This window comes from Streptomyces lunalinharesii (genome assembly GCF_039532155.1).
Lineage (GTDB): Bacteria > Actinomycetota > Actinomycetes > Streptomycetales > Streptomycetaceae > Streptomyces > Streptomyces lunalinharesii.
Map to the genome: position 1 here is coordinate 1 of NZ_BAAARK010000018.1, position 115,343 is coordinate 115,343.

Annotated in this window: 85 protein-coding genes, 1 tRNA gene, 3 pseudogenes and 2 riboswitches (1 of these 91 running past the window's edge); of the genes and pseudogenes, 49 read left to right on the plus strand and 40 right to left on the minus strand. The window is 71.7% G+C overall.

Annotation, left to right across the window (positions count from 1 at the left end; translation table 11 throughout):
* The 4 genes from ABD385_RS24675 to ABD385_RS24690 form a co-directional block, all read right to left on the minus strand.
* Positions 1–160 (minus strand): helix-turn-helix domain-containing protein (locus ABD385_RS24675; RefSeq protein WP_344580149.1); only part of this gene is annotated, 160 nt, incomplete at its 3' end.
* A gap of 350 nt (positions 161–510) precedes the next feature.
* Positions 511–584 (minus strand) — tRNA-Met (locus ABD385_RS24680).
* Between the two features lie 393 nt (positions 585–977).
* The gene (locus tag ABD385_RS24685; protein ID WP_344579870.1) at positions 978–1,178 is read right to left on the minus strand and encodes a hypothetical protein; all 201 of its coding nucleotides are present in this window, start codon (positions 1,176–1,178) and stop codon (positions 978–980) included.
* Between the two features lie 27 nt (positions 1,179–1,205).
* Complete coding sequence (locus tag ABD385_RS24690) at positions 1,206–2,225, minus strand: Lrp/AsnC family transcriptional regulator (RefSeq protein ID WP_344579872.1); 1,020 nt, start codon at positions 2,223–2,225, stop codon at positions 1,206–1,208.
* Positions 2,226–2,368: 143 nt separating this feature from the next.
* Here ABD385_RS24690 and ABD385_RS24695 point away from each other — a divergent pair, with 143 nt between their 5' ends.
* The 4 genes and pseudogenes from ABD385_RS24695 to ABD385_RS24710 all read left to right on the plus strand — a co-directional run bounded on the left by ABD385_RS24695 (position 2,369) and on the right by ABD385_RS24710 (position 6,722).
* Positions 2,369–3,784: an MFS transporter gene (locus tag ABD385_RS24695; protein ID WP_344579874.1), complete on the plus strand. Its 1,416-nt coding sequence runs from the start codon at positions 2,369–2,371 to the stop codon at positions 3,782–3,784.
* A gap of 66 nt (positions 3,785–3,850) precedes the next feature.
* Positions 3,851–5,053, plus strand: coding sequence for a M20 family metallopeptidase (locus tag ABD385_RS24700; protein ID WP_344579876.1), 1,203 nt, complete (start codon positions 3,851–3,853; stop codon positions 5,051–5,053).
* A gap of 741 nt (positions 5,054–5,794) precedes the next feature.
* Positions 5,795–6,109: pseudogene (locus tag ABD385_RS24705) on the plus strand (NUDIX hydrolase); the annotation flags it as partial.
* 397 nt (positions 6,110–6,506) lie between these two features.
* A complete protein-coding gene (locus tag ABD385_RS24710) occupies positions 6,507–6,722 on the plus strand; it encodes a DUF6243 family protein (RefSeq protein WP_344579878.1) in 216 nt (71 codons plus the stop codon).
* A gap of 120 nt (positions 6,723–6,842) precedes the next feature.
* Here the strand turns inward: ABD385_RS24710 and ABD385_RS41360 are convergent, their stop codons facing one another.
* From ABD385_RS41360 to ABD385_RS24720, 3 genes and pseudogenes are all read right to left on the minus strand, one after another.
* Positions 6,843–7,286 (minus strand): DDE-type integrase/transposase/recombinase, encoded by a 444-nt coding sequence (locus ABD385_RS41360; RefSeq protein ID WP_425585472.1) that lies wholly within the window; start codon positions 7,284–7,286, stop codon positions 6,843–6,845.
* A pseudogene (locus ABD385_RS41365) lies at positions 7,196–7,543 on the minus strand (IS3 family transposase); the annotation flags it as partial. The gene ABD385_RS41360 and the pseudogene ABD385_RS41365, both read right to left, overlap by 91 nt.
* The gene (locus tag ABD385_RS24720; RefSeq protein WP_344580174.1) at positions 7,477–7,641 is read right to left on the minus strand and encodes a hypothetical protein; all 165 of its coding nucleotides are present in this window, start codon (positions 7,639–7,641) and stop codon (positions 7,477–7,479) included. The gene ABD385_RS24720 and the pseudogene ABD385_RS41365, both read right to left, overlap by 67 nt.
* A 19-nt stretch (positions 7,642–7,660) precedes the next feature.
* Here ABD385_RS24720 and ABD385_RS24725 point away from each other — a divergent pair.
* From ABD385_RS24725 to ABD385_RS24755, 7 genes and pseudogenes are all read left to right on the plus strand, one after another.
* Positions 7,661–7,933 (plus strand): annotated as a pseudogene (locus tag ABD385_RS24725) (alpha/beta hydrolase); the annotation flags it as partial.
* 437 nt (positions 7,934–8,370) lie between these two features.
* A complete protein-coding gene (locus tag ABD385_RS24730) occupies positions 8,371–11,103 on the plus strand; it encodes a helix-turn-helix transcriptional regulator (protein WP_344579880.1) in 2,733 nt (910 codons plus the stop codon).
* Between the two features lie 181 nt (positions 11,104–11,284).
* Complete coding sequence (locus ABD385_RS24735; RefSeq protein ID WP_344579884.1) at positions 11,285–14,005, plus strand: ATP-binding protein; 2,721 nt, start codon at positions 11,285–11,287, stop codon at positions 14,003–14,005.
* A gap of 570 nt (positions 14,006–14,575) precedes the next feature.
* Positions 14,576–22,438, plus strand: a complete 7,863-nt coding sequence (locus ABD385_RS24740) for an amino acid adenylation domain-containing protein (RefSeq protein WP_344579887.1) — start codon at positions 14,576–14,578, stop codon at positions 22,436–22,438.
* Entirely contained in the window at positions 22,435–32,862 is a 10,428-nt protein-coding gene (locus ABD385_RS24745; protein WP_344579890.1) for a non-ribosomal peptide synthetase, read from the plus strand. The genes ABD385_RS24740 and ABD385_RS24745 overlap by 4 nt, the downstream gene beginning before the upstream one ends.
* Before the next feature lie 82 nt (positions 32,863–32,944).
* Positions 32,945–33,154, plus strand: a complete 210-nt coding sequence (locus ABD385_RS24750; protein ID WP_331246234.1) for an MbtH family protein — start codon at positions 32,945–32,947, stop codon at positions 33,152–33,154.
* A gap of 106 nt (positions 33,155–33,260) precedes the next feature.
* Positions 33,261–34,544: an MFS transporter gene (locus ABD385_RS24755; protein ID WP_344579899.1), complete on the plus strand. Its 1,284-nt coding sequence runs from the start codon at positions 33,261–33,263 to the stop codon at positions 34,542–34,544.
* 272 nt (positions 34,545–34,816) lie between these two features.
* Here ABD385_RS24755 and ABD385_RS24760 read toward each other — a convergent pair whose 3' ends face one another.
* Both ABD385_RS24760 and ABD385_RS24765 read right to left on the minus strand, forming a co-directional pair.
* A complete protein-coding gene (locus ABD385_RS24760) occupies positions 34,817–35,704 on the minus strand; it encodes an IS3 family transposase (protein WP_344579902.1) in 888 nt (295 codons plus the stop codon).
* A complete protein-coding gene (locus ABD385_RS24765; protein WP_344579905.1) occupies positions 35,701–36,000 on the minus strand; it encodes a transposase in 300 nt (99 codons plus the stop codon). The genes ABD385_RS24760 and ABD385_RS24765 overlap by 4 nt, the downstream gene beginning before the upstream one ends.
* Before the next feature lie 149 nt (positions 36,001–36,149).
* Between ABD385_RS24765 and ABD385_RS24770 the strand changes: the two genes are divergently transcribed.
* On the plus strand, positions 36,150–36,767 hold the full coding sequence (locus ABD385_RS24770) for a flavin reductase family protein (protein WP_344579908.1): 618 nt from the start codon (positions 36,150–36,152) through the stop codon (positions 36,765–36,767).
* A 299-nt stretch (positions 36,768–37,066) separates the two neighbouring features.
* Complete coding sequence (locus ABD385_RS24775) at positions 37,067–38,128, plus strand: endonuclease/exonuclease/phosphatase family protein (RefSeq protein ID WP_344579912.1); 1,062 nt, start codon at positions 37,067–37,069, stop codon at positions 38,126–38,128.
* A gap of 77 nt (positions 38,129–38,205) precedes the next feature.
* Here the strand turns inward: ABD385_RS24775 and ABD385_RS24780 are convergent, their stop codons facing one another.
* The 7 genes from ABD385_RS24780 to ABD385_RS24810 all read right to left on the minus strand — a co-directional run bounded on the left by ABD385_RS24780 (position 38,206) and on the right by ABD385_RS24810 (position 44,387).
* Complete coding sequence (locus tag ABD385_RS24780; RefSeq protein WP_344579914.1) at positions 38,206–38,433, minus strand: DUF2277 domain-containing protein; 228 nt, start codon at positions 38,431–38,433, stop codon at positions 38,206–38,208.
* A 38-nt stretch (positions 38,434–38,471) separates the two neighbouring features.
* Positions 38,472–39,218, minus strand: a complete 747-nt coding sequence (locus ABD385_RS24785; protein ID WP_344580152.1) for an alpha-ketoglutarate-dependent dioxygenase AlkB family protein — start codon at positions 39,216–39,218, stop codon at positions 38,472–38,474.
* Between the two features lie 421 nt (positions 39,219–39,639).
* Complete coding sequence (locus ABD385_RS24790; protein WP_344579916.1) at positions 39,640–40,284, minus strand: type 1 periplasmic-binding domain-containing protein; 645 nt, start codon at positions 40,282–40,284, stop codon at positions 39,640–39,642.
* Between the two features lie 5 nt (positions 40,285–40,289).
* A complete protein-coding gene (locus tag ABD385_RS24795; RefSeq protein WP_344579918.1) occupies positions 40,290–40,871 on the minus strand; it encodes a methylated-DNA--[protein]-cysteine S-methyltransferase in 582 nt (193 codons plus the stop codon).
* A gap of 330 nt (positions 40,872–41,201) precedes the next feature.
* Positions 41,202–41,387, minus strand: a complete 186-nt coding sequence (locus ABD385_RS24800) for a hypothetical protein (RefSeq protein ID WP_344579920.1) — start codon at positions 41,385–41,387, stop codon at positions 41,202–41,204.
* Positions 41,388–42,499: 1,112 nt separating this feature from the next.
* On the minus strand, positions 42,500–42,973 hold the full coding sequence (locus ABD385_RS24805) for a nuclear transport factor 2 family protein (RefSeq protein ID WP_344579923.1): 474 nt from the start codon (positions 42,971–42,973) through the stop codon (positions 42,500–42,502).
* Between the two features lie 58 nt (positions 42,974–43,031).
* Entirely contained in the window at positions 43,032–44,387 is a 1,356-nt protein-coding gene (locus ABD385_RS24810; RefSeq protein ID WP_344579925.1) for a serine hydrolase domain-containing protein, read from the minus strand.
* Between the two features lie 355 nt (positions 44,388–44,742).
* On the opposite strand from ABD385_RS24810, the gene ABD385_RS24815 reads away from it, so the two are divergent.
* Entirely contained in the window at positions 44,743–44,973 is a 231-nt protein-coding gene (locus ABD385_RS24815) for a DUF6296 family protein (protein WP_016577015.1), read from the plus strand.
* A 684-nt stretch (positions 44,974–45,657) separates the two neighbouring features.
* On the opposite strand, the gene ABD385_RS24820 is transcribed toward ABD385_RS24815, so the two are convergent.
* From ABD385_RS24820 to ABD385_RS24830, 3 genes are all read right to left on the minus strand, one after another.
* Positions 45,658–46,401, minus strand: a complete 744-nt coding sequence (locus ABD385_RS24820; RefSeq protein ID WP_344579931.1) for an aspartate/glutamate racemase family protein — start codon at positions 46,399–46,401, stop codon at positions 45,658–45,660.
* 99 nt (positions 46,402–46,500) lie between these two features.
* Complete coding sequence (locus ABD385_RS24825; protein WP_344579933.1) at positions 46,501–47,838, minus strand: cytochrome P450 family protein; 1,338 nt, start codon at positions 47,836–47,838, stop codon at positions 46,501–46,503.
* A 256-nt stretch (positions 47,839–48,094) separates the two neighbouring features.
* Entirely contained in the window at positions 48,095–49,384 is a 1,290-nt protein-coding gene (locus tag ABD385_RS24830; protein WP_344579935.1) for an ATP-binding protein, read from the minus strand.
* A gap of 237 nt (positions 49,385–49,621) precedes the next feature.
* Between ABD385_RS24830 and ABD385_RS24835 the strand changes: the two genes are divergently transcribed.
* Entirely contained in the window at positions 49,622–50,347 is a 726-nt protein-coding gene (locus ABD385_RS24835) for a Mut7-C RNAse domain-containing protein (RefSeq protein WP_344579936.1), read from the plus strand.
* Positions 50,348–50,364: 17 nt separating this feature from the next.
* Here the strand turns inward: ABD385_RS24835 and ABD385_RS24840 are convergent, their stop codons facing one another.
* The gene (locus ABD385_RS24840; protein ID WP_344579938.1) at positions 50,365–51,018 is read right to left on the minus strand and encodes an HAD family hydrolase; all 654 of its coding nucleotides are present in this window, start codon (positions 51,016–51,018) and stop codon (positions 50,365–50,367) included.
* 629 nt (positions 51,019–51,647) lie between these two features.
* Here ABD385_RS24840 and ABD385_RS24845 point away from each other — a divergent pair.
* From ABD385_RS24845 to proP, 3 genes are all read left to right on the plus strand, one after another.
* Positions 51,648–52,409 (plus strand): hypothetical protein, encoded by a 762-nt coding sequence (locus tag ABD385_RS24845; RefSeq protein WP_344579940.1) that lies wholly within the window; start codon positions 51,648–51,650, stop codon positions 52,407–52,409.
* Between the two features lie 182 nt (positions 52,410–52,591).
* Positions 52,592–53,281, plus strand: coding sequence for a class F sortase (locus tag ABD385_RS24850; protein ID WP_344579942.1), 690 nt, complete (start codon positions 52,592–52,594; stop codon positions 53,279–53,281).
* A 204-nt stretch (positions 53,282–53,485) separates the two neighbouring features.
* Positions 53,486–55,078 (plus strand): glycine betaine/L-proline transporter ProP, encoded by a 1,593-nt coding sequence (gene proP, locus ABD385_RS24855; RefSeq protein ID WP_344579943.1) that lies wholly within the window; start codon positions 53,486–53,488, stop codon positions 55,076–55,078.
* Between the two features lie 29 nt (positions 55,079–55,107).
* Here proP and ABD385_RS24860 read toward each other — a convergent pair whose 3' ends face one another.
* A complete protein-coding gene (locus tag ABD385_RS24860) occupies positions 55,108–55,818 on the minus strand; it encodes a hypothetical protein (protein ID WP_344579946.1) in 711 nt (236 codons plus the stop codon).
* Positions 55,819–55,958: 140 nt separating this feature from the next.
* Here ABD385_RS24860 and hemC point away from each other — a divergent pair, with 140 nt between their 5' ends.
* Entirely contained in the window at positions 55,959–56,894 is a 936-nt protein-coding gene (gene hemC, locus ABD385_RS24865; protein WP_344579949.1) for a hydroxymethylbilane synthase, read from the plus strand.
* A 117-nt stretch (positions 56,895–57,011) separates the two neighbouring features.
* Here hemC and ABD385_RS24870 read toward each other — a convergent pair whose 3' ends face one another.
* A complete protein-coding gene (locus tag ABD385_RS24870) occupies positions 57,012–58,049 on the minus strand; it encodes a D-alanine--D-alanine ligase family protein (protein ID WP_344579952.1) in 1,038 nt (345 codons plus the stop codon).
* A gap of 289 nt (positions 58,050–58,338) precedes the next feature.
* Positions 58,339–58,488, minus strand: a complete 150-nt coding sequence (locus ABD385_RS24875; RefSeq protein ID WP_344579955.1) for a hypothetical protein — start codon at positions 58,486–58,488, stop codon at positions 58,339–58,341.
* 185 nt (positions 58,489–58,673) lie between these two features.
* Between ABD385_RS24875 and ABD385_RS24880 the strand changes: the two genes are divergently transcribed.
* From ABD385_RS24880 to ABD385_RS24905, 6 genes are all read left to right on the plus strand, one after another.
* Positions 58,674–59,228 (plus strand): MarR family winged helix-turn-helix transcriptional regulator, encoded by a 555-nt coding sequence (locus tag ABD385_RS24880; protein ID WP_344579958.1) that lies wholly within the window; start codon positions 58,674–58,676, stop codon positions 59,226–59,228.
* Positions 59,225–61,783, plus strand: coding sequence for an MFS transporter (locus tag ABD385_RS24885; protein ID WP_344579961.1), 2,559 nt, complete (start codon positions 59,225–59,227; stop codon positions 61,781–61,783). Before ABD385_RS24880 ends, ABD385_RS24885 begins: the two co-directional genes overlap by 4 nt.
* Before the next feature lie 204 nt (positions 61,784–61,987).
* Positions 61,988–62,494, plus strand: a complete 507-nt coding sequence (locus ABD385_RS24890) for a DUF1269 domain-containing protein (RefSeq protein ID WP_344579963.1) — start codon at positions 61,988–61,990, stop codon at positions 62,492–62,494.
* Between the two features lie 189 nt (positions 62,495–62,683).
* Positions 62,684–64,084, plus strand: coding sequence for a dihydrolipoyl dehydrogenase (gene lpdA, locus ABD385_RS24895; protein WP_344579966.1), 1,401 nt, complete (start codon positions 62,684–62,686; stop codon positions 64,082–64,084).
* A gap of 393 nt (positions 64,085–64,477) precedes the next feature.
* A complete protein-coding gene (locus tag ABD385_RS24900) occupies positions 64,478–65,032 on the plus strand; it encodes a lytic transglycosylase domain-containing protein (protein WP_344579968.1) in 555 nt (184 codons plus the stop codon).
* A gap of 87 nt (positions 65,033–65,119) precedes the next feature.
* Complete coding sequence (locus ABD385_RS24905) at positions 65,120–65,542, plus strand: ArsR/SmtB family transcription factor (protein ID WP_344579970.1); 423 nt, start codon at positions 65,120–65,122, stop codon at positions 65,540–65,542.
* Positions 65,543–65,552: 10 nt separating this feature from the next.
* Here the strand turns inward: ABD385_RS24905 and ABD385_RS24910 are convergent, their stop codons facing one another.
* Both ABD385_RS24910 and ABD385_RS24915 read right to left on the minus strand, forming a co-directional pair.
* Positions 65,553–66,938 carry an ABC transporter ATP-binding protein gene (locus tag ABD385_RS24910; RefSeq protein ID WP_344579974.1) on the minus strand — a complete coding sequence of 462 codons (1,386 nt, stop codon included), beginning with the start codon at positions 66,936–66,938 and terminating at the stop codon, positions 65,553–65,555.
* A 28-nt stretch (positions 66,939–66,966) separates the two neighbouring features.
* Positions 66,967–68,724 carry an ABC transporter permease gene (locus ABD385_RS24915; protein WP_344579977.1) on the minus strand — a complete coding sequence of 586 codons (1,758 nt, stop codon included), beginning with the start codon at positions 68,722–68,724 and terminating at the stop codon, positions 66,967–66,969.
* Positions 68,725–69,214: 490 nt separating this feature from the next.
* Positions 69,215–69,389: riboswitch (M-box (ykoK) riboswitch) on the plus strand.
* Between the two features lie 297 nt (positions 69,390–69,686).
* Between ABD385_RS24915 and ABD385_RS24920 the strand changes: the two genes are divergently transcribed.
* The 3 genes from ABD385_RS24920 (at position 69,687) to ABD385_RS24930 (ending at position 72,164) form a co-directional block, all read left to right on the plus strand.
* Positions 69,687–71,342: an NRAMP family divalent metal transporter gene (locus tag ABD385_RS24920; protein ID WP_344579980.1), complete on the plus strand. Its 1,656-nt coding sequence runs from the start codon at positions 69,687–69,689 to the stop codon at positions 71,340–71,342.
* 75 nt (positions 71,343–71,417) lie between these two features.
* The gene (locus ABD385_RS24925; protein ID WP_344579983.1) at positions 71,418–71,759 is read left to right on the plus strand and encodes a hypothetical protein; all 342 of its coding nucleotides are present in this window, start codon (positions 71,418–71,420) and stop codon (positions 71,757–71,759) included.
* Between the two features lie 129 nt (positions 71,760–71,888).
* Positions 71,889–72,164: a hypothetical protein gene (locus tag ABD385_RS24930; protein ID WP_344579985.1), complete on the plus strand. Its 276-nt coding sequence runs from the start codon at positions 71,889–71,891 to the stop codon at positions 72,162–72,164.
* Positions 72,165–72,384: 220 nt separating this feature from the next.
* On the opposite strand, the gene ABD385_RS24935 is transcribed toward ABD385_RS24930, so the two are convergent.
* The 3 genes from ABD385_RS24935 to ABD385_RS24945 all read right to left on the minus strand — a co-directional run bounded on the left by ABD385_RS24935 (position 72,385) and on the right by ABD385_RS24945 (position 75,398).
* On the minus strand, positions 72,385–72,690 hold the full coding sequence (locus ABD385_RS24935) for a hypothetical protein (RefSeq protein WP_344579987.1): 306 nt from the start codon (positions 72,688–72,690) through the stop codon (positions 72,385–72,387).
* A 123-nt stretch (positions 72,691–72,813) separates the two neighbouring features.
* Entirely contained in the window at positions 72,814–73,257 is a 444-nt protein-coding gene (locus ABD385_RS41370; protein ID WP_425585465.1) for a winged helix-turn-helix domain-containing protein, read from the minus strand.
* A 391-nt stretch (positions 73,258–73,648) separates the two neighbouring features.
* Positions 73,649–73,823, minus strand: a riboswitch (M-box (ykoK) riboswitch).
* 57 nt (positions 73,824–73,880) lie between these two features.
* Entirely contained in the window at positions 73,881–75,398 is a 1,518-nt protein-coding gene (locus tag ABD385_RS24945; RefSeq protein WP_344579990.1) for an alpha/beta hydrolase, read from the minus strand.
* Between the two features lie 138 nt (positions 75,399–75,536).
* Between ABD385_RS24945 and ABD385_RS24950 the strand changes: the two genes are divergently transcribed.
* From ABD385_RS24950 to ABD385_RS24995, 10 genes are all read left to right on the plus strand, one after another.
* Complete coding sequence (locus ABD385_RS24950; RefSeq protein WP_344579994.1) at positions 75,537–76,793, plus strand: ATP-grasp domain-containing protein; 1,257 nt, start codon at positions 75,537–75,539, stop codon at positions 76,791–76,793.
* Entirely contained in the window at positions 76,790–77,638 is an 849-nt protein-coding gene (locus ABD385_RS24955) for a hypothetical protein (protein ID WP_344579996.1), read from the plus strand. The genes ABD385_RS24950 and ABD385_RS24955 overlap by 4 nt, the downstream gene beginning before the upstream one ends.
* The gene (locus ABD385_RS24960; protein ID WP_344579997.1) at positions 77,638–78,744 is read left to right on the plus strand and encodes a PLP-dependent cysteine synthase family protein; all 1,107 of its coding nucleotides are present in this window, start codon (positions 77,638–77,640) and stop codon (positions 78,742–78,744) included. Before ABD385_RS24955 ends, ABD385_RS24960 begins: the two co-directional genes overlap by 1 nt.
* The gene (locus ABD385_RS24965; RefSeq protein ID WP_344579999.1) at positions 78,741–79,790 is read left to right on the plus strand and encodes a dipeptide epimerase; all 1,050 of its coding nucleotides are present in this window, start codon (positions 78,741–78,743) and stop codon (positions 79,788–79,790) included. Before ABD385_RS24960 ends, ABD385_RS24965 begins: the two co-directional genes overlap by 4 nt.
* Entirely contained in the window at positions 79,774–81,042 is a 1,269-nt protein-coding gene (locus ABD385_RS24970) for an MFS transporter (RefSeq protein ID WP_344580000.1), read from the plus strand. The genes ABD385_RS24965 and ABD385_RS24970 overlap by 17 nt, the downstream gene beginning before the upstream one ends.
* Positions 81,039–81,839 (plus strand): class I SAM-dependent methyltransferase, encoded by an 801-nt coding sequence (locus ABD385_RS24975; protein ID WP_344580002.1) that lies wholly within the window; start codon positions 81,039–81,041, stop codon positions 81,837–81,839. The genes ABD385_RS24970 and ABD385_RS24975 overlap by 4 nt, the downstream gene beginning before the upstream one ends.
* Before the next feature lie 155 nt (positions 81,840–81,994).
* On the plus strand, positions 81,995–83,602 hold the full coding sequence (locus tag ABD385_RS24980; RefSeq protein WP_344580004.1) for an ABC transporter substrate-binding protein: 1,608 nt from the start codon (positions 81,995–81,997) through the stop codon (positions 83,600–83,602).
* Positions 83,599–84,552, plus strand: coding sequence for an ABC transporter permease (locus ABD385_RS24985; protein WP_344580005.1), 954 nt, complete (start codon positions 83,599–83,601; stop codon positions 84,550–84,552). The genes ABD385_RS24980 and ABD385_RS24985 overlap by 4 nt, the downstream gene beginning before the upstream one ends.
* Positions 84,549–85,382 carry an ABC transporter permease subunit gene (locus tag ABD385_RS24990; protein WP_344580006.1) on the plus strand — a complete coding sequence of 278 codons (834 nt, stop codon included), beginning with the start codon at positions 84,549–84,551 and terminating at the stop codon, positions 85,380–85,382. The genes ABD385_RS24985 and ABD385_RS24990 overlap by 4 nt, the downstream gene beginning before the upstream one ends.
* Before the next feature lie 110 nt (positions 85,383–85,492).
* Positions 85,493–87,034 (plus strand): ABC transporter ATP-binding protein, encoded by a 1,542-nt coding sequence (locus tag ABD385_RS24995; protein WP_344580156.1) that lies wholly within the window; start codon positions 85,493–85,495, stop codon positions 87,032–87,034.
* A gap of 80 nt (positions 87,035–87,114) precedes the next feature.
* On the opposite strand, the gene ABD385_RS25000 is transcribed toward ABD385_RS24995, so the two are convergent.
* Positions 87,115–87,348 (minus strand): S1 domain-containing protein, encoded by a 234-nt coding sequence (locus ABD385_RS25000; protein WP_344580007.1) that lies wholly within the window; start codon positions 87,346–87,348, stop codon positions 87,115–87,117.
* Positions 87,349–87,765: 417 nt separating this feature from the next.
* On the opposite strand from ABD385_RS25000, the gene ABD385_RS25005 reads away from it, so the two are divergent.
* The 3 genes from ABD385_RS25005 to ABD385_RS25015 all read left to right on the plus strand — a co-directional run bounded on the left by ABD385_RS25005 (position 87,766) and on the right by ABD385_RS25015 (position 90,317).
* Positions 87,766–88,083: a hypothetical protein gene (locus tag ABD385_RS25005; RefSeq protein ID WP_344580008.1), complete on the plus strand. Its 318-nt coding sequence runs from the start codon at positions 87,766–87,768 to the stop codon at positions 88,081–88,083.
* A 3-nt stretch (positions 88,084–88,086) separates the two neighbouring features.
* Positions 88,087–89,682 (plus strand): alpha/beta hydrolase, encoded by a 1,596-nt coding sequence (locus tag ABD385_RS25010; RefSeq protein ID WP_344580011.1) that lies wholly within the window; start codon positions 88,087–88,089, stop codon positions 89,680–89,682.
* Positions 89,683–89,762: 80 nt separating this feature from the next.
* A complete protein-coding gene (locus ABD385_RS25015) occupies positions 89,763–90,317 on the plus strand; it encodes a hypothetical protein (RefSeq protein WP_344580012.1) in 555 nt (184 codons plus the stop codon).
* Positions 90,318–90,488: 171 nt separating this feature from the next.
* Here the strand turns inward: ABD385_RS25015 and ABD385_RS25020 are convergent, their stop codons facing one another.
* On the minus strand, positions 90,489–91,010 hold the full coding sequence (locus tag ABD385_RS25020; RefSeq protein WP_344580014.1) for a hypothetical protein: 522 nt from the start codon (positions 91,008–91,010) through the stop codon (positions 90,489–90,491).
* Positions 91,011–91,229: 219 nt separating this feature from the next.
* Between ABD385_RS25020 and ABD385_RS25025 the strand changes: the two genes are divergently transcribed.
* Complete coding sequence (locus ABD385_RS25025; RefSeq protein ID WP_344580016.1) at positions 91,230–92,639, plus strand: hypothetical protein; 1,410 nt, start codon at positions 91,230–91,232, stop codon at positions 92,637–92,639.
* A 105-nt stretch (positions 92,640–92,744) separates the two neighbouring features.
* Here the strand turns inward: ABD385_RS25025 and ABD385_RS25030 are convergent, their stop codons facing one another.
* The 6 genes from ABD385_RS25030 to ABD385_RS25055 form a co-directional block, all read right to left on the minus strand.
* Positions 92,745–94,412, minus strand: coding sequence for an APC family permease (locus tag ABD385_RS25030; RefSeq protein ID WP_344580018.1), 1,668 nt, complete (start codon positions 94,410–94,412; stop codon positions 92,745–92,747).
* Positions 94,413–94,737: 325 nt separating this feature from the next.
* A complete protein-coding gene (locus ABD385_RS25035) occupies positions 94,738–95,076 on the minus strand; it encodes a nuclear transport factor 2 family protein (protein ID WP_344580021.1) in 339 nt (112 codons plus the stop codon).
* Between the two features lie 14 nt (positions 95,077–95,090).
* Entirely contained in the window at positions 95,091–96,296 is a 1,206-nt protein-coding gene (locus ABD385_RS25040; protein WP_344580024.1) for an MFS transporter, read from the minus strand.
* Positions 96,287–103,627 carry an amino acid adenylation domain-containing protein gene (locus ABD385_RS25045; RefSeq protein WP_344580027.1) on the minus strand — a complete coding sequence of 2,447 codons (7,341 nt, stop codon included), beginning with the start codon at positions 103,625–103,627 and terminating at the stop codon, positions 96,287–96,289. The genes ABD385_RS25040 and ABD385_RS25045 overlap by 10 nt, the downstream gene beginning before the upstream one ends.
* 9 nt (positions 103,628–103,636) lie before the next feature.
* Positions 103,637–106,804: an amino acid adenylation domain-containing protein gene (locus ABD385_RS25050; protein ID WP_344580030.1), complete on the minus strand. Its 3,168-nt coding sequence runs from the start codon at positions 106,802–106,804 to the stop codon at positions 103,637–103,639.
* 1,172 nt (positions 106,805–107,976) lie between these two features.
* The gene (locus ABD385_RS25055; protein ID WP_344580032.1) at positions 107,977–109,098 is read right to left on the minus strand and encodes a hypothetical protein; all 1,122 of its coding nucleotides are present in this window, start codon (positions 109,096–109,098) and stop codon (positions 107,977–107,979) included.
* A 421-nt stretch (positions 109,099–109,519) separates the two neighbouring features.
* Between ABD385_RS25055 and crcB (ABD385_RS25060) the strand changes: the two genes are divergently transcribed.
* The 3 genes from crcB (ABD385_RS25060) to crcB (ABD385_RS25070) are packed head-to-tail and all read left to right on the plus strand — an operon-like array spanning position 109,520 to position 110,534.
* Positions 109,520–110,026: a fluoride efflux transporter CrcB gene (gene crcB / locus ABD385_RS25060; protein WP_425585466.1), complete on the plus strand. Its 507-nt coding sequence runs from the start codon at positions 109,520–109,522 to the stop codon at positions 110,024–110,026.
* Positions 110,014–110,163 carry a hypothetical protein gene (locus tag ABD385_RS25065; protein ID WP_344580033.1) on the plus strand — a complete coding sequence of 50 codons (150 nt, stop codon included), beginning with the start codon at positions 110,014–110,016 and terminating at the stop codon, positions 110,161–110,163. Before crcB (ABD385_RS25060) ends, ABD385_RS25065 begins: the two co-directional genes overlap by 13 nt.
* Complete coding sequence (gene crcB / locus ABD385_RS25070; RefSeq protein WP_344580035.1) at positions 110,160–110,534, plus strand: fluoride efflux transporter CrcB; 375 nt, start codon at positions 110,160–110,162, stop codon at positions 110,532–110,534. Before ABD385_RS25065 ends, crcB (ABD385_RS25070) begins: the two co-directional genes overlap by 4 nt.
* Positions 110,535–110,579: 45 nt before the next feature.
* On the opposite strand, the gene ABD385_RS25075 is transcribed toward crcB (ABD385_RS25070), so the two are convergent.
* On the minus strand, positions 110,580–111,152 hold the full coding sequence (locus ABD385_RS25075; RefSeq protein ID WP_344580038.1) for a GNAT family N-acetyltransferase: 573 nt from the start codon (positions 111,150–111,152) through the stop codon (positions 110,580–110,582).
* 367 nt (positions 111,153–111,519) lie between these two features.
* Between ABD385_RS25075 and ABD385_RS25080 the strand changes: the two genes are divergently transcribed.
* Together ABD385_RS25080 and ABD385_RS25085 are read left to right on the plus strand one after the other, a co-directional pair.
* Positions 111,520–112,095 (plus strand): molybdopterin-dependent oxidoreductase, encoded by a 576-nt coding sequence (locus ABD385_RS25080; RefSeq protein WP_344580162.1) that lies wholly within the window; start codon positions 111,520–111,522, stop codon positions 112,093–112,095.
* A gap of 115 nt (positions 112,096–112,210) precedes the next feature.
* The gene (locus tag ABD385_RS25085) at positions 112,211–112,903 is read left to right on the plus strand and encodes a M24 family metallopeptidase (protein ID WP_344580040.1); all 693 of its coding nucleotides are present in this window, start codon (positions 112,211–112,213) and stop codon (positions 112,901–112,903) included.
* 54 nt (positions 112,904–112,957) lie between these two features.
* Here ABD385_RS25085 and ABD385_RS25090 read toward each other — a convergent pair whose 3' ends face one another.
* Together ABD385_RS25090 and ABD385_RS25095 are read right to left on the minus strand one after the other, a co-directional pair.
* Complete coding sequence (locus tag ABD385_RS25090) at positions 112,958–113,197, minus strand: hypothetical protein (protein WP_344580041.1); 240 nt, start codon at positions 113,195–113,197, stop codon at positions 112,958–112,960.
* Positions 113,194–113,505, minus strand: a complete 312-nt coding sequence (locus ABD385_RS25095; protein ID WP_344580042.1) for a hypothetical protein — start codon at positions 113,503–113,505, stop codon at positions 113,194–113,196. The genes ABD385_RS25090 and ABD385_RS25095 overlap by 4 nt, the downstream gene beginning before the upstream one ends.
* 260 nt (positions 113,506–113,765) lie before the next feature.
* Between ABD385_RS25095 and ABD385_RS25100 the strand changes: the two genes are divergently transcribed.
* Together ABD385_RS25100 and ABD385_RS25105 are read left to right on the plus strand one after the other, a co-directional pair.
* Entirely contained in the window at positions 113,766–114,191 is a 426-nt protein-coding gene (locus ABD385_RS25100; protein ID WP_344580044.1) for a hypothetical protein, read from the plus strand.
* Positions 114,192–114,260: 69 nt separating this feature from the next.
* Complete coding sequence (locus tag ABD385_RS25105) at positions 114,261–114,809, plus strand: DinB family protein (protein ID WP_344580047.1); 549 nt, start codon at positions 114,261–114,263, stop codon at positions 114,807–114,809.
* A 65-nt stretch (positions 114,810–114,874) separates the two neighbouring features.
* Here the strand turns inward: ABD385_RS25105 and ABD385_RS25110 are convergent, their stop codons facing one another.
* A protein-coding gene (locus tag ABD385_RS25110; RefSeq protein ID WP_344580049.1) for a maleylpyruvate isomerase family mycothiol-dependent enzyme crosses the window boundary here: on the minus strand, positions 114,875–115,343 show its 3' portion. It continues 221 nt past the right edge of the window; 469 of the gene's 690 nt are visible here — the last part of the coding sequence; its start codon lies off the right edge, out of view; the stop codon is at positions 114,875–114,877.

The following is a 115,343-nucleotide window of genomic DNA, read 5'->3' on the forward strand; positions in this document are numbered from 1 at the left end:
CGCGCTCCACGCCGTCGAGTCCGAGCGCCCGCGACAGCGCCTCCACGACGTCCTCGCTGATCGTCGGCTGCCGCCCCTGCTCGATACGGCTGTAGTGGTCCGGGCTGAGCCCCGCGAGCACGGCCAGTTCTTCGCGGCGCCGACGCGGAGTAGAGGCCAGAACGGCTCGTCAAGGCCGAGGCGTTGCGCGGCGGGCCGAACTCCTGCAGCTGCCGTGTTGCTGTTGGAGGAACGGGCCCGGGTCAGCGAGGACGACGCCGAACGCGCGGCTGCCGGGACCACGGCGCACTGCTGCGCTGAACGCCAGACGTGGTGACCGTCCGGTGCGCTCGTCCTGGGCATCCCCGCACGGCCAGCTGCCGGCGACGGTCACCAGGCCTCGCTCGGCTCCTACGGATCGCCGTCATGGACGCGCATCGGGACCCCACCTCGACAACCCCACCTCGACCTCGATCGAGAACGCAAGCAGTGAAGGCCCGGTGGGATCCACCGGGCCTTCACCGTCATCAGTAGCGGGGACAGGATTTGAACCTGCGACCTCTGGGTTATGAGCCCAGCGAGCTACCGAGCTGCTCCACCCCGCGACGGCACACCGAACCCTACGGCACCTACCTGGATCAGCCGAATCGCCATCCATCCCGACCCGCCGGCGCCGGGCGCGACCGGCTGCTGCCGTGGGCGCGGGTACAGCGACTGGCCTGGTAGCTCACGCAACGCCGGATCGGCTATTCCGCAGGCGACTTGGCTGCCTACGAGGCCGGGGAGCACACGCCTGAGGCGGCCGCGGAGCGGACGCGGACCTGGCTGCCGGCCTCCCGGCTGCTGGCCCTGGCGCTGTGGCGGGCCGGGCGCGACGCGGACCTGCTCGTCGACGACATCCCGCTGCACCGGGCCCTGTGGTGGCTCGGAGTTTGGACAAGGGGAGTGGCGCCAAGGGCCGGTGCCTGCTCGAAAGATGAAGCCCCCGCCCGCGACCGTCAGGTGTTCGGGTCCCGCACCATGGCTTCGACGACCGCGTCCGAGCCCCCGATCGGCATGGACTTCATGGCGCCAACCACCGTTCGGTGCGCGGCGCCTCCCGACAGTAGTGATGGCTCAGGCTTCACGGTCACGATCCGCAAAGCGCCGCGCCCCGCAGCTTCCTCGATGCGGTAGCCGAAAAACAGGGGTTGGCGCACGTTCCGCTGTGGAGGCTCCTCAGGCCGCTACCAGGGTGAGATTGGCCGTACGCCGATGCGGCGGCCTTCGTCGTCGAGTAGATGGCCCATGCGTTTGGCGGTGCGCAGGCCGATGATGCGGTCGGTGATGGTGAGGGAGGGGAGCCGCGCGCACAACGCGGTCTCGTGGCGCTGGATGTCGCCGATGTCGTGCATCCAGAGTGTGGCGAAGACGTTGGCGGGCCCGGTGACGCCAGCCACCAGGCGGCACTCCGGGGAGGCCGCGAACGTGCGGTGGACGGCGCTGAGGTCGCGGGCCGGGGCCCGGCCCAGGAGGGAGACCGGGACGGGTCGGCCGGCGAGTGGCGGGGCGAGGTCGCAGCGGAAGGTCAGGACACCGGCGTTGGTCAGTCGGTGCAGGCGGCGGCGGACGGTGGCCGGGCTGGTGTCGGTGCGCACGGCCAGTTCGGACCAGCCGAGGCGGCCGTCGCTGACGAGCTGGTCGATCAACAGGCGGTCGACGGCGTCGAGTTCGACGGCGCGTATACCGCCCGGTGCCGGGGGTGCGGCGGCGCCGAGCGCGGTGAGCTGGGCGGGGGCGAGGGAGCGCAGCCGCCAGCGGCTCCCCTCGACGTACAGGGACGTGGCGAACAGGCAGGTGACCGAGGTGATGCCGGACAGCGGGTCGAGCTTCCCGGTCACGAAGCGGCCGAGTGCGGGCAGATCCGGGGTCAGCACGTCCAGCAGCAGATCGGCACTGCCCGGACCGGTCACCTCGATGGTGACGGCTTCCGTGCAGGCGCTGAGCTCTTCCACCAGCTCGGACCTGGCCTTGGGACGGCAGCGGAGCAGGACGAAAGCGGTGCAGCGGCTCCGGGTGAACTCCCTCCCCGGTGCGGCGTACACCCAGGCAAGACCGGCCCCGGTCAACCTCTCCCAGCGTCGGGCCAGGGTGCTCGGGGTGACGCCGAGCGGTGGTGCGAGGTCGGCCCAGGAGGCTCGGGGCCGTAGCTGAAGGGCGTTCACCAGCGCGAGATCCAACTCGCTCGCGGTGACCGTTTCTTGCATCAGGTGTGCTCCGTACGTCCGAATCCGTCGATTTCCGCGCCCGCCCCCACCCCGGCCCGCACAGTAGCCACCACTGTCAGTTTCCGGCCACCGGATGAGGTGTGACTGTGTCCACTCCCGAGTTGTCCCCGAGACCACGGGCGATGAGTTCCTCCGCCCTGCTCGCCGCGATGGCCATCGTGGTGCTGTGCAGTGGGATCGTGCAGGGCTACCTCACGCCGCTGCTGCCCGCGCTCGGTCCCCGACTGCACCTCAGCAGCGTCGGACAGAACAACATCTTCCTGCTCTCCCAGCTTGCCTTCGCCGTGCTGACGCCGCTGCTGTCGCGGCTCGGCGACCTCTACGGGCACCGCAAGCTCCTCCGGATCGCCCTGGGCATGGTGGCGGGCGGCTCGTTGCTGATGGCGGCCTGGCCCTCCGCCGCGACGTTGGCTGTCGGCGTGCTGCTGCAAGGCGCCCTGGTGGGCTTCTTCCCCCTGCTCGTGGGCATTCTCAGGTCCCGTGCCCCGGAGCGGAACCGCCATGGCATCTCACTGCTCGTCGGCGTGCTGTTGATCGCGATCGGGGTGGGAGGCCTGGTTGCCGGCGTACTCAGCGAACGGCATCCGGCCGCGGGACTGTGGACGGCGGTGCCGGTCGCCGTGCTCGCCCTCGTCGTCGGCTTGCTGTTGCCGGACAGCGACGTACGGAACGGTGGACGCTTCCACTTCGGGTCGGCGACGCTGCTCACCACGGGTCTGGTGGCGCTGGTGCTGGTCCTCGCGCAGGGCGCCGCGTGGGGGTGGGCATCGATGCCCACCTCGGGCCTGGCCCTGGTAGCCGCGGTGGCGCTGGCTGCCTGGGTGGCGGTCGAGCGGCGCGCCGTGCATCCGCTGGTGAGTGTGCGGATGTTGCGCAACCGGCGGCTGGCGGTGATCAGCGGCTACACCTTCTGCGCCGCCTTCGGCTCGATCGGCTTCCTCGGCGCCAACGCCCTTTTCCTGGGCGCCTCGCCGTCGGAAACTGGCTTCGGGATGGGGTTGGGGCCGCAGGCCATCGCTACCGTCTCGCTCGGCATGGTGATCGCTGGCTTCGCCGGCTCCGCGCTCACCCCGCGGCTGGCCCGGCGGGCGGGCGACCGGGCGGTGCTCGCCGCCGGCAGCCTGCTCGCCGCGCTTGGCTTCCTGGGCATGGTCGGCTGCCACGGCACGCTCCCGGCGTACCTGGGGTGCGCCTTGGTCGTGGGCCTGGCGACGGGAATGTTCGAGTCGATCGGCAGGACCCTGTCGGCGGAGGCCGTCGACGAGCACCAGACCGCGCTCGCGGTCGGCATCAACGAGCTTGCGCTGTCGCTCGGCGCGGCCATCGGTGCGGCCGCGATCGGCGCGTTCTTCGCCGCGCACGTCGTCCCGGGTACCGAGCACCTCACCCTCTCCGGCTACCTGTGGAGCTGGAGTTGCTGCGCCCTGGTCGCGATGGTGGGTACCGCCCTGGCGCTGCATTTCCGCGGCCCGAGGTCGGGCGCGGCGGAGTTGGCGCCGCAGCCCGTCAAGCGGACGCCGGGCACGAAGCTGGCCTAACGAACCGGCCGGAAGCCGGATCCCCGCACCGGCAATCGCACACCGAACAGGAAATGGGAGGCCCGTATGAGCACCGGGGTGTCGCATGACAGCGGAACTGAGGACGTCCGGCGCGCAGTTGCCGCGTCGGTCCGCGAGTGGCGCGACCGGCTACTGGCGCTGAGCCACAGCCTGCACGACGAGCCCGAGACGGCGCTCACCGAACACCGCTCGGCCGCGAAGATCGCGGAGCTCTTGACGGAAGCGGGGTTCACGGTCACCCGGGATGTCGCGGGTCTGCCCACCGCCCTAGTGGGCGAACGGGGTTCGGGTGACCTGGTGGTCGCGTTCTGCGCCGAATACGACGCCCTGCCAGGCATCGGTCACGCCTGCGGGCACAACGTCAACGGCGCCGCGGCGGTCGGTGCGGCCCTCGGCCTGGCCGCCGTCGCGGACGCACTGGGCCTGACCGTCAAGCTCATCGGAACCCCAGCCGAGGAGGACATCGGCGGCAAGGCGCTTCTCCTGGAGGCCGGGGTGTTCGACGACGTCGCGGCGGCGATGATGGTGCACGCGGCGCCGGAGGACACCGTGGGCGCCTCGTCGCTGGCCATCGGCGCCTGGGACATCACCTACCGGGGGACGCCGGCGCATGCGGCGGCCGCCCCCTGGGAGGGGGTCAATGCCCTGGACGCGATGACCCTCGCGCACACCGCGCTCGGACTGCTACGCCAGCAACTGCCGCCCGGCGCCGTGGTGCACGGCGTCGTCACCGACGGTGGCCAGGCCGTGAACGTCATCCCGGCCCGCACCGGCGCCCGCTACGAGGTCAGGGCCCCGACGCTGGAGGAGCTGGCCCGGGTACGGCAGAAGGTGCGGGCCTGCTTCGAGGCCGGTGCGCTCGCCACCGGCGCCGAGCTGGAACTACGGCTGCACGGGCGGGACTTCGCCGAGTTGCGCCAGGACCCGTACCTGACGGACGCCTATGTCAGGGCGATCAGCGCCCTGGGCCGGTCGGTGACCTCGCGGCAGGGGGAGACGCTGGCCTCGACGGACATGGGCAACGTCTCCCGGCTACTGCCCGCGATCCACCCCACCATCGGCTACGACACCGGCGGCGCCAAGCAGCACACCCCTGAGTTCGCCGCCTACGGGAAGAGCTCCGGCGCCGACCTGGCGGTGCTCGACGGCGCCACCGCGCTGGCCATGGCCGGCGCCGAACTGGCCGGGACCGCGACCCAACGCCGCCGTCTCATCAACGCGGTGGCCGCACGACGGGCGCAGGTCTGACACCACCACCGCGCAGCTCCGGACGGGCGCCCGACGGGTGGGACGCTTGCCGAATCCGGGATCTCGGCCCGCTTGTACACCGTCGGACTCCCGTTCTGCCCGAAGATGCCCCATCCACACCGGCCGACGAAGGCGTTGTCGTCGGCGTCGCCCGCATCACACCGTGGACCGTCTCGGGCGCCTCCGCAGCGCTGCGGGGTCCTCGACGGGGCGTGCCCTTGTCGAAGATCACCTCGTCGATCTCGGCCTCTTCGGCGAACAGGGCGCCAAGCAGACGCTGCATGAGGTGATCGACCGCGTGGGCCGGGCCCCTCAGGAGGAAGGGGTCAGGCCGCCGCGAGCGGCACCTGGTCGATGCCCGTCTGCGGTGTGTCCTGCAGGCCGGTCAGTCCCGTCCTGATGTTCTTCGCGTTCTGCTGGGCCACGGTCCACTCCTTCAAGGCGGCCTTGATGAAGTCGATGGCCTTGCCCGAGGCGAGATCCAGTTGGTCGCCGCCGGCCTGAAGGGCCCGTCGATGTCGTGCTCCTCCGGCCGGAGGGCCGCAGACTGCCCGCCCCAGGCGTCTCGCAGCTGGCCGGAGCCGGTCGCCGCGGCCTGGGCCGCGGTGTGAGCTGGCCGACCGCCGACTTGGCGGCGTTGAATGACGTAGCGCACCCCTTCAGGATGCGCAGTTCCGTCTCCGCCGAGGCGAGCTCCCGGGCCCACGGGACCACCTGCGCTGAACGCGTTGGGGCGGGGCATTTCGAGTGCCCGGCGGGATCGTGGACGACAACGAGGCTCCCGCGGTCACGGCTGCGCGCGAAACCGAGGAAGAGACCGGTTGGCGGCCTGCGACGGTTGACCACGTGGTGACCTCCCAGCCGGTGATCGGCATGGTCGACTCACCGCACGAGATCTTCGTGGCACGAGGCGCCGAGAAGGGGGGAGAGCCGACCGACGCCGAGAAAGCTGGACACGTCGCGTGGATCCCGCTCGATGAGATCCCCACCTTGATGGCCGAGGGCAAGCTGATGGGGTCTGGAACGCTCGTCGCGCTCCTCCACCTCCTGTCCTCGGCGTCACCAACCAGACGGACCTGTTCACCATCGTGCGTGAGGCACTGCGCCTGCGCTGAGCGGGACGGACCGGAGGGGGGAGACCGCCGGCCGGTCTCCCCCTCTTCGCGGTCGGCCGCCCTTTGCCATGGTGTGCCGATGCCGGAGGAAGGCTGTGCGGGGATTCTCGGAAGGAAACGGTGGACTCCGGGCGCCCGCCGAAGGCTCGGCCCACGCCGTGGCGGCGAAAGGGTTGGTGCGCGGGGCCGGCGGAACCGGGTAACGTCTTTGTCATGTTCTTCCCGACGCCAATTCACGAGTGAAGGCGTGATGGGCGCCTGCTGACGGCCTTCGACGTCGCCGCCCGTCCCCCACCGATGAATCCGTAGATCACTTCACACCAATACCGGGAGAACCCGTGACCGTGAGCAAGAACATCAACAACCCCGTGGGCATGGGCGGCGGCCAGCGCAAGAGATTGTCCCGCACCGAACGGCAGAACAACGGTCCGCACCGCAACCTCGACCGCAAGGGCGCAGCCGACCGGAAGGCGGAGCTGGTGCGCAAGATGCGCGAGAAGGCAGGCGCAGCTGAGGGCGTCGGGCAGGCGGGCGACGACACCGCACAGAGCTGACGCACCGCCGCAGCAGGGCGGCACCCTACAAGGCAGGGCCTGGACCGCGACGCGCGGTCCGAGGGACAGCGGTGGCCTACGCCTTTGTGCCGATGCCGTAGGAAGGGGCTCTCGCTCCGGTCAGGCCGCCGCCGTCGACGATGAGGTACTCGTCGCGGACCGGGGTGCCGTAGAGCCAGGAAAGATCACCCCGTCCATCCGGTCACCGCGAGCCGCCACCGCCAGCTTGATGGCATCGATGACCAGTTCGGCGCGCATGTGCGGGGCCATCGAGTAGCCGAGCACCCGGCGTGAGCAGATGTCGATGACGCAGGCGAGATACAACCACGAGCCGCCGACCTGCACGTATGTGATGTCGCCGCACCACTTCTCATCCAGACGTGTGGCGGAGAAGTCGCGGTGGACGAGATCCGGGGCGGGCGGCGCGAGCCGGTCCGGGACGGTGGTGCGCTTGCGGCGTGGCGGCCCTCGATGCCGTGCCGTCGCATCAGCCGCTCGATGCGCCTGCGGTTGACCGTGCGCCCGAAGCCCCGCAGCTCGGCGTGGACGCGCCGCACCCCGTATGTTCCCTTGTGCTCAGTATGTATCTCGCGGACCTCTGTGACCAGGGCGTCCTCGGCGGCCTGCCGGACGGCGCGGGCCTTCGCGCCGGCGAGCCACTGGTAGTAGCCCGAGCGCGAGACCTGAAGGACCCGGCATATCCGCTTCACGCCGAAGTCGGCGCGGTTGTCGGAGATGAAGTCCCAGCGGCGGGTCATGTCCTCATCTCCTTGGCGAAATACTGGGCGGCCCGGCGCAGGATCTCCCGCTCGAGCTCCCATTCCTTCTCGGCTTTGCGCAGCTCGGCGACGAAGGTGCGGACCGTCCCGGCGGCCGCGACCAGCCGTCCCAGGAGCTCGCGGCGGCGCCGGTTGCCCACCGGGACCGGGCGGCCCCCGGCATCCGTGACCTTGATCGTCGCCGACTACCGCGCCACCGCGACCGTCGACATCGGACACGACCGGTCCGACCTCGACATCGGCAACCGGCTCACCATGCCGGTGACGGTCGTCCAGCAGGACTGGGGCCGGCAGCTCGGGTTCGACGCCGCCGCGATCTGGCGGCCATGGACCACCGACCTGCAGCACTTCACCACCCGGGCCGGCCACTTCATGGCGGAGGAGGCTCCGCAGGACATCGCCGCGCTGATCCTGGAACTGGCGCGGAGGTGACCGCCGGGGCGCCCGGACGTCCGGCAGCGGCCGGTTGCCGTGTGTGGGCGCCCGCTCGGACGACCACGGCCGTCGCCGTTCAGTTCAGTCGTTCGACTCAGGCTCACCGTGCACTCCCGTCACTAGGGTCCGGATGACGGACATGGAAGAAGGAAGCTCCTCGGAGGGCCGTACGGGCCGGGAGGGAGGCCGGACAACTGCCCGGTGCGCGGACCGTCGTGGAGCAGGGCCGGGGTCGACCGGCCCCCGTGCAGCGGGAGGTGCCGCTGCACGGGTGGTACGGAGTTCGCGGAGCGGGGCTTCCTGCCGCCGTCGGGTTCCGCGCGGGCTGTGACTCACAGGACGCGCCCTTCCTCCGGCTGGAGGGCGGTGGTGCCGGTGCCGGCTCTCCCTCCCGGGCACGCTACGAGACGGAAGACTCAGTGGGTGGATCAGTGGTGACGACGCAACTCCACGGACGCGACGACGAACTGTGCACGCTCCGGGAGATGATCGGACGGCTTCCCGGTACGGGCGGTGTGCTGACCGTTCTCGGTGAGCCCGGCATCGGCAAGACCACCCTCCTGCGAGCCGCCGTGGCGGCCGCGGAAGAGTCCGGAGCGGTCGCCCTGGAAACCACCGGGGTCGAGGCGGAGGCCAGGGTGCCCTTCGCCGGACTGCACCAGCTGCTGCGCCCGGTGATGGCCGGCGTCGGGCGGCTGCCCGCTCCCCAACGAACCGCGTTGCAGTCGGCCTTCGGTGTGGTGGACGGCCCGGTACCCGAGGTCTCCATGGTCGCGTTCGCCGTCCTGAACCTGTTGGCGGAGGCCGCCGAGGACGCCCCGCTGCTCCTGGCCCTCGACGACGCGCAGTGGCTGGACGCCCCGACGCAGGAGGCGCTGGCGTTCGTGGCCCGGCGGGTGAGCAGGGACCCGATCCTGGTGGTCGCCGTGCTGCACAAAGGGCATGCCGGCCCGTTCGCCTCGCTCGGGGCGGCCGACCTCGACCTGGCCGGATTGGACGATTCCACCGCCCGGCACGTGCTGGCCCAGGAGGCCGGCGATCTGAGCCTGCCCGTGCGGGAACGGATCCTGAGGGAGGCCAGGGGCAACCCGCTCGCGCTGGTCGAGCTGCCGGTCGCGTGGCGGGACCAGCGGGAGGCGGCACAGCAGGCGACACCGGGCTTTCTGCCGCTCACCGCGCGCCTGGAGCGTGCCTTCGCCGGCCGGGCCGCAGAGCTGCCGGCCGACAGCAGGGACGTGTTGCTGGTCGCGGCCGTCGACCACGCCGACGACCTGTCGGAGATCCTGGCGGCGGCGTCGGTGCTGGCCGGACGGACGCTCACGGTGGAGGCGCTGGATGCGGCGGTGGCGGCCCGGCTGCTGCGGGTGGAGGGATTACGCCTGCTGTTCCACCATCCGCTGGTGCGTTCGGCTGTGCAGATGTCGGAGACGCTGACCCGGCGGCTGTCGGCGAACGCGGCGCTGGCCGAAGTGCTGGCGGACGAGCCCTACCGCCGGACCTGGCACCTGGCGCAGTCCATCATCGGCCCCGACGACGACATAGCCGACGAACTGGTGGCCAATCGCGCGATCTCGCTGCGCCGCGGTGGTACGGCCATGGCGGCCTGGGAGTTGGAACGGTCCGCGCAGTTGACCAGTGACCACGCCAAACGCGGTCGTCGGCTCCTGCTGGCCTGCGAGCACGCGTTCGGCCTCGGCAGGGCCGATCAGGTCGAACGGCTGCTGCGGGCCGCCGAGCGGTCCGGCCTGACCATGCTCGATCGAGCCCGGCTGGAGTGGCTCAGGGAGCTCTCCGACAACGGGGGGCCAGACGACGCGCTCCGGGTGCCGCAGCTGTGCGAGACCGCGCGGGAATCTGCGGACGAGGGCGACGTCCAACTGGCGTTGAGGTTGCTGTTGAGCGCGGCCCTGCGGTGCTGGTGGGCCGATGCCGGCCCGGACGCCAGGGCCGTGGTGGTCTCGGCAGTGGAGTCGTTGGAAGGGACCGAGAACGACCCGCGCCGTCTCGCGATCCTCGCCGTGGCGGAACCGGTACTTCGCGGACGCGCCGTGCACGACTGGTTGTCCGGCACGGCCTCGGCGGCCTACGCCGACGTAGAGGGGTTGCGGATGCTCGGGATGGCCGCCCACGCGATCGGGGACCCCGTCCGCGCAGTGGGCCTGCTCAGCCGGGCCGAACTGACGCTCCGTGAACAGGGGCGGCTCGGGCTGTTGTCGCACACGCTGATCCTTCAGATCGGTCATCTGCTGTGTACGGGAGACTGGGAGCGGGCCGCGACGGTCTCCGAGGAGGCCCACCGCACGGCCGGAGAGTCCGCGCGCGCGATCTGGAGCAACGCGGCACTGGTGCTGGAGGCGGTCATCCGCGGACTGCGCGGCGAGGTGGACGAAGCGCTGGGGCTGGCCGCCTCCGTCGCGACCACCGCCCACCGTGGCCGCCTCGTCCACCTGTTGGCCTGCGTCCAGTTGGCCAAGGGGGCGGCGTTCGTGGCCACCGGACGGCATGCCATGGCCTATGACGAGCTGTGCAGTCTCTTCGACCCCGACTCCCCGAACTACCACCAGCGTGCGAATTTCGACGGGGTGTTGCTGTTCGCCGAGGCCGCCGTGCACTCCGGTCACGAGGAGCAGGCCCGGGGGGTGCTCGCGGACCTGGAGAAGGTCGCGTTGGTCACGCCGTCCCCGCTCCTGCACACCCATCTGCTCTACGCCCGTGCCGTACTGGCGGAAGAGCAGGATGCCGAGCATCTGTTCCGGACCGCGCTCGCGGAGGACCTGTCACGCTGGCCGCTGGTCCGGTCCAAGCTGGAACTGGCCTACGGGACGTGGTTGCGCCGCCGTCGCCGGGTGGCCGAGTCGCGCACACTGTTGCGTTCCGCCCGGGCAACTCTGGAGCTGATCGGCGCCACCGGATGGGCCGAGCAGGCGAGGGCCGAGCTGCGGGCCGCGGGGGAGCGGGCCCTGTCGGTGGCCCCGGCGGCGCACGCGGTGCTGTCTCCGCACGAGTTGCAGATCGCCCGCCTGGCGACCCAGGGTTTGTCCAACCGAGAGATCGGCGAACGCCTCTACCTGTCGCCCCGTACCGTCGGTTGGCACCTCTACCGGATCTTCCCCAAGCTCGACATCACCTCCCGGGCCCAACTCGCCTCCCGCCTGAACCCGTTCTGAGCGCGGTTGAGCCTTCGCGCGCCGGGCTGATCCGGCACCCGCAGTCCGCTGTCGAGGCCGTCCGCACCGCAATGCGACCGGGGGCGGGGAGACACGAGGCAGCGCTACCTTGATCGGTTAGGCTCGCTTCCGGCCGTTCCGCCACGGCCGGGTGAGCGGCGCCTACGGTGAGGGGCAGGGCGTGGACGAGGGAACGGTCCTGGTGGGGCGTGAGACGGAGCTCGCCACGATCGTCGGTTTCCTCGACGCCATCGCGGCCCGGGGCCGCTCCCGTGTCTTCGTCGGGGAACCGGGCATCGGTAAGACGGCGCTGTTGGCGGCGGCGGCCGACGAGGCCAGGGTGCGGGGACTGGCCGTGCTGTCGGCTCGGGGCGCGGAGTCCGAGCGGCACCTGTCCTTCGCCGGACTGCACAGCCTGCTCTATCCCGTCCGGGCCTGCCTGGACCGACTGGAGCCGGTCCACCAGGAGGCGCTGCGCGGAGTCTTCGGCCTCTCGCAGGCCCCGGTCGAGTTGTTCCTGGTGGCGCTGGCCGCGCTGGAGTTGCTCGCCGAGGCGGCCGAGCAGCGACCGCTCCTGCTCCTCGTGGACGATCTTCACTGGCTGGACGCCGCCAGCCGCGACGTCATCGAGTTCGTGGCCAGACGCCTGGACTCCGAGCCGCTCGTCCTCCTGGCCGCGAGTCGGCCGCACCGGGCGGTGACCGGCCAGAGCCTGGACGCCCTCGGTCCGGACGCATCGCGGACCCTGCTGCGGAGACGTGTCGACCTCCCGCCCGACCTGGAGGACAAGGTGCTGGACGAGGCGGCGGGCAACCCGCTGGCCCTGCTGGAACTCCCGGTCGCCCTGCGGTCTCAGGGCATACAGGGCGGCGCGCTGCCGCTGACCGCCCGCCTGGAGACCGCCTTCGCGGCCCGCCTGGCCGAGCTGGACGAACGGCCCCGACTGCTCCTGCTGTTGGCCGCCGTGAACGACGGTGAGCTGCTGGCCGAGGCCGTGGCCGCCGCGGCGAACCTCACCGGCGCCGACGTTGCGGCCCGCGACGCTGAGCAGTCCGTGCGCCTGCACCTGGCCGCAACCGACGGTACGACGGTGACCTTCCGCCACCCGCTGGTGCGCTCCGCCGTGTTGCAGACGGCATCCGAGACGGAACGGCGGCGCGCTCACCAGTCGCTGGCGCAGGTACTCACCGGCTTCCCCGACCGGTACGCCTGGCACCTCGCGGCCGCCTCCGACGGACCGGACGAGGACCTGGCCCACCTGCTGGACCAGGCGGCCGACCGGGCCCTGCAGCGCGGCGCCCCCTCGTCGGCCGCGACCTGGCTGGAACGTTCCGCCGACCTGTCGCAGACCGAGACGGGCAGGGGCCACCGGCTGCTGCGCGCCGCCGAGGTCGCCTTCCAGCTCGGCCGTCCCCGGACCGTGCACCGCTACATGGAGCGGATCCAGGCGGCCATGCTGGACCCGGCCGACCGAGGCACACTGGCCTGGTTACAGGGAGCGTTCGTCGACGGGGTCACCAGCGACTCCGAGCTCGTGCGGCAATTGGCCGCGTCGGCCAGACAGGCGCTGGACGACGGGGAGCCCGAGATCGCCGCCGACCTGCTGTCGGGGACGGCGACCCGCTGCTGGTGGGTCGAACCCGGCCGGCAGATCCGCGCCGACCTGCTGGCCTTGACCGATCGGCTGGCCGCCGGCGGCCAGCTCCGGCATTCCGACCGTGATCCGCGGCTGCTCTGCGCCTGGGCGGCTGCGGGCGGCCTGGAGCGGCACGGCACGGTGGTCGAGGAGCTGGCCTGGTGGGCATCGGAGGGCGACCTCTCCGACCCGGGGACCCGGATGCTCCTCGCCCGCGCGGCCTTCGTCTCCGGGGAGTTCGAGCGGTGTCTGCAGTTCTGCCGGCCCGCCGTCGACAGGCTGCGTGCTCAGGGCCGGCTGGGGTTGTTGACGGCCATGCTGGCGACCCAGACGTTCGCGGCGTTCTACCTGGGCCGCTGGGACTTGACCGAGGCGACTGTCGACGAGGTCAGCCGGCTGGCCGCCGAGACCAGACAGCCGATCTGGGAGGACGGCGCGGCACTCGCGTCGGCCCACTTGGCGGGCCTGCGCGGTCACGCCGCGCGTGCGCGGGAACTGCTGGCCCCGGTGGAGCGGGTCGCGGTCACAGCCGGCAACCAGGCCATGCTGAACAGCGTCCAGCTGTCCAAGGGCTTCACCGAGCTCGGCCGGGAGAACTACTCCGACGCCTTCCTCGAACTGCGCCGGACGACGGATGAGACGGACCACGCCCACCACCCGATCCTGCAGTTCTGGGGGCTGGACTACCTGGCCGAGGCGGCCGTCGGCGGCGGCCACCAGGCCGAGGCACGGGAGATCCTGGACCGGCTCAGACCCGCGCTGGGCCGCTCGCCGGGAGCGGGCGCGGTGCGGGCCGTGCGGTTCGCCGAGGCGCTGCTGGCGAACGACCTGGATGCCGAAGCCGCTTTCGCCCGGGCGTTCGCACTGAGCCGGGCAGCGTTGCCGTGGTATCGGGCCAGGCTGGACCTGGCCTTCGGTAGCTGGTTGCGGCGCCGCCGCCGAGTCACCGAGTCGCGGGCCCCGTTGCGGGCGGCCCACAGTGTCTTCACGGTGCTGGGGGCCGGCGCGTGGGCCGAGCGTGCCGCCCGCGAACTACGGAGCTCGGGAGTGAAGGACAGGGTCGCGTCGGTACGCGGGGCGTCCCGCCTGTCGCCGCAGGAATGGCAGATCGCCAGGCTGGCCGCCAAGGGGCTGTCCAACCGCGACATCGGCCAGCAGCTGTACCTGTCGCATCGCACGGTCGGCTCGCATCTCTACCGCATCTTCCCCAAACTCGGCATCACCTCGCGCGGCCAGCTGCACGACGCCCTGCCGCCGGAGCAGTAGGGGTCTCCCGGCCGGTCACGGCGAAGAGCACAGCGGTCACCGCGGGATGCGCGTCGTGGCCGGAATGGTGTCAACTCCCCTCCCGAAGAACGCTGTTCGTGGACCTGCGTCACTCTAGGGCAGCAGCGGGACCACAGGCCACCATCGCCGACAACGCCCGTCGTCCCACCAGTCGAGCTACCGGTGGGACGCCGAGTCCGTCAGGGCACAGCGGCAGAGCGGGCGGCCGGTGTGGCGTACACGTGTCACGGTGCCGGCCCGCGTTGCGACGTGCCGTCCGGGCCGGAGCGACGAGCCCCGGGCGCGGTGATGGGGCACCGGACACCGCAGAGCAGGTGCCCAGTCATCTGACTGGTGCCAGTGGCCTTCCCCCGTGCACAGAGTTGTGCCCACAGCCGACCGGACGGACGCCCCGTTCCGCAGGATCCGGACCGCATCGCGAGTCATGGACCGGCCTCCTGCGTGCCTGTGGGCCACGGACGGAGGTCGGGGGCCACGCCTGAGGGGGATGGCGACTTCCGCGATGTCGGCTGCCCTTGTCGCAACTACCACGAGAGGTTGGGAAACGCCATGGCTGCCGCCGAGCCCGCCGGCCTTCCGCTGTCGTCCGCCCAGAACGGAGTGTGGGTCGCGCAGCAGCTTGACCCGACGGGCGTCGCCTACGACCTGGGTGAATACCTCGACATCCGTGGCGATGTGGACCCGGAGCTGTTCGAAACGGCGCTGCGGCACGTAGTGGCGCACACCGAGTCGCTGCACGTCCGGTTCGACGCCGGGGGCGAGGACGTCAGACAGGTCGCCGCCGATCCACCCGTGTGGGAGCCGGACACCGCCGACTTCCGCTCGCACCGGGACGCACCGGTGGTCGCCGAGGAGTGGATGCGGGCCCAGATGGCCCGGCCGATGGATCTGCGTACCGGGCCTCTCTTCAGGCACGCCCTGCTCAGGGTCGGTGACCAGCGGTACTTCTGGATGCACCGCTACCACCACCTCGTCATGGACGGGGTGGGCATGGCGCTCAGTGCGCGCCGCGTCGCCGAGACGTACACGGCGCTGGCCGAGGGAGCGCCGCTGTGGCCGGGCGGCGACACTCCGTTGAGCCGGATGCGTGCGGAGGAGGCCGCCTACCGGGCGTCGGAGGAGTTCGCGCAGGACCGGTCGTTCTGGCTCGCGCGCATGGCGGACCGGCCCGAGCCGACCGGATTCGCCCCCCTCCGTCATGCCAGGAGCGGTGACGTCGTGCGCTGCCACCGCAGTGTGTCGGCGCGGGGCACGGAGGGCCTGCGGGCCGCCGCCCAGCGGGCCGGTACGACGTGGAAGACCGCCGCGCTCGCGGCGACGGCGGCGTATCTGCACCGGGTCAGCGGCGCGCAGGACGTGGTCGTGGGACTGGCGGTGACCGGACGGCAGCGCACGCCCGAGGCCCACAACGTGCCCGGGATGTTCGCCAACGTGGTTCCCCTGCGGGTGTCCGTGCGGGAGGGGATGGGCGTGGACGAGCTGATCCGGACCACGTCCCGGGCCCTGCGCGAGGCCCTGCCCCACCAGCGCTACCGGATCGAGGACCTCCAGCGCGACCTGGGGATGTCTGCGGTCGACGGGAAGCTGTTCGGTGTCGCGCTCAACATCATGGCGTTCGACTACGACGTGACCTTCGCCGGATGTCGCACCTTCGCGCACAACCTGTCCACCGGTCCGATCGACGACCTCGCCGTCAACGTCTACGACCGTGGCGAGGACGGCGCCGTCGCCTTCGGTTTCGAGATCGACGCGGCGCGCTGCGGGTCGGACGAACTCTCGGTGCAGCAGCGCCACTTCGTGAGGTTCGTGGAGGATCTGGCCACGGCGCATCCGGACACCCCCATCGGTGAGCTCGCCCTGCTGTCCCCGGAAGACGTGTCCGGTCTGCTGGAGTCGGGGGCCGGAGCCGTGCTCCCGCCCGTGGACCGCTGTCTGCACGAGCTCGTCGAGGAGCAGGCCCGACGCACCCCCGAGGCGGTGGCGGTCCGCTGTGGCGGCGACGAGATCAGCTACCGGGAACTCAACACGTGGGCGGACGAACTGGCCCGGCGACTGCGGGCCGTGACCACCCGTGAACAGCGGGTGGGCATCTGTCTGCGTCGCTCCGTGGCTCTGGTCTCCGCCACGCTGGCGGTGCTCAAGGCGGGGTGTGTCTACGTCCCGATGGACCCCGGACTGCCGGGGCGCCGCTTGGAGTTCATCGCCCGGGACGCCGGCGTCGGGCTGGTGGTGAGCGGACCGGAGAGCGAGGGGCGACTGTCGTCGCTCGCGGTGTCCCAGATGCCCGTCGGCCGGGTGCCCGTCGGCCGGGTGCCCGTCGGCCGGGACGGCGCGGCGCCCGCTCCCGTCCCGACCGTCGTGCCGGGACAGGGCGCCTACCTGCTGTACACCTCCGGGAGCACCGGCCGTCCCAAGGGCGTACTGGTGGAGCACCGGGCGGCCGTCGACTTCGTCACCCAGAACGTCAGGGCGTACCGCATAGCCGCGACGGACCGGTTCCTCGGCTTCGCCGCGCTGACCTTCGACGTCTCGGTCCTGGAGATGTTCGGCGCCCTGGCCTCCGGAGCGACGCTCGTGCTGGCCACCGACGAGGAGCGGGTGGACGCCGAGCGACTGCAGTCCCTGCTGGTCGCCCAGAACGTCACCGTCGCCGACCTGCCGCCGGCCCTGATGCCGTTGCTCACCCCGCGCGAACTGCCGGCGCTGCGGCTGGTGTCCGTCGGCGGGGAGGCGCCTTCCGGCGAGCTGGTGGACCGCTGGGCGGTGGCGGGACGCGAGTTCTGGAACTCCTACGGACCCACCGAGACCACCGTGTCCGTGACGATGAAGCAGTGCCTGGCTCCCTCTGGAGGACAGCCGCCGTCCATCGGCCGACCGATGGCCAACCACCGGGCCTACGTGGTCGATCCGCAGCTCCGACTGCTGCCCCCCGGCCGGCCGGGCGAACTGTGCGTCGCCGGTGCCGGGCTGGCCCGCGGCTACTTGGGCCGCGGTGGTCTGACGGCGGACCGGTTCGTCCCGGACCCGTGGGGGAGGCCGGGGGCGCGGATGTACCGGACAGGGGACCTGGTGCGATGGACGCCCGAAGGCGAGCTGGAGTTCCTGGGGCGGGTGGACCACCAGGTCAAGATCAACGGGCATCGCATCGAACCCGGCGAGATCGAGACGGAGCTGCTGCGCCATCCGGACGTCGCCCAGGCGACGGTGGTGGCCCGGCAGACCCCGGGCACCGGCCGCAGCCTGGTCGCCTACGTGGTGGCGCGGCACGGCCACGGGGTGCACGACGACGCGCTGCGCGCCCACTTGGGCGAGGCCCTGCCCGGCTACATGGTTCCGCACGCCTACGTCGCCCTCGACCGCCTTCCGCTGACCGCAGGCGGGAAGGTCGACCGCGCGGCGCTGCCGGAGCCCGAACGTCCCGAAGCGGTCGGCCGCGATCCCCGCACGGCGCGCGAAGCGGCCCTGTGCCGGCTCTTCGCCGAGGTGCTCGGACTGCCCGCGGTCGGCGCCGACGACGCGTTCTTCACGCTGGGTGGAGACAGCATCACCGCCATCGCCCTGGTCAGCCGGGTGCGCGAGACGGGCCTGGAGATCGCGCTGCGCGACGTCTTCGCCCACAAGACGCCCGCCGCGCTGGCGGCCGCGCTGCGCGAGAGCGAGGAGGGCGACCGGCCGACGGGCGAGGAACACGGCGCCGCGAACGGTGAGTTCCCGCCGACTCCGATCATGCACTGGCTTCGAGAGACCGGCGGCCCGGTGAACAGGTTCAGCCAGTCGGTGCTGCTGCAGACTCCCGCAGAAGCGGATCAAGAGCGCCTCACCGCCGCCGTCCGGACACTCCTCGATCACCACGACGCACTGCGGATGCGGATGACCTTCGAGGACGACCCGGCCACCCCGTGGTCGGGCACCGTGCAGCCGCCCGCATCGGTGGACGCGGCTCGGCTGTTCTCCCGGATCGACATCTCCCGGGCCGACGAGGCGACGGCGCACGCCATGATCGCCGAAGCCCGCGATACCGCGCTCGGGCGGCTCGACCCGGCCGCCGGGGTGATGCTCCAGGCCGTGTGGTGCGATGCGGGATCCGAGCGCCCCGGGCGCCTGCTGCTGGCGGTGCACCACCTTGTCGTCGACGGGGTGTCCTGGCGCGTCCTGCTGCCGGACCTCGCCACCGCCTGGGAGGCCGTGACGGCTGGCCGGCGGCCCGAACTTCCCGCGGTCGGTACATCCTTCCGCACGTGGGCGCACGACCTGGCCCGGCTGGCCCAGTCGCCGGACATCACCGGGCAACTGCCCTGGTGGCGTGGGGTGCTCGACGCCTGCGAACCCGTACTGGGCGAGCGCCTGCTCGATCCGGTACGCGACACCGCCGGCACGGCCCGCCACCTGACGCTGTCCATGCCCTCGGAGCTGGTGCGTCCGCTGCTCTCGACCGTCCCCGCCGCCTTCGGCACCGGAGTCAACGAGATCCTGCTCACCGCGCTCGCCCTCGCCGCCGACCACTGGCGTGCCCGACGCGGACTGACCGGCTCCACGCCGTTGTTGCTCGACCTGGAAGGGCACGGCCGCGACGCCGGTACCGGCCGGCTCGACGTCTCCCGAACCGTTGGCTGGTTCACCAGCCAGTTCCCGGTCCGCCTGGACCTCGGCGGGATCGATGCGGCCCGGGCATGGGAGGACGAGGCCATCCTGGCGCGGGCGGTGGAACAGGTAGCGGCCACCTTCGGCGAACTGCCGCGGGGCGGCTGGGGGTACGGGTTGCTGCGCTACTCGAACCCGCGCACACAGGCCGAGCTGACGGGGCGTGCCCGCCCGCAGATCCTCTTCAACTACCTCGGCAGGTTCGCCGCCCACCACGACGGCGACTGGGCCATCGCCCCCGACGCCGAGCAGCTGCGCGCCGACACCGACCCCGGCATGTCCCTGGAACACTGCCTGGAGGTCAACGTGCTCGTCCGCGACCACGCCGACCACACCGAGCTCACCGCCACCTGGAGCTGGCCGGATGCGGTGCTGTCCGAGGCCGAGGTCGGAGAGCTGGCCACCGCCTGGACCCGGGCCCTGGAGCTCGTGGTGACCGCGGCCGCACGCCGGGACGTCGTCCGGAACACACCGGAGGACTTCCCGCTGGCCCGCGTCAGCCGGGCCGAGCTGGACCACCTGGTGGGCAGCGTCCCCGGCATCGAGGACATCCTGCCCCTCTCCCCCCTGCAGGAGGGAATCTTCTTCCACTCCTGCTACGACGAGCGGGACGTGGACGCCTATACGGGGCAGCTGATCCTCACCCTGGACGGCCCGCTCGACACCGTGGCGCTGCGCCGTGCCTGCCACCGGCTGCTCCAACGGCACTCCGGCCTGCGGGCCGGATTCACGGACCACGGAGTCTCCGAGCCGGTACAGGTGGTCCTCGGCGCCTGCGAAATCTCCATGGAGGAGCTGGACTTCCATGCACTCGGCGAGGAGCAGCGCCGGACCGCGCTGGAGGAGTTGCTGGCTGCGGACCGCGCCCGGCGATTCGACCTCGCCCGCCCACCGCTGCTGCGCTTCACCCTCGTCCGGATGGGCGCCCGGCGCCACCACCTCGTCATGACCAACCACCACATCCTGTCGGACGGCTGGTCGACCGCGGTGCTGCTGGAGGAGCTGTGCACGGCCTACCGCGATCACGGCGCGGAGGGTGGTGGCACACCGACCGCCCACGCGGAGGTTCCGTACCGCGCCTATCTGGCCTGGCTGGCCCGGCAGGACCGGACCGCGGCCCTCGACGCCTGGCGGCGGGCGCTCGGCGGTCTGGACGAGCCGACCATCCTGGCAGCTGTCGACCGCAACCGGCTCCAGGCGGTGCCCGAGCGCGTGACCGCGGAGCTCACCGAAGAGCTGACAGCGCGACTGGTGGCGCGGGCCCGGAGCGCCGGAGTGACGCTGAACAGCGTCGTGCAGGGCGTGTGGGCCGTCCTCCTGGCCCGACTGACCGGGCACGACGACGTGGTCTTCGGCGGGACGGTATCCGGACGCACGCCGGACATCCCCGGGGTGGAGACCATGGTCGGCCTGCTCATCAACACGCTCCCGGTGCGCTTCGCCGTCCGGCCCCACGAGCCGCTCATCGAGGCGGTGGCCCGTCTCCAGGACGAACAGGCCCTCCTGTTGGACCACCAGCACCTGGGTATGGCGGACATCCAGCGCGAGTCCGGCCTCGGCACGCTCTTCGACACCACGGTCGTCTTCGAGAACTATCCCCTGGACCGGGCGAAGCTGGCGGACCTGACCAGCGGCCTTCGGCTGACGGACATCAAGGCGACGGACGCGACCCACTACACCGTCAACCTGATCGCGGTCCCCGGTAGGCGGCTGCGACTCCACGTGGACCACCGCGCCGACGCGATCGCACCCGAGGCGGCGGCTGCGATCGCCCGATCGCTGGAACGCCTGCTGTCCGTCGTCGTCGACGCCCCCACCACTGCGGTCGGCCGGATCGAGTTGCTCTCGGACCAGGAGCGCGACCGGGTGCTGGGGGAGTGGAACGCCACCGACCATCCGGTGCCGGACGCCACCCTGCCCGAGCTGTTGGCGGCGCAGGCCCGACGGACTCCGGACCGCACGGCCACCGTCTTCGAAGGCGACGCGCTCTCGTACGAGGAACTCCACGCGCGAGCCAACCGCCTGGCGCATCTCCTGATCGCGCGGGGCGCCGGGCCGGAGAAGACCGTGGCACTGGCACTGCGGCGCTCCACGCAGATGGTCGTCGCCATCCTGGCCGTCCTGAAGTCGGGGGCCGCGTACCTGCCCGTCGACCCGGACCTGCCTGCCGGCCGGATCGCGTACCTGACCGAGGACGCGGCGCCGCACCTTCTGCTGACGAGCACCGACACCGACCCGTCCATGCCGCAGCGCGCGGCGACGCCGCGGCTCGTGCTCGATGAACCGGCCCTCCTGGGAGAACTCGACCGCCTCAGCCCCCACGATCCCGCCGAGGCCGACCGCACGGTCCCGCTGCTGCCGCAACACCCCGCCTACGTCATCTACACCTCGGGCTCCACCGGTCGTCCCAAGGGCGTGGTGGTGACGCACGGCGCGATCGTGAACCGCCTGGCGTGGATGCAGGAGTCGTACCAACTGGACGGCACGGACCGGGTGTTGCAGAAGACGCCGTTCGGGTTCGACGTCTCCGTGTGGGAATTCCTCTGGCCGCTGCTGTATGGCGCGACGCTGGTGGTGGCCCGGCCCCAGGGACACCAGGACCCGGCCTACCTCGCCCGTGTCATCCGGCACGAGGCCGTCACCACCGTGCACTTCGTGCCCTCGATGCTGCGTGCCTTCGTCGACGAGCCGTCGGCGGCCGACTGCCGTTCGCTGCGCCGGGTCGTCTGCAGCGGCGAGGCGCTGCCCGTCCGTCTCCAGGAGGACTTCTGGCGGGTGCTCGACGTCCCGCTGCACAACTTGTACGGACCGACCGAAGCCGCAGTCGACGTGACCAGTTGGAAGTGCCGGCCCGGCTCCGCCGCCGTCCCGATCGGCCGGCCCATCTGGAACACCCGTCTGTACATCCTCGATCCGCAGCTGTCGCCGCTGCCGGTGGGTGCCGCGGGCGAGCTGTACCTGGCGGGAGCGGGCCTGGCCCGCGGCTATGCCGGCCGCGGTGGACTGACCGCGGACCGTTTCCTTCCCGACCCCTTCGGGCCTCCGGGCACGCGGATGTACCGCACGGGAGACCTGGCCCGCTGGCGCACCGACGGCGCCGTCGAATACCTCGGACGCACCGACGACCAGGTCAAGATCCGTGGTTTCCGTATCGAACTGGGGGAGATCGAGGCGGTGTTGGTGCGGTGCCCGGGGGTGTCGCAGGCCGTGGTCGTCGTGTATGAGGACGGGGATGGTGATCGGCGTCTGGTGGCGTACGTCGTCGGTGGTGTGGGTGCCGCGGTGGATCCGGATGCGGTGCGTGGCGTCCTTGCGGTCGAGCTGCCCGATTACATGGTGCCTGGTGCTCTTGTGGTCTTGGATGTGCTTCCGTTGACGCCGAACGGGAAGCTCGATCGCCGGGCGTTGCCCGTGCCGCCGGTGGCGGAGTCCGCCGTGGTCCATCAGCCTCCGGTGACGGCCACCGAGGAACTCGTCGCCGAGATCTGGTCCGCCGTGCTGGGTACCGACCGCATCGGGCGGTTGGACAACTTCTTCACCCTGGGCGGGCACTCCCTCAAGGCCACCCGCGCCATCTCCCGCCTCAACACCAGGCTGGACGCGGCACTGCCACTGCACATCCTCTTCGACCACCCCACCGTCGCCGATCTCGCGACGGCCATCGAGACCCTTCTGCTCGACGACATCCTCGCGTCGGGTGACGAGCACGAAGCCGCCTCCGTCGAGAGCGACGGAAGCCGTTCCTTCGAGAGCCAAGGAGAGACCGCGTGAGCGCCCAGCAACCGGAACAGTCCGCTCCGGGAGACCGCCGCGCGGCCGCGCGTCAACTCCTCGAACGCCGCATCCGCGCGGCCCGGGAGGGCGCAACCGCCGGCTCCGCTCCCGCTCGGATCGCCCGCGGTCGCTCCGCCGAGCCCGTCGCCTCCTTCGCACAGGAACGCATGTGGCTGGTCGACCACCTGCTCGACGGCGCCCCCGGCTACGCCGTCCCCACGGTGCTGCGGCTGCGTGGCCCCCTCGACGCCGAGGCCTTCCAGCAGAGCCTGACCGAGGTCGTACGGCGGCACCTCGCACTACGCACGGTTTTCGAGGAACGCGACGGACGGCCCCACCCCGTGGTGCTGCCCGCGCAGACCGTTCCGCTGCCGATCGTGGATCTGCGGGAACTGCCGTCCGCGCAGCGGGAACGGCGGGCGGCGGAGCTGGCCCGCGAGGCGGCCCGGACGCGCTTCGACCTGAGCGCCGGCCCGCTGCTCCGGGCAAGCCTTCTGCGCATCGAGGACGAACATCACCTCCTCGTCCTCGTCGTGCACCACATCGCCACGGACGGCTGGTCCATGACGCTGCTGTGGAAGGAACTGGGAAACGGTTACCGGTCGTTGCTCCACGGCCGGCCGCCGGAGCACCCCGACCTGCCTGTCCGGTACGAGGACTACGCGCACTGGCAGCGCGAGCGCTCCGCGCACGGCGAGCTCGACGGACAACTGCGGTTCTGGGAGGAGCGGTTGGCCGACCTCGTCCCGTTGGAGCTGCCCACGGACCGTCCGCGGCCCGCGCGGCGCACCGGGCGGGGAGGGAGCGTGGAGTTCGCCCTGGACGCCGAGCTCGCGACGGGACTGCGCACGCTGGCCGAGCGGTGCGGCGCGACGATGTTCATGACCCTGCTCGCCGGGTTCCAGGCCGTCCTCGCCCGCTACACCGGCCGGCACGACATCGCCGTCGGCACGCCGATCGCAGGGCGGGACCGGGAAGAGGTCGAGGACCTGATCGGGTTCTTCGCCAACACCCTGGTGCTGCGCACCGACCTGTCCGGCGACCCGTCGTTCGCCGACCTGCTCGGCCGGGTGCGGCAGGTCACCGTGGAGGCGTACGGGCATCAGGAAGTGCCCTTCGACCGGCTCGTCGAGCGACTGCGCCCGGAGCGGTCGCCGAACCGCAATCCGCTGGTCCAGGTGATGTTCGCAGCGGCCGAGGACGAGACCGCGACACTCGACCTGCCCGGGATCGACGCCGAATCCGTCGACGTGGACTTCCAGATGTCCCTGTTCGACCTCACCGTCTTCGTGACGGACACGGGCTCGCAGGTCACCGGCTCGGTCACGTTCGACCGTGACCTGTTCGACCACGACACCGCGCAGCGGCTGATCGGACACTACCTGCGGTTCCTCACACAGGTCGCGGCCGACCCGGGCCGCCCGGTCTCCGACGTCGGCCTGCTCGACCCCGCGGAGCAGGAACAGGTCCTCGCCCGGTGGAACGACACGGCCCGGGAGCTGCCGTCGGCCTCCCTGCCCGACCTGTTCACCGCTCAGGTGCTGCGCACTCCGGACGCGGTCGCGGTCGAGTGTGCGGGGACCTGCTGGACCTACGCCGATCTCGACGCCCGCGCCGACCGGCTCGCGGGACGGTTGGCGGCCGCCGGGGTCCGGACGGAGAGCGCGGTGGGCCTGCTGCTGGAGCGGTCCGCCGACCTCGTGGTGGCCGTCCTGGCCGTCCTCAAGGCCGGTGGCACCTACGTGCCGCTCAACGGCCGGTTCCCGGCCGAACGACTGCGCGTCCTGCTCGAACAGGTCGATGCCGCACTGCTGATGACCGACTGCGCCTCGTCCGCGCACCCGGTCGTCGGCGCCTGCCCGGTGCCGGTGATCGACGTCGCGGCGGCCGGCACTCCCGGCGGTCCGACCGCGCCGCGGACACCGTGCCCGCCCGAGCAGGCGGCGTACGTGATGTTCACCTCGGGGACCACCGGTGTCCCCAAGGGCATAGTCGTCACCCACGCCAACGTCGCGGCGCTGGCCCTGGACTCCGAGTGGGGGCCGGCGCACCGCACCGTCCTCGCGCACTCGCCGCACTCCTTCGACGCGTTCACCTACGAAATGTGGGTTCCCCTGCTCTCGGGGGGACGGGTCGTCCTGGCACCGCCCGGCCACCTGGACACCGCGGCACTCCAACGACTGGTCCGGGAGCACCGGATCACCTCCGTCTTCCTGACCACGGCCCTCTTCAACCTGGTGGTGGAGGAGCGGGTGGAGATCCTCGCCGGGCTGCAGGAGGTGTGGACCGGCGGCGAAGCGGCCTCCCTCACCGCGTTTCGACGGGCCGTCGCGACCTGCCCGGACACCGTGGTGACCCATGTCTACGGCCCGACCGAGACCACCACGTTCGCCACCCGCTGGAAGGCGGACACCGCGTCCCTGGCCGACGGACGGGTGCCGATCGGCAGCCCGATGGACAACACCCGGCTGTATGTCCTGGGCACGGGGCTGGAGCCGGTGCCGCTCGGCGCCGTGGGGGAGTTGTGCGTGGCGGGCGCCGGGGTGGCCCGTGGCTATCTCGGCTCCGGCGCCGCGACGGCCCAACGTTTCCTTCCCGACCCCTTCGGGCCTCCGGGGACGCGGATGTACCGCACGGGAGACCTGGTGCGCAGGCGGGCCGACGGGAACGTGGAGTTCGTGGGGCGCGTCGACGGTCAGGTCAAGATCCGTGGTTTCCGTATCGAATTGGCGGAGATCGAGGCGGTGTTGGTGCGGTGCCCGGGGGTGTCGCAGGCCGTGGTCGTCGTGCATGAGGACGGGGATGGTGATCGGCGTCTGGTGGCGTACGTCGTCGGTGGTGTGGGTGCCGCGGTGGATCCGGATGCGGTGCGTGGCGTCCTTGCGGTTGAGCTGCCCGATTACATGGTGCCTGGTGCTCTTGTGGTCTTGGATGTGCTTCCGTTGACGCCGAACGGGAAGCTCGATCGCCGGGCGTTGCCCGTGCCGCCGGTGGCGGAGTCCGCCGTGGTCCATCAGCCTCCGGTGACGGCCACCGAGGAACTCGTCGCCGAGATCTGGTCCGCCGTGCTGGGTACCGACCGCATCGGGCGGCTGGACAACTTCTTCACCCTGGGCGGGCACTCCCTCAAGGCCACCCGCGCCATCTCCCGCCTCAACACCCGTGCGGATACCGACGTCCCGCTGCGGACCCTCTTCGAAAACCCCACGCTCAGCGGTTTCGCGGCAGCCCTCGACGGCGGCCGGGCCACCGCCGCGACCACCATCGCCCGTCGGACGGCCGACACCCCCGCGCCGCTGTCCTACGGCCAGCAGCGGCTGTGGTTCCTCGACCGACTCCGGCCCGGCCGGGCCGACTACACCATCCCCGTCGTCACCCGACTCCGCGGCGGGCTCGACGACCGGGCTCTGCTCCACGCGCTGACGGAGGTGGTACGCCGCCACGAGGTCCTGCGGTCCCGCTACGAACACGACGGCGACCTGCCCGTCCAGATCGTCGAACCCGTCACCGCCTTCGTCCCCGTGGTCACCGACCTGAGCGATCTGCCCGAGGGTGAGGCCCGGGCCCGCGCGCACGATCTGGCGACCACCGACGCCGCGACCCCGTTCGACCTTTCGGAGGCGCCACTGATCCGCGCCCGGCTGATCCGCGTCACCGAGCACGAACACATGCTGGCTCTGGTACTGCACCACACGGTCGCCGACGGCTGGTCGATACCGGTGCTGTGGGACGAACTGGCGGCCGGGTACGCCGCAGCCGCTTGCGGGACCCGGTCACAACTCCCCGAACTCCCGCTCCAGTACGGCGACATCGCGTCCTGGCAACGGGACCGGATGGCCGCCGGCGCACTCGCCGACCAACTCGACCACTGGCGCCACCGGCTCGCCGACGTCCCCCAGTTGGAACTGCCCGCCGACCGCCCTCGGCCGCCGGTGCGCTCCGGAGCGGGTGACGTGGTCTCCTTCCGCCTTCCCGCCGAACTCCACACGAGCCTGGTCGCGTTGGGGCAGCGCAAGGGCGCCACGCTGTTCATGACCCTGCTCGCCGGGTTCCAGGCCGTCCTCGCCCGCTACACCGGCCGGCACGACATCGCCGTCGGCACCCCGATCGCCGGCCGCAACCGTGCCGAGCTGGAGTCGTTGATCGGCTTCTTCGTCAACACCCTGGTGCTGCGCACCGACCTGTCCGGCGACCCCGCCTTCACCGAACTGCTCGCCCGCAGCCGGGACACTGCCCTGACCGCCTACGCCCACCAGGACCTGCCGTTCGACACGTTGGTCGAGGAACTGCAACCGGACCGCGACCCCAGCCGCAACCCCCTCTTCGACGTCCTCTTCCAGCTCCACCCGGACCTGCCGGACGCCCTGCGGATCGACGGCCTGGTCGTGGAACAGCTGGAGGTGGACAACGGCACCTCGAAGTTCGACCTGAGCCTGGCGCTGACCGAGCGCCCCGACGGCCTGACGGCGACCATTGACTACGCCACCGACCTGTTCGACCGCGCTACCGTCGAGCGCCTGGCGGAGCACTACGTCAGGCTGCTCACCAGTGCCGCCTCCGACCCGACGCGGCCGCTCTCCCAGCTGGAGCTGCTGAGCCCGGCCGAGCGGCACCAGGTACTCGACGCCCCTACGACCACCGCCGACTTCCCCCGTGACCGCCTGCTGCACGAACTCATCGAGGAACAGGTCCGCCGGCGCCCGCACGCCATCGCCGTCACCTGCGGCACCCGGCAGCTCACCTACGCGGAGCTGAACGCCCAAGCCAACCGCCTCGCCCGGTGCCTGCGCGCGAGAGGGGTCGGGCCCGATCGCACCGTCGCGGTTGTGCTGGACGCCACGCCGGAAGCGGTGGTCGCCGTACTGGCCGTACTCAAGGCGGGCGGCGCATACGTCCCCGTGGACCCTGGTTACCCCGCCGACCGCATCGCGCTCATCCTGGCGGACAGCCGGGCACGGCTCGCTCTGACCCGGGACTCCGGTACCGCGACCCCGGCCAGGCTCAGCGGCGTACCCGTGCTGGACCTGGGCCGGGAGCGGTCCCGCATCGCTGCCCAGTCCGGCGAAAACCTGCCGCCGGCCGCCTCCTCGGCCGACCTCGCCTACGCGATCTACACCTCCGGCTCCACCGGCCGTCCCAAGGGCGTTGCCGTGCCGCACCGCGGAGTCGTCAACTACCTCACCTACCTCACCCGCACCTTCGAGATCGACGAGCACGACGTCGTCCTCGCCCGCACCGCGCTGACCTTCGACCCTTCGGTGCGCGACCTGTTCGCACCGCTGTCCGTCGGCGCGCGGGTCGTGGTGATGCCTCCCGACGAAGCCAAGGACCCCCATGCACTGCTGGCCGCCATCGAGGAACAGCAGGTCACCGCCGTACTCTCGATCGTCCCCTCGATGCTCGACGCCCTCGGCGCCGCCGCTGTACGGCCACCGGGGTCCGCGCTGCGCCTGGTGATGACGACCGGCGAGGCGCTGACCCCCGCCCACGCACGCCGAGCCCGCCGTCTGGGCGCGGAGGTCGTGCTGGTCAATCAGTACGGGCCGACCGAATGCACCAACACCTCGGCCTTCCGTCCGGTGACCGACCGGGACGTCGAGGACGGCCGTATCCCCATCGGGCAGCCGATCCCCAACGCCCGGTGCTACGTCCTGGGCGAGCACCTGGAGGTGCTGCCGCCGGGAGCGGTGGGAGAACTGTGCATCGCCGGGCCGGGGGTGACTCGCGGATACCTCCATGACCCGCGGCGCACCGCCGAGCACTACGTACCGGACCCGTTCGGACGGCCGGGGGAGCGGATGTACCGCACCGGCGACCTGGCCCGCCGGCGGGCCGACGGCACCCTGGAGTTCCACGGCCGACGCGACAACCAGGTCAAGGTCCGCGGACACCGGATCGAACTCGGCGAACTGGAGGCCGTGCTGGCCCGCCACCCCGACGTCGCCCAGGCCGTCGCTGCGGCCCGCGGCGAGGGGCTGGAGCGCACGTTGGTGAGCTACGTGGTGTGGCGCTCTCCCGACGGGCGACAGCCCTCCCCGGAGGACCGCAGGTCCGCCCTGCTGGACTTCCTGCGTGCGACTCTGCCCGCCGCGATGGTGCCCTCGGCCGTGGTGGAGCTGGGCGCGTTGCCGCTCACTCCCAACGGCAAGATCGACCGCAAGGCCCTGCCGGCGCCCGACATCCAGCAGCAGCGCCGCGCCTACCGCGCTCCCGCCGACGCCGTCGAGCGCACCATCGCGTCCGTCTGGGAGGAGGTGCTGGGCCGCGAACGCGTCGGGACGCACGACGACTTCTTCGAGCTGGGCGGCCACTCCCTGCGTGCCACACAGGTGGCCGCGCGGCTGCGGCACCGGCTCGACCGGGAAATCCCCCTGCAGATGGTCTTCACGTACCCCACGATCACCGCGTTCGCCCGGGCACTCGACGACACCGCCCGCGCCGGCGGGGCGATCGGGCACCGGGAGACCGACACCGGCCCGGTCTCCTTCGGCCAACAGAGGCTGTGGCTGCTCGACCAGCTCCAGCCGGGCCGCCCCGACTACAACATGCCCTCCGCAGTCCGGTTCCGCGGTCCACTGGACCAGGACGCCGTCATCGCCGCGCTGCATGCGGTCGTCGCCCGCCACGACGTGCTGCGCTCGAGCCTCATCAACCGCGGGCCGAGCCTCGGTGGCGGGGGCCTGTGCCAGGTCGTCGCCCCCGTCAACGCCTTCGCCCCGGCCTGCACCGACCTCTCCCACCTGCCTCACGCCCAGGCCCAGCGGCGCGCCGGGGAGCTCGCCGAGCAGGACGCCAAGGCCCCCTTCGAACTCTGCACCGCGCCGCTGATCCGAGCCCGGCTGATCCGCCTCGCCACCGAGGACCACCTGCTGGTGGTCGTCGTCCACCACGCCGTCTTCGACGGCTGGTCGGCCCGCCTGCTGTGGGACGAGGTGTTCGCGCACTACCGGGACCTGACGGCCGGACGCCGACCCGCCCCGCCCCATCTCGCCCTCACCTACCGCGACTTCGCGAGCTGGCAGCGCGGACGGATGACCGGAGCGGAACCGGAGGGGGACCTCGCCTACTGGCGCGACCGCCTGACCGGCCTCGCCCCCCTGGAGCTGCCGACCGACCGGCCTCGCCCGCCGGCCCCCTCCGGCCGTGGCGACCACGTCGACTTCACCCTCCCCGGGCCGGTGCTCGAGCGGCTCCGGGACATCGGCAAGGAGAACGGCGCGACGCTGTTCATGGTCCTGCTGGCGGGCTTCCAGACGCTGCTCGGACGCTGGGCCGGCACCGACGACGTCGCGGTCGGCGCCCCGATCGCCGGCCGCAACCACGCGGAACTGGAGCCGCTGATCGGGTTCTTCGTGAACACCCTGGTGCTGCGCGGCGACCTGTCCGGCGACCCGACCTTCACCGAACTGGTGGCACGGGCCCGGGACACCGCCCTGGCCGCCTACGCCCACCAGGACGTGCCCTTCGAACGCCTGGTGGAAGCGGTCCGGCCGGAACGCGATCTGAGCCGCAATCCGCTGTTCCAGGTGATGCTGGTGCTCAACGACGACACCGCCTCGCCCGTCGAACTGCCCGGCCTCGACGCGGAACCTGTCGAACTGGGCGGTGGGGCTGCCAAGTTCGACCTGAGCCTCTACCTGTCCGAGGAACCCGGCGGGCTCGGCGGCCGGGCCGTGTACGCCACCGACGTCTTCGACCGGGCCACCATCCGGCGCCTGATCCGCTCCTTCGAGCAGGTCCTGACGTGCGCCGCGGCCGACCCCGGCCGGGCGGTCGCGGAACTCCCGCTGCTGGACCCGACCGAGCGGCACCGGGTGACCGTCGGGTGGAACCGCACCAGCCGTGCCCTTCCCCGGAGCGCCCGCCTCCACGAGCTGATAGCCGACCGGTGCGAGCGCTCGCCGCACGCCGTCGCGGTCAGCGACGCACGGCGGTCGCTGACCTACGACGCCCTGGGCCGTCGCGCCAACCAACTCGCCCACCACCTGCGCTCCATGGGGGTGGGACCGGACATCAGGGTCGGCGTGTGCCTGGAGCGCTCGATCGACCTGCCGCTCTGCCTGCTGGCGGTCCTCAAGGCCGGCGGCGCATACGTCCCGATCGACCCGGACCATCCGAGGGAGCGCAACGCCTTCATGGTCGGCGACAGCGCGGTGCGGGTGGTCCTGACCTCCGGAGCCGCACGCGATCGGGTCCCGGCCGCCGAGGGCGTGCGCGTCGTGGACGTGGCGGCGGAGCGGGTGTCGATCTCGAAGCAGCCCGAGACCACTCCCGTCCTCGGCCTCGGCGCCGACCACCTCGCCTACGTGATCTACACCTCCGGCTCGACCGGTGTCCCCAAGGGCGTCATGGTCCCGCACCGGGGACTGGAGAACTTCGCCCTGGACATGGCCGAGCGGCTGGAGCTGACCACGACGGATACCGTCGCCGCCCTGACGACGGCCTCGTTCGACATCTCGGTACTGGAGCTGTTGGTGCCGCTGACCCGCGGCGCGACGGTCCACGTCGTGGACCGGGACACCGCGCGCGACGGCTCCCTGCTCACCGAGCGCCTCGACGACGCGGGGGTGACGGTGGTGCAGGCGACACCGGCGACCTGGTACCTGCTCACCGAGGCCGGCTGGAAGGGCGGCCCCGGCGTACGGGCCCTGACCGGCGGCGAGGCGCTGCCACCCGCGCTCGCCCGTCGACTGCGCGAGCGCGTCGGCCCGGTCTGGAACGTCTACGGGCCCACGGAGACCACGATCTGGTCCACCGCCCACCCTCTGCACGGCACACCGGACGCTGGACCTGACGTGGGTGCCGTGCCGATCGGGCATCCGCTGACCAACACGCGCGTGTACGTGCTCGACGAGCGGATGCAGCCCGTTCCGGTGGGCGTCGAGGGCGAGTTGTACATCGGAGGCGAGGGCGTCGTCCGCGGCTATGCGGGACGGCCCGGCCTGACCGCGCGGCGCTTCGTCCCCGATCCGTTCGGCACCGGTACCCGTCTCTACGGTACCGGCGACCTAGTCCGGTGGCGTGCGGACGGTGCCTTGGAGTACCGCGGCCGCGGGGACGACCAGGTCAAGATCCGAGGCCACCGCATCGAACTCGGCGAGATCGAGGCGGCGCTGGCGCACTGCGAGGGCGTGGCGGAGGCGGCGGCCGCGGTCCACGGCGAGGGGGTGGACGCCGTGCTCGTCGGCTACGTCGTGCGGGACCCGGGCCACCTCGAACCGGTCCAGCCGACCGAGGCCCTGCACGAACGGTTGCCGGGCTACATGGTGCCCACCCGCTTCGTGGACCTGGAGGAGCTGCCGCTGACCGTCAACGGCAAACTCGACCGCAAGGCACTGCCCGCCCCCGACCTGCCAGGGAACCGTGGCCCTCTGCAGGCCCCCCGCGACCGGACCGAACTGCGGATGGCCCGCATCTGGGAACACGTCCTGGGGGTCACGCCGGTCGGCGTGCGAGACGACTTCTTCGCCCTCGGCGGGCACTCCCTCAAGGCGTTCGCCCTCATCGAGGCGATTCGCCGGGAGATGGACGTCGCGGTCCCGCTCCACGTGGTCTTCCGCAAGCCGACGGTAGAGCGGATGTGCGAGGCCCTGCCGGCCGGCGCCGCGGACCGGCTGCTGGTGCCGCTCGCCGACGGCGACCCGACACAGCCGCCGCTGTTCCTGGTTCACCCTCAGGGCGGCGATGTCTGCTGCTACCTCGAACTGGCCCGGAGCCTGGGGAGCCGGCGGAAGGTGTACGGCATCGAGTCGGTGGGCTACAACACCGACGAGCCGCCGCTGCACCAGGTGCCCGACATGGTCGACCGCTACCTCTCCGAGCTGCGACAGGCCGCCCCGCACGGACCGTACCTACTGGCCGGGTGGTCGTTCGGCGGCCGGGTCGCCTTCGAGATCGCGGCACGTCTGGAGGCCGAGGGCGAACAGGTCGCATTTCTGGGCCTGATGGACACCCGGGCCCCCGCACGCGGGCCCGTCCGGCCGCAGGAGGAGAACATCGGCGGGGCCACCGGACTGCTCCAGCTCGGCATCGCCGCCGGCCTGGACGCCGAAGACCTGCGTGGGCTCGACGAGGAAGAGGCCATCGAGGCCCTGCTCCGCAAGGGACACGAGGACGGCCGGCTCCCGCGCCGCGCCGAGACCGCAGCCATGCGGCGCATGGTCCGGGTGGCCGCCGCCAACGAACGGGCAGCCGCCCTGCACCGCGTCACCGGGCAGGTCCGCACCGACCTCCACGTCTTCGCGGTGGCCGAACAGCACCCGGTGCTGCGCACCCCGCTCATCGACCCCGAGGAGTGGACCGTCCACACCGAAGGCTCGATTCACACGATCGGCATCCCCGGCAACCACCAGACCCTGGTGGACCCGCCACACGCCGCTGAACTGGCCTCCCTGATGGCCACGGCTCTCGAAGGGCCATGACCGGAATGCACCGACCCCACCCGGCCCACCACCCACCCACCGATTCGCCTTCACACGATTCACCGTCACGAGGAGACCGCACATGAGCGAGGACAAGGGCACCCAGGAATGGACCGTCGTGGTCAACGACGAGGAGCAGTACTCGATCTGGGCGGTGAACCGGCAGATCCCCGGCGGCTGGAAGGAGATCGGCGTGCGCGGCACCCAGGAGGAGTGCCTGAGCCATATCGACCAGGTTTGGAGCGACATGCGGCCGCTGAGCCTCCGTCTGGCCATGGACGCCGCCGGGTGATCTCGCGGCACCAGTGACCGCCGACCCGGCCGAGGACGGGAGTCCGCACCGCACGCCGGTGCGGGCTCCCGTCCACAGGGCCGAACACCACGGAAACGGAGCAGTCGTGACCAGACGGGCCCCCCTTGTGGCACTCGTCGGCGTATCGGGCATCTCGGCGCTCGGGCTCGCCATGACGCTGTTGGCCATCCCCTGGTTCGTCCTGCGGGTGAGTGGCAGCGGTACCCAGACAGCGCTCGTCGCCGCGTCGGAGACGCTCGGACTGCTGGTTTCGGCCGTCTTCGGCGGACCGGTCGTGGACCGCGTCGGTGCCCGCCGGGCGAGCATCGGCGCGGACGGGCTCACAGCCATGGCGGTCGCCGCCATGCCGGTCGCGCACGCGACGCTGGGCCTGTCACTGCCCGCCGCGGTAGTCCTGACCTTCGCCATGGGGCTGACCCGCGGCCCCGCCGACACCGCCAAGCAGGTGCTCGTGGCCGAGGCGATCGCGCTGGCCGGGACCTCGGTGGAACGCGGAACGGGCTCCTTCGAAGGCGGCAGGCGAATCGGCACGATGCTCGGTGCCCCACTGGCCGGCGCCCTCATCGCGACCATCGGTCCGGTACCGGTGTTGTACGTGGACGCAGCCGCCCTCCTGCTGTCCGCCGTCCTCGTCCTGACCCTCGTCCCACGTCCGCCCACCGCCCCGCCCCCCACCGCGACCTTCTCCGACAACGGGTATATGCGGCACCTCCGCGACGGCTTCCGGTTTCTGCGGCACGACCGGCTGCTGTTGGCGTTGACCGCCATGCTGCTGGTCACCAACGCCATGGACGGCGGGTTGAACGGTGTCCTCTACCCCGCCTACGGTGCGCGCGTGCTGCACAGCAGTACCCTGCTCGGTGCATTGATCACGGCGTCCGGTGTCGGCGCGCTGACGGGTGCGACGCTCTACGGCTGGACCGGCCACCGGTGGTCGCGCAGAGCGGTCTTCGCCCTCTGCTTCGCCGTCGTCGGTGCCCCCCGCTTCCTACTGCTGGCCGTCGGCCCTCCGCCGGTGCTCCTGCTGCCCGCACTGGTGATCTGCGGCCTCGGTTCGGGGATGCTCACCCCCGTCATGATGGCCGTGGTCTACGACCGGATTCCGTCCCGACTGCAGGGCAGAACCCTCAGCCTCATCGTCGCCTGCGCGCTGGCGGCCATCCCGGTCGGCCAACTGGCCGCGGGCGTGCTGCTCGACCACGTGGGACTGGCACCCGCCCTGCTCGTCTTCGGTTGTACCTACCTCGTCGCCACGATGTTCCCGTTCACCTTCCCCGTCTGGCACGAGATGGACACCCGACGTTCCCTCCAGGGACCCGAAGCGAACGACGGCGGTGCGCGGGCGACGGCGCAGTCCCGCCCGGACTGATGGCTCAGGACCGCCGATCCCTCTCCGCCGCCCAGCACGGCGAGGACGCGGGCCACGGCCACGGTGGCGAGAGCGGCGGAGGCGGACCCGGCAGCCGTTCCCGACCCGGCCCGGAGAGGCGTATGACGGGCAGAAGCCCGGGCCAGGCGCCTGCCCACGGTCCTCTGGAAGAACCCGAGCCTCTTCGGCGAGTACGACGCCAGAAGGCTCTTGGTCTGTTGGTGGTACAGCGCGCATAGTGAAGTTTCCCCGCGATACTGGACACGTGATGTCTATGCCGCGAGGTTGTGCTGGTGCCGCTGACTGGTCTCAGCCGGGGTGAGGTAGCCGAAAGCCTTGTGCTTGCGCAGGCGACGCCGGTTATAGAACGTCTCGATGAAGATGAAGACCTCGGCGCGGGCGGTGGCCCGGTCGGGCCAAGTGCGGGTGCCGATCTCTTCCTTGAGCAGGGCCCAGAAACTCTCCGCGGCCGCGTTATCAAAGCATGACCCGGTGCGCCCGCAGCTCTGCCGTAGGCCCAACTCGGCTATCTCCCAACGGAATTCAGCCGACGTGTATTCGCTGCCGCGATCCGAATGTGTGATGCATCCGGGCTGCAGGCCGCCGCGGCCGTGGGCCATCCTCAGCGCGTCGACCACCAGGGATGCGCGATGGTGGTGGGCCATCGCATAGCCGACGACCTCCCGGGTGGCCAGGTCGAGCCAGCAGGCGAGGTAGAGCCAGCCCTCGACTGTCGGGAGGAAGGTGATGTCCCCGACCAGCTTCGTGCCCGGCACACTCGCGGTGAAGTCGCGGCCGATCAGATCCGGAGCCGGGCGGGCCTTCTTGTCCGGCCGGGTCAGCGAACGCCGTCGGCGGCGATGGACGCCCTGGATGCCGTGTTCGCGCATGAGGCGGGCGACGCGCTTGCGGTTCACGCGCCGTCCCCGGCGCCGCAGGTCGGCGTGGATCCGCGGAACACCGTAGGTGTGACGGGACGCAGCATCGAAGACGGTGATCTCGTGAGCCAGGGCGTCGTCGGCCGCCTTCCGTGCGGTGCGGGCTTTCGCCGACGCGAGCCAGGCATAGAAGGAGGAGCGGGCCACGTTCAACAGCCGGCACAGGAAAGCGACACCGTGGGTGGTCTTCTCCGCCTCGATGAACGCGAGTATCTCGCTCATCGATCGCTCTCCTTCGCGAAGAAGACCGCGGCTTTTCGCAGTACCTCGATCGTTTTTGCCTGCTCGGCAGCGACCTTCCGCAGCCGCCCCAGCTCCTCACGCTCGGTGCTCGTGAGCTCGCCTGGCCGGCCCTCTCCGCGGTCCGTCTTGGCCTGGCGGTACCAGTTACGCAGGGACTCCGGGCTGACCCCGAGCTCCCGGGCGACCTCAGTGACCGTCCGGCCCGTGGAGTCGACGAGCGCAATGGCATCCCATTTGAACTCCGCGGTGTACCGCTTCGTGTAGTTACTTCCCACCTGGTGCTACTTCCTCTGGAACCTCAATGTCCCAGTCTCCAGGTGTCCACGATCAAGGGGAAGCTCCAACTTTCGACCGAACCCCGCGGTTGGGCGATGCTGCGGATCCTCCGTAGAATCCGCGGCCGCGCGGAGGGATACTGATCACCATGCGCGTTGATTTCGATCCTGCAGAGATGGCTCCGAACGAGTTCTACAAGCTGTTGACCGCCACGGTCGTGCCCCGGCCGATCGCCTGGGTGTCGACCATGTCCCCTGACGGGACGGCCAATCTGGCCCCCCACTCCTTCTTCAGCATCGCCAGCGTGCGGCCGCCCGTGGTGTTGTTCAGTTCCGTGGGCCGCAAGGACACCTTGCGGAACATCGAGGCCACCGGCCAATTCGTCGTGAACTTCACGCCGGAGGAACTTTTCGAGCAGATCAACGACACGGCCACCGACTTCCCCCACGGGGTGAGCGAGTTCGAGGCGGCCGCGGTCGAATCCGAGCCCAGCCTCCGGGTGAAGCCGCTGCGCGTTGCCGCCGCCCCGGTGGCCCTGGAGTGCGAACTGCACAGCACGGTGCGGATCGGCGACGGGACCGTGGTGTTCGGGCGCGTGCTGCACGCCGTGGTCGCGGACGGCGTCCTGGTCGAAGGGCACCCGGAGATCGACAAACTGCGCCCGTTGTCGCGGCTGGGGAAGAACGAATGGGGGACGGTCAGCGGAGTGCGCGACCTCGCCCGTATCCGGCACGAGGACTGGCAGGGGCCCGCGGCTGACCGTTAGCCGCAGCGGCTTGACCAATCGGTTGGTGGGAGCGGTTCCGATGTCGCGGAACGTGCGAAGGGGCGTTCCTTCGAACGTTCCGCGCCCGTTCCGCGCCAGTTCATTTCGGGGGTACTTCCGCGGTTTCGGAAACTCCGAGAACGTGGGCCGCGTTGGTGATCCGAGGCGGTCGAGGAAGACCGCCGACGGCGGCAGTTGACGGCCGGCGGCCCGTGGTCGGTGCCCAGTGATCGGTCACCGGAAGCCGGCGATCGACAGCCAGGACTCGGGAGCGAATGGTGGACGGTCGGGCTTCCGGAATGACGGAACCAGAGGATGCTGCGGGCTCCGGAGGCCACCTCCGGGGCCGGGCCGCCGCCAGTGCGGCGTTCAGCCGGCGGGCCGTGCTGCGCGGCGCGGCCGCCACGGCGGCGGTGGGTGCCGCCTCGGCTACGGCATCGGCAACGGCGTCGGCTCGGGAAGCGAGTTCGGCGGCGTACGGGGACCGGCCCGCGTACGCCGCCGCCCCGCACGACGAGAGCCGGACCCTGCGGGTGATGACGTTCAATTTGCGCTATGCGTCGGACACCCGTCCGAACTCCTGGGCCGAACGCCGACCCGTGATGCGCAAACTCCTCCGCCGGGAGGCCCCGCACGTGATCGGGACCCAAGAGGGCTTGTACGGGCAGTTGCGCGACATCGCGGCGGATCTCGGACCGCATTACGACTGGGTGGGTACCGGACGGGCCGGCGGAAGCCGCGACGAATTCGCCGCGGTCTTCTACGATGCGCGACGCCTGGCTCCCTTGGAATACGACCACTTCTGGCTTTCGGACACGCCCTACGTCATCGGTTCCAAGACCTGGGGGAACACCGTCATTCGCATGGCCACCTGGGTGCGATTCCGGGATGTCAGGTACCTTCAGGATCACCAAGATCAGAGGGATCAGAGGGATCGCCGAGATCAGCGGGATCTTCAGGGCCATCGAGAATTCTTTCTCCTGAACACCCACTTTGATCACGCCGTGCAGTATGCGCGAGAGCGTTCCGCCGAACTCATCAACGAGCGCCTGGCCGAACTGGATCCCGCTCTGCCGCGCGTGGTGACCGGTGACTTCAACGTCCCGGCGCACAAGAACCCCGTGTACGACGCCATGACTGGCGGCGGCCGGCTCGTCGACAGTTGGGACGCGGCCGACGGGCGCAGCGCGCAGTTCGCGACCTTCCACGGATACCGGCCGCTGGTGCCGGACGGGGACCGTGTCGACTGGATCCTCACCTCGCCGGGCGTGCGGACCCGATTCGCCTCGATCAACACGTACGCCGTGGACGGACAGTTCCCGAGCGATCACCTTCCGGTGCAGGCGTCGATCGAGTGGTGAGGTGCACGGGGCCCCGGGTGTCGGAGGGGCTTCGGAGTGGGACCAGGGGACGACGACGGTCGGTCCCAGATGACGTCCTACTGATGGCGGGCGGGAGCGGAACCCCGTACCCGGAGGCCGCCGAGGAGGTCCTGGGTGGCTGCCGCGACGGCGTCGACGGCCTGCTCGAACACCTCGCGGTTGTGCGCGGCCGGGGCGCGGAATCCGGAGACCTTGCGGACGTACTGCAAGGCCGCGGCGCGGATGTCCTCCTCGCTGACCTCAGGGGTGACGGGCGGGCGAAGGGTCTTGATACTCCGGCACATGCGTCCAGTCTGCCTCCTCGGGAGCACGCGCGGGCGGATCAGCTGAGACCGGTGACGCGCATGGTGATGTTGAGGCGACCGGCGGACATGCCGGTCGCGGGGTCGCCGGAGCCCGGGTAGACCTTGGGCACGCCGTGGTACACGAACCGCGACGGCCCCCCGAAGACGAACAGGTCGCCCGAGACCAGTTCGATGTCGGTGTACGGCTTGGTGCGGGTCTCCGTATTGCCGAAGCGGAAGACGCAGGTGTCACCGATGCTGAGCGAGACGACCGGCGCGCTGGAGCGCTCTTCCTTGTCCTGGTGCATGCCGAGCTTGGCCTCGCCGTCGTAGAAGTTGATCAGCGCGGTGTCCGGGGTGTACGCGTCGCCCGCAGCGGTGTCCTGGTACGCGTCGACCAGCGCGCGGCGCCCCAAGGCGACCATCCAGTCCGGGAATTCGGCGACCCGCGCACCGTTGACGTCGTCGGCGGTGCGCCGGTACGCGTAAGGCTGCCAGTGCCAGCCGATGCACACCGTCTGGACGGACATCACGCCACCGCGCGGAAGCCTGGTGTGCCGGATGGGGACCGGACCGCGCGCCCAGCCCCGGCAGGCAGTGACCAGCTCGCGTTGCTCGGCGGGGGACAGCCAACCGGGGACGTGAACCGCCCCGGGGGCCAGCTCCCGGCGGACCCGGCCCTCCGGACCCGCGGACGCCTTGAGGCGGTGGCCGTGGCCGCTGCCCGGCCCGTCGGACCCGCGGCGCGGTCCGACGTCCTCGAAGCCGGGAAGCGGGATGCTCATGAGCTTGTGACCTGCCTTGATGAGGTGCGAGGAGAGCCCCGACGGGGCGGCCCCGAGGTGATGGCTGTCGGTGACCGCCGCCGTTGCTGCCCTGGCTGTTGATGTTGCTGCGGCTGCCGCTGCGGCTGCGGTGCGCGCACTGTTGCCGAGCCCCTTCCAGCCTGCCATGGGGCGGGTGAAGGAACGCGCCGGGCCGGTCGGGCTGCCGGCCGACCCCACGGACGGATATCGGCGCGGGGGAGGGGAGGTGGAGAGGAGGGGAGGGCGGAGGGTGAGTCGCGGCGCGCACGGTTCCTGGCTGCGGGGTCAGGGGGCGGCACGGGTGATCGCTCCGCGTGGTCCGTTCGTCGGCGGTCCGTGCTCGTTGGTCGCGGGGGGGGGGGACTGATTGGGGGCGGTACCGGTCGGGGCCTCGGCGCGGTCAGGTGGGGCCGGGATCGGTACGTGGAGGTTGCCGGGTGACCCAGCGCTGGTCGATGAGCCAGGTGCCGCCGTCCGGCGTGGCGCCGCGCATGCCGTGCAGGGTGTCCGGCCCGGCCAGCGCGACCAGCCGGGAGTCGCCGAGCGACGCGAACCCGTAGGTGCGGGACGGGTCCCACGCGGTGCTGCGGCGCAGCCGACGGCTCATCTGGGCCCAGCCCAGCGGTGCGGCGGCGACCACCCAGGCGTCCGGCTCGCCGGCGGTGAAGCGGCGAGCCGGACGTAGCCAGGACGCGGCGAGCTCCGGCCAGTCGACCAGCGCGAGGATGGTTCCGCCGGCCGCCCGCCAGGCCTCCGCGAACGCCGCCGCGGCCGCGGCGGACGCGTCGTCCCTGCTGTGGCCGATGGTGAGGGCGGCCGGGGCGGTACGGCGGTGACGACGTGCGCGGTCGCCGTCGCCGTCGCCCGGAGTGGGTGGAGAGGCCAAGAGGTTCAGCAGCACGGCCAGTTCGACGTCGGTGTGCGGGGCTGGCGCGGCGAACGGCCCGTACGCGTCCGTTTCGTGCTGAGGGATGCGAGGGGAGGGCGCCAGATGGGCGGAGGCGGGAGGGGCTTCGCCGATCGAGGTCGGCCGGGCACTGCGCACGGCGGTCAGACGAGAGTCGGCTGGAGGGCGCCTTCGTGGGTCAGCAGTGCGATCTTGCGTTCCACACCGCCCGCGTACCCACGCATGGTGCCGTCCGCACCGACCACTCGATGGCACGGGCGCACGAGCAGCAGCGGATTCGCTCCGATGGCAGCCCCCAGGGCCCGCACCTCACCGCGCGGGACGCGGAGCGCCTCGGCCAGCCGTCCGTACGTGGTCGTGGTGCCGTACGGGATCCCGTCCAGAGCGAGCCAGACGCGCTCTTGGAATTCCGTGCCCGCGGTCTGGAACTCCAGGTCGAAGCGGGTCAGCCGGCCGGCGAAGTAGGACCGGAGCTGCCGAACTGCCTCGGTGAACGGGCCGGCGTCGCGACGCCAGTGCGTCTGGACGGTGGGGGCGTTGCGCTGCCCGGGCACGGAGAGCGAGGTGAGGGCGACGCCGCCGGATGCGGTGCGCGACTGCACGCCCACGAGTAGCAGCTCGCCGAGCGGGCTGTCGACGGTGGTGAAGTACGTCGCGGAGGCAGCGTTAGGGGCAGGGGAGACGGAGGCGAGGGGTGGGGGTGTGGAACTGGTGTGTGGGGTCATGGCGCGTCCTCGGGTGTGACGATTCCTGGGGTGCTTCTACCTGCGTTTTCTTCGAGTCTGCCGGGTCGAAGACGCAGTTTCTGGCGGGAATCGGACGCGAAGGTTCCTGCCGGGGGACGGCGGAGCGGTGCGCGAGGAAGGGCTCGGAGGGGCGGGGGCCGGCGTCGTGTTTCGTGAGTCGTCGAACGGCGGGCCGGCGGGTGGGGTTGGGCACCCCATTGCTGCAGGAGATCGGAATGGCGAGGGGGCCCGGGATGGCCCCGGCGGCCCGTTCAAGACGGGGCGCCAGGGCCGTCGCGCACGTGCCCTCGTCCGTGCGTGGGTGCTCAGCTAGGCGGCCTCGACGACCTCGGCGCGCACCGCCATCGTCCAGATCTCCAGCAGCACTGCGTACTCCGCCATGTCCTGAGCCGTCCAGGCCAGACCGTGCCGGGCGCGCACGAAGCGCCGGATCGAGTCGTTGGCCTCGGAAGCAGGAACGGGCGTCTCCGCACGGGCAGAAGGAGTTGGGGACATGTGAGACATGCTAGGGGCAGCCACTGACAGGGCGTCCCCACGTGCTTCAGTCATAGAGCCCCCGAGCGCTCTCCACCGATCGACCTGACTCCACCTCAACTCGCTGACCAGCAAAGACCGTCAGCACCTCGCCCTCCCCTCCCTGCCTGCATGTGTCCATTCCCACACGCTCCGCGTTCGCCCCCACCCTGTCCGCCCACCCCCGAACCGTCAACAGGGCGTCATGCGAACCAGCCTTCGAAGCCGTCGGCCTGATCTGCGGTGAGTCGTGGGTGCGGTCCGGTGCGTCGCAGCTCGACTGCGACGCACGGTAGGGGGACGGGCGTGTGCTGTGGCTCGTATTCGGTCTGAATACCGCGCTGGGCTCCCGCCTCTGGTCGCTTGCCCCCCGCCCCCCGCCCCCGCCCCGCCCCCGTGTTCCCTTCTCCCCTCTGCTGCATGACGACGAAATCGTGGCCGACTCGTGGACGAATCCCTGGCAGAGCTCATGCTGGATTGCCCCTCCGAGACAAGCCGAGCCAAGGCGAGCCGAACCGAACCGAGCCGTACCGAGCCGAGCCGAGCCAAGCCGAACCGAGCCAAGCCGAACCGAGTTGAGCCGAGCCGATCCGCCCCAGGTCGCCCTCCGCTCCTCACTTCACGGCTGTACCCCCCGTCGGTCGGTGAGGTGTGTGCAAGCCCCTGGAGGTGTGCGCAGGCCCCCGTAGGAGGGCCTTGATCAGGGCCGGGCCTTGGGTGAGACGACGGCGGAGGAGGGGCCGGCCGGCTGGTCGGTTCGTCGATCTGTCGGTGGTGTGTCGTCGTTGCAGGGCGTTCCCCTGATCGGGTGGTGTTTGCCGGGTCGAGCCGGGGTCGGCTGATGCTGTGGCCGCGGAGACCGGCGGGTGGGAGGGGAGCCGTGGGGCTGGCCGGGGCGGTTGGTGGTGTGTGTGCGAACTCCTTCGGTGTGTGGCTGGTGGGTCCGGGTCGGAGCGGCGTTGTCAGTGGGCGCCCGTACGGTGGTGCTCGTATCTATCCGAGCTGCTGGCGCTCTCGGACCCGCCCCGCTTCCGTGGCACATGACATGGGAGCGGGGCTTCTTTCTGCTCTCCCTTCTGTGCGGGTTCTTCCGTTCAGTTGCTGCTGGGGGATGCCAGGCGTCGGGTGTCGGTGCCGAAGGCGAGGTGGGTGGTCCTGGTGGCGAGGAGCCAGGTGTCGTCGATCTTGCGGAACGTGTCCTCGTAGTGGCCCACGTTGGTGGGGTGTTGCGGCGGGACCATGCCTTCGCTGAAGCCGTCGACGCGGTAGGTGGTGAGGTAGGAGGTGGCGGTCGCCGTCGTGGGGGAGGTGACGGTCACCAGGATGTTCGTCATCAGACGGCGTGACAGGCGATCGGGCGGACGGGTGCCGAAGTACTGGCTCAGGGCTGCGCGGCCTGCGATGCGGCGGTTGCCGTGTGGCCATTCCCAGCTGCCGCCGGGCGTGAAGAGCGTGGCCACGGAACTGGGGTCTCCGAGGTCGAGGCGGTGGACGAAGTCGATGATCAGGCGCTCGCAGGCGCGCTCGGCGAGCAGTCGATCCAAGGGGGCGATTGCTGCATCGTTCATGGGCGGTCCTTGGGTGTGCCGGTTCGGAGCGGGGCGGTGCGCTCGGGGTGAGGGCGACCTACCGGGCCGGGTGCCGTGGAGAGGTGAGGTTTTGGTCGGTCGGCGCGGGTGCCGTGAGGGGGCGTTCGGAGGTGGCGCCTGGGCCGGTGTTCTTGGTGGTGCCGCAGGCGGCCTGGGCGATGTAGTCGTTCATGGCGTCGTCGATCGGGCTGGCGACGGGTTGGTTGTTGGCGTCGAGTTGCTGGTAGCGGGTGAGGTTGAAGCCGAGCGACACCTGGCGGCGGCCGTCCGGGCTGGAGAGGGACCAGGTCATCGCGCCGAGCACCAGTCCGTTGTGGCCCCAGAAGTCTCCGCAGGCGGAGGTCGTTTGCAGGAGGCCGAGGCCGTAGCGCATGAAGGAGCCCTCCATCGGCACCGTCGTCTTCATCTGGCGCAGCTCGGCCGGAGCGAGCAACTCACCGCCGAGCAGGGCGCGGTAGAAGCGATTGAGGTCGGGCATGGTCGATATCAGGGAGCCGGCCGTGGCGGCCCAGGACATGTTGTAGACGCTGAAGTCGCGTGGCGGGGTGAAGCCGCCGTAGGCAGCCTCGTACATCTTCGCGTGCGGACCGGAGATGGTGGCCGACTGCGGGAAATAGGTGTGCCGTAGGCCGGCTTTGCGGATGACGTGGCTGGTGATGTACGACTCCGGGGATTGGCCGGTGACCTTCCGCAACAATAGTCCGGCCAGGACGTAATTGGTGTTGGAGTAGTGGAAGCCCTGGCCCGGCGTGCCGAACGGGGGCGCCGCGATTCCCAGGCGGGCCAGCTCCTCTGGGGCGAACTGGTGGAAGCGGTTCCCCTCGAAGCTGTCCGCGGTGTTGAAGATCGCTCCGGAGTATTCGCCGATGCCGCTGGTGTGGTTGAGCAACATGCGGACGGTGATGGTCCGGCCGCGCTCGCCCGTCACGAGATCGGGGAGGTAGCGGCCGATCGGGGCGTCGAGGGCGAGGTGTCCCTTGCCGACCTCCTGGAGCACGGCGACCGCGGTGAAGGTCTTGGTGATGCTGCCTATGCGGTGCTCCATCTGCGGTGACGTGCGTCGCCCGGTGTCGATGTCGGCGACGCCGACCGCTCCTTGCCAGGCGTCGGAACCGTCCCGGACGGCGGAGTAGGCGCCGTACATGCCCGCGTCGTGGAACGCCTGGAGGGACTTCCGCAGGGCCGGCTCGTCGAGGGCGGGGCGGTGGTCGGGCTGTCGTGACGTCGAGGCCAGGTCCGGAGCGTGCGTGGTCGTCGTCCGCAGCGGGGTGGGGGAGACGAGGGTGGTGGCGGAGGCGGCCGTCGGGATGCTCAGCAGGGCGAGGGATAAGGCGGCGGCAGCAGCGGTGCGGGTCAGCCGCGGGTGGCGGCGTGAGGGGTGGGCAATCGACATGGTCGCTCCGTGAGTTCGTGCCCTGGCGGGCTGGTGCGGATCGGTGGCGGGGCCGTTCATCGGTGGGTCATTACTCCGAGGTTTTTGCCGTGCTTTGATTCTGGCGTTCGGCCCGTCGCCAGACATCAACCCACGGGTTTACCTTGATCCCGATCTTTTCTGGGGGAGTAGGAGCGTGGTGTGACGTCCCCCGTTGTCGCCCCGGGAATCCGTTGAGAATTCAATGTTCTGGTGGTGAGGCGTGGCGCGCCGGCGTGGGCGAGGATGGAAGGGCCGGGGTGAGGTGGCGCGCGCAGCGGCCGCGGGGGCGGTGCCTCGGGCGGCAGTACCCGCCGAGCAGTATCGGGAGGCCCCGATGGATTACCCGGAACTCTATGAGCTGGTGTTTCAGGCCCCCGCGGTGGAGGACGACGTGGTGATCGTCCGGCGTACCGACCGGGCGGGAGCGGGCGGGTACCCGATCTACGAGGACGAGTCGGGGATCGTGCGCGCGGAGATCAGCGACCGCGGTGAGGTCCGCATGCTGGCCAGCGGGGGACACCAGGCGCCTCGCACTCCATTGCTGGCGAGGAGGCTGGTCACCTGACGTGAGGGGTTGATGCGTCGCGCCCGTAGGCCGTGCATCGTGCACCCCGGCGCCTGGCGGGACTGCGCCCCGGTTGTGGACTGACGGGGGCCCGCTCGGGTGTGGGTGGGTGCGGATCCGAGCGGGGCGTGGCCCGAGGGCAAGAATCCTGCAGGGAACCGGAGTGGTCACAGGCCGCGCAGGTGGCGGCGCCGCGGGCGCGGAGCCCGGTGCGTGGGTTCCGCCTGTGGGGCGGGGCCGGACGCGGAGGTGACTCCGGGGTCCAGCGCGGGCACGGAACGGAGTTTCGGAGGTGCTCCGTGTCCGTCGCCGGCCCGGGGCTCGACCTCGGACCCGGACCCGGCCCCAGACCCGGATTCGGCTCCGCTCCCGTCGGTCCCGTCCGTGGTCCTGGCCTGGTTGCCGGCCCCGGCCCCGCTCTCCGTCCCGGTTGTGCTGCCGGTGCCGATGAGGGGCTCAGGCGCCGTGTCGGTGGTGTCTCCGCGGAGCACGGCCAGGGCGCGTTCGAGGGTTTCTCCGGTCATCTGTATCCGGATCCTGGCCAGGCGCTCTAACTCGGTGTGAGACACCACGTCAGCGTACCCGCCCTCGTGTGGCGACCGGGCTGTGCCGGGGCGCGCGGCGTCGAACGCGGCTGCGGCGCGGGCGGGTTGGCGCACGGGGCCACGGGCCGGGTACGCGACCTCAGGGCGCGGCGGGAGCCGAGGGCATGGCGGGCGTCGCCGAGGTCGTGGCGGGTGTGACCAGTGCGTGGGCGACCGCGGCCTGGGCGTGGAGCCGGGTCGTGGGGAAGACGGGGACCGGGCTGTCCTGCGGGCGGATGAGCAGTTCGATCTCGGTGCAGCCGAGCACGATGCCCTCGGCCCCGGCGGCGACCAGCTCGTCGATGACGGTGCGGTAGGCGCGGCGGGAGTCGTCCTTGACGACGCCCAGGCAGAGCTCCTCGTAGATCACGCGGTGGACGGTCGCGCGCCCGGTGGCGTCCGGGACCAGCACGTCCAGGCCGTGGTCCGCGAGGCGGCCGCGGTAGAAGTCCTGCTCCATGGTGAAGGCGGTGCCCAACAGGCCGATGCGTCGAAGTCCCGTGCGGCGTACGGCCTCCGCGGTGGTGTCGGCCAGGTGCAGCAGCGGTACGTCGACCGCGGACGCCACCTGGTCGGCCACCTTGTGCATGGTGTTGGTGCAGATCAGCAGCAGTTCCGCGCCCGCCGCCTCCAGGGCCCGGGCGGCCCCGGCCAGGACCTCGCCGGCCTCGTCCCAGCGCCCCTGGACCTGGAGGCGTTCGATCTGCGCGAAGTCCACGGAGTAGACCACGCACGCGGCCGAGTGCAGCCCGCCCAGGCGTTCCCGCGTCAGCTCGTTGAGCAGGCGGTAGTACTCCGCCGTGGACTCCCAGCTCATCCCGCCGATCAACCCGATGGTCTTCATCGGGTCACTGTCCCACAGAGGGCGGACGGCCAGTGCAGGTCCGCTCCGGACGGGGCGGGCGGGGCGTCCACGACGGGCGGTACCGGCTGCCGCGGCGCGTCAGCGGTCCCAGCGGACGGGCAGCCGGTCCGTGCCGCGCATGAGGAGCCCGGGACGCCAGGTCGCCGATGGTGCGGCGTTGTCCAGGGCGAGGCCGGGACAGCGCTCCAGAAGGGAGCGGAGGGCGATCCGCCCCTCCAAACGGGCCAGCGGTGCGCCGAGGCAGAAGTGGATGCCGTGGCCGAACGCGACGTGGCCGCGCGGATCGCGGGTGATGTCGAAGTCGTCGGCGTCCGCGAACCGTTCGGGGTCGCGGGAGGCGGAGGCCAGCGAGATCAGGACGGCGGAGCCGGCGGGGATCACCGTGCCGGCGAGTTCCACCGGTTCGGCGGCCCAACGCCATGTGGCGGTCTCCACCGGGCCGTCGTAGCGCAGCATCTCCTCCACGGCGTTGTCCAGGAGGCCGTCGTCGGCCTGTAGGGCGGCCAGTTGGGCGGGGTGTTCCAGTAGGGCGCGCACGCCGTTGGCGATCAGGTTGACCGTCGTTTCGTGGCCGGCGACCAGGAGCAGGAAGGCCGTGCCGATCACTTCCTCTGGGGAGAGCCGGTCGCCGTCCTCGTCGCTGGTCCGGATCAGGTCGGCGAGCAGTCCCTCGCCCGACTCGCGGCGCAGCGACGCGATCAGAGTGGTGAGGTAGCCGGACATCGCCTCGACGGCCTGCTGCGCCGCTTCGGGGCCGGTGGGCGAGACGAGTTCGTGGGACCAGGCGCGGAAGGCTTCGCGGTCCATGGACGGGACGCCGAGCAGCTCGCAGATGACGGTCATCGGCAGCGGGAAGGCCAGCGCCTCGATGAGGTCGGCCCGGTCGTCGGGCGCCGTCAGCATCGCGTCCAGGAGTTCGTCGGTGAGGCGTTGCACGCGGGGGCGGAGTGCCTCGACGCGACGACTGGTGAACTCCTTCGCGACCAGTTTCCGGAGTCGGGTGTGGTGCGGTGGATCCACGTCCAGCATGTTGGTGAACAGCGGGACGTCGTCACCGTCCGCGCGCGGCAGGTTGGCGCCGCTCCAGTCCTTGCCCAGGCGCGGATCGGCGAGCGCGGTGCGGACCGCTTCGTGGCCGACGACCAGCCACGCCGGCTGGTCGTACGGGGTGAGCACCTGGTGAACGGGGCCCTGGGCGCGCAGTTTGGCGTAGTACGGGTACGGGTCGGTGACGAAGTCCTGGCCATAGGCGCGCAGGTCGATCAGCGGGGGCGCGTCGGGGGCGGGCGTAGGGGCGGAGGCCCGCGTTCCGGATGACGGGGGTATTGAGGAGTCGTGCGGGGCTGTTGGGCCCGGTGTGTCCTCGGTGGTCCGAGGGGTTCGTTCGTCCTGCGGGGCCTGCGGATTCTCCGGCATGGGCCGTCCCGCCTCTCTCGACTCGCATCCGTGTCGGCATGCCACAACACTCGGCGCGCTGCCGAACCGTGCGGTCCGGCTGCGCTTCCCACGGTAGGCAGGTCGCGGTGCCGCTTCGTCGTTCCAGCGGAGGAGCCGGCGCGCGGGGACGTCCTCCTGACGCAGTGCGACGGCGTCGTCGGCCTGGTGGAGATCGTCCGATCCCTCGCAGGGGAGCGGTCGCGGCGGCCGGCGCGGGCCGCCGCGACCGCGGTCCTCAGCAGCGGGCGTGGGCGGTGATGTCCGCGCTGAACTCGTCGATCATCGCGGGGGTCACCGTCGGCCGGCACTGGCCGATCGCGGCGAGGTAGTCCGCGGTGCTCGCGCCGAGCCGGCCCGGGGTGGCCGACCCGCCGCCGATCGCCTCCAGGTCCCGTTCGAACGACGCCTGGGCGGCGACCCGGGCCGCGTGCTCGATGTCCGCCGGCGTGAACAGTTCGCTGGCCGCGACCAGGTCCGCGATGTCGACGTCGGGCCGCCCGTCGGTGTAGCGGGACCAGATCGCGGCCCGGGCGGCCGGGTCGGGCGTCCCGATCGGGATCAGGTAGTCGAAGCGTCCGGGGCGCAGGAACGCCGGATCGAGCGAGCGGATGGAGTTGGTGGCGCACACCAGCAGCCGCTCGTCCTGCTCCCGGAAGCCGGGGATCAGCTTGAGCAGTTCGTTGGTCACCCCGTGCAGCCCGCCCGGGTGCGCCGGCTCGCTGCGCACCGGTGCGATCTCCTCGACCTCGTCGATGAAGACCAGCACCCGCTCCAGTTCGGCGATCCTGGCGAACGCGCTGCGCAGGGCCGCCGCCAGATTGCCCTCGTCCGCCAACCGGGACGGCAGCAGCTCGACGAACGGCCAGCCCAGCCGGGCGGCGATCCCACGGGCGAAGGTCGTCTTCCCGGTCCCCGGCGGCCCGAACAGGGCGATCGCCCGCGGCGGCCGCACCCCGTGCCGGGCCGCCCGCTCCGGCTCCGCCAGCGGCAGCACCACCCGCCGCTCGATCAGGTCCTTCTCCGCCTCCATGCCGGCGACCCTGGCCCACAGGTCGGCGGGCAGGAACCGGCCGCCCAGGTCGTCCAGGAGGCTGGCCGCCGGCCCGTGGTGGGGCTCGACCTTCTCGAAGTACGCGACCGCCGGCTGCCGGGTGTACCCCGCGTTCAGCAGGCCCTCCCCGAGCAGGTCCTCCTCGGGGAGGACGTACGCGATCCGGCTCACCCGGGCGGCGATCAGGCGCCGCTCCAGTTCGACCAGCAGTGCGCTGGCCAGCCCCCGGCCGCGCCAGGCCGAGGAGATCGCGATCCGCATCACCCAGCCCCGTTCGCCCGCGACGCAGGCGAGCGCCGCGCCGATGGGGGCGCCCTGGTGGACGGCGACCACGGCGGGCTGCCGCGAGGTCAGGGCGCTGATGCACTCGGCGAGCGAGAAGACGGACTCCTGTCCCAGCTCCGCCGTGGAGTCGATCAGGTGGACCACTTCGGCGAGGTCCTTCTCGCGGTAGTCGTGGATGAGCCAGTTCACCGGTGCCGCCCCTCGTTGGTGTCGCTGATGTTGCTGATGTGCAGGTGAGGCTAGGGGCGGGGGCCGGACGGGTCCTGTGCCGCGGTGCACAATCCGCGGGCCGGACCGCTACGGTCCGTACGTAGCGCCGCAGGGCCGGATGCGACACCGGCGGACACCGTCGCGGGGCCTGGGCGGGGCGCGCGCAGCGGCGAATCCACTGGTTGCCGCGGCCCGCCCGGTGCCATGCTGAGCGACGTGAACGGACCCGAGATCGGCCTCAGCTTCGCCCCTGAACTGCACCTCTTCGTCGGAGCGGCCCGCAGCGCCGGTCGCACGCCCTTCGTGACCGACGGGGCCTCGACGCTCGGTCACGTCGTCGAATCGCTGGGCGTCCCGCTCACCGAAGTCGGACGCCTGGTCGCGGACGGCGCGGAGGTGCCCGTCTCGCACGTCCCGCAGCGGGGCGAACACATCGAGGTCCGTGCCGTCGAGCGGCCGCAGCGCGTCCCCGGCGCGCCGCTGCGGTTCCTGCTCGACGTGCACCTCGGCACCCTCGCCCGACGACTGCGCCTGCTCGGGGTCGATGCGGCGTACACCAACGAGGACCCGGGCGACGCCGCCCTGGCCGCGCGCTCCGCCGAAGAACGACGCGTCCTGCTCTCCCGCGACCGCGGGCTGCTCCAACGCCGGGAACTCTGGGCGGGGGCCTACGTCTACAGCGACCGACCGGACGACCAACTCCGGGACGTGCTGGGCAGGTTCGCGCCCACCCTCGCCCCGTGGACCCGTTGCACCGCGTGCAACGGCCGCCTGGCCGCCGCAGACAAGGACGCGGTCCACGAGCAGCTCCACCACGGCACCCAGCGCACCTACGACGTCTTCGCGCAGTGCACCGCGTGCGGACGCGTCTACTGGCGCGGAGCCCATCACGCCCGCCTGGAAGCGATCGTCGAGGAGGCGCTGCGGGCCGGCACCGGTTGAGCCGGACACAGCTGCGCTCAGGCGGTCCCGGCCGCGGCCCCCACGAACTCCTCGATCCGCGCGAGCGTGCCCCCGGTGTCCACGTGCAGGTGAGCGGCCAGGCCCAGCGCCCGGGCGGCGCGCACGTGCCCCGCGGTGTCGTCGACGCACAAGGCCCGCGCCGGATCCGCCACGCCCGCCCGCCGCAGCGCGAGCAGGTAGCTGCGGGGATCGGGCTTGGCGCAGCCGACCTCGCAGGACAGGACGGTGTTGTCGACGACGTCCAGCACCCCGGCGGCGGCGAGCGCGGGGCGCAGCTCCGGCCAGGCATTGCTCACCAGGACGGTCCGCGCCCGGCCGCGCAGCGCCCGCACCCCGGCCACCAGCTCGGCGTCCCACCGCTGCCGGGCCGCCAGGTCCCGCCGGATCTCCGCCATGAGGGCCGGGGCGACGCCCAGCCGCCGTCGGACCACGCGCCAACAAGCCTCCTGACCGACCCGGCCGATCAGCACCCGGTCGTCGTTGCCGGCGAACAGCGCCGCAAGGAAGGCGTGTTGCCGCATGCCGAGCCGGTCACCCCACTCGGCCGCGGCCGCCGGCAGGTGGTCCGGCGACAGGACCCCGCCGACGTCCAACAAGATCGCCGGGCCGCTGTCCCCACCACCGGGTTCCCCCGATCCACCGATGCCCATGCGCCGCCCTCGGCTCCCTCGACACGCCACTCCGCGACGCCGGGCCCCGCGGCGGCTCGGCGTCCTGACTCCACCAATGAAGCACGGAATTGACGTCACATCAGCAGACGTGACGTCAGGTGCGAGGTGTCCGCGCCTCGGCCAGCGGCGCCCGGGAGCCCGTCCGTGCACCACGTCGCCCACCGCTTCCGTGCCTGGCCCCCGACCCTGCCCGCCTCGGCCGAGGGTGGCTCAAATTCCGGTACGGGACCGGCGATGCCGTGCCGGGGAGTGCCTGGGACACGCCGGGCACCGGCCGCGCGCTCGGGCCCGCAGCCGGCGTCCGGCTCCGCCCGGAGCCCGGGCTCCCGGCCGCGCCAGGTGCTCCACCGAGGGCCCCTGGGGGCCGTTTCCTGGCCCCTTTAGCGGCCCTCTAGCCCAACTTGATGACGACACGCCGGAGCCACCCACCGTCCAACGGGTGAATACGTGCTCCTGCGCCACCCGAAGAGCCGACGTTGTCCCCCGAATGCGACGTTCTCCGGTGGTGCCGAGCCCGAATCCGGCTGACGGTGATCACGTCGCTACTGCGATCCGATGTGCCGACGAAGTGTCAGCCTTCGCAGTCGCGCCGAAAGGAACATGACTCCATGCGCACTGCCCGCACTCTGTTCGCTTCCGCCGCCGTCATGGCGGCGCTCACGATCACAGCACCCGCCGCGTCTGCCATGGGTCTGGCCGAGGGCTTCACCTCGGGCATCGGGACCTCGGTCAACGGTGACGACCACGGCCGCGGCGACCGGGACCACGGCGGTCGTGGTGACCGCGACAACGGTGGCCGCGGCGACCGCGACCACGGCGGTCGTGGTGACCGCGACAACGGTGGCCGTGGTGACCGCGACAACGGTGGCCGCGGTGACCGCGACCACGGCGGTCGTGGTGACCGCGACCACGGTGGCTGGGGCGGTCACCACCGCAAGCCGCACGGCGGCGTGCACACCGGTGGTGGCGCGCTGGCCATGCCGGTGACCGGCGACTGGGACACCAGCAGCAACTACGGCGACGACCACGGCGGTCGTGGCGACCGTGACCACGGCGGTCGTGGTGACCGCGACAACGGTGGCCGCGGCGACCGCGACCACGGCGGTCGTGGCGACCGTGACCACGGCGGTCGTGGTGACCGCGACAACGGTGGCCGCGGCGACCGGGACCACGGTGGCTGGGGCGACCGCGACCACGGTCGCGGTGGCGACCACTGGGGCCGTCGCCCGCACGGCGGCGTCCACACCGGTGGCGGCGGCATGGCGATGTCCGGCAGCGGTCTGGCCGCCGGTTCCGTCCTGATGCTCGGCGGTCTGGGCGCCGGCGCCTACATGCTCCGTCGCCGCAACGCGTCGGGCACCGCAGCCTGATAGGGCTGCCACCTCCGGAGGTCGATGTGCAGTCGCGGCCACCGTCCTCGCCGGACGGTGGCCGCGGCGATTGCGTCGCCGTCACCGCAGCTCCGCAGGTCCGTGCGGACCGACCGGCCCGCTGACGCCGCCGCGCGGCGGCTCCTCCGCACCGCGCCCCGCCCGCTCACGAAAGGCCCCCCATGACCGCCCAGCAGTCTCCCCAGCCGAATCCGAACCCCGATCCGCCCAAGGCAGCCGCCGTCCGCCCCGTGGGGCGCGGCCTGGTCTGGGCCGCGGGAGCATTTCTGCTGGGTTCCTTCCTCGTCTACAACTCCGTGGACACCACGGCGGACGCCAAATCGCAGTCCCGTCCCGCCGCCTCCGCCCACGACGGGCCCGCCGCCCCCGTCTCCGACCTGTCGCTGGCCCGCTCCGCCCCCAAGCGGCTGACGATCCCGGAGATCGCCGTCGACGCGCCCTTCACCTCGTTGACCCTCGGCCCCACCGGGCAGCTCAATCCGCCCCCGGCGGCCGACAAGAACCTCGTCGGCTGGTACCAGGACGGCGCGGCACCGGGGGAGCGCGGTGCCGCCATCGTCGCGGGACACGTGGACACCAAGACCGGACCGGCGGTCTTCCTCCAACTGGAGACCCTCCGGCCCGGCGCCACCGTCGAGATCACCCGCGAGGACGGCATCGTCGCCACCTTCAAGATCGACTCCGTCGAGACCTTCAGCAAGGCGAGCTTCCCCAACGACAAGGTCTACGCCGACACCCCGGACGCCCAGCTCCGCCTGATCACCTGCGGCGGCTCGTACGACCACAAGGTCAAGGACTACAGGTCCAACGTCGTGGCGTTCGCCCACCTCATCTCGTCGAAGCACGCCTAGGGGAGCGGAGCACGGTCCGCACGCCCACCGGGTGCCGGGAGCCCGGGCCGGCCAGCCGCCGGCCCGGGCTCCCGGCCGTCCGGAGGGGCGCGGCTCGGGGGCGCCGTCCGACACGCGGCGGCGACGGAGCTGCTCTCGCCGCGGAACCCCCGGGGAAATAATGACGAATATGAGGCACCGAATTCCGCTCCCCGACGGGGCGAAATGAGCGCCGCCCGCCGCAATCCGTCGAGCCGGCGCCCGATTCGAAAAACGAGTGGCCAAAGCAGTGCCGCCACCGACCGTCTCCTGCGCATTTTGCTGCGCCGCCGGAAACAGCCGCTGAGTGCCGGGGACGTGCTGGTCACCGACCGGCCGGCGGTGCGCCGAGCGGTCTCGGCCGCGGCCCTCGGCAATACGATGGAGTGGTTCGACTTCGGCGTCTACGCCTATTTGGCGGGCACCTTGGGGAAGGTGTTCTTCCCGGCCAGTTCGCCCGGCGCCCAGGTGGTCTCGTCGTTCGCGACCTTCGCCGCCGCATTCCTCGTGCGACCGCTCGGCGGCATGGTCTTCGGTCCCCTCGGGGACCGCATCGGCCGGCAGCGGGTCCTCGCCGCCACCATGATCATGATGGCGGTCAGCACCTTCGCCGTCGGGTTCCTGCCCGGATATCACTCCGTCGGTTTCGTCGCGCCGATTCTGCTGCTGATCTGCCGTTTGGTGCAGGGATTCTCCACCGGCGGCGAATACGCCGGAGCCACCACTTATATCGCCGAATATGCCCCGGACAAACGACGCGGATTCCTCGGCAGCTGGCTCGACTTCGGCACCTTCGTCGGCTATTCGCTCGGATCGGGCCTGGTCACGATCCTCACCGGAGTGCTCGGCGAGGACGGCCTGGTCTCCTGGGGCTGGCGACTGCCGTTCCTCGTCGCCGGACCGCTGGGGCTCATCGGCCTCTACATGCGGCTGCGGCTGGAGGAGACCCCCGCCTTCCAGCGCGAGGCGGAGCAGGCCCACCGGGCGGCGGAGGAGGCCCGGGCCACGGGCGGCGACGACCCGGTGGAGGACGCCCGGCAGTCCGGCCACGGCCGACTGAAGGAGATCTTCACCAGACACTGGCAGGCGGTGCTGATCTGCATGGGCCTGGTGCTGCTCTACAACGTCACCAACTACATGGTGACGTCCTACCTGCCCACCTTCATGACCGAGACGCTGGGCCAGGACCCGCTCACCGCCCAGCTCCTCGTCCTCGGCACCATGATCGTCGTGGTGCTCACCATCACCACCGTCGGCCGCACCTCCGACCGGTGGGGACGCCGCCCCGTCTTCCTGGCGGGCAGCCTGGCCCTGATCGTGCTCGCCGCCCCCGCGGTGCTCCTGATCCGGGCCGGCGGCATCCTGTTCCCCGCCCTCGGCTGCCTCATCCTCGGCCTGCTGCTGGTGTGCTTCGCCGGCACCTCCGCCGCCACCCTCCCGGCGCTCTTCCCGACCCGGCTGCGGTACGGCGCGCTGTCCATCTCCTTCAACATCTCCGTGTCGCTCTTCGGCGGCACCACGCCCCTGTTCGCCTCGGGACTGGTGCAGCTCACCGGGAGCCACATGGTCCCCGCGTACTACCTGATGGCCGCCGGCGTGATCGGCTTCGTGTCGACGCTGTTCCTCCACGAGACGGCCGGCAAGCCTCTGCGGGGCTCGGGGCCGATGGTGGAGACCGCGGAACAGGCCCAGCGGCTCGTCGCCCACAGCCGCACCGAGGCCGGCCGCCGGGCCCGGGACATCTGGATCCGGCTCCGCCACCCCTGGTCCCGGCACTGACCGCGCGCGCCTTCTGGCCGCTGTGGCCCCTACGGCCGCACGGTGCCGTCCCAGCGCCACGCGGTGCGGCGCGGACGTCCCGGGAGCGCGGTGCGTCCGGTCGCCCAGAGCAGCGTCGGCCACGGGTCCGCCCCGGTCGGGACGTCCGGGAACAGCCGGGCCAGCACCCGCGCGCACACATCGGCCGGGGGCTCCCAGTCCAGCCCCAGCCCCACCGCCAGGTCGTGGGTGTGCACCACCGTCTCCACGATCCCCATCGCCGCGAACCCCTCCGGGTCCGCGTTCCCGAAGACGTGATGGGCGCGGACCTCCGCGGGCGTGGTCCGCACCATGGCGACCAACAGGGCGCCGCACGCCTCCAGGGTCTGCAGGAGCCCGGCGGGCCCGGCGGCGCGGTCCGCGTGCACCGCGTTGGCCGGTCCGCCGGGACGGTTCCGCCGCCAGACGAAGGGCACCGGCCCGTCCAACGGCGGTGCGCTGGGCCCCAGTTGGGCCGCGTAGGCGAACAGGTCGTCACTCAGGTGCTCGACCGTCTCCCAGCAGTCCCATACCAACGAGCCGGCCGCCCGGTCGTCCCAGGCGGAGGCGGGCGCGGTGCGCAGGAGCGCCACCGCGAGCCGGACGGCGCGGGCGAGGTCGTCGGCGGTCACCGGCCCGGGGGCGACGGGGGCGACGGGGGCGGTGCCGGCGGAGGAGGGCGGTCGGCGGTCCGCCGCGCCCTGCTTGCTTGATCGGGACATGTCCGGACGGTACCGCGCGGGCAGGGCCGGGGGAGTGCCTGGTGGGGGGCGGGACGGGGGCCGAGCGGAGCGCTGCGACGCACCTCAACGCCGACGCGCTGTCGGTAACTGTCCGAATTTGACGGTCTATCATCGGCGCCATGTCCGCCCCAGAACTGATTCGCATCGTGTCCCGTGACTCTCCGATGGCCCTGGCCCAGGTGGAGCGCGTCCGCACCGAACTGGCCGCGCTGCACCCCGGCACCACCACCGAGGTCGTCCCCGTCAAGACGACCGGTGACCGCTGGATGGGGGCGCTGTCCCAGGTGGAGGGGAAGGGTGCGTTCACCAAGGAGGTCGACGCCGCCCTCCTGGCGGGCCAGGCGGACCTCGCGGTGCACTGCGTGAAGGACATCCCCGGCGACCGGCCGCTGCCCGCCGGCACGACGTTCGCGGCCTTCCTCAAGCGGGACGACGTGCGGGACGCGCTGATCCACCCGGGCGGGCTCACGCTCGACGAGCTACCCGCCGGGACCCGGATCGGCACCTCGTCGGTGCGCCGGATCGCCCAGCTCGCCGCCTCGCACCCGCACCTCGACTGCGTACCGATGCGCGGCAACGCCAACCGCCGCATGGAGAAGCTGGCCGCCGGGGAGGCCGACGCCCTGCTGCTCGCGGTGTCCGGGTTGGAGCGGATCGGCCGCCCCGACGTGATCACCGAGATCCTGTCGGTGGACGCCATGTGCCCGCCCATCGGCGCCGGCGTCCTGGCGCTCCAGTGCCGCGAGGACGACACCGACACCATCGACGCCGTCAGCGGCCTCGGCGACCCCGCCACGCACCGGGAGACGATGGCCGAGCGGATGCTGCTGCACGTCCTCCAGGGCCACTGCAACAGCCCCATCGCCGGGTTCGCCACCACCGACCGGCGCGGGGAACTCTCCCTGCGGGCCAGCGTCTTCACGCCCGACGGCAAGACCGTCCTCAACGCGCACGAGTGGGCCGGTCCGCTGACCCCCGAGACGTTGGGCACCTCCGTCGCCGTCGCGCTGCTGCGGCAGGGTGCCCGCGAACTGATCGACGGCATCGACCACTGACGTCGACGACCGGTCCCGCAGGCGACGTCGCACACCCGCCCTCGAATCCGCCCCGTACGGCGGCGACGGCCACGGAGCGCTCCGCGTGCGGGGCCGCTTCGGGCGGGACGGGCGGCTTCAGCGGGGCGCGAGGTCCACGATGCGCCGGATCAGGTCGGGGTAGGTCCAGCCGGCGCCGGCGGCCGCCCGCGGCAGCAGGCTCGTCGCCGTCAGGCCCGGGAGGGCGTTCACTTCGATGCACATCGGCTCGCCGTCGGCGGCGCAGCGGAAGTCGGTGCGGGAGTGCGCGTCCTCGCCGAACCCGAGGGCACGGTGGGCGCGCAGGGCCAACTCCTGTAGCCGGGCGGTGAGTTCGGCCGGAGCCCGCGCCGGGCACACCTCGCTGACCGCGCCCGGCTGGTACTTGGCCGCGTAGTCGAACACCGCCGTGGTCAGTTCGATCTCCACCACGGGGAGCGCCCGGCCGCCGACCACGCCGACGGTGAACTCCCGCCCCGGGAGGAACGGTTCCGCCATGAGCTCCACGCCACCGGCGCGGGCCTCGGCCGTGACCTCCGCCAACTGCGAGGGCGCGGTCACGTGGTGGACCGACACGCTCGAACCGCCCACCACCGGCTTGACCACCACCGGTCCGTCCGCGACCAGGCGCCGCACGTCGGGCGGCACCTCGGCCGCCCCGGGCCGCCACACCACCCGCTCGATCACCGGCACGCCGGCCGCGCCCATCGCGGCCTGCGCCCGCCCCTTGTGCCAGGCCGCCGCGCACGCCGCACTGTCCGCGCCGGTGAACGGCAGGCCGGCCATCTCCAAGAGCGCCTGGACGTGCCCGTCCTCGCCCCAGCCGCCGTGCAACGCCAGGAACAGCAGGTCCGCGTCGCGGAGCAGGTCCAGGACCGGGCCCCCGGTCAGCGCGGCGTGCATCCGCCGCCGCAACTGCCGCACCTCCGCGAGGGACGGCGGCTCCTTCCCCACCGTGGACTCGTCGACCACGTCGCCGGGATGCAGCGGTCCGGCCAGGACCGGCGGCGCGGCGGCCGGGTCGACCAGCGTCACCTCGTGCCCCAGATCGAGCAGGGCCCTGGTCACCGACCGGCCGGAGGCCAGGGAGACGTCCCGTTCGGCGCTCTCTCCGCCGCAGAGGACCACCACGCGCATGCTCGTCTCCTTCGTCCGTCTCCGGCCCGACTGGTTCCGGCGCCGGCGCATTCCTCAACGATCAGCCAGGACGTCGTGGGAGGGGAGGGCCCGCGGCCGCCGTCTTCCCTGTTCCTGATCTCGAAGGGGGAGCGTAGTGGTGAAACTTGGTTTTTCCAAGCTTCGACTTTGGAAAGCCAAGCGGTGGGCGTGGTGGGCGGGGGCGTCGGTGGATTTTGGGCGGTTGCCGGCGGATGAGCCGCCAGGCAACCGCCCGGGTCGTCCGGCCCCTACTGGGGTGTGGGGTGGTTCAGGACTGTGGGCGCTTGCCGTGGTTGGCCGCGTGGTTGCGGCGCGACTTCTTCTTGCGGCGACGCTTCGACGACATGGCTTCTCCTTCCTCATTGCCGAATAAATGGTGCGTTTCCGGCATGCCTACCCAGTGGTGGCGGTTTGCCACGGGGGTGGTGGTGTCGGGGGCGCACGGTTGGTGCTCCGGCGCTCCTTCGTGCCGCGGCAATTCGCCCCGTGGTCGGTGGCACCCGCATGTACCCGCTATGCTTGCTGGATACAAGCAACGTATCCAGTGGACCGGCTGGATCACGGAGTTACGCATGCACGCATTCAGTGCGAGGGATCACGACGATGAGCAACGGCACGGTCCATGCCTGCGACGGGGCTGGGGTCTCGGAGATCACCGCCACGTCGAGCCTGGACGAAGCAGCCGCGGGACTCGGGACGGAAATGGTCCGATTCACCCGGCTGATCGCAGCTTGGAAACAACGAGTCAAGCACGACGCGGGGGCAGCCGACCGGGTACTGCTGGCCAGGCTGGTGTGCGGAGGCGACCAGCGGGCGACCGACCTGGCCGCCGACGCCTTCCTGGACCTGTCCACCGTCAGCCGACAGGTGCGCTCGCTGGTCGAGCGCGGCCTGGTCGCGCGCCGACCGGATCCGGAGGACCGGCGCGGTTCGCTGCTGACCGCCACCGAGGCGGGGCGGGCCCGCTTCGAGGACTACCGGCGTCAGCGTGACGCCGAGCTGGCCGGGATCCTCGAGGCGTGGTCGCCGCAGGACCGGGCCGATTTGATCCGGCTGATGAGCCGGCTCAACAAGGACTTCGCAGAACGTCAACACGTACGGCCGGGCCCCGATGGAGACCAGGGCGCCACCGTGGAGCAGGGAGAGATACGTAGATGAGCACAGCCACCTCTCCGCCAGGGGCGCAAGCCAAGGCGATACCCGGGGCCGGGGGACTCAGCCACCGCCAGATCCTCACCATCCTCAGCGGCCTGATGCTGGGGATGTTCCTCGCCGCGCTCGACCAGACGATCGTCAGCACGTCGATCCGGACCATCGCCGACGACCTGCACGGGCTCAGCCAGCAGGCCTGGGCGACCACGGCCTACCTGATCACCTCCACGATCGCCACCCCGCTGTACGGCAAGCTGTCCGACCTCCACGGCCGCAAGCCCTACTACCTGGCCGCGATCACGATCTTCGTGGTGGGCTCGGTGCTCTGCACCTTCTCCACCTCGATGACCGAACTCGCCGGTTTCCGCGCCCTCCAGGGCCTGGGCGCCGGTGGTCTGATGTCGCTGGCACTCGCGATCATCGGTGACATCGTCCCGCCCCGGGAGCGTGCCCGATACCAGGGCTACATGCTCGGTACGTTCGCGACGTCCAGCGTCGCCGGTCCGCTGATCGGCGGCGCGCTGGCCGGCCAGGCCACCCTGCTCGGCATCACCGGCTGGCGCTGGGTCTTCCTGGTCAACGTGCCGATCGGCATCATCGCGCTGTTCGTCGTGGCCAAGGTCCTCAACATCCCGCACACCCGTCGCAGCCGTCGCATCGACTGGTGGGGCGCGCTCACCATCACCATCGGCGTCGTCCCGCTGCTGCTCGTCGCCGAGCAGGGCCGGGAGTGGGGCTGGACCTCGGCGGAGTCGATCTCCTGCTACGTCATCGGCGTGGTCGGGATCATCGCCTGGATCTTCGTGGAGCGCTGGATCGGTGACGACGCACTGATCCCGATGCGGCTGTTCCGCAACGGCACCTTCAGCAAGACCAGCCTGCTGTCCGTGCTGATCGGCATGGGCATGTTCGGCGGGATGCTGATGATCCCGCAGTACCTCCAGATCGTGAAGGGCGCCAGCCCCACCAAGTCGGGCCTGGAGATGCTGCCGCTGATGGCGGGCATGATGATCGCCTCCATCGTGTCCGGCCAGATCACCGCCAAGACCGGTCGCTACAAGATCTTCCCGATCATCGGCACTGCCCTGATGGTCGCCGCCATGCTGCTCTTCCACTACCGGGTCCAGTGGGACACCGCGCTGTGGGAAACCATGATCTACATGCTGGTCTTCGGCCTCGGCCTGGGTGGCTGCATGCAGACCCTGGTGCTGGCCGTGCAGAACGCGGTCCCGCCGCAGGACATGGGCGTGGCCACCGCCTCCGCCACGTTCTTCCGTCAGATGGGCGCCACCGCCGGTACCGCGATCTTCCTCTCGGTGCTGTTCAGCACGGTCGGCGACAAGATCGGCGACGCGTTCAAGAGCGCCGCGTCCACCGCGCGCTTCCAGAGCGCGCTCAAGGACCCCGCGGTCCTGCACGACCCGGCCAGCAAGCCGGTGCTGGACATGCTCAAGCACCCCACCGGCGGTGGCTCCTCGGGCGTGCTGAGCGACTCCTCGTTCATCCAGCACCTGGACCCGCGACTGGCCGAGCCGTTCAAGCGCGGCTTCGCCGACTCCATGCACACCGTCTTCCTGATGGGTGCCATCGTCGTCGCGCTGGCCTTCCTGCTGATGTGGTTCATCAAGGAGGTGCCGCTGCGGCAGATCTCCGGCCTCCAGGCACGGGCCCAGGCGGAGGCCGAGGCCAACGGCGAGGTGCCGCCCGCGGCGGACGCCACTCCGGTCGCCGCCCCGGCCCCGGAGGCGGTCGTCGCGGCCGCCGTGGCCGCCGAGAGCGTCCCGGACGCCGCGTCCGGCGCGTTGATCAGCGGCACCGTCCGCGACAGCGGCGGCCGACCGGTGCCCCAGGCCGCGGTCACCCTGATCAGCGTCGGCGGGCGGCAGCTCGGCCGCACCACCACCGACGCCGACGGCGGCTACGCACTGCCGACCACCGGCCCCGGCACCTACGTGCTGATCGGTTCGGCGGGCGCCCGCAAGCCGCAGGCCCTGACCGTCGTGGTGGGTGCCGAAGCGGTCTCCTTCGACCTGACGCTCAGCGGCGCGGCCGGACTGTCCGGCGAGGTCCGCGAGGAGAAGAACGACGACCCGGTGCCCGGCGCGCTGGTCGTGGCCACCGACGTCCGCGGTGAGGTCGTGGCCTCCGGCGTCGTCGGCCAGGACGGCGGATTCTCGTTCGGCGAACTGACCCCGGGCAGCTACACGCTGGCGGTCAGCGCGGAGCGCCACCGCCCGTCGGCCCTCCAGGTGGAGGTCGCCGCCAGCGCCCGCAACTGGTACGAGGTCCGGCTGACGCTGGGTGCGCAGGTCCGCGGCACCGTCCGGACCGCGCAGGGCAACTCGGTCAACGACGCCCGGGTGACCCTGCTGGACCCGGCGGGCAACGTCGTCGGCAGCGCCACCAGCGGTCACGACGGTGAGTACGTCTTCACCGACCTCGACAGCGGCGAGTACACGCTGATCGCCAGCGGCTACCCGCCGGCCGCCGCCCCGCTGCGGCTGACCGCCGCCGGACAGGCCGAGTGCGACATCGAGCTCAGCCACGACACGGTGAACTGACACCCGTCACGGCGGCCCGGCGAGGGCCCGGCGACTTCGGTCGCCGGGCCCTCGCCGCATGCATGAAGTGCAGACGGTGGTGGGCCGGGGCTAGCTTGAAGAAGGAGGAGGCACTCACACCTGACCGCGCACGCCAGGCGCCGACACCGCCAGGCGCGTCCGGTCGTGCGTGAGCCGGTGGCCTCCTGAGGCGAGGAGGCACCCATGTCAGACTTGATCATGATCGGGTACGACAGCACGGAGCAGGCCAGGCGGGCGGAGAGCCGCATCCTGGAACTGGAACGCAAGCACGACGTCGTCCTCACCGGCCTGGCCGTGGTCTTCACCGACGCCGACGGGCACACCCACGTCGACACGCACGACGACATTCCCCGTCGCGCCATCGCGACCTCGGCCACCGCGGGCGCCCTGTGGGGCCTGGTCCTCGGCATGCTGTTCCTCATGCCGGCCATCGGGCTGCTGGGCGCCGCGCTGGGCGGCCTGGCGGGCAAGCTCAACCAGTCCGGTCTCGACAGGCGGTTCCGCGACCGCGCCCACGAACTGCTCGAACCGGGCAAGGCCGCCGTCGTCGTCATGACCACGAAGCTCAACGAGGGCCAGTTCGCCGCCGCCCTCCAGCCCCTGGGCGGAACGGTGCTGAAGACGTCCCTCTCGCAGTCCGACGAACACGAACTGGTACAGCAACTCGTCGGGGCCCCGCAGGCGGCCTGAAGGGAAGTGGGCTGCCGGCCCGGGCGCGGGCCGGGCCGGCAGAAGGCCGCGCCGTTCCGCCGGCCCCCGGCTGGACCGCGGCGCGCTGCGGCCCCGGGCACCCCCGCTTAGGCTGCCGAGCATGAGCGAGCGAATCACCGGACGCCGCACGTCCCGCGCCGACAGCGGCGAACGACGCGGACGCCGGGCATGAGTCCGCACTTCGACGTGGTGGTCCTGGGCGCGGGCCCGGGCGGGTACGTCGCGGCCATCCGGGCCGCCCAACTCGGGCTGCGCACGGCGATCGTCGAGGCCAAGTACTGGGGCGGGGTCTGCCTCAACATCGGCTGCGTCCCGTCGAAGGCGCTGCTGCGCAACGCCGAGATCGCCCACCTCGTGAACCGGGAGGCGAAGACCTTCGGCATGCACGTCGAGGGCCGGGTCACCTTCGACTACCGGGAGGCGTACCTGCGCAGCCGCAAGGTGGCCGACGGCCGGGCCAAGGGCGTGCACTTCCTGATGAAGAAGAACAAGATCGAGCAGTTCGAGGGGGTCGGCGCGTTCATCGACCCGCACACCCTGCACGTCACCCTGGGCGACGGCCGGAGCGAGACCCTGTCGTTCGACCACGCGATCATCGCCACCGGTTCGGTCACCCGGCTGCTGCCGGGCACCGCGCTCAGCCGCCGGGTGGTGACGTACGAGGAGCAGATCCTCTCCGACGAACTGCCGCGCAGCATCGTCATCGCCGGCGCGGGTGCCATCGGCGTCGAGTTCGCCTACGTCCTCCACAACTACGGCGTCGAGGTCACCCTCGTCGAGTTCCTGGACCGCGTCGTGCCCCTGGAAGACGCCGAGGTGTCCGCCGAACTCGCGCGGCGCTACCGCAAGTTGGGCATCCACGTCCTGCCGTCCACCCGTGTCGAGGGGATCGACGACTCCGGGGAGCGGGTGCGCGTCACGGTCACCACCGGCGGCCAGCGCCAGACGCTGGAGACCGACCAGGTCCTCCAGGCCATCGGGTTCCAGCCCCGCACCACCGGCTTCGGGTTGGAGAACACCGGCGTGCGGTTGACCGAGCGCGGCGCCATCGACGTCGACGGCCGGTGCCGGACGAACGTGCCGCACCTCTTCGCCATCGGGGACGTGACCGCCAAGCTGATGCTGGCGCACGCCGCCGAGGCGATGGGCATCGTGGCGGCGGAGACCATCGGCGGGGCGGAGACCATGGAACTGGACTACGTGATGATCCCGCGGGTGACGTTCTGCCAGCCGCAGATCGCCAGCTTCGGTTGGACCGAGGAGCAGGCCCGCGATCGGGGCTTCGACGTCCGGGTGGCCAAGTTCCCGTTCACCGCGAACGCCAAGGCCCACGGCATCGGGGACACGGCGGGCTTCGTCAAGATCATCAGCGACGCGCGCCACGGCGAGATCGTCGGCGCCCACCTCATCGGCCCCGAGGCGACCGAACTCCTGCCGGAACTGACGCTCGCTCAGAAATGGGACCTCACCGTCCACGAGGTGGCCCGCAACGTCCACGGCCACCCCACCCTCGGCGAGGCGATCCAGGAAGCGGTGCACGGCCTCGCGGGGCACATGATCAACATGTGAGGGCGTCTCCGGGCATTCGGGGCGAGCTGCGCGGTGCCTGGGGTGGGCCCCTGGCCGGAGTCCTCCCGCCCGTAGTGTTGCGGTGTCCGGTGGTCGGTCGGGGCCGGCTCCTCCGTGTGGCAATCCTCATAGACGCTTGCTTGATTGCGCGATCTTGCAACTATTGTGGCGCCTCAAGCGTCCCACCGGTCATCGAGACATCAACGGGATGGACCGACCGGACGGACTGGGCACATGCACGAACAACAAGCCGGAGCGACGGGCGGGGGCCGGGTAGGGCGACGGAGCCGGCGGCCCGCACGCCCTTCCTGGGAGGCGCCGTCGCCCGCCACGACGTACCGCGCTTCTCGGCCGGGGGGCGGAGCCAGGCGTTCCGGACGCCGCGGATGCCTGGTGGGCCTGATCCTCGGGGCCGTACTCGTGATCGCCGCCGTCCTCGGCGTCGTCTGGTGGCTGACCCGACCGCCCGCGCTGCCCACCATTCCCCGCCAGTACCTGGCGACCGTTCGGTCGGCCGCCCAGACCTGCCCCGAGTTGAGCGTTCCGCTGCTGGCCGCGCAGCTCGACGCGGAGAGCCACTGGAACCCGCAGGCGGACTCCGGCCAGGCCCAGGGCATCGCGCAGTTCCACCCGTCGACCTGGGCGGAGTGGGGCAGGAACCACGCCGGCGGCGGCGCGGCCGACGTGTGGAACCCGGCCGACGCCATCCCGACGCAGGGCGCCTACATGTGCCACCTGTTCAAGCAGGTCAAGGGCGTCGCCGGCGACCCCACCCGGCTCGCCCTCGCCGCGTACAACGCGGGTCCCGGTGCGGTGCTCAGGGCCCGGGGCATCCCGCAGATCCCCGAGACGCAGAACTACGTCAACCGGATCGAGGCGCTGATCCCGAAGTACGCCCAGACCTACGCCCAGCAGGTCGGCGCGTCACCGAGCCCGTCGGGCGGCTGACCTTCACCGGTCCCGGCCCGGGTCCACCGCGACGCAGGTACTGCCGGCGGGCCGTTCGCGCAGGGGTGCCGGGGTTAGGGTATTTGCATGGGAGCGCAAGTTGAGGCGTGGGATGAGGCCGGGGCCGAGCGGGCGATCGCGGTGCTGAAGGCGGTGGCCGATCCGACGCGTTACCGGCTGCTGTGGGCGCTGAGCCGGCAGGAGTTTCCGGTCGGCAGCTTGGCGGAGATGGTGGGCGCGCACGTGGCCGCGGTCTCGCAGCACCTGGCGAAGCTCCGGACAGCGGGGCTGGTGGTGACGCGACGGGAGGGCACGCGGATCTACTACCGGGCGGCCGGCCCGCACGTCCGGGGACTGTTGGAGGAGGCGTCGCTGGTGGCGTCGGCGCCGCCGTCGGGGGACCACGCGCCGGTGAGTGGGCAGGAGGCGGCGGCCGTGGCGGCGCAGGAGCAGGCGGCGCGGGCGGCCGGTCGCCGGGTGCGGGCCCGGCGGCCCGCGACGGCGGAGTAGCGGCAGCGGCTCACGTCGGGGTGCCGGCTTCGTCGAGGCGGTACTCCTGGGGGTCGGCGTCGTAGGAGTAGAGCTCGGCGTAGCGGCCCCAGTCGGTGGCGGTCTCCAGCTGCTGTTCGACCTGTTCGCTGGTGTAGTGGTGGGCGAGCAGGTCGCGGAAGAAGCCGGCGCGCAGGGTGCGGTTCGGGTTCTGCCGGAGGCTGGTGGTGATCAGTTTGACCAGGGGGATCTCCAGTGCCGCGGGGGCGAAGATCGCCTTGGACTGCTGGACGTCGGCGTCGGCGAAGGCGGTGCCGCGTTCGGTGAGGACGAGGTCGTCCTGGCTGATCGTGGCCAGGCCGAGGAGGTCGAGCGCGTCGACCAGGGGCAGGATGTCGTCGATCTCCAGGCCGAGTTCTTCGGCGAGGTCGGCGAGGTCGCAGCGGCCGCCTCGGTGGTCGACCATCTCGGCGAGGCCGGAGAGGGCGTCGACGCTGGTGGAGGGCAGCGGGGTGTTGGCGTAGGTGCGCTTCTCCCGTTCCATGGTCTCGGTGCGGCCCGGGAGACGGGTTTCCTTGGGGCGGCCGGTCATGGTGCGGTAGACGCGGTCGATGAGGTCCTCGAAGGCGGCCGCGTCGCGGTCGCGGGGGCGGTCCAGGGCGACGTCGAAGGTCTCGCGGATGGTGCCGGGGCGGGAGCCGAGCACGACGATGCGGTCCGCCATCAGGACGGCCTCTTCGATGTTGTGGGTGACCAGGACGATGGCGCGGGTGGGGAACTGGCCCGATTCCCACAGCTCCAGCAGTTCGCCGCGGAGGTTCTCGGCGGTGAGGACGTCGAGGGCGGAGAAGGGTTCGTCCATCATCAGCACGTCGGGCTCGACGACGAGGGCGCGGGCGAAGCCGACGCGCTGGCGCATGCCTCCGGAGAGTTCCTTGGGGTAGGCGGATTCGAAGCCGTCGAGGCCGATGAGGTCGATGGCCTGGAGGGCGGCCTCGGCGCGTTGGTCGGTGGGGACGCCGCGGGCTTCGAGGCCGATTTCGACGTTCTGCTGGACGGTGAGCCAGGGCAGCAGGGCGAAGGTCTGGAAGACCATGGCGGTGCCGGGGTTGGCGCCGGTCAGCGGGGTGCCGCGGTAGGCCACGGTGCCGCTGCTGGGCGGGATGAGGCCGGCCAGGCAGCGCAGCAGGGTGGATTTGCCGGAGCCGGACTTGCCGAGCAGGGCGACGATCTCCCCGGCGCGGATGGTGAGGTCGATGCCGGTGAGGACCGGGAGTTCGCCGTCGGCGCCGGCGTAGGACTTGGTCAGGGCCTCGGCGGACAGCAGGACGTCGCCGTCGGCCGGGCGGGGCCGGTGTGGCTGCGGGGTGCTTGCGGTCCGGCGGGCGCGGAGGTTGCGGAGGGCACTGAGGACCATGGGGGCTCCAAAGCTGTCGGGCTGCGGGTCAGGCGGCGTAGCGGGTTTCGGCCAGGCGGTACAGGCGGCGCCAGAAGAGGCGGTTGAGACCGACGACGTACAGGCTCATGACGGCGACGCCGGCGATCAGGCGCGGGAAGTCGCCGTGGGCGGTGGCGTGGGAGATGTAGGCGCCCAGGCCGGTGGCGGTGAGGGTGGTGGCGCCGAACGGGACGATCTCGGAGACGATCGAGGCGTTCCAGGCGCCGCCCGAGGCGGTGATCCCGCCGGTGACGTACGAGGGGAAGATGCCCGGGAGGATCAGCCGCCGCCAGCGTTGCCAACCGGCGATGCCCAGGTCGTCCATGGCTTCGCGGAGGTCGGTGGGGATGGACATGGCACCGGCGATGGTGTTGAAGAGGATGTACCACTGGGCGCCCAGCGCCATCAGCAGGACGCCGCCGACGTCGAGGGACAGCCCGGTCCTGAGGAAGAACCAGACGGCGAGCGGGAAGAGGAAGTTGGCCGGGAAGCTCGCCAGGATCTGGACCAACGGCTGGGCGATGCGCGTCAGTTTTGGCGAGAAGCCGATCCGGACACCGATGGGCACCCAGACCAGGGTTGCCCCGACGACCACCACGACCACCCGGGCGAGGGTCGCCAGGCCCAAGAGCAGGGGCTCGGCGAAGACGCCGAGCCCGGTGCGGTCGCGCAGGTAGCCGAAGAGGTCGATCAGGCCCCAGAGGATCATGCCGCCGGCCACGACGGCGAAGGCGATGTCGCCGGTGTGCTGCCGGCGTCGGTCGGTGAACAGGGGTCGGTCGTCGGTACCGAGGATCCGGCCTGCTCGGGCCAGCCCCCGCCCCACCGGCCGCAACAGGCGTCCGGCCAGTTCGGGCCAGTGCGAGCGGCGCAGGAAGTCGAGGACGTAGGAGCGTTGGACCTCGCTCGCCTCGGACTGCTCGTTCTTGAACTTCTCCACCCAGGCCGTCAGTGGGCGCCAGAAGAGGAAGTTCACGCCGATGACCATGACGGCCATGGTGACGATCGCCCAGCCGATCTTGCCGAGGTCGCCGTCGGCGATGGCGGCACCGGCGTAGGAGCCGACGCCGGGCAGGGCGTAGTCGCGGTTGTTGACGCTGATGGCCTCGGAGGCGACGAGGAAGAACCAGCCGCCGCCGAAGCTCATCATGCCGTTCCACACCAGCCCGATCGCCCCCGCCGGCAGTTCCACCTTCCAAAAGCGCATCCAGCGGGTGAAGCGGAACGAGCGGGAGAGTTCGTCCAGTTCGCGCGGGAGGGAGGTGAGGGAGTGGTAGAAGCCGAAGGTCATGTTCCACGCCTGCGAGGTGAAGATCGCGAAGATGGAGGCGCACTCCAGGCCCAGCATCGAGCCCGGGAACAGGGCGATGAACCCGGTCACCGCGACGGTGAGGAACCCCAGTACCGGCACGGACTGGAGGATGTCCAGGGCCGGGATGAGGATCCGCTCCAGGCGGCGGCTGCGGGCGGCGGCGTAGGCGTAGACGAAGGTGAAGACCGTCGAGGCCGCGAGCGCGACGAACATCCGCAGCAGGCTGCGCGCGGCGTCGTAGGGCAGTTGGCCGGGGTCGGTGTCGACGTGGACGTTCTGGCCGGTGGCGAAGCGGACCGTGGTGCCCTGGCCCACCCGCAAGGTGGCGTACAGCAGGACCAGCACGGCGGCGGCGACCACCACGTCCACCCAGCCCATCCGGGACATCCGGCCGGCGACCCGGGAGGGCAGGGAGGCCCGCACGACCTCAGGGCGGGTGGGGAACGACGACATCACATCAACCTCCGACCACACTGTGGCCCCGATGCCGCCCGCACCGCGACCGTGGCGGACGGCCATGGCGTGGGGACGGGGCGGTTTTCCGGCCCGGCGTGGGAGTAATCAGACAGGGGGAGAGCGCCTGCCGCGGGGACGTGCCACGGCTCGTGCGGCGTGATCGAGGCGAACGGGCGAGGCGCTGCGGGCTCGGCCACGGCTGCCGGGTGGACGCCGGAGGGTGTGGCGGACGCGTCAGTGGCTGCCGGTGAGGCAGCGGGGACTGAGGGGGTCTTGACCCATGGCTGCCTCCGTTCCGTGATGCGGTTCCACGGCGTCCGCCGGAGGCCGCACCCGAAGTGCGGCGGGACGTGCGCCGCGAGCAGTCTGCCGCTTATTGCATCCATACGCAAATAAAAGCGGCGCTGGCGGCATGGCCGACGGAGGTCGACCGTCAGCTCTACTTGCGTCGATGTGCAAATAGGTGCAGACTCTGAGGCGTTTGAAGAGGGCACCTCGTTCGGTGAGGCGTCTGCAACGGACACAGGCCACTGACCCCACGACGTCGAGAGACGCCCAGGGTCAGGACAGGTCTCCCCGGCCCAAGGGGTGACCCCAAGTGGCTTCCCCGTACCGGGGATTACGCCGTGCAGTGCCAAAGCTCTGACGAGTTGGGGTGAACCGGCCCGGGAGGCCGGTCCGCTCCTTGCCGAGTCGTACGGCGCCCCCGCGCGCCCCGGCCGGGAGGAGGCGAAAGACATGGACCGCGGTCCTCATAGTCCGGGCCACAGTAGGCCCCACCTCCGCCTGCCCTCGCTCCGTCCCGGCATGCGGTAACCACCCTCCGCGCACTTCGCGCCCCTGCCCCGGCACCCGTGCGGCCTGCCGCCGCCGCGGGTCGTCGGCCTGCGTACCGAGGGCGACCGGTTGCTCCTGCATGCCCGAAAACCTCCCCCCTCGGGGGAACGGGAGGCCCTGCCATGACCGAAACCACGCTCACCACCCATCCGGCCGCTCCGGCACCGCGCGCCGCCGTCCTCGACGACGCCCACGTCGGCGACATCCGCGGCGCCCTGGGCACCATCAAGCAGGACGACACCGCTCCGCGCCACAGCCTGTCCGCGAAGCTCAAGACCCTGCTCGCGATCATCGGCCCCGGCCTGATCGTGATGGTCGGCGACAACGACGCCGGCGCCTTCGGCACCTACACCCAGGCCGGCCAGAACTACGGCACCCGCCTGTTGTGGACCCTGCTGCTGCTCGTGCCCGTCCTGTACGTCAACCAGGAGATGGTGCTCCGGCTGGGCGCCGTCACCGGAGTGGGGCACGCGCGGCTCATCCTGGAGCGGTTCGGGAAGTTCTGGGGCGCGTTCTCGGTCATCGACCTGTTCCTGCTCAACGCGCTGACCATCGTCACCGAGTTCATCGGCGTGACCCTCGCCGTTGGCTACCTCGGACTGCCGAAGACCGCCAGCGTGCTGGTCGCCGCGGCGGTGGTGATCGTCGCCGCGTCCACCGGGTCGTTCCGCCGCTTCGAACGCACCGCGGTCCTGCTGTGCCTGGGCTCGCTGCTGCTGATCCCGATCTACTTCATCGCCCACCCCGCCACCTCGCAGATGGCGCACGACTTCGTCGTCCCCGGTCTGCCGGCGCACTCCCAGCTCTCCGACGTCATGCTGCTGATCATCGCGATCGTCGGCACGACCGTGGCGCCCTGGCAGCTGTTCTTCCAGCAGTCCTACGTCATCGACAAGCGCATCACCCCGCGCTTCATGCGCTACGAGAAGGCCGACCTGTGGCTCGGCATCGTCATCGTGGTCCTCGGCGCCGCGGCGATGATGGGCTTCACCGCGGTTGCATTCGCCGGCACCGGCGGCTTCGGGAAGTTCGACGACGCGGCGGGCGTCGCACACGGCCTGGAGGCGTACGCGGGCAAGACCGCCGGCGTGCTCTTCGCCATCGCGCTGCTCGACGCCTCGATCATCGGCGCCTCGGCCGTGTCACTGTCCACCGCCTACGCGCTCGGCGACGTCCTGGGCCTCAAGCACTCCCTGCACCGCGGCATCAAGGGCGCCAAGGGCTTCTACGCCGTCTTCGCCGGCCTCATCCTCGCCGCCGCGATCATCGTGATCATCCCCGGCTCCCCGCTGGGCCTGCTGACCGAAGGCGTGCAGACCCTCGCCGGCGTCCTGCTGCCCTCCGCCTCGGTCTTCCTGCTCCTGCTGTGCAACGACCGCGCCGTACTGGGCCCGTGGGTCAACGGCAAGGCCACGAACGTCTTCACCTCCTTCGTGGTCGCCGTCCTCGTCACCCTCTCCGTCATCCTGACCGCCGCCGTCCTCTTCCCCGACCTCACCTCCGCCGCGATCCTCGACATCATGGCGATCTGCGGCGTCGCCGGCCTGCTCGCCCTCGGCTACGCGGAACTGCGCCGTCGACGCAAGGGCTGGAGCAGCAGCGGCCGGCCCGTCGACCGCACCGGCAAGGAAACCTGGCGGATGCCCCCGCTGGACCAACTGCCCGCCCCCGTCCTGTCCACCGGCCGCAAGGTCGGCCTGACCGCCCTGCGCACCTACCTGCTGGTCGCCATGGCCCTGGTGATCGTCCGCATCGTCCAACTCGCCATGGGGGCCTGACCCCACCCGAGCAGGTGGCGGCGGGTCCTCCCCACCCGCCGCCACCCACACCCCCGCACGAAGGAGGGAGAGCCCATGCGCCTGCTCCCGCGTCTCACCGGCACCCGACCCGCCACGCCACTGCGGCGCCGACGCGACACCGCCAGCCACCGCCCCGGCCCGTACGCCGTCGGCCACGTCTGCCCGCGGGTCCGTCTGACCCTGCACGACGGCACCGAGCGGGACTACCTCCTCGACGGCCCGAGCAGCTGCCCGCACCCCTGGGGCCCGCACGCCGCGTACGAACCGCGCGTGCACCTCGCCCACGTCCTCGCTCGCCAGGGCTACGACGCCCGCTGGCTCGCCGGTTTCGCCGACCTGCCGCTGCCGGCCGCCGAACGCATCGCGGAGTCCGCCGCCCGGGCCGGCCGCACCTGATCCGGCCCGTCGCGCCGCACCGGGCCCATCGGGTCCGCACGGGCGCGCGAGCCCGCACCGCCGAACCGTTCGCCCACCCGCGGCCGATCCGCCTGGACGGCCGCGCCACTCTACGGAGGTGACTCCAGCATGTCCGTCTTCACCGCTGTCCACATCCGCCGCACGGCCACCGCCCTGCACGGTCGGAACACCGGCCGCCGCATCCTCGGCGCGCTCGCCACCACGGCCCGCCACATCGCCGACAGCCCCCTCGACAGCACCGTCCTGCACACGCTTCCCGGCCCGGCGAACGTGCCCGAGTCCACCACCGAGGAGCGCCCCGCCCGCCCGCACGCCCACTGGTGTGCCGTCCCGGACTCCCAGGGCCGTCGGCGCCTCGAAGCACACTGGCACGTGACTCCCTGACGTCCCCCCCCGTGTACGGAAAGCAGCGGTCCGGCGAGCCTGTCCCGCCGGACCGCTGCGGCGCATCGTCGAGCGGCTCCCTCTTCGCCTGGGTCTGTCTGTACGTCAGCCACGGGGGCCGGAGCCGGAACCGCGAAGCGGTCGGCGCCGCGGGAGTCGCCCGCGTCACCGACCGCCTCAACGGCGCTGCCTGTGCAGTTGTCTGCCGCCCGCAGGGCTCTCACCTGGTCCCTGCGGCCGAGGGCGCGGGATCGCCGGCTCCGTCGTAACGGTGCCAGTGCAGGTCGCGCACGGATGGCACGCGGGCCAGCCGGTCGACGAGCCGGTCGAGCAGTCCGGCTTCCGTGGCGTCCAGGCTGGCCGTCAGGTGCAGGTGCACGGTGACTGCGCCGTACGGGACGCAGCGCAGCCCCTCCAGCCGGGAGCCGGGGTGGCTCAAGGCCAGCACGCACAGCGCGCGTACCTTGGCCTCGGTGCGCACGTCACAGCGGACGTGGAGGGTGACCAGCGCGCGGCGCCTGGGCATCGTCGTAGCGGACCCGGGTTGCCTGGCCTGCTTGCGAGGTGAACGGGGCAGGAATCGCATGACGGTTTTCCTTGGGATGGTGCCGACCTTGCGGGGCGTGGGCGGGCAGCCGGTCCGCTGCGTTCAACGGCCGGTCGCGGCGGTGGCCGACGGATCGAAGGCGTAGCCGATCATGCGGACGGTGCGGATCAACACCCGGTGTCCAGGGCCGAGCTTCCGGCGCAGGCGGGCGATGTGGACGTCGACCGTGCGCAGGTCCCCGGCGGGTGTCTGCTGCCACACCAGTGCCATCAACCGTTCGCGGCTGTAGACCCGGTGTTGGTGGGCCACCAGATGGGCGAGCAGCTCGAACTCCATGCAGGTGAGCGACAGTTGACGCCCTTCGACTGACACGTGACGACTCCCGCAGTCGACGACCAGTCCGCGAACGCGGTGGACCGGAGCCCTGGGCAGGTCCATCACCTCGTGACGGGACGACAGTGGACGGGGGTCGATCCGCAGGCACCAGCGGACGCGGGAAGGCCGGTCCAGCAGGGTGCGGTGGGGTGAACGGTGGTGGAGGTTCATGACTGTTTCCTTGGAATGGGAGCAACGGCGGCGTACTCGCCGCCAGGCGCTGCCAGGCGGCTCGGAGGCGGGAGCGGACCGTCGGGGCCGGTCGCGGCGTGCCGGTGGCCTGCGGCCCGACGTGCGGAACGCGGGGATGAGGGCGCGCGGGTACGGAGCGCGTACCGCGGCGGGCCGGTCGGCCGCTTGCCGGCCGGCGACGGTGCCGGCGCGTGCGTGGGGGAGGGGCGGCTACCGCGGCGCGGAGACCGAGGCGGACATGCGGATCCCGCTGACGGGTCGACCGTGGCACGGACTACTGCAACTGAGGTCCATGTCTTTCGCCTCCTCCCGGCCGGGGCGCGCGGGGGCGCCGTACGACTCGGCAAGGAGCGGACCGGCCTCCCGGGCCGGTTCACCCCAACTCGTCAGAGCTTTGGCACTGCACGGCGTAATCCCCGGTACGGGGAAGCCACTTGGGGTCACCCCTTGGGCCGGGGAGACCTGTCCTGACCCTGGGCGTCTCTCGACGTCGTGGGGTCAGTGGCCTGTGTCCGTTGCAGACGCCTCACCGAACGAGGTGCCCTCTTCAAACGCCTCAGAGTCTGCACCTATTTGCGCATCGACGCAAGTAGTTTGGACTGTCATGAATGTGTCTGTTGCGGTACCGCCGGGAGGCCCGGGCCGGCGCAGTGCACGTCCTCGGTCGGTAGCGTGCCGTCGGTGAGGTAGGCGGCCGTCGTGGCGTCCACGCAGGTGTTGCCCCGGCTGGCGAACACGCCGTGTGAGTAGTCGTCGTGAAGCGTGATCAGGCGCGAGCCGGGCAGGAGCGGGCGGAGTCGGCGCGCGCCCTCGATGGGGGTCACGGGGTCGTGCTCGGAGGCGACGAGTAGCGCGGGCGGCGCGTCGGGGCTGCCGAGCGGCGTGCGGTGGGCGGGGCGGTGGTGCCAGTAGGCGCAGGCGGACGCCTCCATGCCGGTCAGGATCGGTTGGGGGTCGAGCCTTCGCATGCGGTGCAGGTCGGTCAGGATGCGGTGGGGCGTGGTGGCGGGGCCGTCGGCGCACTTGACGATGCGGTTGGCGGCCTCGTAGTTGCGGGAGTCGGGGCCGTCGAACGCGGTCGCGGGGCGGAAGGGGTCGGGGTTGCCGGTGCGCAGGTAGCTTCGCAGGCCGTCGGCGAGGGGCGCCCAGCGTTCGGTGCGGCCCAGGGCGCGGTACACGGCGCGGTCGAACTCCGCCGGTCCGATGCCGTTCACGGGATGCTCGGCGAGTTCGCGGCGCGCGGTGAGGTAGGACCTGCGCGTCGCGGTCGCGCTCGCGCCCAGCTCGAAGCGCTCGGGGTGGGCGGCGACCCAGGTGAAGAACGTGTTGCGCTGCCTGAGCAGTGCCCGGCTCTGGAGTGCGTCGAAGTCGTACCAGTCCCAGGGTCCGACCACGCTGTCGAGCACCATGCGGCCCGTGCGGTGCGGGAAGAGGGCCGCGTAGGCCGCGCCCAGGTAGCTCCCGTAGGAGACGCCGAGGAAGTTGGTCCGGCGCTGGCCGAGCGCGGCGCGGAGGGCGTCCATGTCGCGCGCCGTCTGTTCGGTGGAGAGGTGGGGCAGGGCTGCGGCCGACTGCCTGGCGCAGTCGTCCGCCATGGTGCGGAGCGCGCCGAGGTACTCGTTCTCGGCCGTCGCGCCGGCCGGTACCGGGTCGTCGCCCGGCGCGTCGAAGAGGCCGCCCATCGGGCCGCAGTCGGCGGGCGCGCTCCGGCCGACGCCGCGTGGGTCAAAGCCGATGACGTCGTAGGAACGCCGCACGCTCGCAGGGAGTTTGGCGCGTTTGGTGACTGCGTAGGGGAGTCCGGAGCCGCCCGGTCCGCCGGGGTTCACGACCAGGGCGCCGCGTCGTTCGGCGGGGGTGCCTGAGGCGGGTATCCGGGAGACGGCGATCTCGATGTGCGGTGACTGGGGGTCGTGCCAGTCCAGCGGCACGCTGAGCCGCCCGCATTCGACGCGCTCCGGCGTCGGCGGAGTCGGTACGGAGGCGGGGCAGTCGCCGAAGCGCAGGGGCGTGGGCGGCGCGGTGGTCCGGGGGATTGCCTGGGCGGGGAGGGCGGGCAGTAGGGCGACCGTGGCGGCGAGGGTACACAGCAGGACGGTGCGACGTGGGGGAGTGGGCATGGGCGTCTCCTGGTTCAGCAAAGAGATGACAATGAAAATGATTATCGATAACGTGTGCGGAGTAAAGCCGGCGCCCTCCCTCCAGGGGTGCGCCGTGCTGCCTTGAGAGCTGAAGTGCGCCGGACGAAAAGGGGAGTTGTGGGTCATCTGCTGGTGGTCGAGAGCTGGGTCGGGTCGATGGGCAGGCTGCTGCCACGGGCCATCCGGGAGGGCGGGCACGAGTTCACGTTCCTCACGCGCGACCTGCACCACTACCTGCGCTCCGCGCCGGAGGGGGCGGCCCATCCGCTGCTCGGCGCCCGCAACGTGATCACCGCGGACACCAACGACACCGAGGCGTTGCTGTCGCACGTCGAGCGGCTGCACGCGGTGTGGGAGTTCGACGGGGTGCTCTCGTCGTGTGACTACTACCTGCCGACGGTGGCGCGGATCGCCGGACGGCTCGGACTGCCCGGCCCGGGGTCGGAGCCGGTCGAGAGTGCCTGCCGCAAGGACGTCGCCCGTCGCGTCCTCGCCGACGCCGGGGTGCCCGGCCCACGCTTCGCCGTCCATGAAGAACGGGCCGACCTCGCCCGAGCCGCCCGCGAGATCGGCTATCCGCTGGTCGTCAAGCCGGTCGACCTGTGCGCAGGCATGTACGTGCGTCGCGTGGAGGATGAGCATCAACTCGCAGCTGCGGTAAAGGCGTTGGAAGATTTCCCGGTCAACGCCCGGGGGCAACGGCGGGTGCCGGCCGTGCTGCTCGAAGAGCTGTTGGACGGCCCCGAGGTGAGTGTGGAGACGGTGTCGTTCGCGGGGGCGGTGCAGGTCGTCGGGGTGACCGACAAGAGCGTCGGTGCGGCACCGGCCTTCGTCGAGACCGGCCACATGTTCCCCGCCGCACTGTCGCCCGCCGACACCGAGGCCGCGGAGCGGACCGCACTGAGTGCCCTCAAGGCGCTCGGCCTGACCGACGGCGTCGTGGCGCACACCGAGATCAAGCTGACGTCCACCGGACCGCGCGTCGTCGAGGTCAACCCCCGACCCGCAGGCAACCGCATCACCGAGCTGGTCCGCCACGTGACGGGGATCGACCTCGCCGCGGCCTTCGTCGACGTCGCGCTGGGCCGCGCACCCGACCTGCGGCGCACCCCGACCGGGCTGCGCAGCGCCGCCGTCGGCTTCCTCGTGCCCCAGTCAACGGGCACCCTCGATGCCCTGGACGGGCGCCAACTCCGCGACAGGTCAGATGTGTTGGAGGTGCAGCTCGCCGAGCCTGGCAGGGTGGTCAGGGCGGCCGGCAGCAACAACGAGTACCTGGGACACGTCATGGTGGGCGACGTCGACGGGCTGGGCTCCCGCGACCGCGTGGCGGCCCTGCTGACCGAGCTGCACGCAGGACTGGTGATCATATGATCGCCGGCGCGGTGGCGGGCGCGGCGGCGGACCTGACGTACGACGGCCTGGTGGAGCGGGTGCGGGCCGGCACCCTGGGCCCCGATCCGGGCACCCTGCGCATCGCCGTCGCCTTCCGCACCCAGCAGGCCGTCCGGCACGACGGCCGCGGCACCGGCTACCGCAACGAAGTGCTCAGCCTGCGCCTGGCCGAGGCCGTCGGGTCCTGCGCGGTGGAGCCCGGGACGCTGCCCGACGACGCGCTCGACGACTGCGTCGGAGCGGACGTCGCCGCACTGTTGGGCCACCGGCTGCGGCCGGTGCGGGTGGCTGCCCTCGACGCCTACCTGATGCACATCGCCCCGCACGTCCCGCGGCACGGCGCACGCCCCGTTGCGTTGCCTGCCGGGTCGTCGATGGAGAAGTCCCGGGCCCGGGCGGCGGCCGTCGTCGAGCTGCTCGACCTGCCAGCGGGGGCCGTCGTACTGGTGGTGGGTGTCGTCAACTCGCTTCTCGAAGCGTTGAGTTGGCGAGGGCTGCGCTACGTGGCGTGCGACCTCAAGGGCGGAGAGACGGAGTGGGGCGAGCCGGTCGTCACCGACGCGCTCGCCGCGGCGCAGGGCTGTGCCGCGCTGCTGGTGTCCGGCATGACGTTGGGGAACGGGACCTTCGAGCCGCTGCGGCGCCATGCGGCCCTGCACGGCAAGCAGTTGGTGATGTTCGCCCAGACCGGCAGCGCCGTCCTGCCGCGCTTCCTCGGCCACGGCGTGCGTGCGGTGTGCGCCGAGCCCTACCCGTTCTTCTGGCTCGACGGCGGGCCCGGCGTCGTCCACCGCTACGGCGAGCCGTGTGCGGGAGGCGCCTGATGCCCACGACCGTCGTACGCCCCGCCGCCCGCGACCGCCGGGAGCTGCTCGCCCTGCTGGGGCGCACCCCCCTGGTGCGGATCACCGCGGACCTGCCCGGCCCGCAGCCCGGGTTCTGGGCCAAGTTGGAAGGACTCGCCGCCGGCGGCATGAAGGCGCGGGCCGCAGTGTCGATGCTGCTCGGCGCCCGCGAACGCGGCGAACTGCTGCCCGGCGCCCCGGTGGTGGAGTCGACCTCGGGCACCCTCGGTATCGGACTCGCCTTCGCGGGCCAGGCGCTCGGCCATCCCGTCGTGCTGGTCGGGGACCGTGAACTGGAGCCTTCCATGCGGAAGTTACTGCGCACCCACGGGGTCCGTCTGGAGATCGTCGACCGTCCCGCGGCCCAGGGAGGTTGGCAGGCCGCCCGCCTGGCCCGGCTGCACGAGCTGCTCGCCGAACTTCCCGACGCCTACTGGCCGGACCAGTACAACAACCCCGACAACACGGCCGGATACGCCTCGCTCGCCGCCGAACTCGCCGGCCAGATCGACCACCTGGACGTCCTCGTGTGCAGCGTCGGCACCGGCGGCCACAGCGCCGGCATCATCGGCCCCCTGCGCCGACGCTGGCCCGCGCTGCGACTGATCGGCGTCGACGCCACCGGCTCCACGATCTTCGGCCAGCCCGCCCGGCCACGCGTGATGCGCGGACTGGGCAGCAGCATCCACCCGCGCAACGTCGCCTACGACGCCTTCGACGAGGTGCACTGGATCGGTCCCGCAGAGGCCGTCGACAGCTGCCGCCAACTCGCCAGGCACTCCTTCGTCAGCGGCGGCTGGAGCACCGGAGCGGCCGCCCGCGTCGCCGCCTGGGCAGCCCGCGTCCATCCCGGGGCGGCCGTCGCCACCGTCTTCCCCGACGGCCCGCACCGCTACCTCGACACCGTCTACGACGACGACTTCACCGCCGCGCACGGCCTCGACCCGGCCACTGCGGCCACCCGGCCCGTCGAGATCGCGCACCCCTACGCCACCGAGGCCGTGGGCTGGGTCCGGTGCGCCCGCGTCACCGACCCCCTACAGGCCGCCCCCCTTCCCACGTACTCCCCGGAAGAGAACCCATGAAGGCCAGTCTGCGCAGCCGACGGCTCGAACTCGCCGTACCGCTCCGCATCTCCCGCTCCCGCATGACCGCCCGCGACGCCGTGTGGCTGACCGTCGAACACGAAGGACTGCACGGCCACGGCGAGGCCGTCACCAGCGTGTACTACGGTCTGGACACCCAGACCCTGATGCGCCTCCTGGCAGCCGTCGAACTGCGGCGCTTCGCCGACCCGGAGAGCGCCCTGCAAGCCGTACAGAAAGGCGAGTTGGCCGGGCCAGGCACCCCGCCCGCGGTGACCGCCGCCGTCGAGTCGGCGCTCCTGGATCTCGTGGGACGACGCGCGGGCGCCCCGGTGCACCGGCTGCTCGGTGCCCCCCAGGCACCCGTGGTCGCCACGGCCCGCACCATCGGCATCACCGCGCCACAGCACGCCGCGGCCGAGGCACGCCGCCTCGCCGCGCACGGCTTCGAGCTGATCAAGGTGAAGGCGGGCGCCGACGACCCCGAGGACGACGTGGCCCGGGTCGGCGCCATCCGCGACGCCGCGCCCCGGGCCAGGCTGCTCCTCGACCCGAACGGTGCCTGGAGCCCCGCGCAGGCCGCGGCCCTGCTGCCCAGGTTCGCAGACCTCGGCGTGGAGGCCGTCGAACAACCCCTCGCCCCCGGCGACCCGGAGGCACTGGGCCGCCTCGCCGACCGCTCACCGCTGCCCGTCATCGCCGACGAGGACGCCGTCAGCCTGGCGGACGCCCGCCGGCTCGCCGGCCGCGTGCACGGCGTCAACGTCAAGCTGGCCAAGTGCGGCGGCGTGCACGCAGCACTGCGCATCGCCGCATCGCTCGCCGGCAGCGGCACCGCCCTGATGCTCGGCTGCCTGACCGCCAGCAGCCTCGGCCTCGCCCCCGCCGTCCACCTGGCCGACCGCGCCCGCTGGGTCGACCTCGACGGACACCTGCTGCTCGCCCGCGACCCGTGGACCGGCATCGGCGGCGCCGACGGCTTCGTCGGCGCCCGTGACCTGCCCGGACTGGGCGTCGAGGAGGTGCCGCATGAAGACCTTGCGTGAGATGCGGCGCTTCCCCGCGGCCGTGCGGCTCCTGCTGGTCAACCAACTCGGTGTCAACACCGGCTTCTACCTCCTCATCCCCTACCTCGCCACCCACCTCGGCGACCACCTCGGAATGTCGGCCGCGGTCGTCGGCATCGTCCTCGGCGTCCGCAACCTCAGCCAGCAGGGACTGTTCATCATCGGCGGTTCCGCCGCCGACCGGCTTGGCGCACGAGGCGTCATCATCGCCGGCTGCGCCCTGCGCACGGTCGGGTTCGCGCTGTTCGCCCTCGGCGACGGACTACCCGTGCTGCTCGCCGCCTCCGTGCTCAGCGGGCTCGCCGGCGCCCTGTTCAACCCGGCCGTGCGCGCCTACGTCGCCCAGGAGGCGGGGGAGCGCAAGGCCGAGGCGTTCGCCCTGTTCAACGTGTTCGCCACCACCGGCGCACTGATCGGCCCCCTGCTGGGCAGCGCGCTGCTGCTCGTCGACTTCCGCACCTCCGCACTCACCGCGGCCGGGATCTTCGCGGTGCTGACCGTGGCGCAGGCACTGGTACTGCCCGCGCGCAAGGTGACGCCGAGCGAGCGCGGGGTCCTCGCCGACTGGCGCGAGGTCCTCGGCAACCGGGCCTTCCTGGCGTTCGCCTTCGCCATGGTCGGCATGTTCACCCTGCAGAACCAGCTCTACCTGCTGCTGCCCGACGGAGCACGGCACGCCACCGGCTGGGACGGCGCGGCGGGCATCGTCTTCCTCGTCGGCACCCTCGCCAACCTCACCCTGCAACTCCCGCTCACCACCACCCTCAAGTCCCGCGGCCACCGGGCGCTGTGGATCGCGGCCGGGCTCGCCCTGATGGGACTGGCGTTCCTGCCGCCGGCCACCGTCGCCGGCCCGGCATCCCACGGCCCGCTCGCCGTCGTGCCCGTGCTGATCGGCGCCCTGCTGCTCTACCTCGGCGTCATGGTCGCCCAGCCGTTCGTGCTGGAGCTGATCCCGGGCTTCGGCCGACCGGAGCTGACAGGCACCTACTTCGGCGTCTTCTACGTCGTCTCGGGCATCGCCGCCGCGGTCGGCAACACCGTCGTCGGCTGGGCCATGGACACCGGCTCGCGGACCGGCACCGACTGGCTGCCCTGGGTGTGCTGCACACTCTTCGGCCTGGCCTCGGCGGGCGCGGTCGTCGGACTGCACCGGCGCGGAGTGCTGCCCGCGGCGACCGCCGCGGAACCGTCCCCACCCGCCGTCGGAGCGAGGAGCACCACCACATGACACCCGGCAACCTGCTCACCGACAACCCCGCGCTCTACGAGGCCCGGTTCCCCGACCCCGACCGACTGGCCGGGCGTTGGACGGAGGACTGCCTGAGACGACACCGCGCGGGCCCACGCGTCCTGGACCTGGGCTGCGGTACCGGCCGCGACGCCGCCCACCTGCACGCCACCGGCCGCACCGTGACCGGCGCCGACCTGGCCGAGCCGATGCTCGCCCACGCCCGCACCCACCACCCGGGGCCGACCTACGTCCGCGCCGACCTGCGCGGATTCGACCTGGGCCGAGGCGCCTTCGACGCCGTCGTCTGTCTGGACAGTGCCTTGCTGTACTGCCACACCAACGCCCAGCTCGACGCCCTGCTGTCCTCCTGCCGCCGCACGCTCGCCCCGGGCGGCCTCCTGGTGGCGGAGATGCGCAACGGCGCCTACTTCCTGGGCCGTACCGCGCTGCTCGACCACCCCACCACCAACGAGTTCACCTGGCAGGGCACCGTCCACCGCTCCACCACCACCCTCACCGTGGACCGCACCGCCCAACTCCTGCGCCGCACCCGGCTCTGGACCACCGACGACGGAACGCCGGACGTCGAACAACGCAGCGCGTGGCGACTGCTGCTCCCGCAGGAACTGCGCCACCTCCTGACCGCCCACGGCTTCACCGTCCTGGAACTCCACGACGGGCCCGGCCCGCGCACCGAGCCGCCCTGGCACGAGGGCCGACAGCCCGGCGGGTCGACCGACGCCGACCGGCTGCACGTGATCGCCCGCCTGACCGGGCCAACCACGCACCGCTGACTCCCCAGGCAGCCCCACCTCCCCCCCAGGCGCTCCTGACTCCCCAGACATCCCCAACTCTCCAGTCACCTCTGAAACCGCTCCCGGCACCCCTGAAAACCCCAACACCCCAACACCCTCACCTTCCTGACGACGAATCGGCGAGGTACCTCCGCATGCCTGACGATCCCACCCACCGCCTGCCCCAGCCCGACGCGCGCCCCCTGCCGGGGCTGCGCCGCCGTGGCTTCCTCGCCGCCACCGGCGCCGCCTCGCTCGGTGCGTTCGCCCTCACCGGCTGCGGCGGAACCGGCGACGCGGGGGGAGCTGACGACCCCGGCGGCACCCCCAAGCGCGGCGGGCGACTGCGCGCCGCGTTCTCCGGCGGCGGCGCCAGCGAGACCCTCGACCCGCACAAGGCCAACCTCTTCGCCGACGTCGCCCGCGCCAAGGCACTCTTCGACAAGCTGGCCGACTACGGCGCCGACCTGTCCGCACAGCCCCGCCTCGCCGCGAAATGGGAGCCGAACCCGACCCTGGACCGCTGGCGGGTCACCCTGCGCAAGGCCACCTTCCACGACGGCAGGCCCGTCACCGCCGACGACGTGCTGTACAGCTACCGACGGATCGCCGACCCGCGCCGGACGTTCCGCGCCAAGGCGTCGTTGGAGCCCATCGACCTCGCCGCGAGCCGCGCCACCGGCGACCGGGGCATCGAGTTCGTCCTGAAGCGGCCGACCGCCGAATTCCCCAACGTGCTGGCCGCGTTCGGGGCCTACGTCGTTCCTCGGCACGCCACCGAATTCGACCACCACCCGGTGGGCTCCGGCCCGTTCCGCTTCGTCTCCTTCGCACCCGGCCGCTCGGCGGTCTTCCGCCGCCACGACGGATACTGGGACGGCGCCCCGCACCTCGACGAGATCGAGTTCCTGGTGGCGGGCGAGGAGTCGGCGCGCGTCAACGCCCTGCTCGGCGGGCAGGTCGAGTACGCACACGAACTCGACCCCACCACCGCCCGCGCCCACGAGGGCCAGGGACGGATCGACATCGTCCGGCTCCGCAACAGCGCCATGCAGGCGTTCTGCATGAAGACCGACCGGCCCCCCTTCGACGACAGGCGGGTGCGCGAGGCCTTCTTCCTGATCGCGGACCGCACGGAACTCGTCGACGGGGCACTGTCCGGGGCCGGCGTCGTCGGCAACGACCTGTTCGGCAAGGGCTACGAGTACTACGCCACCGACCTCCCCCAGCGTGCACCGGACCTCGACCGGGCCCGCGCCCTGCTGAAGCAGGCCGGTGCCGAGAAGCTCACGGTCACCCTCGACACCTCGGCCGTCGCCGCCGGTTTCACCGAGGCGGCGAGCATCTTCCGCGACCAGGCCGCGAAGGCGGGCGTCACCCTCGACGTCAAGATGGGCAGCAAGGACTCCTACTGGAGCGACGTCCTCAACAACGGCACCCTGTGCTGCTACCGGTCCGGCGCCATGCCCATCGAGGCCCACCTCTCCCAACGCCTCCTCAGCGCCTCCACCACCAACGCCACCCGATGGCAGCACGAGGACTTCGACGCCCTCTACCAGCAGGCCCAGTCCACCCGCGCCAAGCAGGACCGCGCCGCGCTCTTCGGGCGCATGCAGCGCCGCCTGTACGCCGAAGGCGGCTTCCTGGTCTGGGGCTTCGCGGACTGGATCATCGGAACGGCACGTCGGGTGCGGGGAGTCGACCGCCAGGCGCCCGCCAACACGTTGGACTGGGCCCGCTTCGACAAGGTGTGGCTGGCGTGAGCGGTCTGCGTTCCTTCGTCACCCGGCGGCTGCTGCTCGGCGCCGGGCAGACGACGGCCGTGCTGCTGCTGGTCTTCGCGCTCACCGACGCACTGCCGGGCGACGCCGCCGTCGCCCTCGCCGGCGACCAACCCGACCCGGCCCGCATCAAGGCGATCCGCCAGACCCTGCACCTCGACCGGCCCGCCCACGAGAGACTGGCCGACTGGGCGGTGAGCCTGCTGCACGGTGACTTCGGCACCTCCCTGACCTCCGGCCGGCCGGTCGGCCAGTACCTCACCGACGGCTTCGGGCCGACCCTGCTGTTGGCCGGGCTCACCCTCGTCCTGCTGGTGCCGACCGGCCTCGGCCTCGGGGTGCTGGCGGCCCGCCACGAAGGCCGGCTCGTCGACCGGCTGATCAGCTCCGTGACGCTCGCGGTGTACGCCGTCCCGGAGTTCGCCCTCGGGGTGCTGTTGGTCCTCGTCTTCGCGTTGCGACTGGGCTGGCTGCCGCCCACCGCCGTCGGCTCCGGCGCCGACCTGCTCGCCCAACCGGCCGCACTGGTCCTGCCGGTCATGGTCCTGCTCTCCCGGCCCGTCTGCTCCCTGACCCGCCTGGTGCGCGCCAGCATGATCGACGCGCTCGCCTCGCCCTACGCGGCCCACGCCCGCCGCTACGGCGTGCCCGGCGCCCGCGTCCGCTATCTGCACGCCCTGCCCAACGCCCTCGCCCCCGCCGTCCAGCAACTCGCCCGAACCATCGACTGGTTGCTGTGCGGCGTCATCGTCGTGGAGGCACTCTTCGTGATCCCCGGACTCGGTACGGTCCTGCTCAACGCCGTCGCCGAACGCGATGTGCCCGTGGTGCAGGGCCTCGCCGTGGTGTTCGGCGTGCTGACCGTCGTCCTCAACCTCGGCGCCGACCTGCTCGCCCACCGCCTCACGCCCCGGGCGGGGGTGACAGCGTGAGCTGGCCACCACGGCGCCGCGACGCCCGCCGCTACGCGCTCGGACTCACCGTCATCGCCGCACCGCTCCTCCTCGCCGCCCTGGGACCGCTGATCGCAGGCGACCCGAGCCCGCGGACCGCGTCCTTCACCCTCGGCGACGGCCACTGGGCCGGCACCGACTTCGTGGGCCGCGACGTCTGGCAACAGGTCCTGCACGGCGGTCGCCCCGTGGTCGTGACCGCCCTCGCGGCGACCGCCCTCGCCTACCTCGTGGCGCTGCCCGTCGGACTCGCCGGCGCCCTCACCCACCGCCGGTGGCTGGAGGAGACGCTGATGCGGCCGCTGGACGTGCTGTTGGCGGTGCCGTCGCTGCTGCTGATCCTGCTGGTGGCGTCCGCGTTCACACCCGGTGCCGCCGGGCTCGCCCTGCTCGTCGCGCTGGTCAACGTCCCGGACGCGGCCCGCATCGTGCGCGCCGCTGCCGCACAGGCCGCCGCGCGCCCCGCCGTCGAGGCGCTGCGCCTCCAGGGGGAGAGCTGGTGGTACACGGCCGTCGGCTACGTCGGCCGCTCGATGGTGCGCACACTGGCCGCCGACGCCGGCACCCGGCTCACCGGCGTGCTGTATCTGGTCGCCACGGCCGCGTTCCTCGGCGTGGGGGTCGCACCGGACGCAGCGGACTGGGCGGTCATGGTCGACCGTAACCGCACCGGATTGTTCGTCCAGCCCTGGGCCGTGGTGCTGCCGGCACTGCTCATCGTCGCCCTGACCACGGGCAGCAACCTGCTCTTCGACGCCGCACTGCACGAGCCCGGCGGGCGCCGGGGAAAGAGAGATGAACGCCCGTGAACGACCAGATCACCACCCCAGGCCCACTCGGCCCACTCGGCCCGCTCGGCCGACCCAACCCACCCGGAGCCGACACCACCGCCCCGGCCGGCGCCCCCGCGTCCGCCGACGTGGCGGAGATCCGCGACCTGCGCGTCGAAATCGACGGCCGGGCAATCGTCGACGGGGTCAGCCTGCGGGCCGTGCCGGGCAGGGTGACCGCACTGGTCGGCGCCTCGGGCAGCGGCAAGACCACCACCGGCCTCGCCCTCCTCGGCACGTACCCGCCCGGCTCCCGGGTCACCGGCGAGGTCCGCCTGACCGAGGGAGACTTGGCCGGCTACGTGCCACAACACCCGGCAGCCGTCCTCAACCCCGCACGCCGCAGCTCCGCGCTCCTCAACGACCTCGCGCGCCGCCACGTCCGCGAACTGCCCCGGGCCGACCGCCGTGCGGCAGCCCGGGCCCTGGTCCTGCGTGCCCTGGCCGACGCCCAACTCACCGACGGCGAAGCCCTGTTGGGCCGCTACCCGCACCAGCTCTCCGGTGGCCAGCAACAACGCGTCGTACTCGCCCAGGCACTCCTGCTCGGCGCCCGCGTCATCGTCGCGGACGAACCCACCACAGGCCAGGACGCGCTGACCAAGCGCCGCATCGTCGACCAGCTGGCGGCCGTGGCGGCCCGCGGCATCGCGGTCGTCCTGCTCAGCCACGACCTCGACGTCGTCCGCGCGCTCGCCGACGACGCCCTTGTCCTGCGCGCCGGCCGGGTGGTCGAGTCGGGCCCGCCCGCCAGGCTGTGGCGCAACCCACGCCACGAGTGGACCCGCAGCCTGCTCCACGCCCCAGCAGCGCCCCCGCGGCCCGCGATCCCCCACACCGCCGGTCAGCCCGTCCTGCGCGTCCGCGGCCTCACCGCCCGCCACGGCGACGGCGCCCGCCGCACCACCGTGCTGGACGTTGGGCAACTCACCCTGCACCCCGGTACGGCACTGGCCCTCATCGGCCGCTCCGGCAGCGGCAAGACCACCCTCGCCCGCTGCCTGGCCGGCCTGCACCGCGACCACGACGGCGAGCTCCTGCTCGACGGCATCCCGCTGCCGCACAGCGTCCGGCACCGCAGCCGGGCCCAACTGGCCGCCGTGCAGTACGTGTTCCAAGACGCCCGGGCGGCCTTCGACGAGCACCGCCCCGTCCTCGACCAGATCGCCCGCACCGCGGTACGCCTGCGCGGCACCGATCCCACGACGGCCCGCGAGGAGGCCCGGACCACCCTCACACGACTCGGCCTGCCACCCGACGCGGCGCACCGCCGGCCCGCCCGGCTCTCCGGCGGCGAACTCCAACGCGCGGCCCTCGCCCGTGCCCTGCTCGCCCGCCCCCGGGTCCTGGTCTGCGACGAGGTCACCTCGGGCCTGGACACGGTCGCCCGCCGCAGCCTCCTCGACCTCCTCTCCGGACTGGTCCGCGACCGCGGCGACCTGTCCCTGGTCCTCATCACCCACGACCTGGACACCGCGCGCCGGGCCCACCACATCGCCGTGCTGGACGCGGGCGAACTCGTCGAACAGGGCCCGGCGGACCGGATCCTGACCGCGCCGCGGCACCCGTTCACCCTCTCCCTCATGCGGGCGGTGGCCGCGCCCCGCACAGCGGCAGCCCGGCCACGCTGAGCACGAGCGCCCCGGACGCGCACTCCATGCCCGAGGCAGGAAGCGAAGGACGGCCTGCCCTCGTGCGTGCTCGCGGTCCTTCACGCGTGGTCGGGGGCTCCCGGCGAGTGCTTGACGATGTTCACGTGCTCCGCGTGCCAGCCGTCGGCGTCCTCCGCGGGAACGTAGGTCACCCGCAACCCTTCGACGACGAAGGTTCCGTCCTCGATGGCCCTGCCGTCCACCCTGATTTCGCGGCCGTCGTCCCCGTCGATGTATCCCACGCCTCGTGCCTGGTTGTACCAACGGACGACGCCGCTGACCCTGTCAGCCATCTCTTCGCCTCAAACTTTCTTAATTGCGCAAGTGGGTGACTGTTGCTGGGGGTTTCCTTCCCTCCCCGACGCCGTAGCGATCCTTGCCCGGCGTATCAAGTTCGCTACATCTGAGCGCAGTTGCCCGGTCGCCCTGCCTCAAGCGTCCCGAGAGCGGTCAGGAGCACCGGGTGCGGGGCTCGGGCGGGGGCGGACGAGGCGCGGTCGCGCGTCGGTGCCGCACATCTCCCTCGCTGCCCAGAGGGGTGAAGCTGATCACCCGGAACACGACCGCTCGGCTGGCGGAGGTTCGGCGGATGCCAGCCGAAGGCGATTTCCAGCCGGGACCCGCCGTGATGCGGACAGCTGTCAACTCCATCGTCGCGGTCATGTGATTATTTCGCCAGCAAGTTCGATCAACAGGGGGAATGCAGGGCTATGCCCAATGCCGCAATCTCGGTTACACCCGAGGAGTTGAGAGCGGCGGCAAGCGCCGCCGATGCCATCAGTCAGGACTTACAGCAGCCCGTAGCGACGGCTCGACGCGACATCGAAGCGGCCGGTACGGCGCTGAAGTCCTGGCCCATAGGCCCGGACATGGAGCGAGTCGCTCACGACTGGGGCATGGCACTGGACGAGCTGAGCAAGCGGATTGGCGGCGGTGACCCCAAGAGTGCAGCGTCCAGGCTCCGACGCACCGCCGACGGTCACGAGTACAACGAAGAACTCACCGCTCAATCCTTTCAGGCGCGGTAAGCAGTGCCGGAGAACTACAAGGAACTCCTCAAGCAAGACTTCTCCGATCTGGAAGCCGCCGCCAAGTCCTGGCAGAAGTTGGCCAAGGCACTGGAGGAGGCGCAGGTTCATCACCGGCGCAAGCTGACCGGCCCTCTGCATGCCAGCGAATGGCAAGGGACGGACGCCAGTTACGCCTTCCTGCAGATGGAGGCCAGCGAGTCACAGCTCGGGACCGGACAGTCGGACGTCTCTTCCATCGCCACCGTCTTGAACACCGTCCACACCGAGATGAAGGCGGCTCAGGACGACTTGCGCCGATACGTGCGGACGGCGGAACTCGACGGGTACGTCGTCGATGACCACGGGAACGTCTCGGACAGCAGGCCTTGTCCCACGGCCAACGCCGATGCCGACGCGCAGGCAGAGCACAGCCTGCGCGTCGCCACGCTGGAGGGACACAAGAACGACATCCAGGCCGCCATCGACGAGGCGAGTACCGCGTCCTGGGAAGGGATGCAGCTCCTGCAGCAGATCGACGCCTTCAACCTCAACAAGGACTACGGAGCCTCGAAAGCGGAAGAAGGCGCCCGCAAGGCAGCCGAGTTCGCCCACCTCAGTGAGGATTCCATTCCGTCGAAGAAGGACCCGAAGGAGAACGCCGCGTGGTGGGCGGGTCTGACGGACCCGCAACGGCAGGCATACCTCGACGCCTACCCGGAGAAGATCGGCTGGCTCGACGGGATTCCCTGCGCCGACCGTGACGAGGCGAACCGCAAAGTTGTGGACCGCCAACTCGCGGAGTACGACACGAGACAGCAGAGGGGCGAGCTGGGAATCCACGACCAGCGGAACTACGACGGGCTCCGCAAGATGCAAGACGCTCTCGACAAGGCTGACGGCACCGGCGACGACAGCAAGCGGCTCTACGTCCTCGGGATCGACACGAAACACGACGGACGGGCCGTTGTCTCGAAAGGGAATCCGGAAACCGCCAGCAACGTTGCCATTCAGGTTCCCGGTACCGACAACGACTTGTCGAACGTCGATGAGCAGATCGACCGCGTGGACAGGCTTCAGCAGTCCGCCGTCGACAACGGAGCCAAGAACACTGCCGTCATCTCCTGGCTTGGGTACGACGCTCCGGAGACCGACAACAGCATGTTCTCCACGGGGCGCGCTGACCCCGCCGGCGGCGACCTCCGCAGCTTCACCCACGGCCTGCGCCAGACCCATGAGGGCGATCGTGCGCACATGACGGTGCTCGGGCACAGCTACGGCTCAACGGTGGTGGGTTCCGGCGCCTCCCACGGTGGCGGCTTGGACGCCGACGGCATCGTCGTGGTCGGAAGCCCAGGAATGACCGTGGACCATGCCAAGGACTTGAACATCGACCCCGACCACGTGTGGGCAGGGGGTGCCAAAGACGACTTCGTCTCCAACCACACGTCGGGACTGACCTTGGGCGAAGACCCGATGGAGGAGGAATTCGGCGGCCATGTCTTCGACGTGGACACCGAAGGGCACGGCGGCTACTGGGACAGGGGGAGTGAGAGCTTGCGAAATCAGGGGCGCATCATCGCTGGCCGTGACCCTTCGGAAGGCGATTACCACTCATGATTCCGCGGATTCCCAGGCGGACCCGGCGCATAGGAATGTTCGGATGTGCCCTGCTGGCTCTGCTCGCATCAGGAGGATGCATGAACGACGGTGGAAAGAACGACCCGCTGCCGGTCAGGAGCAAGGAGCAGGCCGAACATCTGGTCCGCAACCTGGTCGACTCGCTGGCAGGGGAGTACGGCCTGCACGTGGACGGCGAGACCGTCAACAAGGAGTTTCGCGCCTGCTTCGGCAGCGAGGGGGAGCATGCCGATGACGGCCGTTTCGACCTGACCTACGCAGTGCGTGCCACGCTTCCCGAGACCGAGCACGGAAAGGCGATCCGTGTCATGCGTAAGAGGCTGGAGGCCCAGGGCTACAAGATCCGCGGATATCGTGAGGACAAGAGCAAAGACCCGTGGGCACTGATGGACGCCAAGGGCGGCAAGGACAACCTCTTTGTCTCCGTGGAGAGTTATACGCCGCCCAATCAGCTCGTCTTCTCGGTGAACACCCCTTGCTTCCTGCCGCCAGGAGTGAAGCAGCAACAGGTCTCCGCCCCTGCGCCTGACGCCAACCCCGTCATGTCGAAGGACCCTCGCCTCGCGCTGATGGCACCGGTCGGGCCCGAACACCGCGGAAATCCCTTCGGGTAGCCATCTCTTGGCGGAACTGCCAAGTAGGGATCTGTTGGCGCGGATCGCGGATCGCGGATCGCGCCCGAGGACTTCTGCATCAGTTGACCAGCATTCCTCAGTCGCCCGCCGTGCGCACCGGGCTCTTGGTGACGGCGTTCGTTCCGACGTTTCCAGCGCTGGCGAAGGTTTTCAGCTGATCAGGGGGGTGTAGGGCTCGTCCTCCGGTGTGTGGATGAGGGTGAAGTCGTCGCCTGCGCCGCGGGCGAGTTGCTGTAGGCGTGCCAGGGCGTCCGCTGCGCTGGGAAGTGCGAGGCCCAGCGCCGCGGCGGTGCGGTTCCTTCGGGTCGTGAGGTCTGGCATGTCCTCCAGGTATTCGGCTGCCAGGTTCCGGCTCTCCTCGGCGGTGAACGCGTGGCAGCTGCGCCACCACGGGGCGACCAGGAGGAGCCGCAGCAACTCGGGAAGGCCGATCGCGACCAGCGCGGCGCCGCCTTCGGAATCCGCGTACAGGACGGGGCGTTCCTCACCCCCTTCGCCGCAGAAGAAGAAGGTGCCTCCGCTGCCGTCACCGGCGAAGCCTTCCAGCGTGGCGCCGGAGGCTAGGTGGACTTCCTCGACGTGGTCATTCCGGTCCAGGTCGAAGTCGCAGGGGAAGGCGAGGAAGGAGGCGGCTTCGTCCCGTTCGCGGAGGGTCGTGATCAGCGATTCCATGTCGGAAATGATACGAAGTGCCGCTGACCACGACGTCGAGGCGGGCCATCGCCTGCGAGGGCGGTGCGGGGCCCGGCTCCTTGGCTGATTCACGGCGATTTCATCGGCTCTTTTTAGGGTGTGGATCCTTGGGGGTGCGTGGGGTGTCTGGTCGTTGGCACGTCCTTCGGGTGGGAGTTGCCCGGGTGGGCTGCGGCACCCGAGCGGAAGGAGTGCGCCGTGCACGAGTACGTCAAGCGTCTGCCGCCGGCGGCGCTGCCGGAGGGCGGGGTGGCGTCCTGGTCCGTCGCCGACGCCGAGCGTTGGCGGCGGGCCCGCGTCCCGGCGGTCTTCGCCCCGGGCGCCGGCAGTTGGGTGCTCCTCGTCCTCGCTGCGGTGTCGTACGTCCTGACGTCCGGGATGTCGGCCTCGCGGGGGAGCGGTGGCGGGGTCACGCCTGGTGGTACCGACTGGCTCGGGTATCCCGCGATGGTCCTGCTGGCCGCGCTGCCGCTGTGGTACCGCCAGCTGCCGGTGCCCACCGTGCCGGCCGCGGTCGTGGTCGCGGTGGACGCGGCCGTGTCCCTGGCGTCGCCCGCAGCCGAGGACCGGCTGGTCGCAACCGGATACCTGCTGGCCCTCATCGTCTCGGCCTGGGCCCTGGCCGGTGCGTGCCTGCGCCTTCGGGCCCGCCGCAAGCAGCGGGCGCTGGCGATCGCCGCGGCCGGCCGGCGCCGTCTCGAACTCCCGGACCGGGCGCCTGAGACGGACGGCTACCGCGGGTTCCCGCAGTTCTACTTCGGGCTCGCGTTCTGTCTCGTCGCCGCCGTCATCCTCGCCGACGGCCTTGTCGAGAGCCTCGCGGCACCGGCCCAGGCACCGTACGACGCCGTCGGGCAGCAGATCGCCGCCCTGCTGTTCCTCGTCCCCGGCACCACGGTGTACGGGTTCGGCCACGTCGCCTACCGGGCGGCGCGCCGCCTGTACGAGGAGCCCCAGCCCGCCTTGATGGTGGGCGTTCGGATCGCACCGGACGGTCGGTACTGGTTGTATCCGGACGCCCGCACCACGTCGGGGCGGCCCCTGATCGGGTGCCTGCCCAAGAGCCGGGACAGTGACCGGACCGCGCGTCTTCTGGGCACGGGTGCCACCTACCGGGTCGGCGACGGGCACTACGACATCGACCCCTACAGCGAACCCTTCGAGGCGGTCCTGTACGGCGCCCCTTGGGAAGGTGCCGAGGTCGCCATGGAGTACGCCGTCATCGAGCGCAGCGCCTACCAGGGGGTGGAGCACACGTACGCCGGCGTCACGGTCGCCGCGTTGCTGCCGCGGCGCTGCCACGGCCTGGACCCGTGGCAGCCTGCCGATGGCGCGGCCCGGGACGCCGCCCGGCGGGACAGGATCCGCAAGGAGGAGCAGCAGAGGCGGGAGTGGGACGCGGAGCGGGAAGCACGCCTGCGGGAGCGGGAGCGGGGCTACGGGGGGCGGGGGCCGGTTCGGCGTCGCGGTGGTGGGACGCGTGGTCGGCGGTACGGCGGGCCCTACAGCTCGGGCGGCGGTGCCGGCTGCGGGAGCGGTTCTGGTTGTGGAGGGCACGGCTGTGGGGGCGGCCATGGTTGCGGAGGGCACGGCTGCGGCGGCGATTGAGCGCAGACCCCTTCTCCGCAGCCCCGTCCCGTGCGGGGACCCCCCACGGGTGTCGCCCGAGTTGCCCGTGCCGTAGTCCGTCCGACGGCCTTCCCAGGCGGTGTCTCAGGAGGCCACGGGTTCGTGTTCCTGTTCCTGGGAGCGTTGGCCGGGCAGGGCGGGCGGCTGCGGATCGGTCTCGTGGGTGGGCGCGGGGTCGGGGTCCGTCAGGCCCTCCCGATGTGCCTGGACGCCGGCGCGTACCGCCCAGAAGTAGAAGCCCAGGGCGGAGACGCCGACCAGTGCGACGTCCACGCCGCCCGGCAGGACGCCGTGGCCGCCGAACTCCGTGCCGCCCAGGGCCGACAGCACCGACAGCCACAGCAGGAACCCGATCATCCACCAGGCGGCGGCGAACTGCCGGGCCAGGTTCCGTTCGCCCCGCCGGCGCAGCACCAGCGCCGCGATCGGCACGGACACCATCACGAGGAGGGTCACCTTGCCGGTGTTGGGCCACTTCGACCAGTACAGGGCGCACGCGGCGAAGGCGAAGGTGAGCGGGCACAGCACGGAGGCCGCGGGCAGGCGGAACGGGCGCGGCAGGTCCGGCTTGGTGCGACGCAGGACGCCCACCGCGACGGGGCCGATCAGGTACGAGACGACCATGGCGGCCGAGATGACGCTGGCCAGGGCCTCCCAGCTGTGGCCGATGGTGAGCAGCAGGAGCACGGAGACGCCGAGGTTGAGCCACATCGCGGGGCGGGCGGTGCCGTAGCGGGGGTGCACCTCGGCGATCTTCCTGGGGAAGAAGCCGGTCTCGGCGAGGTTCTGCGCCAGGTACGAGGCGGAGGCGACGTTGCCGATGTTGGCGCCGCACGGCGAGATGAAGGCGCCGAACTGGAGCAGGGTGACGACCCAGTGCAGCATCAGGAGCTTGGCCAGGTCGGCGAAGGGGGAGGCGAAGTTGATCCCGTGCCAGCCGCCGGCCTCGGCGAGCTTCTCGGGCGGGACCGAGCCGAGGAACGCGACTTGCAGGGCGAGGTAGATCACCAGCCCGAGGCAGAGTGCGCCGACGAGCGCGAGCGGGATGGCCCGGCCCGGGTTCCGGGCGGCGCCGCCGAGGTTGACGACGGCCTGGAATCCGTTGAAGGCGAAGACGACGCCCGAGGTGGTGACGGCCGTCAGCACGGCGGACCAGCCGTTGGGGGCGAAGCCGCCGTGGGCGGTGAAGTTGTCCGTGTGGAAGCCGGAGGCGATGAGCGCGGCGACGGCGATCACCGGGATGGCGAACTTGACCAGGGTCAGGATGGTGTTCGCCCGGGCCAGCAGGGCGACCGACCAGTAGCAGGCGAACCACAGCGCGAAGGTGAGGAAGAGGGCCATCGCCATGCCGGAGAGGGTGAGGCTGCCGTCGGAGACGAGTCCCTCGGCCCAGCCGAAGTTCCAGGAGGACATGTACTGGGTGCCGGCGATGGACTCGATCGGGATCAGGGAGGCGATCGCGATCCACACCGCCCAGCCGCTGACGAATCCGAGCACCGGCCCGTGGGTGATCGAACCGAACCGGGCCATGGCGCCGGGCAGTGGGTAGGCGGCCCCGACCTCCGCGTACGACATGGCGATCATGCCGATGAAGACGGCCCCGATCACCCAGGCGACCAGGGCCGCCGGGCCCGCGACCTGGGCGGCCTGACCGGCGCCGAAGAGCCAGCCGGAGCCGAATATGGAGCCCAGTCCGATCATGATCAGAGCGAAGAGACTGAGGTTCCTGCTGCCGGCCGCGCTCATGTCCATGCCGGGCTACGTCCGTTCTGCTGTGCGAAAAGATCGAGACACACTTTAATTGAACTTTTCGGCATTTCCGCCATGTGTCGAGAGCCCTCGAATTATCGATAATCGATCAAAATGGGGGAGGGGGTGCGTTCGAGAGGGGCGCTTTCGCGTTCTTGGTTCTCCGGTGGGCCTGCGGCCGTCGGCCTGCGGCCGTCGGCCGGCGGGCGCCCGCCTCGCGCCCCCCGCCCCCCGCGGACGCCAGGCAGGGGCGTGTTCCGGGGGAGGCGGGAGGCGGGAGGCAGGTGGCAGGTGGCGCGAGGCGGGCCGGCCGGGGTGGGGCGGGGTGTCAGACGGCGAACCAGACGCGTTCGATGCGGTCCTCGCCGACCTCGTAGAGGGCGACGGCCGGGCGGACCTCGTCGCCCTGGAAGCCGGAGACCCGCTCCTGGTCGATGACGATGCGGCCGTGGGTCACCCGGGAGACGAGTTCGGCGTGCAGGTCGGGGCTGGCGTCGAAGAGGGCGCGGTAGCGCTCGCGGAAGGCCGGGCCCGAGCGGTCGGCGAGCACCTCGCCGGAGGGGAAGGCATGGACCGGGACGTCCTCGACGTAGTAGCCGAGGAACGCGTCGAGGTCGCGGGCGTTGTAGGCGGCGAGCTGGCCGTCGACGATCTCTTCGGGGGTCATGGGAACTCCTTGGGTCAGGCGGCCGGCACGAGGGCGCGGCGGCGGGTGCGGGTGCGGAGGGTCAGCAGGGCGCAGGCCAGGGCGATGCCGCCCACCACGTGCGCCAGGCCGAGCAGTAGCAATCCGGTCCTCAACTCCAGTACCAGGCCGACGAGTTGTTCGCCGACGCCGAAGACCAGGCCGAGGTAGAAGATCATGCTGGCACGGATCTGGCCGAGGTGGGCGGCGGGCGCCGGTTCGAGGATGCGGGCGTTGGTGAAGTGGATCCAGTAGGCGTTGACGAAGGTCAGCACCACGTAGAGGGCCATGTGGACGGGGAAGGCGGAGCGGCCGACGACGGCGCCGATCGCGCCGCAGACGGTGAGGGCGCCGGCGAAGGCCAGTGCCCAGCGGTGGGAGCGCTCCGGGTTCCGCAGGAGGGGGGCGGTCAGCCAGAAGGCCAGTCCGTAGAAGAACCAGGCACCGGAGAAGGCGATGCCGGTGGGCACCAGGGTCTGGGCCTCGGCGATCACGCTGGCGTAGACCATCATGCCGGAGAGGCTGACCAGGAAGGCCAGTTGGAGGAGGTTCCACGGCCACAGCTCCGGGAGCCAGTAGCTGCGCACCGCGGCGCCGCCGCGCCGCAGGACGTGGCGCCACTCGAAGCCGAACTCGCCCTCGCCGGGCTCCGGGCGGGCCAGCAGCAGCCAGATCACCAGGAGCGAGGAGGCGATGTCGAAGACGAGGGCGACGACCAGGGTGTGGGCGGTCCAGGCGGGGATGGCCGCGCAGAGGACGGCGGCGAAGACCATGGCGCCCTGCGGGGAGGTCACCATCTGGAGTACCGCGCCCTGGGCGCTGGAGCCGGAGGCGTCGGCGAGCAGCCGGTAGGCGAGGACCGAACTCGCGCCCACCAGCGTGAACCGCAGCGCGGTCCACACCAGGACGAAGTCCGGCCCCGCGGTGCCGAGCCAGGTCAGCAGGAGGAAGGCCGCGGCCAGGGCCAGTTGCATGCCTTGGAGCAGGGCGAACTTCCGGCCGATCCGGCCCCGGTCGGCCCAGACGCCGACCAGGAGCGCGCCGACCACCCCGAGCACCTGCCGTTCCATGCCCAGCAGGCCGACCAGTCCGTCGGAGTGGGTCTGCGCCTGGAAGCTCGGCACCAGCAGCAGCCACAGGACCGTGGACCCCAGGGAGCTGAGGAGGATGGTGGAGAACGTCGCCTTCATGTTCACGCGCACCGCCCCAGGGCGCGGTTCAGCGCGGCGCCGTCGAGCAGCTCCGGCAGCGGGACGTCGACGCCGAAGCGGTGGTGCAGGGCGTGGGCGAGGCGCAGGGTGGTCAGGGAGTCCGGGGCCGGGAGGGCGCCGTCGGCGGTGGCGGTGTCACCGAGGAGTTCGGTGAGCAGGTCGCGCAGGGCTGCCGGGTCGACGGCGTCGAGGCCGGCGGCGTGCGCGGGCGGCGCGGGGCGGTCGTAGGGCCGGCGCTCGCCGTCGGCGGGCGGCGGGAGTTGGGCCAGGAGCGCGGTGAGGTCCGGGCTCTCGCCCGGCTCGTCCAGCAGGTCGGCGAGGACGGCGCGGTAGACGCCGGCGACGGCGTGGATCGCCGCGCTGCCGAGGACGTGCGCCGCGGCGTTGAAGTTGACCCGCATCCGGCGGGTGAACAGGTCCGCGTTGAAGGTCGTCAGCAGCGCGAAGTCGGCGTGTTCGAACCACTTCAGGTCGCCGATGACCTGCTCGCCGTCCTCCCCCAACTGGTCTGCGTAGGCGGTGAAGTTGACGAAGTTGAACGCCGTCTCGACCAGGCGGCGCCCGCCCATGTCCTGCTGGATGCCGGCGTAGGCGTAGCGGCGGTGCGGCAGGTGCTCGTGGTCGATGCGGTTGACCGCGGCGATCAGTTCGTCCCACGGGCCGTCGGTCGCCGTGCGCAGCGGCACGATGTTGAGGAAGAGGCCCACCATGCGGTCGGCTTCGAGGTGTTCGGGGCGGCCGTGGCCGAAGACGCCGGTGGTCACGTCGGTGGTGCGGGTGATCAGCGACAGGGCGCGGAAGTGCGCGGCCAGGCACAGGTGCTTGACGGACACGCCGTGCCGGACGGCGAGCGCGGCCAGGCGGTCGTACTGCCCCTCGTCCAGCAGGATCTCGGCCTCCGACCAGCGGCGGCCGGGCTCGGGGAGCCGGGGCAGCGTGGTGTCGGGAGCGCCGGTCAGCAGCGCGGTCCAGTAGTCCCGGGCCGCGGTGTCCTGCTGGGCGGTCAGGTCCAGGGCGACGTAGTCGCGGTAGGCGAGCGCCGCCGGTCGGTGCGGAGCCGGGGTCCGACCGGCCAGGACGGCGCGGTAGTCGCCCAGCAGGCGGGCCATCAGGCCGGAGAAGCTCCAGCCGTCGATGATCGCGTGGTGGAAGCTCACCGAGAGGTGGAAGGAGTCCTCGGTCGCCCGGTGTGCGAAGAACCGCATCTGGGTCGGCAGGTGCCAGTCGAAACCGGTGCTCTTCTCGTCCTCGAACCAGGCGTCGACGTGCGCGGTGCGCTGTGCCGCGTCGAGGTGGCCGAGGTCGTGCACGGCGAGTTCGACCCGGCCGTGGGGGTGCACCCGTTGCAGGGGCCGGCGGTGGCCGTCCAGTGCGAAGGACGTGCGGAGGATCTCGTGGCCCTCGGCGTCGACCATGGCGGTCAGCAGCCCGGTGAGGACGTCCTCGTCGAGGGGGAGGTCGATGCGGTAGCGGATCAGGTCGTGGAAGACCGCCTGCGCCGGATCGAGGTCGGTGTGGAAGATCATGCCGAGCTGGAGCGGGGTGGCCGGGTAGGCGTCCACGACGTCCGCCGGCAGGCCCGCGCGGTCCGCGGCGTCGAGCAGGTCGAAGGGCTCGCTCCGGGCCGTCCGGGCCGACGCGGCGTCGGCGACCGTGACCGTGCCCCGGTCGGTCAGGGCGCGGATGGTCTGGAGGCGGAACAGCTCGTGCAGCGGCACCTCGTAGCCGGCGCGCCGCAGGGCGCCGACGAGCCGGATGCCCTGGAGGGAGTCGCCGCCCAGGTCGTAGTAGGCGTCGTCGATGCCGACCCGCTCCAGACCGAGGACGTCCTGCCAGACGGCGGCCAGGCGGGCCTCGGTGGCGTTGCGCGGCGCGGTGTGGGCGCGGGCGGTGCCACCGGAGTGGTCCTCGGGGTGGGGCAGCGCCCGCCGGTCCGTCTTGCCGTTGATCGTCAGCGGCCAGCGCTCGACCTCCACCAGGAAGCTGGGCACCATGTAGCCCGGCAGCCGGTCGGCGAGGTGGGCGCGCAGCTCCTGCCGGTCGAGGGTCTCGCCGGGCAGCGGGACGTAGTAGCCGGCCAGGGCCTTGCCGCCGGTGCGGCGGGTGAAGGCGACGACCAGGGCCGAGTCGATCCCGGGGTGTGCGGCCAGCGCGGCCTCGATGTCGCCGGTCTCGATGCGGTAGCCCTGGATCTTGACCTGGGCGTCGCCGCGGCCGAGGTACTCGACGTCGCCGCCGGGCAGCCGGCGGGCCAGGTCGCCGGAGCGGTAGCCGCGGGTCGGACCGTGCCCGAGGTCGAGTTCGACGAAGCGCTTGGCGTTCTCCTCGGGCCGGTTGAGGTAGCCCAGGGCGACGCCGCCGCCGGTGACCGCGATCTCGCCGGGGGTGCCCAGCGGCACCGGCCGGCCCAGGTCGTCGACGAGGTAGAGGCCCAGGTCGGGGATGGGCTCGCCGATCATGCTGCCGGGGGCGCGGGTGTCGGCCGCGCGCACCGGACGGTAGGTGACGTGCACCGTGGTCTCGGTGATGCCGTACATGTTGACCAGTTGGGGGCGGGCGTCGCCGAAGTGCTCGAACCAGTCCGCCAGCCCGGCGAAGTCCAACGCCTCGCCGCCGAAGACGACCTGGCGCAGGCGGACGTCGTCGGGGCCGACGCGCTCCATCAGGGCCTGCTTGACCTGCCCGAACGCGGACGGCGTCTGGTTCAGGACGGTGACGCCCTCGGCGACGACGAGGTCGGCGAAGTCCTCCACGGACCGGCTGACCCAGTAGGGGACGACCACGAGGTGGCCGCCGTACAGCAGGGCGCCCCACAGCTCCCAGACGGAGAAGTCGAAGGCGAAGGAGTGGAACAGGGCCCAGGTGTCGGCCTCGGAGAAGCCGTACCAGTCCTCGGTCCGGGAGAACAGCCGCAGGACGTTGCCGTGGGTCACCAGGACGCCCTTGGGGCGGCCGGTGGAACCGGAGGTGTAGATGACGTACGCCGGCGAGTCGGCGCGCAGGCCGTGCTCCGGGCCGTGGTCGGCGCCCTCGCCGATCAGGGAGTCCAGGACCTCGGCGGTGCCGGTGACGGTGGCGCGGTCCGGGAAGAGCGCGCACACCTCGGCGGTGGCCAGGACCAGGCGGACGTCGGCGTCCTCGACGGTGGTGCGGATGCGGTCCTCGGGGTAGCCGGGGTCGATCGGCACGTACACCGCACCGGCCTTGAGGGTGGCCAGGATGCTGACGACCATCTCGACGTCACGCTCCAGCGCCAGCGCGACGAGGTCGCCGGGGCGGACGCCGTGGGCGGCCAGGTGGTGCGCCAGCGCGTTGGCCCGTCGGTCCAGTTCGCGGTAGGTCAGCCGCCGGCCGTCGCAGGAGACGGCGGTGGCGTCGCCGTGCTTGTCGGCCATGGCCGCGAAGCGGTCGACGAGGGTGGCGCTGCCGTCCAGCTCGGGGGCGGTGGGCAGGGCCACGGCGGGCAGCAGCACGGCGCGTTCGTCGGCGGTGAGCGGGACGGTGTCCGCCCAGGGCCGTTCGCCCTGTGTGGCCAGTGCCTGGTAGCAGCTGCCGTAGTACCCCAGGTAGCGGTCGATCTGCTCGGCGGTGAACTGCCCGGGGTCGTACCCCATCCGGTACTCCCAGCCGCCTTCGTAGGCGTTGGCGCCGACGTAGACGACGAGCGGCGCGTTGGTCTGCTCGAAGTAGTCGACGGCGCGGACGGCGGGCCCGTCGTCCGGGGCGTCCTGCTGGTGGACGTGGAAGTTGGTGAAGTTGAACAGCACGTCGAAGACCGGGCCGCCGTGCAGCTTCTGGATGGCCGGCAGCGGGTACCAACGGTGCGGCTGCAGCCGCTGTTCCAACGCGAAGCAGGCCTCGGCCAGTTCGTGCCAGCTCTGCCGGGGGTCGAGGTCGAGGCGGAACGGCAGGGTGTTGAGGAACATGCCCAGCGCGGTCTCGGCACCGTCGACCTCGGGCCGGCCGTTGGCGACGAGGCCCGTGGTCACCTGGCGCTGGTTGGCGACGAACGCCTGCACCCGCAGGTGCGCGGCCAGGAAGACGCTCTTGAGCGGGACGGACCACTCCTGGGCGCGGCGGCGCAGCGTCGCCAGCAGCTCCGGGTCCAGGGTGCGGGCGGCGACGACGACTTCGGAGGTGACCCCGTGGCCGCGGTCGGCGCCCAGCCGCGGCACCTCGGTCATCTCGGCGCCGTCGAGTTCGGCGGCCCAGAAGTCCCGCTGGGCGGGGTCCTCCTCGGCCTGGCGCTCCAGGACGGCGTACCGGGACTGGAGGGTCACGGCGGGGGCGGGCGCCGCGTCCCGGCCTTCGAGGAGGTCGCCGTAGCCGCGGACCCACTCCTCCACCAGGGAGGCGACGCTCCAACCGTCCAGGAGGGCGTGGTGGAAGCTGAGGCCGAGGACGACGCGGTCGGCGGCGGTGGTGAAGATCCGGACGCGGTAGACGGGGGCGCTGCCCGGGTCGAGGGGCGTGCGCTTCTCCTGCTCGGCCCAGCTGGCCACGGCGGCGGACGGGTCCGCGGCGGTGCGCAGATCGGTGATCTCCACCGGCAGTGCCGGGGCGTCCTCGACGACCATGTGGGGCCGGTCGAAGGACTCCAGGTCGAAGCGGGCCCGCAGCACGGGGTGACGCTCCGTCAGTCGCTGCCAGGCGGCCACCAGGGCGTCGTCGTCGACGCGCGGGACGTCCACGTGGTAGCGGAAGACGTCGTGGTAGACGGGCACGTCGGTGTCCACGCTGCTGTGGTAGATCATGCCCTGCTGGAGCGCGGAGGCCGGCCACGCGCCGGTGTCCTCCGTCACGGGCCCGGGCCGGGCCGCCTGCTGGGCCGGGCGCACCACGGCCGCGAGGTCGGCCAGCCGCTGGTGGGCGAAGACCTCGCCGACGGTGACCTCGTAGCCGGCCTGACGCAGCGCGGCCACCACCCGGATGCCGAGGATGGAGTCGCCGCCCAGCGCGAAGAAGCTGTCCCGCGCGCCGATGCGTTCGGTGCCCAGGACGTCCGCCCACACCGCGGCGATCAGGCGCTCGGTGTCGGTGGCCGGCTCGACGTGGTGCGCCGCGGCGTCCTGCTGGGCCGGGCGCGGCAGGGCGGAGAGATCGCGCTTGCCGTTGTGGTTGGTGGGGATGGCGGGGACGGTGACGACGAACTGCGGGACCATGTAGGACGGCAGCTCGCCGGCGAGCGCCGTGCGCAGCGCCGTCTCCTCGAAGTCCGCTGCGGCCACGACGTAGGCGCACAGCGCCTTCTCGCCGCGGTCGCCCTCGACGGCCGCCACCGCGCACTCGACGACGCCGGCCACGCCGCTCGCCAGGTGCTCGATCTCGCCCAGTTCGATGCGGTAGCCGCGGATCTTCACCTGGGTGTCGAGCCGGCCGAGGTACTCCAGGACGCCGCCGGGCAGCCAACGGGCCAGGTCGCCGGTGCGGTACAGGCGCCCGAGGCCGTCGGGGCCGGCGACGAAGCGTTCCGCGGTCAGTTCCGGTGCGTGCAGGTAGCCGCGGGCCAGGCCGACGCCGGCGATGCAGAGTTCACCGGGCACCCCGATCGGGGCGGGCGCGCCGCTGCGGGTGCGCACCAGCAGCGTGATGTTGTCGATGGGCCGGCCGATCGGCACCGAGCGGGTGGTGTCGACGGTGTCGCAGTCGAAGTAGCTGACGTCCACCGCGGCCTCGGTCGGGCCGTAGAGGTTGCTCAGCCGGGCGTCGGGCAGCGCCTCGCGGAACAGTTCGACGTGGGCGGCGGCGAGCGCCTCACCGCTGGCGAAGACCTGCCGCAGCGAGCCGAGTCGGGAGGTGGTGCCGGCGGCCCGGGTGAAGGTGAGGAAGGCGTGCAGCATGCTCGGCACGAAGTGCAGGGTGGTCGCCCCGCTCTCGGCGATCCGCTCGACGATCCGCTCGGGGTCCTTCTCCGCGCCGTTGGGCAGCGTGGCGACCGAGGCGCCGGCCAGCGACCACCAGAAGATCTCCCACACCGACACGTCGAAGGTGAACGGCGTCTTGTGCAGGATGACGTCGCCGGCGCCCAGGGGGTACTGGCGCTGCATCCACCACAGTCGGTTGACGATCGCGCGGTGCTCGACGACCACGCCCTTGGGGCGGCCGGTGGAGCCGGAGGTGTAGATGACGTAGCAGGCGTCGTCGGGACCGGTGACGGGGTCGAGGTCGCTGCTCTCGGCCGCCCAGTTCGCCGGGTCGTCGAGGTCGAGGACGGGGTGCGTGCCGAGCACCTCGGCGGTGTCGCCGGTGGTGAGCACCAGTTCCGTACCGCTGTGCTCCAGCAGGTAGGCGATGCGGTTGTCGGGCAGGGTGGGGTCGATCGGCAGGTAGGCGCCGCCCGCCTTGAGCACGGCGTAGAGGGCGGTGAGCATCGCGGCGGACCGGGGGATGCAGACGCCGACGATGCTGCCGGCGGTCACGCCGCGGGCGCGCAGGGTGCGGGCCAGGCGGTTGGCGTCCGCGTTGAGTCGGGCGTACGTGGTCCCGCTGCCGTCGGCGACGGCGATCCGCTCACCGTGCTCGCGCGCCCGCTCCTCCAGGAAACCGTGGAGCAGCCGGCCGTCCGGGAACTCCGCACCGGTGTCGTTGAACTCCCCTTGCAACAGGGCGAGTTCGGCGTCCGACGGGGTACGGAAGGCGTCGGTGGCGGTGTCCGGCGCGGTGGTGAGGGTGTGCAGCAGCGTGCGGTAGCCGTCGACGAGGCGGTCGGCGGTGGCCTCGGTGAACAGCGTGGGGTCGTACCGCAGGGCAAGGCGCGGGTCGGCGCCGGTGGTCAGGGAGAACAGCAGGGGCGCACCGGCCTGGTCGGCGTCCTGCGGGCCGAGGTCGCCGTCCACCGCGATCATGAAGTCGGTCGGCCGGCTGCCGGCACGCTCCAACAACTGCCGTACGGGCACGTCCAGATGGGACGCCACGTCGAGGTATCCGGCGCGGACCGCTCCGAGGAGCTGCTTGGCCGCGGTCCCCGCCGGTATCCGCACGTCCAGCGGGACGGCGCGGTTGGGGGCGTCGAAGTGCTGCGGCGGCACGGGCAGGTGGACGACGACGTCGTCGCGGTCGGTGGTCCGCGCGGCGAGCAGCGCCAGCACGGTGGCGGCGACGGTGCGCAGCAGCACCGCGTCGCCCGAGGTGATCCGGGTCAGGGCGGCCGCGGTGGCCGCGTCCAACGGGACGTCGGTGGTGCGGGGTTCGCCGGCGTCGGGGCGCAGGTGATCGCGGATGACCTGGACCGGTTCGGTCCAGCCCTGGCTGCGGGCCGCCCAGAACTCCTGCTGGTCGGGGTGGTTGCGGAGGGCCTGCTGGACCTGGAGTGCGCTGGTCATGGGGTCCTTCTAGAAAGAGAAATCGGCGTACGCGGGGGTGACCGCGGTCGTGGGCGCCGAGGAGTCGAACAGGGGGGAGTGCGGGGCGGCGTCGAGGTCGTCGAGCAGCTCGCCCACGCGGTGGAGCAGGTATTCCGCCGAGGACGCGGTGAACAGCGCGGTGCTGTACTCCAACTCCAGCACCGTGCCGTCGGGCCGCTGGAACGCCTGGAGGTTCAGGTCGAAGCGGCAGGAACCGGTGTGCAGCAGGGTGACGTCCACGTGCAGCCCGTCGCGGGCGAAGCCGTGGAAGTCGATGTTCTGCAGGGCGAAGAAGGCGTCCAGCAGGGGGAGTCGGGCGGCGTCCCGGGGCAGCCCCAACTGCCCGACGATCCGGTCGAAGGGATACGCCTGGTGCTCCAGGGCCTCCTGGTGCCGCTGGTGGGCGGCGTCCAGGAGGTCGGCGAGCGTGGCGGGTCCGTCGACGGTGAGGCGCAGCGGGGCGGTGTTGACGAACATGCCCACCACGGACTCGAAGTCGGGGTGGATCCGCCCGCTCATCGGGCTGCCGACCACCACGTCCCGCTGTCCGGACAGCTGCATCAGCGCGGCGGTGTAGGCGCTGAGCAGCACGGCGAACGGCGTGCTGCCGGACCGTTCGGCGATCCGCCGGACCGCCGCGTCGCGCGCGGACGTCAGCGCCAGCCGCACCACCGCTCCGTCCTCCGCGCGCACGGCCGGGCGGGCGTGGTCCGTGGGCAGTTCCAGCCGCGGCGGGTCGGCCAGGACCTCCGTCCAGTACCGTTCGTCCGCCGCGAACGCCCCCTCGGCGAGCCGCTCGGCGTACCACTGCGCGGCATCGGCGTAGCCCCACTTGGGCTCGGGCAGCACGCCGCCCGAGAGCAGCTCCGTCAGCTCCTCCGCGACGATCCGCAACGACACCCCGTCGAACACCGCATGGTGGACGTCGAGGTAGAGCCGGTGGAAGTGGTCGTCCAGCCGGATCAGCAGCGCTCGGAACAGCGGCCCGCCCGCCAGGTCGAACGGCCGGACGAAGGAGGCGAGAGGCGACCGGTCGTCCTCACCGGCGAACACGTCGGAGTCGGGCGGCCCGACCATCTCCACCACCGCGTGGGGTTCCGCCAGTTGCCGCGGTCCCTCGTCGGTGACGACGAGCCGGGTCCGCAACGCATCGTGCCGACGCACCAGTTCACCCAGCGCGGACCTGACCGTGGCCGCCGTCACCGGCCCGTCGAGGTCGATGCGCAGCGGAACGTGGTAGGCCAGCGACGCCGGAGCGACCTGGGCATGGGTGTGCAGCCCGTGCTGCTGCGGATGAAGGACGGTGGGGGCCCCGGGCGCAGCCGGCGTGACCGGCGGCAGACCGGCCGACGGCGCCTGTCCGGCCCGTCGCACCGCCTCCGTCATCCGCGCCAGGGTGCGGCTCTCGAACACCTCCCGGTACGACAGGGCCACCCCGTCCCGTACCGCCAGTCGCCCGATCAGGGCCCCGGCAGCCAGGGAGTTGCCGCCCAACGCGAAGAAGTCGTCCTCGGGCCGCACGGCGCGGCCCTTGAGCCGCAGCACTCCGTCCCACACCGCGGCCAGTCGCGCCTGCTCCGGAGAGAGTCCGGCGTGCGCGCGCTCGTCACCCGACACCTGTGCGTGCTCCGCTCCCACCGGGGGCAGCGCGGCCTTGTCGACCTTGCCGTTGGTGTTCAGGGGGAGTCGGTCCAGCGTCACCAGGTGGTCCGGCCGCAGGTAGTCGGGCAGCCGCCCGGCCAGTGCCGCCCGGACCCGTTCGGTTTCCGCACCCTCGTCGAGGACCAGGTAGCCGACGAGGTGCTTGCCCGCCTCGTCCGCCGCGACGAGCACGCATCCGTCCAGGACGCCCGGGCAGCCCAACAGGGCCGCCTCGACCTCCTTGACCTCCACCCGATGCCCGCGGATCTTCACCTGGTCGTCCACCCTGCCGTGGAAGTGCAACAGGCCGTCCGCGTCCATCGACACGCGGTCCCCCGTGCGGTAGCAGCGTTCGCCGTCGAGGGTGACGAAGCGCTCCGCGGTCAGCTCGGGCCGGCCCAGATAGCCACGGGCCAGTCCGCTCCCGCCGGTGTACAGCTCGCCCGGCGTGCCGGTGGGCACGGGCCGCCGCTCGTCGTCCAGGACCCGCACGGTCGTGCCGTTCAGCGGGCGCCCGATGGGCACCGCGGCCGGCTCCTCGTCACGCACCTCGTGGGTGGTGGTGAAGGTGGTGTTCTCCGTCGGGCCGTAGCCGTTGATGATCCGCAGTCCCGGGTACGCGGACCGCAACGCGTGTGCCTGGCGGGCGGGCAGCACGTCGCCGCCCACCACGACCGTGCGCAGCCGGGCGAAGACCGCGGGATCGGCGTCCGCGGTCTGGCTGAACAGCGGGGCGGTCATCCACATCACGGTGATGGCGTGGCGCTGAAGGAAGCTCTTGAGGGCGGACGGCACCAGCAGCGTTTCCTTGCCGGTCACGTACAGCGTCGCGCCGTTGAGCAGGCACCCCCAGATCTCGAAGGTCGCGGCGTCGAACTCCAGGGCGCCGGTCAACAACAGCCGCTCGTCCGGGGAGAAGCGGAAGAAGCCGTTGTCCCGCACCAGTCGGACGACGCCGGCCTGTTCCACCAGCACGCCCTTGGGGCGACCGGTGGACCCGGAGGTGAACATCACGTAGGCCAGCGGGGAACGCCCCGCCGCGCCGGGCGCCGCACCGGCCGGCGGGGAGATCCCGGCCCGCTCGCCTTCGGCGATCAGTGCGTGCAGCGTCATGGTGCGGGTCGCCCGCGGTAACGCGGACGTCAGCGCGCCGGCCAGTCCTGGTGCACAGACCAGCAGTTCGGCGCCGCTGTCCCCCAGCATCTGGGTCAGGCGCTCGCCGGGGAAGTCGGGGTTGACCGGGAGGTAGGCGCCGCCGGCCAGCACGATGGCCAGGGTGCACACGACCGCGTCGGCCGAACGCGGGAAGGCCATGGCCACCGGCGTCTCCCGGCCCACGCCCAACGCGATCAGCCCGGCCGCCACCCGGCCCGCACGGTCGTGGAGTTCGCGGTACGACAGCGTGGTCGCGCCGTCGATCACGGCCGGCGCATCGGGTCGGCGTGCGACCTGTTCGCGGAAGAGCTCTTCGAGTAACGGATGCTGACTGGTGCCTGGCACAGGCGCCGTGTTCATCAACGGATGGACCTTTCCCGTCGCGCGCCGGTCGGGCACGCCTACGAACCGACGGGCATCGGGGGTCGCCCGAGCACCGTCGCGGTGGAACGGCAAGGAGTGCGGGTGTGGGGATGGTGTGGGGTGCTGGGCGGCGGGAGGGGGAGGAGCGGGGGAGGTTATGCGGACCCGGTCCTCGGCCCCTGGCAACTGATGTGACGCTGCGCGTCGTTACCACCGACTCGCCGTCCGGTTTTCCGGTCTCCGCCTATGGCGGATTCACCACACCGACAGGAATCTGATTCCGCAAGAATAGTGACGTGGCAAGTGGTCGTGCGCCCCCTCGGTTGCCCTGCAACACTGCTCAACGTAGCAGCAGCCACACCGTCCGATGCAACGTGACCCTCTTCACATGAATTACGTGACTGTGAACCACGGAAAGCCACTGCCCAACGCCTTCTCCGGTCCCCGATCCGCCCGGACGGAAAATACTGCCGGGTAGGTCACCGTCTCCGCTCCGTCGCTCTGACCAGCGGATCCCGGTCGGGAGGCGACCTCTCGGTCTCCCCGCACCCTCATATCCCTTACTGCGCAACGGAATTCGATTGATCGCTTCGTGGCGCGGCACCGGAAATCCCGAGAACCCCCTTCTTCGGCGCCCGATTCCGTTGCCGCGGTGCCCCTATTTCGCCATGTCCCGGAAACGAGAAAAACACATACCGGAAACGGAGGCGTGGAGAGGGCAGGCGGGGCAACATCTGAGGAAACGTCACATGAGCTTCATGTGAAGCCCGTTGACGTACGAACTCCCGGCCGACATCGGGCCGTTGAACGCACCGCGGCACGGCGAAACGCCGTCGTGGTCAGGGCAGGGCGGCGGGTCCGGGGGCACCCGCGGCGGCTTGTGTCGGCAGCGAGCCACCAGGACCCGGCCACGAGGTCGAAGAGCAGGTGCGCAGCCAGCGGGCGGCGTCGGTCAGCCCGACTTCGGTGGTCGATGCGCTCAAGGTGACGGTCGGTGGTGAGGATCTCCGTTGGGTTCCCGGGGGGACGTCGACCAACCGGCGCGGCACGAGCGGACCCCACCCACGGGGGTCACCACGTTCCGCACGCATGCGGAACGTGGTCGGTGCGGGGGACCGCAACGGCGGTGGTGCGGCCCGCCATCAGGTCACGCACCACCGCCGACGCCGTCACCCGGCGGAACCGTCAGGGGCGTTCCGCACGCCGGCCAACCGCAGTGTCACCAGGCCGGCCAACCCCGCCAGGGTGCCGAAGACCAGGGCGGCCGGCGCGCCTTCGCCGAGCCTGGAGAACAACGACATCGGCCCCCAGATGGACGCCGTGCCGTCCGTCGCCGCCTGGAGCGCCTGTCGCGCCAGCAGCCCCAGCACGGTGGCGCAGATCGTGCCGACGGTCATCGTCAGCACGGTGATCCGGGTGAGCCGGCCGGGCAACAGCCGCAGCGCCCACCACACCACGACCAACATCAGCGCGTCGCCGGACCGGTACAGCAACCAGTCGCCGAACGGCGTCCGTCCCGGGCCCGACCAACCACCCAGCAGCAACCACTGGCGCAGCAGGTCGCCGGGCTCGGACAGTAGCCCGCGGCCGTTGAACGACGTCTGGATCCACGCCGCCACCGCCTCGTACGACAGGACCACCAGGGACAGTGCGATCACCGCGGTGCCCACGCTCGCGGCCAGGCGGGCGGCCCGCGGCGGCACCCCGCCCCGGGGCGCAGCGTCCGCGCCCTTCATGGTCATCCGCGCCACGACGACCGTGACCAGGGAGCTCACCAACGCGGCGAACACCACGACCGGGCCGCTCGACGCGCTCATGCTCGCCAACTGCGGCAGGACCCGGAAGCTGCCGCGGCCCGAGGAGGCGATCAGCCACGGCGCGGAGGCGACGACGGCCAGCGTGCCGGCCACCGGTCCCCAGGCCCACAGCGCGAGCAGCGTGGCCGGCGTGCGGCCCGGCGTCGGCGGAATCCTCCGGACCAGGAGCAGCGCGCCGGCCAGGAAGGCCACGAAGACCACCACGAACCTGACCTGCATCGCGGTCACGTGGAGCGCGGAGTACCGGACGCCGTCGCCCGCGAAGCCGTCCCCGCCGCCCGACAACAGTGCCGCCGGGGTGTCGTACGCCCACGGTGTGAGCCATCTTCGGACTTCGTTCATCGCCTGGATGTCCAACAGGTTGGTGGTGCCGCGCAGTTCGAGTGCCTGCGCGCTCGCTCCCGCCCACCACAGCAATAACGTCAGCGACAGGGCTCCGACCAGGGCCGGTATCGCTGCGCGCCGATGAGTCATCTGTCTTCCCCCGCCTCGGCACCATGGCCGTCGATGTTGCGAACGACCGAAGCGTACGGGGCGGTGCCTGCATGCGGCATGTGTGCGTCGATGTGGCGGGCTGCCCCCAGTCATCCCCAGTCATCCGCAGACATCCCCGGCCATCCGCACGCGCCCGCAAACGTCCGCAGGCATGCCCAGCCAGCCATCCGCAGCCATCCGCAGTCATCCGCAGTCATCCACAGGCGTCCGTGCAGGCGGCACCGGCCGGATTGGACCGCCATCCGTCAGCGGCTACGCTTGGGTGTCACGGCAGCCGTTTCGGTTGCCGTACGGCGGTGGGGCCCGCCGTACCCGAACCGCAGCACAGTCGCCGCCAACGGTCCCTACTTGCGATCGAGCGCACCCTTTTCCGGGTGCCCGGCGAGTAGGAGACGTGCGCGTGGAACCCCTTCGTCGTCCCGGGGCCGTACAGGAGCCCCCCGACCCCGACATCGGGTCCTCCCTCGAAAGCGTGCGCCGGCCGTGCCGCGGGCAGCGCACGGAGCAGTGGCCGGTGCTCGGTGCGATCTCCGTCGGGGGTGCGCTGGGGGCCGTCGCCCGCTACGGAGCGTCCCTGGTCTGGCCCACCGCCGCGGGTGCCTTCCCCTGGACGACCTTGGTCGTCAACGTGCTGGGATGCGCGGTGATCGGCACGTTCATGGTCGTGATCACCGACCTGTGGACCGCGCCCCGACTGGTGCGGCCCTTCTTCGGCACCGGTGTCCTCGGCGGCTTCACCACCTTCTCCACGTACGTGGTGGACGTCCAGTGCCTGGTCGAGCGCGGCCGGGCCGGCACGGCGCTGAGCTACCTGGCCCTGACCGCCCTCTCCGCACTGGCGGCCGTGTGGGCCGCCGCGGCACTGACCCGGCGCCTGATCGAACGGCGGACGCGATGCCCACGGTGAGTGCGCGGCAGCCCCGCGGGCGTCGCGCCGTCCGCGCCGCCCTCCGGGAACTCGACGAGCCCCCGGGCGGCCGCGTCGTGAACCTCGACGCGATCGAAGCCAGCCGTTCCACCAGCGAGCAGGAGAACCCCGCATGACCTGGGCCCTCGTCGTCCTCGGCGCGATGGTCGGCGCACCGCTGCGCTACCTCACCGACCGCAGCGTGCAGCGCCGCCACGACACCGTCTTCCCGTGGGGGACCTTCACCGTCAACGTCGTCGGCAGCCTGGTCCTCGGGCTGCTCACCGGCGCGGTGGCGGCCGGAGCCGCCTCGCCGCACGTGCAACTGCTGCTCGGAACCGGCCTGTGCGGGGCCCTGACCACGTACTCCACGTTCTCCTACGAGACGCTGCGCCTGTCGGAGGACGGGGCGGGACTCCTCGCCGTGGCCAACGTCGTGGGCAGCATCGCCGCCGGCCTCGGAGCGGCCTTCGTAGGAGGGGCCCTGGCCCGAGCCGTCTGGGCGTAGCGCCGGTGGCGCCGGGCCGCGAACGACAGCGCACCCGACCCGTCCTCACCGCGTGCGTCGGCTGGTCTGCTCCCAGGCGGCCCGGGTGAGTTCGTACTCGACTTCGCCGTGTTCGGACCCGGCGATCGCCTCGGGCCAGTCGCCGGTGAAGTGCCGGCGGAACACCATGCCCGCCTTTTCCATCACCCGTCGGGAACGGGCGTTGACCGCCATGGCGTTCGCGGTGATCCGTTCGACGCCGAGGGCGGTGAACCCCTTGCTGATCAGCGCCCGGGACCCCTCCGTGGCGTACCCCTTGCCCCAGGCGGCCTGGTGCAGGCGGTAGCCGAGTTCGACGACGGCCGCGCTGCGTTCGTCCAGGGGCCGGAACTCGAACCAGCCGAGGAACGAGCCGGTGGCGCGCTCCTCGGCGGCCCAGTAGCCCGGGGCGCCGACGCAGGGGTACGCGTGGCGGAGCCGGGGCAGGGACCGTGCCTGGATCGTTGCGCGGTCGGCCGGCTTTCCGCCGTTGATGAAGCGCATGACCTCGGGGTCGTCGTCCAGGGCGAAGAGGCGCTCGGCGTCGGCGTCGGCGAAGGGGCGCAGGGCGAGCCGTTCGGTTTCCAGGAAGGCAGGCATGCCGTGATCCTCGCCGTCGGAGGCCGGGCCCGCCACTGGATTGCGCACCGGGAGGGGCGGCATCTCGTCAGCCCGTGCGGGTCCGGGGTCGCGGGCAGGGGGATGTCCGGGGACTTCGACGAGAAGGCGTTCGCCGCGGCCCTCACCGAGGTCATCCACCGGCACCCGGTCCTGCGCACGGCCCGCACGGACACCGAACTCGCCGGACGGCGCGTGCGCGCGGGGGAGCCCGCGACTGACACCCCGTACCAGGCCGGGGACCGTCCGCCGGCACACCCGGGAAGCCCCCAGCCGGGTCTCAGATGCGAGGGTGAACTACGCTCAGCCTTGCATCTGTGACCATCAAGGGGGTCTCGTGGGTGACGGCATGCTTCCACCGGGGCAGCGCCTGGCGAAGGGCTGGCCCGTCTCGCACTACGGGCCCGTGCCCCGCTTCCGCCCGGAGCGGTGGACCCTCCGTGTCTTCGGCGCCACCGCCAGCGGGCACCCGTACTCCTGGACCTTCGACGAGGTCGTCGCCATGCCGGGGGTGACGCTCGTGGCGGACCTGCACTGCGCGTCCGGCACCAGCACCACCGGCCACGAGTTCTACGGAGTGCCGGCCGCCGCGCTGCTGGACCTCGCCCCGCCCGCCCCGGACGTCACGCACGTCATGGCCTGGGCCGAGTACGGCTACAGCGCCAACCTCCGCCTGTCCGACGTCACCGCGGACACCACCGTGATGGCCACCCACCACGACGGGGAGCCGCTCACCGCCGAACACGGCGCGCCCCTGCGCCTGGTCGTCCCGCACCTCTACGGCTACAAGGGACCGAAGTGGCTGCGCGGCATCGAGTACATGACCCGGGACCGCCGCGGCTTCTGGGAGGAACGCGGCTACCACAACACCGCCGACCCCTGGACCGGGAAACGGCACGCCTACCAAGAGGACGAGGCGCCCTAGTGGCACGCCCCGTGCTCCCGGGCCCGACAAGCACCCACAGACACATCCAGGAAGTCGGCCAACCGCACACACGACGGCGCCACTTGACAGGTGCCGAAGACGAGGAGGGACCGGTATGACGGACATCGAAGCGGCGCGGATCGCGGGTCTGGTCGCCGCGCAGGAGAAGGCGATCGCACTGTTCGCCGAGGTGGAGGCGCGCGGGATCGTGGCACCCGGACGCGGCGAGCGCGAGGTCAGCGACCACGTCCGGGACCTGGCGAACGAGATGTTCGGCACCACCAAGCACTGGCACAAGCGCATCATCCGCTCCGGCCCCAACACGCTGGCGCCCTACCGCGACAACCCGCCGGACCGCGTCCTCGGCGAGGACGACGTGGCCTTCGCCGACTTCGGCCCGATCTTCGAAGAGTACGAAGCCGACTTCGGCCGCACCTACGTCTTCGGCCAGGACCCCGACAAGCACCGCCTCCTGGCCGACCTGCCCCGCATCTTCGACGCCGGCCGCGCCGCCTTCCAGGCCGACGACACCATGACCGGCGCCCGCCTGTACCGGACCGTCGAGGAACTCGCCGCCGAGGCCGGATGGGAGATCGGCATCTGGCACACCGGCCACCTGGTCGGGGAGTTCCCCCACGAGACCAACGACGGCGCCAAGGCCGAGTCCTACATCACCCCGGACAACACCTCACCGTTGCGCCGCACCGACCGGGCCGGACGGGCCTGCCACTGGATCCTCGAACTCCACCTCGTGGACCGCGCCCGGCAGTTCGGCGGCTTCTACGAGCAACTCCTGGACCTGGCCTGACACCACGCGCGCACGGCGCGGACCACCCCGCCGGCCCGTCGCCCCGTCAGTTGTTCAGCCCGCGTAGGTGAGTTGGACGAGCGTGATTTCGGTGTCGCCGATGAGGATGACGCCGGCGACGTGGCTGCGGGCGATGGTCCGCATCACGCCGTCGTCGGTCCCGTAGGGCTCGGAGAACGAGGGCGGGTCGATCAACGCGTCCAGCAGGAGCACCGACAGGTCCTGACGGGCCTCGTCCGGAAGGGACTTGTAGGTGGCGTGGAGGGCGGGGTCGAGGTGGAGCCGGTAGGTCACGCCGCGCCCCACCGGTGCGCACCGTTCTCGCCGGCGGCGGAACGCAACTCCTCGGCGCTCACGTCGATCAGCCCCGCACGGTAGGTGGAGGGGAGATTCCCGGCCCCGCAGAACGACGTGCGCAGGTGCTCGACCCGCTCGCGGTCGGCTTCGAAGGTCTCGATGAACTTCACCCAACGGTTCAGGACGGTCGGAAGCTCGCGGACGTCGGTGAAGCCGATCTCCCGCATGAACGTCGCCCGCAACTCGGAATGCGGCAGGGCGTGGGAGATGCCGTCGACGGTCCACGACCGACCGGAACTGCTCATCGGATCCTCCACCTGACCTGCGGGCGCGGGGGGATGCCTCCGCGCCGTCCGCCCCACCACGGTAGCAACCCTCCCGCGTCGGCGATGACGCCTTCGCCACGGACCGTCGATGACCTCGGCATTACCTCTGCGGTAATCGATTCGGTGCGCCGGGCCCGGCAGGCTTGCCGTCGGAAGCGGGTGACCCGGGTTCAGCAACCGACGGCCACCACAACCGCGCATTCCGGCCACAGACGGACGGTTCACCAAGGAGTGATGTCATGACCTCGGCCAAGTTCGCCGCGACGCGGGGCGCCCCCACGACGGTCGGCCCCGCCAGTTGGCTGCGCCGCTTCCTGGCGCTCGACGCGGTCGTCACCGGGGCCAACGGGTTGGCCTACCTCCTCGCCCCCGGGCCCGTGGGCCGCCTGATCGGCGTCGATCCGGGCCTGCTGAGGGGGCTCGGAGCGTTCCTGACGGCGTACGGGGTGGCGGTGGGAGTGCTCGCGGTGCGGGCACGGCAACCCGCCCCCGCCGTACGGCTGGTGATGCTGGCCAACCTGGCCTGGGCCGTGGCGAGCCTCGTCGCGCCGGCCCTCTGGTTCGACGCCAGCACGGCGGGCACGGTGTGGATTGTGTTGCAGGGCGTCGTGGTGGCCGGCTTCGCCGCGCTGCAGTACGGCGCGTTCCGCCGCTGCCTGACCTGACGGTGCGCCCGCGGCCCCGCAACGAGAACTCGGTGGCGAACTCGGGCCGTCCCGGGCACCCTTCCGTCCATGCAACCCGCACGATGGACCCAGGCGACCGTCTACGCCGACATGTGGACGGACCCGGACGACGACCCCCGCAACAACGACGGTCCCGTTCCGGACGGCGAACTCGCCACCCTGCACGACTTCCTGACGAACTACCGCCTGACCCTGCGGATGAAGTGCGAGGGCCTGGACGCGGAGCAACTGGCCCGGCGTTCGGTCCCGCCGTCGACGATGTCGCTGCTCGGCCTGGTCCGCCACCTCGCCGAGGTGGAACGGGACTGGCGCGGCTGGCTCGGTGACCCGCTGCCGAAGCTGTACGGCGTGCGCGACGGGGACTTCGACGGGGCCGTCGGCGAACCGGCCGTGATCGACGCCGCCTACGCCGATCTGGAGCGCGAGCAGGCCGCGACCGACGCGGCCCTGGCCGCCTACCCGGACCTGGGCGAACGGGTGGGGAAGGACCGGTTCGCGATCCGCGAGTTGTTGGTCCACCGGATCGAGGAGTACGCCCGGCACTGCGGGCAGGCGGACCTGCTGCGCGAATGCATCGACGGACGGGTGGGCCAGTGACGGGCGCCGGTCGCCGGTGACCGGGCGGGGGACCCGGCCGTGACCGCCGTCGTCGCCGGCGGGCGTCAGATCCAGTACGGCGCCCGGGGGACCGGGCCGGGCTCGGACGACGTCAGGCCGGCGCCGGTGGTGCGGCCGGTCAGCCAGCCGAGGAGGTCGGCCTGGGAGCCCGTCACGGTCGGTCCGCCGACGCCCAGTTCCAGGTCCAGGTCGCTGTCGGACGCCGCGATCCGCAGCGGCGCGACGCCGGTGCGTCGGCGCTGTGCCGCGAAGAGGTCGTCGATGATCCAGCGGGCGGCCTCCGGTGGCACGTCGGCGAATTCGTAGCCGGCGGCCAAGTCGACGTGGTGGACCTCCAGTTCGCGCAGCCGGGTGGGCAGGAGGGCGGCCGGCGTCCGCAGTTCACCGGTGCGCATGCGCACTTCGTAGCCCCAGGCCGCGTCCGGCAGGGCGCGTACGGCGCGGTCGAAGCGCTCGGCGCTCGCCACGACGTCGGCGACCAGCGCGCGGACCGGGCGTCGGGCACCGGCCTCG

Excerpts from the sequence above, each read along its gene's own strand:
- ABD385_RS24905 (WP_344579970.1), top strand. The coding sequence starts at position 65,120 with ATGGGAGCGCAAGTTGAGGCGTGGGATGAGGCCGGGGCCGAGCGGGCG.
- ABD385_RS24935 (WP_344579987.1), bottom strand. The coding sequence starts at position 72,690 with ATGCCCAGGCGCCGCGCGCTGGTCACCCTCCACGTCCGCTGTGACGTG.
- ABD385_RS24805 (WP_344579923.1), bottom strand. The coding sequence starts at position 42,973 with ATGAACGATGCAGCAATCGCCCCCTTGGATCGACTGCTCGCCGAGCGC.
- ABD385_RS24750 (WP_331246234.1), top strand. The coding sequence starts at position 32,945 with ATGAGCGAGGACAAGGGCACCCAGGAATGGACCGTCGTGGTCAACGAC.
- ABD385_RS24795 (WP_344579918.1), bottom strand. The coding sequence starts at position 40,871 with ATGACCCCACACACCAGTTCCACACCCCCACCCCTCGCCTCCGTCTCC.
- ABD385_RS24965 (WP_344579999.1), top strand. The coding sequence starts at position 78,741 with ATGAAGGCCAGTCTGCGCAGCCGACGGCTCGAACTCGCCGTACCGCTC.
- ABD385_RS24825 (WP_344579933.1), bottom strand. The coding sequence starts at position 47,838 with ATGCCGGAGAATCCGCAGGCCCCGCAGGACGAACGAACCCCTCGGACC.
- ABD385_RS24910 (WP_344579974.1), bottom strand. The coding sequence starts at position 66,938 with ATGGTCCTCAGTGCCCTCCGCAACCTCCGCGCCCGCCGGACCGCAAGC.
- ABD385_RS24890 (WP_344579963.1), top strand. The coding sequence starts at position 61,988 with ATGTCAGACTTGATCATGATCGGGTACGACAGCACGGAGCAGGCCAGG.
- ABD385_RS24860 (WP_344579946.1), bottom strand. The coding sequence starts at position 55,818 with ATGTCCCGATCAAGCAAGCAGGGCGCGGCGGACCGCCGACCGCCCTCC.
- ABD385_RS24840 (WP_344579938.1), bottom strand. The coding sequence starts at position 51,018 with ATGGGCATCGGTGGATCGGGGGAACCCGGTGGTGGGGACAGCGGCCCG.
- lpdA (WP_344579966.1), top strand. The coding sequence starts at position 62,684 with ATGAGTCCGCACTTCGACGTGGTGGTCCTGGGCGCGGGCCCGGGCGGG.
- ABD385_RS24850 (WP_344579942.1), top strand. The coding sequence starts at position 52,592 with ATGACCGCCCAGCAGTCTCCCCAGCCGAATCCGAACCCCGATCCGCCC.
- ABD385_RS24815 (WP_016577015.1), top strand. The coding sequence starts at position 44,743 with ATGGATTACCCGGAACTCTATGAGCTGGTGTTTCAGGCCCCCGCGGTG.
- ABD385_RS24695 (WP_344579874.1), top strand. The coding sequence starts at position 2,369 with ATGAGTTCCTCCGCCCTGCTCGCCGCGATGGCCATCGTGGTGCTGTGC.
- ABD385_RS25055 (WP_344580032.1), bottom strand. The coding sequence starts at position 109,098 with ATGACTCATCGGCGCGCAGCGATACCGGCCCTGGTCGGAGCCCTGTCG.
- ABD385_RS25100 (WP_344580044.1), top strand. The coding sequence starts at position 113,766 with ATGACCTCGGCCAAGTTCGCCGCGACGCGGGGCGCCCCCACGACGGTC.
- ABD385_RS24960 (WP_344579997.1), top strand. The coding sequence starts at position 77,638 with ATGCCCACGACCGTCGTACGCCCCGCCGCCCGCGACCGCCGGGAGCTG.
- ABD385_RS25085 (WP_344580040.1), top strand. The coding sequence starts at position 112,211 with ATGACGGACATCGAAGCGGCGCGGATCGCGGGTCTGGTCGCCGCGCAG.
- crcB (WP_344580035.1), top strand. The coding sequence starts at position 110,160 with ATGACCTGGGCCCTCGTCGTCCTCGGCGCGATGGTCGGCGCACCGCTG.
- ABD385_RS25005 (WP_344580008.1), top strand. The coding sequence starts at position 87,766 with ATGCCCAATGCCGCAATCTCGGTTACACCCGAGGAGTTGAGAGCGGCG.
- ABD385_RS24970 (WP_344580000.1), top strand. The coding sequence starts at position 79,774 with ATGAAGACCTTGCGTGAGATGCGGCGCTTCCCCGCGGCCGTGCGGCTC.
- proP (WP_344579943.1), top strand. The coding sequence starts at position 53,486 with ATGAGCGCCGCCCGCCGCAATCCGTCGAGCCGGCGCCCGATTCGAAAA.
- ABD385_RS24785 (WP_344580152.1), bottom strand. The coding sequence starts at position 39,218 with ATGAGCATCCCGCTTCCCGGCTTCGAGGACGTCGGACCGCGCCGCGGG.
- ABD385_RS24885 (WP_344579961.1), top strand. The coding sequence starts at position 59,225 with ATGAGCACAGCCACCTCTCCGCCAGGGGCGCAAGCCAAGGCGATACCC.
- ABD385_RS24930 (WP_344579985.1), top strand. The coding sequence starts at position 71,889 with ATGTCCGTCTTCACCGCTGTCCACATCCGCCGCACGGCCACCGCCCTG.
- ABD385_RS24925 (WP_344579983.1), top strand. The coding sequence starts at position 71,418 with ATGCGCCTGCTCCCGCGTCTCACCGGCACCCGACCCGCCACGCCACTG.
- ABD385_RS24820 (WP_344579931.1), bottom strand. The coding sequence starts at position 46,401 with ATGAAGACCATCGGGTTGATCGGCGGGATGAGCTGGGAGTCCACGGCG.
- ABD385_RS24700 (WP_344579876.1), top strand. The coding sequence starts at position 3,851 with ATGAGCACCGGGGTGTCGCATGACAGCGGAACTGAGGACGTCCGGCGC.
- ABD385_RS24980 (WP_344580004.1), top strand. The coding sequence starts at position 81,995 with ATGCCTGACGATCCCACCCACCGCCTGCCCCAGCCCGACGCGCGCCCC.
- ABD385_RS25080 (WP_344580162.1), top strand. The coding sequence starts at position 111,520 with ATGCTTCCACCGGGGCAGCGCCTGGCGAAGGGCTGGCCCGTCTCGCAC.
- ABD385_RS24920 (WP_344579980.1), top strand. The coding sequence starts at position 69,687 with ATGACCGAAACCACGCTCACCACCCATCCGGCCGCTCCGGCACCGCGC.
- ABD385_RS25035 (WP_344580021.1), bottom strand. The coding sequence starts at position 95,076 with ATGACCCCCGAAGAGATCGTCGACGGCCAGCTCGCCGCCTACAACGCC.
- ABD385_RS24770 (WP_344579908.1), top strand. The coding sequence starts at position 36,150 with ATGCGCGTTGATTTCGATCCTGCAGAGATGGCTCCGAACGAGTTCTAC.
- ABD385_RS24775 (WP_344579912.1), top strand. The coding sequence starts at position 37,067 with ATGACGGAACCAGAGGATGCTGCGGGCTCCGGAGGCCACCTCCGGGGC.
- ABD385_RS25105 (WP_344580047.1), top strand. The coding sequence starts at position 114,261 with ATGCAACCCGCACGATGGACCCAGGCGACCGTCTACGCCGACATGTGG.
- ABD385_RS24760 (WP_344579902.1), bottom strand. The coding sequence starts at position 35,704 with ATGAGCGAGATACTCGCGTTCATCGAGGCGGAGAAGACCACCCACGGT.
- ABD385_RS25020 (WP_344580014.1), bottom strand. The coding sequence starts at position 91,010 with ATGGAATCGCTGATCACGACCCTCCGCGAACGGGACGAAGCCGCCTCC.
- ABD385_RS24780 (WP_344579914.1), bottom strand. The coding sequence starts at position 38,433 with ATGTGCCGGAGTATCAAGACCCTTCGCCCGCCCGTCACCCCTGAGGTC.
- ABD385_RS25015 (WP_344580012.1), top strand. The coding sequence starts at position 89,763 with ATGAACGACGGTGGAAAGAACGACCCGCTGCCGGTCAGGAGCAAGGAG.
- ABD385_RS24915 (WP_344579977.1), bottom strand. The coding sequence starts at position 68,724 with ATGTCGTCGTTCCCCACCCGCCCTGAGGTCGTGCGGGCCTCCCTGCCC.
- ABD385_RS25045 (WP_344580027.1), bottom strand. The coding sequence starts at position 103,627 with ATGACCAGCGCACTCCAGGTCCAGCAGGCCCTCCGCAACCACCCCGAC.
- ABD385_RS25030 (WP_344580018.1), bottom strand. The coding sequence starts at position 94,412 with ATGGACATGAGCGCGGCCGGCAGCAGGAACCTCAGTCTCTTCGCTCTG.
- ABD385_RS25050 (WP_344580030.1), bottom strand. The coding sequence starts at position 106,804 with ATGAACACGGCGCCTGTGCCAGGCACCAGTCAGCATCCGTTACTCGAA.
- ABD385_RS24740 (WP_344579887.1), top strand. The coding sequence starts at position 14,576 with ATGGCTGCCGCCGAGCCCGCCGGCCTTCCGCTGTCGTCCGCCCAGAAC.
- ABD385_RS24690 (WP_344579872.1), bottom strand. The coding sequence starts at position 2,225 with ATGCAAGAAACGGTCACCGCGAGCGAGTTGGATCTCGCGCTGGTGAAC.
- ABD385_RS24810 (WP_344579925.1), bottom strand. The coding sequence starts at position 44,387 with ATGTCGATTGCCCACCCCTCACGCCGCCACCCGCGGCTGACCCGCACC.
- ABD385_RS25075 (WP_344580038.1), bottom strand. The coding sequence starts at position 111,152 with ATGCCTGCCTTCCTGGAAACCGAACGGCTCGCCCTGCGCCCCTTCGCC.
- ABD385_RS24975 (WP_344580002.1), top strand. The coding sequence starts at position 81,039 with ATGACACCCGGCAACCTGCTCACCGACAACCCCGCGCTCTACGAGGCC.
- ABD385_RS24945 (WP_344579990.1), bottom strand. The coding sequence starts at position 75,398 with ATGCCCACTCCCCCACGTCGCACCGTCCTGCTGTGTACCCTCGCCGCC.
- ABD385_RS41370 (WP_425585465.1), bottom strand. The coding sequence starts at position 73,257 with ATGAACCTCCACCACCGTTCACCCCACCGCACCCTGCTGGACCGGCCT.
- ABD385_RS24800 (WP_344579920.1), bottom strand. The coding sequence starts at position 41,387 with ATGTCCCCAACTCCTTCTGCCCGTGCGGAGACGCCCGTTCCTGCTTCC.
- ABD385_RS24955 (WP_344579996.1), top strand. The coding sequence starts at position 76,790 with ATGATCGCCGGCGCGGTGGCGGGCGCGGCGGCGGACCTGACGTACGAC.
- ABD385_RS24870 (WP_344579952.1), bottom strand. The coding sequence starts at position 58,049 with ATGCGCGTGGTGGTCCTCTGCGGCGGAGAGAGCGCCGAACGGGACGTC.
- ABD385_RS24845 (WP_344579940.1), top strand. The coding sequence starts at position 51,648 with ATGCGCACTGCCCGCACTCTGTTCGCTTCCGCCGCCGTCATGGCGGCG.
- hemC (WP_344579949.1), top strand. The coding sequence starts at position 55,959 with ATGTCCGCCCCAGAACTGATTCGCATCGTGTCCCGTGACTCTCCGATG.
- ABD385_RS25095 (WP_344580042.1), bottom strand. The coding sequence starts at position 113,505 with ATGAGCAGTTCCGGTCGGTCGTGGACCGTCGACGGCATCTCCCACGCC.
- ABD385_RS24880 (WP_344579958.1), top strand. The coding sequence starts at position 58,674 with ATGAGCAACGGCACGGTCCATGCCTGCGACGGGGCTGGGGTCTCGGAG.
- ABD385_RS25000 (WP_344580007.1), bottom strand. The coding sequence starts at position 87,348 with ATGGCTGACAGGGTCAGCGGCGTCGTCCGTTGGTACAACCAGGCACGA.
- ABD385_RS25065 (WP_344580033.1), top strand. The coding sequence starts at position 110,014 with ATGCCCACGGTGAGTGCGCGGCAGCCCCGCGGGCGTCGCGCCGTCCGC.